General features: G+C 73.9%; 103 protein-coding genes, 1 pseudogene and 1 riboswitch (1 of these 105 only partly in view). Of the genes and pseudogenes, 49 read left to right on the plus strand and 55 right to left on the minus strand.

Going from position 1 to position 115343, the window contains the following annotated elements:
• A partial coding sequence (locus C2142_RS39600) for an ATP-binding cassette domain-containing protein (protein ID WP_241002496.1) occupies window positions 1-798 on the minus strand: 798 nt, incomplete at its 3' end.
• A gap of 233 nt (window positions 799-1031) precedes the next feature.
• Complete coding sequence (locus tag C2142_RS10655) at window positions 1032-1961, minus strand: hypothetical protein (RefSeq protein WP_148642418.1); 930 nt, start codon at window positions 1959-1961, stop codon at window positions 1032-1034.
• Between the two features lie 355 nt (window positions 1962-2316).
• Between C2142_RS10655 and C2142_RS10660 the strand changes: the two genes are divergently transcribed.
• Complete coding sequence (locus C2142_RS10660; RefSeq protein ID WP_241002497.1) at window positions 2317-3552, plus strand: glycosyl hydrolase; 1236 nt, start codon at window positions 2317-2319, stop codon at window positions 3550-3552.
• A 59-nt stretch (window positions 3553-3611) separates the two neighbouring features.
• Here the strand turns inward: C2142_RS10660 and C2142_RS10665 are convergent, their stop codons facing one another.
• The 12 genes and pseudogenes from C2142_RS10665 to C2142_RS10720 all read right to left on the minus strand — a co-directional run bounded on the left by C2142_RS10665 (window position 3612) and on the right by C2142_RS10720 (window position 16485).
• A complete protein-coding gene (locus C2142_RS10665; protein WP_148642419.1) occupies window positions 3612-4775 on the minus strand; it encodes a GNAT family N-acetyltransferase in 1164 nt (387 codons plus the stop codon).
• On the minus strand, window positions 4772-5518 hold the full coding sequence (locus C2142_RS10670) for a hypothetical protein (RefSeq protein ID WP_148642420.1): 747 nt from the start codon (window positions 5516-5518) through the stop codon (window positions 4772-4774). Before C2142_RS10670 ends, C2142_RS10665 begins: the two co-directional genes overlap by 4 nt.
• A 65-nt stretch (window positions 5519-5583) precedes the next feature.
• Window positions 5584-6699: a glycosyltransferase gene (locus C2142_RS10675; RefSeq protein WP_148642421.1), complete on the minus strand. Its 1116-nt coding sequence runs from the start codon at window positions 6697-6699 to the stop codon at window positions 5584-5586.
• Window positions 6696-7595, minus strand: coding sequence for a polysaccharide deacetylase family protein (locus C2142_RS10680; RefSeq protein ID WP_241002498.1), 900 nt, complete (start codon window positions 7593-7595; stop codon window positions 6696-6698). Before C2142_RS10680 ends, C2142_RS10675 begins: the two co-directional genes overlap by 4 nt.
• Window positions 7585-9294: a lipid II flippase MurJ gene (locus C2142_RS10685; RefSeq protein WP_148642422.1), complete on the minus strand. Its 1710-nt coding sequence runs from the start codon at window positions 9292-9294 to the stop codon at window positions 7585-7587. Before C2142_RS10685 ends, C2142_RS10680 begins: the two co-directional genes overlap by 11 nt.
• A complete protein-coding gene (locus tag C2142_RS10690) occupies window positions 9291-10616 on the minus strand; it encodes an O-antigen ligase family protein (protein WP_241002499.1) in 1326 nt (441 codons plus the stop codon). The genes C2142_RS10685 and C2142_RS10690 overlap by 4 nt, the downstream gene beginning before the upstream one ends.
• A gap of 5 nt (window positions 10617-10621) precedes the next feature.
• On the minus strand, window positions 10622-12166 hold the full coding sequence (locus tag C2142_RS10695) for an exopolysaccharide biosynthesis polyprenyl glycosylphosphotransferase (RefSeq protein ID WP_148642423.1): 1545 nt from the start codon (window positions 12164-12166) through the stop codon (window positions 10622-10624).
• 326 nt (window positions 12167-12492) lie between these two features.
• Window positions 12493-13647, minus strand: coding sequence for a glycosyltransferase (locus tag C2142_RS10700; protein ID WP_148642424.1), 1155 nt, complete (start codon window positions 13645-13647; stop codon window positions 12493-12495).
• A gap of 141 nt (window positions 13648-13788) precedes the next feature.
• Window positions 13789-14229 carry an SRPBCC family protein gene (locus tag C2142_RS10705; RefSeq protein WP_148642425.1) on the minus strand — a complete coding sequence of 147 codons (441 nt, stop codon included), beginning with the start codon at window positions 14227-14229 and terminating at the stop codon, window positions 13789-13791.
• 203 nt (window positions 14230-14432) lie between these two features.
• A pseudogene (locus C2142_RS10710) lies at window positions 14433-14947 on the minus strand (IS5 family transposase); the annotation flags it as partial.
• Window positions 14917-15087: a hypothetical protein gene (locus C2142_RS10715; RefSeq protein ID WP_153882772.1), complete on the minus strand. Its 171-nt coding sequence runs from the start codon at window positions 15085-15087 to the stop codon at window positions 14917-14919. The gene C2142_RS10715 and the pseudogene C2142_RS10710, both read right to left, overlap by 31 nt.
• A 528-nt stretch (window positions 15088-15615) precedes the next feature.
• Window positions 15616-16485, minus strand: coding sequence for a virginiamycin B lyase (locus C2142_RS10720; protein ID WP_206670976.1), 870 nt, complete (start codon window positions 16483-16485; stop codon window positions 15616-15618).
• A 799-nt stretch (window positions 16486-17284) separates the two neighbouring features.
• Between C2142_RS10720 and C2142_RS10725 the strand changes: the two genes are divergently transcribed.
• Both C2142_RS10725 and C2142_RS10730 read left to right on the plus strand, forming a co-directional pair.
• On the plus strand, window positions 17285-17707 hold the full coding sequence (locus tag C2142_RS10725) for a hypothetical protein (RefSeq protein ID WP_206670977.1): 423 nt from the start codon (window positions 17285-17287) through the stop codon (window positions 17705-17707).
• A 178-nt stretch (window positions 17708-17885) separates the two neighbouring features.
• Window positions 17886-18806, plus strand: coding sequence for a peptidase (locus C2142_RS10730; RefSeq protein ID WP_206670978.1), 921 nt, complete (start codon window positions 17886-17888; stop codon window positions 18804-18806).
• A gap of 43 nt (window positions 18807-18849) precedes the next feature.
• Here the strand turns inward: C2142_RS10730 and C2142_RS10735 are convergent, their stop codons facing one another.
• The 5 genes from C2142_RS10735 to C2142_RS10755 form a co-directional block, all read right to left on the minus strand.
• Window positions 18850-20370, minus strand: a complete 1521-nt coding sequence (locus tag C2142_RS10735) for a hypothetical protein (RefSeq protein WP_162002452.1) — start codon at window positions 20368-20370, stop codon at window positions 18850-18852.
• 661 nt (window positions 20371-21031) lie between these two features.
• Entirely contained in the window at window positions 21032-22333 is a 1302-nt protein-coding gene (locus C2142_RS10740; protein WP_148642428.1) for a hypothetical protein, read from the minus strand.
• A gap of 280 nt (window positions 22334-22613) precedes the next feature.
• Window positions 22614-23591 carry an ABC transporter permease gene (locus C2142_RS10745; protein ID WP_241002500.1) on the minus strand — a complete coding sequence of 326 codons (978 nt, stop codon included), beginning with the start codon at window positions 23589-23591 and terminating at the stop codon, window positions 22614-22616.
• A complete protein-coding gene (locus C2142_RS10750; RefSeq protein WP_148642429.1) occupies window positions 23588-24523 on the minus strand; it encodes an ABC transporter ATP-binding protein in 936 nt (311 codons plus the stop codon). Before C2142_RS10750 ends, C2142_RS10745 begins: the two co-directional genes overlap by 4 nt.
• Before the next feature lie 115 nt (window positions 24524-24638).
• A complete protein-coding gene (locus C2142_RS10755; RefSeq protein WP_162600487.1) occupies window positions 24639-24938 on the minus strand; it encodes an ABC transporter permease in 300 nt (99 codons plus the stop codon).
• Here C2142_RS10755 and C2142_RS10760 point away from each other — a divergent pair.
• Window positions 24912-25703 (plus strand): winged helix-turn-helix transcriptional regulator, encoded by a 792-nt coding sequence (locus C2142_RS10760; protein ID WP_241002501.1) that lies wholly within the window; start codon window positions 24912-24914, stop codon window positions 25701-25703. The two genes, C2142_RS10755 and C2142_RS10760, sit on opposite strands and share 27 nt — an antisense overlap.
• 10 nt (window positions 25704-25713) lie before the next feature.
• Window positions 25714-26607, plus strand: a complete 894-nt coding sequence (locus C2142_RS10765; RefSeq protein ID WP_148642430.1) for a HipA family kinase — start codon at window positions 25714-25716, stop codon at window positions 26605-26607.
• An 81-nt stretch (window positions 26608-26688) separates the two neighbouring features.
• Here the strand turns inward: C2142_RS10765 and C2142_RS10770 are convergent, their stop codons facing one another.
• The 5 genes from C2142_RS10770 to C2142_RS10790 form a co-directional block, all read right to left on the minus strand.
• Window positions 26689-27057: a hypothetical protein gene (locus C2142_RS10770; protein ID WP_148642431.1), complete on the minus strand. Its 369-nt coding sequence runs from the start codon at window positions 27055-27057 to the stop codon at window positions 26689-26691.
• Window positions 27058-27225: 168 nt separating this feature from the next.
• Complete coding sequence (locus tag C2142_RS10775; protein ID WP_148642432.1) at window positions 27226-28731, minus strand: S8 family serine peptidase; 1506 nt, start codon at window positions 28729-28731, stop codon at window positions 27226-27228.
• A 284-nt stretch (window positions 28732-29015) separates the two neighbouring features.
• Complete coding sequence (locus C2142_RS10780; protein WP_346766374.1) at window positions 29016-30134, minus strand: amidohydrolase family protein; 1119 nt, start codon at window positions 30132-30134, stop codon at window positions 29016-29018.
• Window positions 30135-30137: 3 nt separating this feature from the next.
• Window positions 30138-31610, minus strand: coding sequence for a glutamine synthetase family protein (locus tag C2142_RS10785; RefSeq protein ID WP_148642433.1), 1473 nt, complete (start codon window positions 31608-31610; stop codon window positions 30138-30140).
• A 76-nt stretch (window positions 31611-31686) separates the two neighbouring features.
• Window positions 31687-34371: an MXAN_6230/SCO0854 family RING domain-containing protein gene (locus tag C2142_RS10790; RefSeq protein ID WP_148642434.1), complete on the minus strand. Its 2685-nt coding sequence runs from the start codon at window positions 34369-34371 to the stop codon at window positions 31687-31689.
• A gap of 722 nt (window positions 34372-35093) precedes the next feature.
• Between C2142_RS10790 and C2142_RS10795 the strand changes: the two genes are divergently transcribed.
• The 9 genes from C2142_RS10795 to C2142_RS10835 all read left to right on the plus strand — a co-directional run bounded on the left by C2142_RS10795 (window position 35094) and on the right by C2142_RS10835 (window position 46677).
• Window positions 35094-36869 (plus strand): 3-hydroxybutyryl-CoA dehydrogenase, encoded by a 1776-nt coding sequence (locus C2142_RS10795; protein ID WP_148642435.1) that lies wholly within the window; start codon window positions 35094-35096, stop codon window positions 36867-36869.
• Window positions 36870-37051: 182 nt separating this feature from the next.
• Window positions 37052-37969, plus strand: a complete 918-nt coding sequence (locus C2142_RS10800) for a TetR family transcriptional regulator (RefSeq protein WP_148642436.1) — start codon at window positions 37052-37054, stop codon at window positions 37967-37969.
• A 371-nt stretch (window positions 37970-38340) separates the two neighbouring features.
• Window positions 38341-39678 carry a crotonyl-CoA carboxylase/reductase gene (gene ccrA / locus C2142_RS10805; protein ID WP_148642437.1) on the plus strand — a complete coding sequence of 446 codons (1338 nt, stop codon included), beginning with the start codon at window positions 38341-38343 and terminating at the stop codon, window positions 39676-39678.
• The gene (locus C2142_RS10810) at window positions 39678-41696 is read left to right on the plus strand and encodes a protein meaA (RefSeq protein ID WP_148642438.1); all 2019 of its coding nucleotides are present in this window, start codon (window positions 39678-39680) and stop codon (window positions 41694-41696) included. Before ccrA ends, C2142_RS10810 begins: the two co-directional genes overlap by 1 nt.
• A gap of 26 nt (window positions 41697-41722) precedes the next feature.
• Window positions 41723-42685 carry a CoA ester lyase gene (locus tag C2142_RS10815; protein WP_148642439.1) on the plus strand — a complete coding sequence of 321 codons (963 nt, stop codon included), beginning with the start codon at window positions 41723-41725 and terminating at the stop codon, window positions 42683-42685.
• Window positions 42686-42704: 19 nt separating this feature from the next.
• A complete protein-coding gene (locus C2142_RS10820; RefSeq protein ID WP_148642440.1) occupies window positions 42705-43208 on the plus strand; it encodes a MaoC family dehydratase in 504 nt (167 codons plus the stop codon).
• Window positions 43209-43410: 202 nt separating this feature from the next.
• Window positions 43411-44613, plus strand: coding sequence for an acyl-CoA dehydrogenase family protein (locus tag C2142_RS10825; protein ID WP_148642441.1), 1203 nt, complete (start codon window positions 43411-43413; stop codon window positions 44611-44613).
• A 506-nt stretch (window positions 44614-45119) separates the two neighbouring features.
• Window positions 45120-45812 carry a phosphatidylserine decarboxylase gene (locus C2142_RS10830; protein ID WP_241002502.1) on the plus strand — a complete coding sequence of 231 codons (693 nt, stop codon included), beginning with the start codon at window positions 45120-45122 and terminating at the stop codon, window positions 45810-45812.
• 40 nt (window positions 45813-45852) lie between these two features.
• On the plus strand, window positions 45853-46677 hold the full coding sequence (locus C2142_RS10835; RefSeq protein ID WP_241003163.1) for a CDP-alcohol phosphatidyltransferase family protein: 825 nt from the start codon (window positions 45853-45855) through the stop codon (window positions 46675-46677).
• A gap of 162 nt (window positions 46678-46839) precedes the next feature.
• On the opposite strand, the gene C2142_RS10840 is transcribed toward C2142_RS10835, so the two are convergent.
• The 3 genes from C2142_RS10840 to C2142_RS10850 form a co-directional block, all read right to left on the minus strand.
• Complete coding sequence (locus tag C2142_RS10840; RefSeq protein ID WP_241002503.1) at window positions 46840-48276, minus strand: hypothetical protein; 1437 nt, start codon at window positions 48274-48276, stop codon at window positions 46840-46842.
• Window positions 48277-48555: 279 nt separating this feature from the next.
• Entirely contained in the window at window positions 48556-49677 is a 1122-nt protein-coding gene (locus C2142_RS10845) for an alpha/beta hydrolase (protein ID WP_148642443.1), read from the minus strand.
• Window positions 49678-49948: 271 nt separating this feature from the next.
• Entirely contained in the window at window positions 49949-50692 is a 744-nt protein-coding gene (locus C2142_RS10850; RefSeq protein WP_148642444.1) for a helix-turn-helix transcriptional regulator, read from the minus strand.
• A gap of 252 nt (window positions 50693-50944) precedes the next feature.
• Window positions 50945-51075, plus strand: a riboswitch (cobalamin riboswitch).
• A 95-nt stretch (window positions 51076-51170) separates the two neighbouring features.
• Between C2142_RS10850 and C2142_RS10855 the strand changes: the two genes are divergently transcribed.
• The 8 genes from C2142_RS10855 to C2142_RS10890 all read left to right on the plus strand — a co-directional run bounded on the left by C2142_RS10855 (window position 51171) and on the right by C2142_RS10890 (window position 61823).
• Window positions 51171-52178 (plus strand): cobalamin biosynthesis protein, encoded by a 1008-nt coding sequence (locus C2142_RS10855; protein WP_241002504.1) that lies wholly within the window; start codon window positions 51171-51173, stop codon window positions 52176-52178.
• Window positions 52175-53692: a cobyric acid synthase gene (locus C2142_RS10860; RefSeq protein WP_148642445.1), complete on the plus strand. Its 1518-nt coding sequence runs from the start codon at window positions 52175-52177 to the stop codon at window positions 53690-53692. Before C2142_RS10855 ends, C2142_RS10860 begins: the two co-directional genes overlap by 4 nt.
• Entirely contained in the window at window positions 53685-55784 is a 2100-nt protein-coding gene (locus C2142_RS10865) for a putative cobaltochelatase (protein ID WP_148642446.1), read from the plus strand. Before C2142_RS10860 ends, C2142_RS10865 begins: the two co-directional genes overlap by 8 nt.
• Window positions 55785-55788: 4 nt before the next feature.
• Complete coding sequence (gene cobO / locus C2142_RS10870) at window positions 55789-56394, plus strand: cob(I)yrinic acid a,c-diamide adenosyltransferase (protein ID WP_148642447.1); 606 nt, start codon at window positions 55789-55791, stop codon at window positions 56392-56394.
• A 19-nt stretch (window positions 56395-56413) separates the two neighbouring features.
• Window positions 56414-57787, plus strand: coding sequence for a cobyrinate a,c-diamide synthase (locus C2142_RS10875; protein WP_148642448.1), 1374 nt, complete (start codon window positions 56414-56416; stop codon window positions 57785-57787).
• A 206-nt stretch (window positions 57788-57993) separates the two neighbouring features.
• Window positions 57994-59448, plus strand: coding sequence for a M6 family metalloprotease domain-containing protein (locus tag C2142_RS10880; protein ID WP_206670979.1), 1455 nt, complete (start codon window positions 57994-57996; stop codon window positions 59446-59448).
• Window positions 59449-59601: 153 nt separating this feature from the next.
• Complete coding sequence (locus tag C2142_RS10885) at window positions 59602-60075, plus strand: OsmC family protein (protein ID WP_148642449.1); 474 nt, start codon at window positions 59602-59604, stop codon at window positions 60073-60075.
• Window positions 60076-60260: 185 nt separating this feature from the next.
• Entirely contained in the window at window positions 60261-61823 is a 1563-nt protein-coding gene (locus tag C2142_RS10890) for a D-alanyl-D-alanine carboxypeptidase (RefSeq protein WP_241002505.1), read from the plus strand.
• Window positions 61824-61896: 73 nt separating this feature from the next.
• On the opposite strand, the gene C2142_RS10895 is transcribed toward C2142_RS10890, so the two are convergent.
• Entirely contained in the window at window positions 61897-62622 is a 726-nt protein-coding gene (locus C2142_RS10895; protein WP_148642451.1) for a TetR/AcrR family transcriptional regulator, read from the minus strand.
• A gap of 158 nt (window positions 62623-62780) precedes the next feature.
• On the opposite strand from C2142_RS10895, the gene C2142_RS10900 reads away from it, so the two are divergent.
• Together C2142_RS10900 and C2142_RS10905 are read left to right on the plus strand one after the other, a co-directional pair.
• Complete coding sequence (locus tag C2142_RS10900; RefSeq protein ID WP_148642452.1) at window positions 62781-63863, plus strand: alpha/beta hydrolase; 1083 nt, start codon at window positions 62781-62783, stop codon at window positions 63861-63863.
• 200 nt (window positions 63864-64063) lie between these two features.
• The gene (locus C2142_RS10905) at window positions 64064-65179 is read left to right on the plus strand and encodes a hypothetical protein (RefSeq protein ID WP_148642453.1); all 1116 of its coding nucleotides are present in this window, start codon (window positions 64064-64066) and stop codon (window positions 65177-65179) included.
• Window positions 65180-65255: 76 nt separating this feature from the next.
• Here C2142_RS10905 and C2142_RS10910 read toward each other — a convergent pair whose 3' ends face one another.
• On the minus strand, window positions 65256-65990 hold the full coding sequence (locus C2142_RS10910; RefSeq protein ID WP_148642454.1) for a hypothetical protein: 735 nt from the start codon (window positions 65988-65990) through the stop codon (window positions 65256-65258).
• Window positions 65991-66198: 208 nt separating this feature from the next.
• Here C2142_RS10910 and C2142_RS10915 point away from each other — a divergent pair, with 208 nt between their 5' ends.
• From C2142_RS10915 to C2142_RS10925, 3 genes are all read left to right on the plus strand, one after another.
• Window positions 66199-67005, plus strand: a complete 807-nt coding sequence (locus C2142_RS10915; protein ID WP_148642455.1) for a serine hydrolase — start codon at window positions 66199-66201, stop codon at window positions 67003-67005.
• A gap of 21 nt (window positions 67006-67026) precedes the next feature.
• Window positions 67027-67986, plus strand: coding sequence for a hypothetical protein (locus C2142_RS10920; RefSeq protein WP_148642456.1), 960 nt, complete (start codon window positions 67027-67029; stop codon window positions 67984-67986).
• A 239-nt stretch (window positions 67987-68225) separates the two neighbouring features.
• Window positions 68226-68747, plus strand: a complete 522-nt coding sequence (locus tag C2142_RS10925; protein ID WP_241002506.1) for a DUF3995 domain-containing protein — start codon at window positions 68226-68228, stop codon at window positions 68745-68747.
• Window positions 68748-68771: 24 nt separating this feature from the next.
• Here the strand turns inward: C2142_RS10925 and C2142_RS10930 are convergent, their stop codons facing one another.
• Together C2142_RS10930 and C2142_RS10935 are read right to left on the minus strand one after the other, a co-directional pair.
• Window positions 68772-69434 (minus strand): hypothetical protein, encoded by a 663-nt coding sequence (locus C2142_RS10930; protein ID WP_148642458.1) that lies wholly within the window; start codon window positions 69432-69434, stop codon window positions 68772-68774.
• Between the two features lie 154 nt (window positions 69435-69588).
• The gene (locus C2142_RS10935) at window positions 69589-70293 is read right to left on the minus strand and encodes a TetR/AcrR family transcriptional regulator C-terminal domain-containing protein (RefSeq protein ID WP_148642459.1); all 705 of its coding nucleotides are present in this window, start codon (window positions 70291-70293) and stop codon (window positions 69589-69591) included.
• A 118-nt stretch (window positions 70294-70411) separates the two neighbouring features.
• Here C2142_RS10935 and C2142_RS10940 point away from each other — a divergent pair, with 118 nt between their 5' ends.
• Window positions 70412-71176 (plus strand): DUF4386 domain-containing protein, encoded by a 765-nt coding sequence (locus tag C2142_RS10940; RefSeq protein WP_148642460.1) that lies wholly within the window; start codon window positions 70412-70414, stop codon window positions 71174-71176.
• Here the strand turns inward: C2142_RS10940 and C2142_RS10945 are convergent.
• The 4 genes from C2142_RS10945 to C2142_RS10960 form a co-directional block, all read right to left on the minus strand.
• Window positions 71146-72084, minus strand: coding sequence for a hypothetical protein (locus tag C2142_RS10945; protein ID WP_148642461.1), 939 nt, complete (start codon window positions 72082-72084; stop codon window positions 71146-71148). The two genes, C2142_RS10940 and C2142_RS10945, sit on opposite strands and share 31 nt — an antisense overlap.
• Window positions 72085-72169: 85 nt before the next feature.
• Entirely contained in the window at window positions 72170-73204 is a 1035-nt protein-coding gene (locus tag C2142_RS10950) for a TolB-like translocation protein (protein ID WP_148642462.1), read from the minus strand.
• Window positions 73201-74517, minus strand: a complete 1317-nt coding sequence (locus C2142_RS10955) for an MFS transporter (RefSeq protein ID WP_148642463.1) — start codon at window positions 74515-74517, stop codon at window positions 73201-73203. The genes C2142_RS10950 and C2142_RS10955 overlap by 4 nt, the downstream gene beginning before the upstream one ends.
• 5 nt (window positions 74518-74522) lie before the next feature.
• On the minus strand, window positions 74523-75422 hold the full coding sequence (locus C2142_RS10960; RefSeq protein WP_148642464.1) for an alkaline phosphatase family protein: 900 nt from the start codon (window positions 75420-75422) through the stop codon (window positions 74523-74525).
• 266 nt (window positions 75423-75688) lie between these two features.
• Here C2142_RS10960 and C2142_RS10965 point away from each other — a divergent pair, with 266 nt between their 5' ends.
• Both C2142_RS10965 and cobC read left to right on the plus strand, forming a co-directional pair.
• Window positions 75689-77119, plus strand: a complete 1431-nt coding sequence (locus C2142_RS10965) for a cobalamin biosynthesis protein (protein ID WP_148642465.1) — start codon at window positions 75689-75691, stop codon at window positions 77117-77119.
• Window positions 77116-78207, plus strand: a complete 1092-nt coding sequence (gene cobC, locus C2142_RS10970; RefSeq protein WP_148642466.1) for an Rv2231c family pyridoxal phosphate-dependent protein CobC — start codon at window positions 77116-77118, stop codon at window positions 78205-78207. The genes C2142_RS10965 and cobC overlap by 4 nt, the downstream gene beginning before the upstream one ends.
• 51 nt (window positions 78208-78258) lie before the next feature.
• Here the strand turns inward: cobC and C2142_RS10975 are convergent, their stop codons facing one another.
• From C2142_RS10975 to C2142_RS10985, 3 genes are all read right to left on the minus strand, one after another.
• Window positions 78259-79050, minus strand: coding sequence for an MOSC N-terminal beta barrel domain-containing protein (locus C2142_RS10975; RefSeq protein ID WP_241002507.1), 792 nt, complete (start codon window positions 79048-79050; stop codon window positions 78259-78261).
• Complete coding sequence (locus C2142_RS10980) at window positions 79047-79580, minus strand: hypothetical protein (protein ID WP_148642467.1); 534 nt, start codon at window positions 79578-79580, stop codon at window positions 79047-79049. Before C2142_RS10980 ends, C2142_RS10975 begins: the two co-directional genes overlap by 4 nt.
• A gap of 175 nt (window positions 79581-79755) precedes the next feature.
• A complete protein-coding gene (locus C2142_RS10985; RefSeq protein WP_148642468.1) occupies window positions 79756-80100 on the minus strand; it encodes a helix-turn-helix domain-containing protein in 345 nt (114 codons plus the stop codon).
• A gap of 114 nt (window positions 80101-80214) precedes the next feature.
• On the opposite strand from C2142_RS10985, the gene C2142_RS10990 reads away from it, so the two are divergent.
• Window positions 80215-80526, plus strand: a complete 312-nt coding sequence (locus C2142_RS10990) for a putative quinol monooxygenase (protein ID WP_148642469.1) — start codon at window positions 80215-80217, stop codon at window positions 80524-80526.
• A 73-nt stretch (window positions 80527-80599) separates the two neighbouring features.
• On the opposite strand, the gene C2142_RS10995 is transcribed toward C2142_RS10990, so the two are convergent.
• The gene (locus C2142_RS10995; protein WP_148642470.1) at window positions 80600-81697 is read right to left on the minus strand and encodes an LLM class flavin-dependent oxidoreductase; all 1098 of its coding nucleotides are present in this window, start codon (window positions 81695-81697) and stop codon (window positions 80600-80602) included.
• Window positions 81698-81974: 277 nt separating this feature from the next.
• Between C2142_RS10995 and C2142_RS11000 the strand changes: the two genes are divergently transcribed.
• Entirely contained in the window at window positions 81975-82712 is a 738-nt protein-coding gene (locus tag C2142_RS11000) for an SDR family oxidoreductase (RefSeq protein WP_148642471.1), read from the plus strand.
• Window positions 82713-82775: 63 nt separating this feature from the next.
• Here C2142_RS11000 and glnII read toward each other — a convergent pair whose 3' ends face one another.
• The 4 genes from glnII to C2142_RS11020 form a co-directional block, all read right to left on the minus strand.
• On the minus strand, window positions 82776-83798 hold the full coding sequence (glnII, locus tag C2142_RS11005; protein WP_148642472.1) for a glutamine synthetase GlnII: 1023 nt from the start codon (window positions 83796-83798) through the stop codon (window positions 82776-82778).
• A gap of 169 nt (window positions 83799-83967) precedes the next feature.
• The gene (locus tag C2142_RS11010) at window positions 83968-84987 is read right to left on the minus strand and encodes an SCO1860 family LAETG-anchored protein (RefSeq protein WP_148642473.1); all 1020 of its coding nucleotides are present in this window, start codon (window positions 84985-84987) and stop codon (window positions 83968-83970) included.
• A 188-nt stretch (window positions 84988-85175) separates the two neighbouring features.
• On the minus strand, window positions 85176-85853 hold the full coding sequence (locus C2142_RS11015) for a uracil-DNA glycosylase (RefSeq protein ID WP_148642474.1): 678 nt from the start codon (window positions 85851-85853) through the stop codon (window positions 85176-85178).
• A gap of 166 nt (window positions 85854-86019) precedes the next feature.
• Window positions 86020-87111 (minus strand): amidohydrolase family protein, encoded by a 1092-nt coding sequence (locus tag C2142_RS11020; RefSeq protein ID WP_148642475.1) that lies wholly within the window; start codon window positions 87109-87111, stop codon window positions 86020-86022.
• Window positions 87112-87210: 99 nt separating this feature from the next.
• Here C2142_RS11020 and C2142_RS11025 point away from each other — a divergent pair, with 99 nt between their 5' ends.
• Window positions 87211-88302 carry an aminotransferase class V-fold PLP-dependent enzyme gene (locus C2142_RS11025; RefSeq protein WP_148642476.1) on the plus strand — a complete coding sequence of 364 codons (1092 nt, stop codon included), beginning with the start codon at window positions 87211-87213 and terminating at the stop codon, window positions 88300-88302.
• A gap of 52 nt (window positions 88303-88354) precedes the next feature.
• Here the strand turns inward: C2142_RS11025 and C2142_RS11030 are convergent, their stop codons facing one another.
• The gene (locus C2142_RS11030) at window positions 88355-89929 is read right to left on the minus strand and encodes an APC family permease (protein ID WP_241002508.1); all 1575 of its coding nucleotides are present in this window, start codon (window positions 89927-89929) and stop codon (window positions 88355-88357) included.
• Window positions 89930-90344: 415 nt separating this feature from the next.
• Between C2142_RS11030 and C2142_RS11035 the strand changes: the two genes are divergently transcribed.
• A complete protein-coding gene (locus tag C2142_RS11035; protein WP_148642478.1) occupies window positions 90345-91934 on the plus strand; it encodes a phosphonate degradation HD-domain oxygenase in 1590 nt (529 codons plus the stop codon).
• 48 nt (window positions 91935-91982) lie between these two features.
• Here C2142_RS11035 and C2142_RS11040 read toward each other — a convergent pair whose 3' ends face one another.
• A complete protein-coding gene (locus tag C2142_RS11040) occupies window positions 91983-92807 on the minus strand; it encodes a GntR family transcriptional regulator (protein WP_346766433.1) in 825 nt (274 codons plus the stop codon).
• 330 nt (window positions 92808-93137) lie between these two features.
• On the opposite strand from C2142_RS11040, the gene C2142_RS11045 reads away from it, so the two are divergent.
• Genes C2142_RS11045 through C2142_RS11070 form a run of 6 tightly spaced genes read left to right on the plus strand, consistent with a single transcriptional unit; the run spans window position 93138 to window position 98287 of the window.
• Window positions 93138-94310, plus strand: coding sequence for an ABC transporter substrate-binding protein (locus C2142_RS11045; RefSeq protein ID WP_148642479.1), 1173 nt, complete (start codon window positions 93138-93140; stop codon window positions 94308-94310).
• Between the two features lie 38 nt (window positions 94311-94348).
• Window positions 94349-95311 carry an ABC transporter permease subunit gene (locus C2142_RS11050; RefSeq protein ID WP_148642480.1) on the plus strand — a complete coding sequence of 321 codons (963 nt, stop codon included), beginning with the start codon at window positions 94349-94351 and terminating at the stop codon, window positions 95309-95311.
• Window positions 95299-96141, plus strand: a complete 843-nt coding sequence (locus tag C2142_RS11055; RefSeq protein WP_148642481.1) for an ABC transporter permease subunit — start codon at window positions 95299-95301, stop codon at window positions 96139-96141. Before C2142_RS11050 ends, C2142_RS11055 begins: the two co-directional genes overlap by 13 nt.
• 24 nt (window positions 96142-96165) lie before the next feature.
• The gene (locus tag C2142_RS11060) at window positions 96166-97245 is read left to right on the plus strand and encodes an ABC transporter ATP-binding protein (RefSeq protein WP_148642482.1); all 1080 of its coding nucleotides are present in this window, start codon (window positions 96166-96168) and stop codon (window positions 97243-97245) included.
• 40 nt (window positions 97246-97285) lie between these two features.
• On the plus strand, window positions 97286-97960 hold the full coding sequence (locus C2142_RS11065) for an HAD family phosphatase (protein WP_148642483.1): 675 nt from the start codon (window positions 97286-97288) through the stop codon (window positions 97958-97960).
• A gap of 6 nt (window positions 97961-97966) precedes the next feature.
• Window positions 97967-98287 carry a multidrug efflux SMR transporter gene (locus C2142_RS11070; protein WP_148642484.1) on the plus strand — a complete coding sequence of 107 codons (321 nt, stop codon included), beginning with the start codon at window positions 97967-97969 and terminating at the stop codon, window positions 98285-98287.
• A gap of 46 nt (window positions 98288-98333) precedes the next feature.
• Here the strand turns inward: C2142_RS11070 and C2142_RS11075 are convergent, their stop codons facing one another.
• Window positions 98334-99185: a MerR family transcriptional regulator gene (locus tag C2142_RS11075; RefSeq protein WP_241002509.1), complete on the minus strand. Its 852-nt coding sequence runs from the start codon at window positions 99183-99185 to the stop codon at window positions 98334-98336.
• Between the two features lie 126 nt (window positions 99186-99311).
• Complete coding sequence (locus tag C2142_RS11080) at window positions 99312-100091, minus strand: SDR family oxidoreductase (RefSeq protein WP_148644701.1); 780 nt, start codon at window positions 100089-100091, stop codon at window positions 99312-99314.
• Window positions 100092-100348: 257 nt separating this feature from the next.
• On the opposite strand from C2142_RS11080, the gene C2142_RS11085 reads away from it, so the two are divergent.
• From C2142_RS11085 to C2142_RS11095, 3 genes are all read left to right on the plus strand, one after another.
• Window positions 100349-101257: a LysR substrate-binding domain-containing protein gene (locus C2142_RS11085; RefSeq protein ID WP_148642485.1), complete on the plus strand. Its 909-nt coding sequence runs from the start codon at window positions 100349-100351 to the stop codon at window positions 101255-101257.
• A gap of 276 nt (window positions 101258-101533) precedes the next feature.
• Window positions 101534-102040, plus strand: coding sequence for a SigE family RNA polymerase sigma factor (locus C2142_RS11090; RefSeq protein ID WP_148642486.1), 507 nt, complete (start codon window positions 101534-101536; stop codon window positions 102038-102040).
• Window positions 102041-102085: 45 nt separating this feature from the next.
• Window positions 102086-102886: a hypothetical protein gene (locus C2142_RS11095; protein WP_148642487.1), complete on the plus strand. Its 801-nt coding sequence runs from the start codon at window positions 102086-102088 to the stop codon at window positions 102884-102886.
• A 163-nt stretch (window positions 102887-103049) separates the two neighbouring features.
• On the opposite strand, the gene C2142_RS11100 is transcribed toward C2142_RS11095, so the two are convergent.
• The 4 genes from C2142_RS11100 to C2142_RS11115 all read right to left on the minus strand — a co-directional run bounded on the left by C2142_RS11100 (window position 103050) and on the right by C2142_RS11115 (window position 106985).
• On the minus strand, window positions 103050-103577 hold the full coding sequence (locus C2142_RS11100) for a GNAT family N-acetyltransferase (protein ID WP_148642488.1): 528 nt from the start codon (window positions 103575-103577) through the stop codon (window positions 103050-103052).
• Window positions 103578-103749: 172 nt separating this feature from the next.
• Entirely contained in the window at window positions 103750-104430 is a 681-nt protein-coding gene (locus tag C2142_RS11105) for a phosphonatase-like hydrolase (protein ID WP_148642489.1), read from the minus strand.
• 20 nt (window positions 104431-104450) lie between these two features.
• Window positions 104451-105572 (minus strand): TIGR03364 family FAD-dependent oxidoreductase, encoded by a 1122-nt coding sequence (locus C2142_RS11110; protein WP_148642490.1) that lies wholly within the window; start codon window positions 105570-105572, stop codon window positions 104451-104453.
• Window positions 105573-105743: 171 nt separating this feature from the next.
• Window positions 105744-106985: an alpha/beta hydrolase gene (locus C2142_RS11115; protein ID WP_148642491.1), complete on the minus strand. Its 1242-nt coding sequence runs from the start codon at window positions 106983-106985 to the stop codon at window positions 105744-105746.
• A gap of 110 nt (window positions 106986-107095) precedes the next feature.
• Here C2142_RS11115 and C2142_RS11120 point away from each other — a divergent pair, with 110 nt between their 5' ends.
• Window positions 107096-107560, plus strand: coding sequence for a MarR family transcriptional regulator (locus C2142_RS11120; RefSeq protein ID WP_148642492.1), 465 nt, complete (start codon window positions 107096-107098; stop codon window positions 107558-107560).
• A gap of 81 nt (window positions 107561-107641) precedes the next feature.
• A complete protein-coding gene (locus C2142_RS11125; protein ID WP_153882773.1) occupies window positions 107642-107992 on the plus strand; it encodes a hypothetical protein in 351 nt (116 codons plus the stop codon).
• A 16-nt stretch (window positions 107993-108008) separates the two neighbouring features.
• Here the strand turns inward: C2142_RS11125 and C2142_RS41510 are convergent, their stop codons facing one another.
• The 3 genes from C2142_RS41510 to C2142_RS11140 all read right to left on the minus strand — a co-directional run bounded on the left by C2142_RS41510 (window position 108009) and on the right by C2142_RS11140 (window position 110020).
• Window positions 108009-108521, minus strand: coding sequence for a pyridoxamine 5'-phosphate oxidase family protein (locus C2142_RS41510; protein ID WP_148642493.1), 513 nt, complete (start codon window positions 108519-108521; stop codon window positions 108009-108011).
• 150 nt (window positions 108522-108671) lie between these two features.
• Window positions 108672-109346, minus strand: coding sequence for a phosphatase PAP2 family protein (locus tag C2142_RS11135; protein ID WP_148642494.1), 675 nt, complete (start codon window positions 109344-109346; stop codon window positions 108672-108674).
• Window positions 109346-110020 (minus strand): DedA family protein, encoded by a 675-nt coding sequence (locus tag C2142_RS11140; protein ID WP_241002510.1) that lies wholly within the window; start codon window positions 110018-110020, stop codon window positions 109346-109348. The genes C2142_RS11135 and C2142_RS11140 overlap by 1 nt, the downstream gene beginning before the upstream one ends.
• 115 nt (window positions 110021-110135) lie before the next feature.
• Between C2142_RS11140 and C2142_RS11145 the strand changes: the two genes are divergently transcribed.
• From C2142_RS11145 to C2142_RS11155, 3 genes are all read left to right on the plus strand, one after another.
• Window positions 110136-110546 carry a BlaI/MecI/CopY family transcriptional regulator gene (locus C2142_RS11145; RefSeq protein WP_148642496.1) on the plus strand — a complete coding sequence of 137 codons (411 nt, stop codon included), beginning with the start codon at window positions 110136-110138 and terminating at the stop codon, window positions 110544-110546.
• On the plus strand, window positions 110543-111661 hold the full coding sequence (locus tag C2142_RS11150) for a M56 family metallopeptidase (protein ID WP_241002511.1): 1119 nt from the start codon (window positions 110543-110545) through the stop codon (window positions 111659-111661). The genes C2142_RS11145 and C2142_RS11150 overlap by 4 nt, the downstream gene beginning before the upstream one ends.
• A 205-nt stretch (window positions 111662-111866) precedes the next feature.
• A complete protein-coding gene (locus C2142_RS11155; protein ID WP_241002512.1) occupies window positions 111867-113354 on the plus strand; it encodes a GAF domain-containing protein in 1488 nt (495 codons plus the stop codon).
• Here the strand turns inward: C2142_RS11155 and C2142_RS11160 are convergent.
• On the minus strand, window positions 113306-113806 hold the full coding sequence (locus C2142_RS11160; protein ID WP_148642498.1) for an SsgA family sporulation/cell division regulator: 501 nt from the start codon (window positions 113804-113806) through the stop codon (window positions 113306-113308). The two genes, C2142_RS11155 and C2142_RS11160, sit on opposite strands and share 49 nt — an antisense overlap.
• Before the next feature lie 429 nt (window positions 113807-114235).
• On the opposite strand from C2142_RS11160, the gene C2142_RS11165 reads away from it, so the two are divergent.
• Window positions 114236-115343, plus strand: partial view of a hypothetical protein gene (locus tag C2142_RS11165; protein WP_194235774.1) — the 5' portion only. It continues 215 nt past the right edge of the window; 1108 of the gene's 1323 nt are visible here — the first part of the coding sequence; it begins with the start codon at window positions 114236-114238; the stop codon falls past the right edge of the window.

Raw genomic sequence — 115343 nt, forward strand, 5'->3', positions numbered from 1 at the left:
GCGGCCTTCTGCGTTGGCCCGCTCGCGCTTGCGGCGCTTCTCGTCGTCCTCGCGCTGCTGCTGGTACTGCCTCCAGCCCATGTTGTAGACGTCGATCGCGGAGCGGTTGGCGTCCAGGTAGAAGACCTTGTTGACGACCGTCTCGACCAGGTCGACGTCGTGCGAGATGACGATGAAGCCGCCCTTGTACGTCTTCAGGAAGTCCCGCAGCCAGGCGATCGAGTCGGCGTCGAGGTGGTTGGTGGGCTCGTCGAGGAGCAGCACGTCGGAGTCGGAGAAGAGGATCCGGGCCAGCTCCACGCGGCGGCGCTGACCACCGGAGAGGGTGTGCAGCTGCTGGCCCAGGATGCGGTCCGGCAGGCCCAGCGCGGCGGCGATGGTGGCGGCCTCGGCCTCGGCGGCGTACCCGCCCTTGGTGAGGAACTCCGTCTCCAGGCGCGCGTACTTCTTCATCGCGTTCTCCTGGGTGGCGCCCTTGCCGTTCGCCATCCGGTCCTCGTTCTCGCGCATCTTCTTCAGCACGGTGTCGAGGCCGCGGGCGGAGAGGATGCGGTCCTTGGCGAGGACGTCGAGGTCGCCGGTGCGCGGGTCCTGCGGGAGGTAGCCGACCTCGCCGGACCGGGTGACCGTGCCCGCGGCCGGCAGGCCCTCGCCGGCCAGCACCTTGGTGAGGGTGGTCTTCCCGGCGCCGTTGCGCCCGACCAGGCCGATCCGGTCGCCGGGGGCGACCTTGAAGCTCGCGGACTCGATCAGGACCCGGGCACCGGCGCGCAGCTCAAGGGCGTTGGCGGAAATCATGGCTGGGGACTACTCCTGGGACGTGGGCGGGCACCTGGGCGGGGCACAGGGCCGGGGCAGCGGAAGGGGGGCGTCGTCGGTGGACCGGCAGACCGCTCGGGGCGGCGCCGCTCGCCCGCTAGTGCCCGGAGAGAACAGCCATGACGGCAAGTCTACCGGGCCCCGCGAGGAGGCCCGGAGGATGACCGGCCCGGCCGCCGCGCAGGGGGCCGGGCCGTGACGGGCACCCGCGGCTACGGCTGCTCGGTGGCCTCCGGGGCCGCGCAGGTGCCCTGCGGGCGGACGGCGGCGAACGGCTCGGACGGGCTGCCGCACGCCGACTCGGGGGCGGCGGCCTTGGTGTCGAACACCTTGGGGCCGACGATCGGGCCGTCCGAGATCAGCACCCGGCGGCCGTCCAGTGCCTTCAGCGACACCGCCGGGCCGGCGCTGAGCTGCCAGCCCGTGCTGTCCAGCCGGTAGCCGCTGATGCCGCCGGAGACCGGCTGGCCGGTGCTGTTGGTGCAGCTGCGCGGGACGAGCACCGCGTAGTCGGTGCCGACCGTACGCATCGGGTCGTAGACGCAGTTGCCGGCCGGCTTGGAGTTGTAGCGCAGGTCACCGTCGGCGTCGCGGAAACCCATCGTCAGATTGGGTGTGACCACCGCCACCCAGGGGGCGCCCTGCTGGACGGTGTGCAGGGCCGCGGCGGCGCGCTCCGTCGCCAGCTGCTTGCGCTGCTCCTCGGTGCGCTTGTCCGCGCCCGGCTCGCCGTCGCCGCGCAGCCAGTCCGCCAGCCCGGGCACCGCGCGGTGCCAGCGCACCTCGTGGTCGCCGGGGCGCACCGAGGTGACCAGGCCGTCGTCCCAGACCACCACGGCGCTCTCCCCCGCCATCGACAGGTAGAGCGCGGTGGCGCCCTCACGGCGGTAGGACCAGGCGTGGTCACCTGTGGCGCGGTTGTACGCCTCCAGGCCGGGGCCCACCTTCAGCTCCAGATCGGCCGCGCTCAGCGACTGCGCGTTGACCGGGCTGGCGTCCGCTCCGCCCGGCTCGGCCACCCGGTCCCCGAACGGCACCGGCTTGTTGGCGTGCGCGGCCGCGCCCGCCACAAGGACCAGCAGCACCGCCAGGGCAGGGAGGATCGATCGGGGGGTGAGGACACGCAGCGGCTTCCAGGACACGGGCGGAGCGTACCTTTCAGCACCCGCACGAGTCAGCCGGACTTCGCCGGGCGTCCGAAGGACGGAACGCGGGATGGCCGGATCACGCCCCTCGCCCGGACCTACCCGCCGACCTGCGCCGTCGGGCCCGCCGCCGCCCCGTGCGGCCCGCCACGGTAGGACTCCCACGGCCCTCCGGACTGTTACAGAGGTGATACACGCCACGTTGCCGTGGACAACGTTCGAATATCACCCACTTTAGGGCGACATTCGGCTTTTCCGACGCCCGATGGGCCTACCGTCTGCAATCGGGGCACCACGGTCCGTCCTTCCGGCCCCGGTTCCGCGACGCCCGGAGATGCCCGGAGGAGACACCATGCGATACGGCCGCCTGACGCTGGCCGCCGCCGCCCTGCTGCTGACCACCGCGAGCGTCCCCGCCGGGACGCCGCTCAGCCAGACCGAACGGCACAGCCTCTCCTCCGACGCCGTCCAGCCGCGCGGCGCGGCTCCCCGGCCGGTCGTCCAGCGGCCGCAGCACGAGCCGCCGTTCGGCGCCTTCGTCGGTTCCTGGGACAACTACATCCCCCAGCTCGGCCGGTACGCGCAGTGGCTGAACAATGCCGACATGCAGGTCGGTCACACCTATCTGGCCGGAAACGGCTGGGCCGACATCGAGGGCGACCCGGTGGTCCTCGGCATGTGGTCGCAGTGGCGGCTGGCCGCCCCGTCCCGGATGCTCGTCCTCGGCGTGCCGATGCTGGTCCCAAACGAGGCCGACGTGCCGGACGCCGAGGTGGCGAGGCTCCTGGCCCAGGGCGCCCACGGGGACTTCGACCGGTACTTCCTCAAGCTGGCCCGCCGGCTGGTCGCGCTCGGCGGGGCGGACACCGTGCTCACCCTCGGCTGGGAGATGAACGGCGTCACCTACACCCACCGCTGCAAGCCCGACCCGGCCGCCTGGAAGACGTACTGGCGGCGGATCGTCTCGGTGATGCGCTCGGTGCCCGGGCAGCGGTTCCGCTTCGACTTCACCCCGAACCGGGGGGTCGACGCCATCCCCTGGACCAGGTGCTACCCCGGGGACGACGTGGTCGACATCATCGGCATGGACAACTACGACCAGCCGGCCGGTGCCACCTTCGACGACTACGTGCGCGAGCCGTACGGCCTCCAGGACCAGGTGGAGTTCGCGGCCAAGCGCGGCAAGCCGGTCTCGTACCCGGAGTGGGGGCTGTTCCGGAACGGGGACAACCCGGAGTTCGTGCAGCGGATGGTGGAGTGGATGCGGACCCACGACACCAGCTACCAGACCGTTACCGACTACTGCCCGCACGGGTTCTGGCAGTGCGACAGGAACCCTCGGTCCAGTGCCCGGTTCAAGCAGCTGATGGCCGGTTCCAAGGGGACGCCGACCATCCCGCCGCCGGTCGCCCCGGCGCCCGTCCCGTCAGCCGTTCCGTCGCCCTCCCTCCCGGCCACTGCGTCGGCCGCTCCGTCTGCCACTCCATCGGCCGCCCCGTCGCCGTCCGCCCCGGCCGGCTCCCCGGCGGGTGCCCCGCCCACGGCTTCGCCGGGTCAGGCGCCGGGCGGCGTACCCGCCCGGCGCTGAGGACGGAGGGCGGGCCACCTACGGGACCGTCCTCCTGCTGGAGCACCTCGCACACCCGGTCAGCTCCGGCGGCGGGCCAGGAGCGCTTCCTTGAGCCTCGGCAGGCGGGTGTTCAGCACGTGCACCGCGACCTGCCGGGCCCGCACCCGGCCGGCCCGGACGGCGGCGGCCGGGGCCGGGCCGCGCGGGCCGAACAGCAGCCGCTGGTTCGGCAGCTGGTCCGGCCGCCAGCGCTGCTTGTACGGCTCCTGGCCGCGCAGCAGGCCTATCACCGGGACTCCGGCCGAGACCGTCTCCTCCAGCGCCGCGTTGAACAGCAGCCCGGCGATGTCCAGCCGCTCGCGCAGCTTCGGGTGCGCACCGTACAGGTAGAGGCCGCTGAAGGACGGGCAGAGCATCAGCAGGTTCACCGCGACCAGCTCGCCGTCCAGCCAGAAGCGGTGGACCGCGGCGCGGCCGCCGGCGACCAGGCCGGTGGTGGACTCGGCGAGGTGGCGGGCGAACCGCTCGGTGCGGTGCTCCGGGGTGACGCCGCGCTCCTGCCACTGCAGGAAGTGCAGCCGCAGCAGGCCCTCCATCGCCTCCGGCACCTCCTCCGGCGGCGTCGAGCGGACCTCGACCCCGGCTTCGGCGATCTTGCGCAGCTTCACCCGGTTGCGCTGGGCGGTCTTGCCCTTCAGCCGGGTGAGCAGCTGGTCCATCGGCACGCCCGGCAGGTACTGGCAGAGCGAGTCGGCGAACCGGCTCCGGCTGCCCCGCCAGTGCTCGAACACCCGCTGCACGGCCGCCCCGGGGTGCACCTCGCGCAGCTCCAGGCTGTGCCAGGGGCGGGTCAGCGGGAGGGCGGCGGCGAACTCGGCGGCGGCCCGGTCGGCGCAGTCGTCGTCGAGCAGGACGTCGGTGAAGTCGATCAGGCCGCCGCCGAGGCCGGTCAGGCCGCCGAGCGGGCCGCCGCGCCGCCGGAACGCACCGGCGCCGACCAGCCGGCCGTCCCGGCGGACCAGCAGCACCACCAACCCGCCCGGGCGGCCGTACTGGCGCCACCAGGAGCGCTGCCAGGCGGCGGCCTGGAAGAAGGTGGCCGTCCGGCAGCGGCGGGCCAGGTCGTCCCACTCCTCGGCGAGGGTGTCGAGGGCGTCGTCCTCCCCGCGCAGCTCGGTGGTCCAGCGCGGTGCGGCGGACCGGGCGGACAGACCGGTCCCCCGGGCGGCCTCGGTGCTCACCGCCCGCTCCCGGCGGCGGCCTTCTCGCCCTTCCCGGCCTTCTCGCCCCTCCCGGGCTTCTCGGGGGCCCCGGGCTCCTCCGGCTCCGCCGCCCGCTCCGCCGGGGCGTCGTCCCGGGCCGGGGGTTCCTCGCCGCGCGGGCGCGGGGTGGTCGGCAGGGGCCCGGCGGCCGGCCCGGACCCGGTACCGCCGCGGCGGCGGGTCGTCATCACCAGCGCGCCGATCAGCAGGCCGGCCGCGCCGCCCACCGCGACGTCCAGCTGGGCGGAGGGGGTGGTCGGCCGGTCCGGCTCGGCGGCGGGGGCCAGCGGGACCAGCCTGACGCCGGTCTCCTTGCTGCTGGCGTTGGCGAAGGCGACCAGCGAGCGGGCCACCGCGTCGGCGGCCTGGACGGCCTCCTGCGGCCGGCCGCCGGTGCCGGTGATCTCGATCATCGGGGCGTCCGGCGAGGTGGTGCCGTGCACCAGGGACTCCAGCCGGGTCCGGCTGTGGCCGGTCTCGGCGGCGGCCACCGCGAGCACCTGGGGCTGGCCGGCCAGCCGGCCGTACGCCTGGGCGAAGTTGACCGCGGTGGCGCTCTCCCCCGGGTTCTGCGGCACCACGATCACGTAGGAGTTGGCGGCGTACGAGGGGTGGGCCACCGCGGCGTACCCGGCGCCGCCGGCGGCGCCCAGCGGCACCGCGAGGACCAGCGGCCACCAGCGGCGGGCCAGGCTGCGGGCGCTTCGGCGCGGTTCGGGCATGGGGTGCTCCTTGGGTATGGGGGCCGTCCGGCCGGCGGCGGGGTGTTCCGGGGGCGGCCGGCGGCTCAGGCGGGGGCCAGGCGGTCGTAGAGGGCGCCGAGGTCGGCGGCCACCCGAGCGATGTCGTAGTGGCCGACGGCCGGGGGCCGGGGCAGCGGGTCGGTGCTGTGGTCGTTGAGGTGGCGCAGCTCGCCCAGCGCGGCGGCGTAGGCGGCGGCGTAGGAGGGGATCCGGCGGGCCTGCGGGGCGGCGGTGGGCGGGAGTTCGTCCAGCGCCGGGCAGGCGCTGTGGCGGACGGGAAGGCCCGCGGCAAGACCCTCCAGGACGCCGAGGCCGAAGGTCTCCGCGGTCGAGGGGGCGGCCAGCACGTCCAGGGCGGTGAGGAGTTCGGGCACGTCGTCGCGCTCGCCGGTGAGGACCAGGCGGTCCCGGACGCCGAGTTCGGCGGCCCGCCGCTCCAGGGCGGCGCGCTCGGGGCCCTCGCCGACCAGGACGAGGCGGGCCGCGCCGTCCAGCTCGGCGAGCGCCTCCAGCAGGACGTGGAAGCGTTTGCCCGGCACCAGCCGGCCGACCCCGCCCACCACCCAGGCGCCCGGCGGGAGACCTAGCTCGGCGCGCAGCCGCGCCCGGACGGCGGCCCGGTCGGCGCCCGGCCGGTGGTGGCGGGCGGTGTCGATGCCGTTGGGGATCAGCTCGACCCGGGCCTGCGGGACGCCCCACGCGTGCAGGGTCTGGGCGACCTGCCGGGAGACCGCCACGGTGGTGGTGCCGAGGCGTTCGGCGGCCAGGTAGAGGCCCTTGACGCCCCGGGTGACCGGCCGGCCCTCGATCACCCCGGCGTGCAGCGAGTGCTCGGTGGCCACCACCGCCCGGACCCCGGCGAGGCGGGCGGCGAGGCGCCCGTAGAGGCCGGCCCGGTAGAGGTGGGTGTGCACCACGTCGTAGCGGCCGGCGCGGATCAGCCGGACCAGCCGGGGCAGTGCGCCGACGTCCCGGTTGCCGCGCATGGCGAGGTGGTGGACGGTGACTCCCTCGGCGCGCAGCGCGGCGGCGACCGTACCGGGGTTGGTCAGCGCGACCACCTCGCAGTGCTGGTGCGCCGGCAGGTGCCGCAGCAGCAGCTGCAGCTGGCGCTCGGCGCCGCCGGAGGCGAGGCCGGTGACGATGTGCAGCACCCTCACCGCCCGGACCTCCGGTTGCGCCGCAGCTCGGTGACGGTGTCGCGGAACCGGTGCCGGCCGCGCTTGGCGCGCAGCCGCCAGGCACCGTCGCGGTCGCCGACGTAGCAGCGGGGCAGCGCGTAGCGGCCGGTCAGCGGCGAGTGGGCGATGGCGCAGGCGTAGTCGTAGCCGGCGTCGCGGACGGCCTGGGTGGCGGGCAGGTCCACCGCGCCGTACGGGTAGCAGAAGCCGGTCACCGGACCGCCGACGACCTCCTCCAGGGCCCGGCGGCTCTCCCGGGTCTGGATGGCGAGGGCGGCGGCGGGCAGGCCGGGGAGCGACTGGTGGCCGAGGCCGTGCGAACCGATCTCCCAGCCGGCGGCGGCGAGTTCGGTGACCTCCTGGACGGTGAGCAGCTTCTTGCGGGGGCCCTCGACGTCCCAGTCGTTGGCCCGGCCGAGCAGGTCGGCGACCACGTAGGCGGTGGCGGTGAAGCCGTACGCCTGAAGAATCGGTACGGCGTACCGGGCGAAGTCGGCGTAGCCGTCGTCGAAGGTGAGGCCGACCAGCCGGTCGTCCTGACCGGCGGCCCGGGCGCGCATCAGCTCGCGGACCGAGACGCCGCGGCGGCCGCGCCGGTGCAGCCAGGCGATCTGCTCGGCGAACCGCTCGGGGCTGACGGTCAGCTGGTACGGGTCCTCCTCCTCGACCGCCACCGAGTGGTACATCAGGATCCACGGCGAGGCGCCCTGCGGGCCGGGCGGGGCGGCCGCGGGGCGGCGGCTTCCGGGAAGCTGTGCCTGGGGACGGCAGACGCCGGTGCGCGGCGCGTCGGCGCGTGAGCCGCCTGCCGTCGGCACGGCTGCGCGGCGAACGCCCGACAGGGCCGAACGGACGGAACCCCGTTCAACGTCCATGGGGAAGCTTCCCTTCATCGGCAACAGGTGGCGGGCACAGGGCCCGGACGGCGGCGAGGACCGGTCCGCGCACCTCGCGGGCACCGAGGCCGGTGCCGAGGGCGACGAAGGCCAGCGCCACGGTGAGGCCCCCGAGCAGTGTCGAGAGCAGGGGATCGGTGGCGAGCGCCGCCGCGGGGGTCCCGAGGGCCGCCGCGCCCACGGCGGCGGCCAGCAGCCGGGCGTGGCCGCCGAGGACCATCCGCAGGCGCAGCGCGATGCCGCGCAGGACCAGGCCGCGCAGCAGCAGCGCGGCCGTGGTGGTGATGCCGGCCGCGTTGCCGGCGGCCAGGCCGAGGGCGCCGAGGCGGGGGGTGGTGAGCAGCCCGACGGTGACGGTGACGACCAGGCCGAGCACCATGGCGGCGGCCGGGTACCAGTCGAGCAGCCGACGGCCGCCGTCGTCGATGCCCGGGTCGCCGGCCCGGCGGACCACCGGACGGAGCGAGAAGTAGGGGCGGATCATCACGCCGATCAGTGCCTGGGCGGGCAGGCCGAAGCTGTAGACCCGGATGACGGCGGCGGTGGCGGCGGTGTCCTGCGGGCCGAAGGCGCCGCGCTCGAAGAGCAGCGCGACCACCGGGGGCGCGCAGGCGAGCAGGAAGGCGGTGCCGAGCAGGACGACGGCGGCGGCCTGTCCGAGGTCCTTCTCGACCCGGTCCCGGGCGGCGGTGAGGTCCCCGGCGGCGAGCGCCCGGGCGACCAGCGGGAAGGTGACGGTGCAGATCAGGATGGCCGCGGTCATGGCGAGCTGGGAGACCTTGGCGGCGTAGTTGAGGTGCGAGATGGTGCCGGGCGGCAGCCCGGAGCCGAGGAAGCGCTCGATGAAAACCTGGGCCTGCCGGGTCAGGGTGAACGCGGCCACCGGCAGCAGGGCGAACGGGATCAGCACCAGCGCGTGGCGCGAGCGGCGGCCCGTGGCGGGACGGCCGGAGCGCAGCTGGCGCAGGAACGGGGCGACCAGCAGGCCCGCCATCAGCAGGCTGCCGAGCGCGACGCCGATCGCGGCGGAGCGCACGCCCCAGAGCGCGTGGCAGCTGAGCAGCACGCCGAGGATGCCGAGGTTGTACGCGACGTAGATGCCCGCCGGGGCGGTGAAGCGGTGATGGGCCCTCAGCGCGGCGGCGAGGTAGCCGGCCACGCCGAAGGGCAGCACGGTGAACGCGGTGATCCGGGTGCAGGTGACGGCGAGGCCGGGGTCGGCCAGGCCGGGGGCGAGCAGGTCGACCAGCCGGTCGGCGCCGAGTGCCGTGCCGAGGGAGAGCGCGCTCAGGGCGAGCAGCAGCCAGGGCAGGGTGGCGCGGACCAGTTGGCGGACCGGGTCGGGGCCGTCGGGGCGCTCCTCGCGCAACACCAGGGCGAGGGCGAAGGCGGGCACCATGAGGAAGGACATGGCGTCCTCGATCAGCAGCGGTGCGGCGGTCTCCGGCACGGTCCAGGCGACCAGGAAGGCGTCGGTGCCCTGGTTGGCGCCGAAGTAGCGGGCCAGCAGCAGGTCGCGGAGCAGGCCGAGGCCGGAGCCGGCGGCGCTGAGCACGGCGGTGACGCCGAAGGCCTTGGCGAGGAAACCGCGCCGGGGGGCGGTGTGGGTCTCGGCCGCGGGTACGGGCCGGGGGGCCGGGAGGGTGGGGGTGAGCGCGGCCGGCCGGTCGGTGGTCATCGGGTGGCCTCCGGGCCGGCTGCGCGCGCGGCACGGGCGGCGAGGCCGAGGACGACGGAGGTCAGCACGGTGGTGGTGCCGCCGATGTCCGCGTAGAGGAAGTCGACCAGCACCCAGACCAGCAGGGCCAGTGCCGCCAGGCCGGGGCCGGTGGCGCGGCGGAGGCAGCCGAGGAGCAGGCCGAGGAAGAGGGCGAGGTAGGCGACGATGCCGATCAGGCCCTGTTCGCTGAGGACCAGGAAGTACATGTTGTGCGGGGAGAGCAGCGGTTCGCGCTGGAAGCCGATGGTGGCGTCGGCGGCGTCGCTGCCGGAGGAGAGCCGCAGCGGGGCGTGGCTGTCGCGCAGTTGCTGGAAGGCCTTGGGCCCGGCGCCGCCGACCGGGTGGTCCTGCCAAATGCGTCCGGCGGTGGACCAGAGGTCGTAGCGGTCGGAGACGGACTGGTCGGGGGCGGCCGACACGGAGCCGATCGACGTGAGGCGGGCGGTGACGCCCGAGCCGCCGAGGCCGAGGCCGCCGATCAGCACCACGCCGGCGGCCAGGGCGAGGACGGCGCTGCGGACGGCGAGCCGGGCGTCGGCGCGCAGCAGCAGGACGGTAGCGGCGGCCCCGGTGGCGATCCAGCTGCCGCGGCTGAAGGAGACGGCGAGCGGGAAGGCGAGGAAGGCGGCGGCCGCGTACATGGCGCGGCGCAGCCGGCGGCCGCCGCCGGGGTGCCGTTCGCCGAGGGCGAGGGCGAGGGCGGCGAGGAGGCCGTAGCTGACGACGGTGGACATCGCCATGATGTCGAGCGCGCCGAAGGTGCCGACGGCCCGGATCGGCCGGCCGGTGTAGGAGGCGCCGGTCCGGGTGAGGTACTGGTGGGCGCCGACCACGCCCTGGATCAGCGCCGCGGCGACGAAGGAGCCGAGGACCAGCCGCTGGTCGGTGCGGTCGCGCAGGGCGCAGAGGACGGCGACGGGCAGCAGGACGAAGACCTGGGCGAGCCGGACGAAGCCGGTGAGGCTGGTGGCCGGGTCGATCGAGCCGATGGTGGCGACGGCGGCGGCGACCACGATCGCGCCGAAGCGGACGGCGGCGGTCCGGCCGATCGCGGGGGTGCGGCCGCGCAGCAGGTCGGCGGCGGTGAGGGCGACCAGGGCGAGCGAGGCGAGGTCGGCGGCGGTGATGTGGACGGCGGCGGTGACGTCCTTCTCGCCGGTGGGGACGCAGACCAGCAGAACGGTGGCGGCGGCGAGGAGGCTGGGCCGTTCCAGGAGGGCCGTCCCGGCCCGGCGTAAGGCCCGGGCGGGTTCGGGGACGGCGGTGAGGGTGAGGGCCACGCGGGTCAGCTCCCGTCCGGGTGGAGCATCAGGGCCGCCGTGCGGCACAGGACCTTGACGTCCTGCCAGAGGCTCCAGCTCTCGATGTAGCGGTTGTCGAAGCGGGCCCGGTCCTCGATCGAGGTGTCCCCGCGCAGGCCGTTGACCTGGGCGAGGCCGGTGAGGCCGACCGGGACGCGGTGGCGGTCCGCGTACTCGGGGTAGGCCCGGCTGAACCGCATGACGAAGTAGGGGCGCTCGGGGCGCGGGCCGACGAGGCTCATGTCGCCGCGCAGGACGTTCCACAGCTGCGGCAGCTCGTCGAGGGAGCTGCGGCGCATCAACTTGCCGACGGCGCCCATCCGGTGGTCCTGGGAGATGTTCCAGCGGGTCGCCGACTCGTGCTCGTTGCTGGGACGCAGGGTGCGGAACTTGAGGACGGTGAAGACCCGGCCGTCCAGCCCGGTGCGCTGCTGGCGGAAGAGCACGCCGGGGCCGGTGTCGAAGCGGACGGCGAGTGCGCACAGCACGAGCACGGGGGCGAGGGCGAGCAGGCCGAGGCCGGCTGCGGTGACGTCCAGGGCGCGCTTGGCGGCCCAGCCGGGGCGACGCATCGCCGGGCGGCCGACCCGCAGGCAGGGGAAGCCCCAGAGGTGGTCGCCGCCGGTGTGGCGGCCGGTCTCCAGCGAGCCGTACTCGCGCAGGGCGGGCACCAGCCAGACCTGGCAGCCGAGCCGGGCCGCGTCGCGCAGGGCGGCGGCGGTCTCGGCCTCGTCAGCGGCGCCGGCCGTGGCGACGACGTGGTGGACGCGGTGGCGGCGGATCTCGCGCTCCAGCACCTCGCGGCCGCCGAGCACCGGCAGGTCGGTGTCGCCGGCCAGCAGCGGCGGGTCGGGGTCGAGGAAGCCGACGGGGCGCATCCCGTACTCGCCGCGCTCGCTGAGTGCGGCGGCGACACGGCGGCCGAGCCGGCCGGCGCCGAGGACCAGGACGGGGCTGGGGTGGCTGCGGCGGATCCGGCGGACCAGGTGGTAGAGCAGGGCGCGGCCGCAGACGGCGAGCAGCAGCTGGGCGCCGAGCAGGGCGGTGAGCCGGGCCGGGGTGGCGGGTCCGCAGTCGGGCCAGCGTCCGCCGAGGCAGCCGGCGAGGGTGACGGCGAAGGCGGTGGCGACCACGGCCCGGACGGTCAGCGCGGGGAGTTCGTCGAGGACGGAGAGGGTGAGCCGGGTGCGGTAGAGGCCGGCGGCCAGGTTGAGCACGAGCAGCAGCGGCAGCAGGGCGGCCACGCCGAGCAGCGGCTCGACCCGGACCGCCGGGTCGAGCGCGCGGTTGGCGATCCCGGTGGCGTTGCACAGCGCGAAGGCGTCGACCGCGGCCAGGGCGGCGGGCAGGGCGAGCCTTGAGCGGACCGGCCGGCGGTGGCGGCGGACCGGCGGGGCGCTGCGGGTCTGGGCGGACCGGGCCGGGCGGTCGAGCAGGCCGGTGGCGGGCCGGTGCCCGCCGGAGGGGAGCCGGTGCCCGCCGGAGGGGGGCCGGCCGGGCCGTGGCACGCTGTTGTGGTCAATGGTCATCAGCGCACGAACTCCCCTGCTGTGTATCCGGAGTGACGGCCTCCCGGCGCCGGTCGGCCCAGACCGGCCGTCCCGGCCCGGTGGGCGCGGTCCTGACAGCTCCTGCTGCCGCTGGCGGCTTTCTCGCGAATTTCCGGCGCGAAATCGAAATGATGCAGGCAAAATCAGACATCACCGAACGCGGGCTCGAATGCCGGAAGTTGACTTGCCATCTCATTCCAGCCGCCCATTAATAGGTAATTCTGACTCCACGCCTCGCCCGCAACCGGTTGAGGGTGCGAATACGGCAGCGCCAGAGCGACCGGCATTCACGGCATGTGAAACGATCAGATCCGCTGCGGGACACGGGCCCGACGCCGTCCCGCCGCCGGCCCGGCCCCCAGTAGGTCCCGGTAGAGCGCGTCCACCTGTTCGACCACCGATCGCACGTCATGGCGGGCCGCGGCATGGTCGCGCAGGCGTGCGCCGCGCCGCTCGCACTCGATCGGATCGGACAGCGCTTCGGCCATTCGGGCGGCGAGCGCATCGGCATCCTCGGACGGCACCACGGCCTGCTTCCGCTCGGCCGGCGGGAGGCATTCCCGGGCCCCGGACACATCGGTCAAAAGCACCGGGCGGCCGGCCGCCATCGCCTCCAGCGGGGCCAGCGCCATCCCCTCCCAGCGCGACGGCAGCACCACCAGGTCGGCCGCCGCCAACCACGGCCGCGGATCCGGGACGTCCCCGGCCAGCCGGACCCGGGACGGCTCGGCGGACTCCCGCACGATGTCGGCCAGGCCGGCCCCGTCCGGACCGCCGCCGACCAGCGCAAGCCGGGCCTGCGGCACCCGACGCAGCACCTCGGGCCAGGCGGCGAGCAGCACGTCCTGGCCCTTCTGCCGGCACAGCCGGCCCACGCAGACCGCCAGCGGGGCGTCCAGGTCCAGCCCGAGCGCGATCCGGGCCGCCCGCCGCTCGGCCGGCGCGTAGTGGCGGACGTCGACACCGTTGGGCACCACCGCCCAGTCGGCGTGCAGGCCGGCCGCGACGCCGTCGGCCCGCTCCTGGACGCTGACGCAGAGCAGCCGGTGCGCCCAGCGGGTCGCGTACCGCTCCCAGCGCAGGGCGGCGGCGGCCGACGCGCCGTCGACCGCGGCGAACGACCAGGCATGCGGCTGGAAGACGGTCGACACTGCGCCCCGGATGGCCAGCCGGCCCGCCAGGCCGGCCTTGGCGCTGTGCAGATGGACCATGTCGGGCGCGGCGGCCCGGACGATCCGTCGCAGCCGCCACGCCTCGGCGGCGGTGGCCGGGCCGGGCGACCGGCGGGCGGGCCAGTCGTGCACCAGCGCGCCGACCGCGGCAGCCTCCCCGGCCAGCCGGCCGCCGCGCGGGCAGGCGACCAGCACCCGATGGCCGGCCTCGCGCTGGCCGCGGACCAGGTCGACGACGACGCGGGCGACTCCGCCGTCGACGGGCTGTGAAATGTGAAGGATCGTCATATGCACGGCGGCGAGCCTAGGGTGACTCCGCCCCGCCGGGGGCCTGCCGTCACCCGCAGGTGGCGGCCGTCCACCCGTACGGATTGGCGGTCGTACGGGTGGACGAACTCCTCGAAGAAATGCCCGGGTTGGGCGGCAGGGTCAGCGGACCGTGGCGGCCAGGGCAGCCAGCACCTGGTCGTGGATCCGGTTCAGGCCCTTCGGGGCGAAGGTCCGCTCGAAGAAGCCGCCGATGCCGCCTGCGCCCTGCCAGGTCGCCGAGACGGTGACCTTGGACCGGCCCTCGCCGACCGCGGAGACCGTCCAGGTGATCACCATGCTGGAGTTGGCGTCCTTCTCCACCAGCTGGTCCGGCGTCGGCGCCGAGACGGTGAACAGGCAGTCCCGGATCCGCTTCTCGGTGGCCTGGAGCTTCCAGTGCACCTGGGTACCCGCACCGGTGCCGCCGACCCGGACCTCGTACTCGCTGTACTGCGCCGGCAGCAGCTTGGGGCGGGTCACCTGATAGTCGGCCAGCGCCTCGTACACCCGCTCGGGGGTGGCGTCGTAGACGTGCTCGGTGGTGGCCTGCACCTGTCCCATGGTCCTGCTCTCCTTCTTCCTCGGACTGCGGTTTCACCGGCAAGCCAACCACAGCAGGGGCTTCAGGGCCCGCCCGGCCGATCTTGTCGGATCAGGCCGCGGCGTCAGGGTGCGTGCACCGCAGGGCGGAGGAGGGAGGAGATGCTGAGCCTCGGCGACCGACGACAACGCCGCGGGCCCTGCAAGGGCCGGCAGGGCAGGCCCTAAGGCGTGTCTGACAAATGATCATCTGGCCGGTTCGCGGAGCCAGAGGATCAGTGAGGCCAGGACGACTCCGGCGCGGTAGCGGTCGGCGAGCTTGTCGTAGCGCGTGGCGATCGCACGGAACTGCTTGAGGCGGGCGAAGCATCGTTCGACCACGTTGCGGTCGCGGTAGAGGATCCGGTCGAAGGTGTGCGGCCGGCCGCCGAGGGCTCCGCGCCGTCGGCGGTTGTCCACCTGGTCGCGGCGCTCGGGGATCGTGACGGCGATGCCCCGGCGCCGCAGCAGGTGGCGGATCGCACGGCTCGAGTAGGCCTTGTCGCCCAGCACGCGCTCCGGTGTCGTGCGCGGGCGGCCCGTGCCGGCGCGCGGGACACGGATCCCGTCGAGGACCCGGCCGAACGCGGTGGCGTCGTTGATGTTGCCCGGTGTGAGCTTTCAAACCGCTGGAGATGAACAGCCGGACGCCGGAGAGGTGGACGGCGGTCACGGCCGGTCCCCGGCCGAGGGCCTCTCGAGGGCACGTCGCACGTGGTGCTCGTTGTCCAGGTGCAGGTCCCCGGTGAACGCGCGCACGACGCTGTCGCCCACCCATACGGTGGTGATCCGCAGGTCCGGCGCCAGCACGACGGGATGCGGATGCTTGTCGGGCGCCATGATGCGCGCTCGGCCCACCGAAAGCACCAGGGTGGGCGCCGGCCGCCCTGCCCACGGCCGGAAAGCTCGACGCGCTCGGCCCGCAGCAACTGAACGCCACATCGTTCGCGGTGGCCGGCTTCGGCACCCAGGAGGCCCGGCGCGGCCCCGGCCGGCTGACCCACCCGGGTGAAGGCCCCGGTGACCTTCGACGCGTTCGACACTCCGTGGGTGCGCCTGGCGATGACCGCGCCGCAGGGCAAAGGCGGCGCGTGCTACGGGGACTCCGGCGGGCTGGACTTCGCCCAGATCGACGGGAGGCGCCGGCTGGTCGCCACCGCCATCACCGGGGACGGCCCGTGTACGCGACCAACGTCTCCTACCGGCTCGGCACCCCGGTCGCCCGGACGTCCCTCGCCCCCTTCGTCGCCCTGCCCTGACCTCGTCACGGGGCTGATCCACGCGGACAGGCCACCCGGCCGGTCCCCGCTCCGCCGGGGTCTGGCGGAGCGGGGACCGGCCGGGTGGCTGTTCACCCCGCCGGCACTGTCAGGGGGTTACCGTTCCGATCTGGCTCACGGTGTTCTCGGTGAACCAGAGGTTGCCGTCGGAGCCGGTGGCGATCTCCAACGGGCTCGCGCCGGAGGTCGGGATCGACACCTCGGAGATCGTCCCCGTCGTCGTGATCCGCCCGATGTCGTTGCCGACGTTCTCGGTGAACCACAGGGCGCCGTCCGGCCCGGTGGTGATGCCCCACGGGAACGGGAAGAGGACATCGGTGAGGTCATAGCCGGTGAACACGCCCGCGGTGGTGACCTTTCCGATCTGCGCTGCTCCCGCGTCGGTGAACCACAGGGCGTCGTCCGGCCCTGAGGTGATGCCGATGGGCAGCGAGTCCAGTGCGGGAACCGCGTACTCGGTGACCGTGCCGCCGGTGGTGATCCGGCCGATGCCCCCGGTCAGCACTTCGGTGAACCACAGGGCGCCGTCCGACCCGGCGGTGATGCTCAGCGGGTAGGCACCCGAGGTCGGGACCGCGTACTCGGTGACCGTGCCGCCGGTGGTGATCCGGCCGATGTTGTTGGCGCCCGGCTCCGCGAACCACAGGGCGCCGTCCGGCCCGACGGTGATGCCCCACGGGTAGGCGCCCGAGGTCGGGAGCGCGTACTCGGTGAAGGTACCGCCGGTGGTGATCCGGCCGATGTTGTCGGTGTTCGTCTCGGTGAACCACAGGGCGCCGTCCGGCCCGGCGACGATCTCGGCCGGCCCTGCGCCGGCGGTGGGCACCGAGTACTCGGTGAACGTGCCGGTCGTGGTGACGCGCCCCACCTTGTTTGCGGCGTTCTCGGTGAACCACAGGGCGTCGTCCGGCCCCGCGGTGATGCCGACCGGGGCCGAATCGCCGGTGGGGGTCGCCAATTCGGCGACGGTAGAGGTCAGTCGGGGCTGTGACGCCCTCGGTCGGTCGTGCTTCCCGAGGCAGCTCACGAGCCCCGCCGGCCCCCGGTGCCGGAGGCAGGACTTCACCCACGGGTGCACGGGTCTGGGATTCTGCGGGGAGTCACCGAAGGCGACGCTGCCGGGCGCGCCGACAGCGGCCGTCAAGGCCAGGACGGCGAGCGCACGATAGAGCCGCCTGAGGCGGCCGGGACGGTGGGACATGGGACACCTTTCCGAAGGACACCGCGGAGCCGGAGCGCCGGCATGACACGCATCACCGGCGACGGGCTTGTAGGGAGAGGCGGCGCAGCCGCCCGATACCGCAACACGCGGCTCAGGCCGATATCGCTTTCGCGGGAGCGCTGCACACGTACAATCCCCACTGAGTCGACGTCAAAAACAGTGATTGGAGTGAAATCTCCTCGGACTTCCTTCGGGACTCCGGTAGATCGCCTCTCGTATGACTGTATTTCGCAAGCCCTTCTGACGGTCGATGATGCGTTCGCTTCCCGGTCCCATCCGAACGAGGCCCTCTCGTGGCCGCGTTCGACCGAACGAGGGAACGACGTTTGGCCGTCGTGCGTGTGCGGATAATCATATGAGTCGCTACTGGGGCGGCACTCGTATCGCTGCCGTTCCAGGCCTGGACGACGAAGGAGAGCCCATGCGTATCCGATATTCCGTGGCCGCCGGAGCCGCGATAGTTGTCGCCGTCGCTGGAATAGCCAGCGCCGCGCCCGGAGACACGACGGTCACGTTCTCTGTCTCGGGTGGTTCTTTGGCGATCTCCGTCCCCGGCTCGGCGGGCTTGGGGAGCGGGCTGCCCGGAAGCTCCGTCAGCGGACAACTGGGCAATGTCACTGCCACCGACACCCGAGCCCTGCTCACGGCCTCCTGGACCGCGTCCGCGATCTCCAGCAGCTTCACGACCGGCGGGGGCTCACCCGCGGAGACGATCCCGGCCACTGCGGTCTCCTACTGGTCGGGAACCGCGAGCGCCACCTCCGGCCTGGGCGTCTTCACGCCCGGTCAGGCCACGGCGGGCCAGGCCCAGACCCTCGACAGCAGCCACACCGCCTACGGCCTCGCCGGGGGCACCGGCAACAACTCCGCGACCTGGAACCCCACCCTCATCGTCGCGGTCCCGGCCAGCGCGGTGAACGGCGTCTACACCGGAACGGTGACACATTCGATCCTCTAGCCCGGCCCGCCTGCTGTGCACGGCCGCAGCGGTGCTCGCATTGGCCTACGGCCCGAGCGCCGCTGCGGCCGGCGCACGGGGCGATACGCCGCCTTCCGCCGCCGAGAACAGCATCGGCCTCAAACTGCTCGACGCGCCCCGGGACCGTGAACCCGACCCGCGCGCACACTTGTACATCGTGGACCACCTCGCGCCCGGCAGCGTCATCCACCGCCGGGTGCAGGTGACGAACACCTCCGATGTCGACCAGCGCGTCGACCTCTACGCGGGCGCGGCCTCGATCGACGGAGGCACCTTCGCCGCCGAGGCCGACCGCACTCCGAACGAGCTCACGACCTGGGTCTCGGTGGACGACTGCACCTCGGAGTCGGACGTGGCCGCCGGGGCGACGGACTGCGGCACACCGGAGACGGCAGGGACCGCCCGGCCGTCCGCACCGCCGTCCGCCGTGCGCGACGTCCCGGCGCACAGCACGGTCACGGTCCGGGTCAGCGTCCGGGTGCCGTCGAAGGCGTCCGCCGGCGAGCGGTACGCGGTTTTCTGGGCGCAGGTCGCGGGCCGTGCCGGCCCGGCTGGGAACGTCCGCCTGGTCAACCGCGTGGGAGTCCGGATCTACCTCGATGTCGGTCCCGGAGGCGAGCCGCCGTCCGACTTCCAGATCGAGGGACTGACTCCCGCGCGCGCGCCCGACGGCGTCCCGAAGGTGGTGGCCAAGGTCCACAACACCGGCAAGCGCGCCCTCGACCTGACCGGATCCATGTCGATGACCGACGGGCCGGGATCGCTCAGCGCCGGTCCCTTCACGGCGGACCTCGGCACCACACTGGGCGTTGGCGACACCGAGCCTGTCACCGTCCTCCTGGACAGGAAGCTTCCCGACGGCCCCTGGAAGGTCCGCCTCACACTGGCCAGCGGTCTGGTCCAACACACCGTCACGGCCACCGTGACCTTCCCCAGCGGCTCCCAGGCCGGCGCGTCGGTCACTCCGGACGCGGCGGACTCCGCTTCGATGATGCCGGGCATCACCGTGGGCGTGTCAGCCGTCGTCCTGCTGGTCGCCTGCGGCTACGGGGTGGTGCGCCGCAGACCGGCGGGCTGAACCCGGCCCGCGCCGGTATGCGCGTTCGTCGGCGGGGGCGCCATCAGGCGACGGAGTGGGTCACGGTCCCCGTGTAGGTGCCGGCCACCGCGGCGGCGGGGATCGTGATCACCGCCGTGGGGCTCCAACTCGTGGAGTTGCTCCCGTTGCCGGTGCAGCCGAAGGCGGTTCTCGAACTGCCGAGCGTCTGTTTGGCCGAGGCATCGGCCTGGCCCGGCGTGACCGTCACGGTGCCGTTCGTGTTCGTCGCGGGCCCGGACCAGTAGGAGACGTTCGAGGTGGTGATCGTCTCGGCGGACGTGGCGCCGCCGGTGTGGAAGTTCGTGGCCGACACCGTCGCCGTCCACGTGGTGGTGGCCAGTCCTCGCTGGTCCGCGACGGTCACCGAGCCGAGGGCCGCGCTGACGGTGCCACCGGGCGCCGCGCTGCCGAGGGACGCTGCGGACGGCACGCTGATCGACAACGTGCCCGTGGTCGGAATGATGGCGAGCTGGGAGCTGTTGCTGCCACTGGTCTCGACGGTGTCCACGACCGCGCGGGTGAAGCTGGCCTTGCCTCCGGATGTGGCCGCCAGCTTCCCCGAGGCGAGGTAGACCGCGCCGCCGCCGGTGATCCACGTGCCGTTTCCGGAGACCGTGACGGCCGCGGTGTTGTTGCGGTCGGCGATGACCGTCAGACCGGCGAAGGCCCCCGTGGCCGGTGCGCTGAGGGTGGACTTGCCTCCGGTCTGGTCGGTGAAGGACGCCCCGCTGGTGGGCACCGCGCACGCCACCGGGTAGGTCAGGCAGGCGAGGTAGATCGTCACCCCGGTGCCGACCAGCTTCCCGCCGGAGATCGTCAGGCCGGTGGTGACGACATACGTGCCGGGATTGAGCGTGAGCGTGCCGGCCAGGGACGAGATGCTGGTGTACACCCCGGGGCTGATCGTCTGGTTCCCGGTGACATGGTTGACGACGGGATACGGCAGGCTCGGTGTCGTGGGACAGGCCGCCGCGGCCGGGCACTGGGCCAGGGCGGCGTACGGGTCGGTGACGGCGGGCTGGTTGGTCGGGGCCGGGCTGTACGAGCCGCCGGCCGACGTGGCGAAGCCGGCCGGTGCAGCCGGGCCGCCGATAGTGCCCCCGGTCGCGGTGACCGAGGTGCTGCCGCTGACGAGCGCGGCCTGACTGTTCGTCGAGTTGACCAGAATACTGCCGGTGACCTGCACGCTGCCGGGGTGGACGTACAGGGCGTCCGCGGCGCTCGGGTTGAGGACGCACAGACTCGCCGTACACGCCGTCGCGGCCCGGGCGGTGCCGGACGGGCCGATGACGACCAAGGTCAGCGTGGACGTGAGGGCAAGGAGCATGACACAGACCGCGTGTGGCAGGCGGCGCCGCCTGCGGGTGCGGATATGTCCGCTCGCGACCGGACGGCCGGCACCCGGGGCCTGGAGTACGCCGGGACGCCATACCGGCGCACCGGCCGGCCCCTGACTGCTGCCCACCGGCCGGTCAGCGCCCAGCCGGGCGATACCTGAGCGTTTAGCGGCGAGTCGTGCCGTCACGTCCACGATCCTCAACATGGCTCAAAACGTATCAAATACGCCATATTGGACGCTGGTTTCTGTACGAGTGATGCCAGTTCAGCGTGTCGGGATCCTGGCCGCCGGATTGCCCCGCCCCGAACGCCGCCGTCCTCATGCGCTCGGCAGGCCCTGCAGGAACAGGTCGACGGAGCCGTCCGCACGTCGACCGGGACCGGCTCCGCCGTGGCGCAGACCGCCGTTCACCGGCCGTCCCACGCGGAGGGGCTCGGGCCGGGCCGGCCGGTGAAGGCGGTCTGCCGAGGGGGCTGTGCGGTGCGGCCGGTCGCGATGACCGGGCTCTCGGTGCAGTGAGCATGACCGAGGCGTTGTCGAGGATGAGAATGCCGCCGTTCCGGACGCCGCCGCATGTGGCGGCGGCGGCGTTGCTGCGGATGGACGAGCCGGTGACGGTCACTGTGCCGGCGTCGACCCGCCTGCCCTCCGGCCTCGGACCGCTGTCCCCGATCGGAGCCCAGGGCCGTGGCCAGGGCGGCGGTCTGCCGGCCGAGGACGCGACGGCGACGGCCGGTCAGACATCACCCGGCCGAGCCGGCCCGCTCGAACCGGTGCTCACCGTGATCCGATGGAACAACGGAGGGCGGCCCACCCGGCGAGCCGGCCCTGCGGGCCCAGCGCCAGGACGGCGGCACCGGTGTTCTCACCGAGGCCAGCCGACCTTCAGGTCGCCGATCACGCCGATCCGGATGCCCAGCCACGGGTAGGTGTGGTTGTAGAACACGTTGTCCTGCGGTTGCAGTCCGACCGCCGAGGGCCACATCTGGTAGGCCGACGCATTGGAGATGCCGCCGTGCAACCGCCGCCAGACCCGCACGGAGTTCCGTCCGGACGGGGGCGCTGTGATCGTGTCGGTCCATTCGACCGCGTTGCCACCCTGGTCCAGAGTGCCCCACGGCGAGGTGCTCCTCGTCCGGCCGACCGTGCTGAGGCTGCCCTGGTAGAGGGCGGCGTAGGCCAGGGGGTCCAGCCCGATCGGGTTGACGGTGGAACATGTCTCGGACGGCACCTGGCCCGGGCACCAGCTCGGTGCGGGCTGGCCGGGGGCGTGGTACGAGGCCAGTGGTTGGTTCGTCACGTTGGTGACGTCGCCGGTGGTGGGGTTGAGGACGGTGGGGTGAGGGGCGGTCGCGTCACCGTCGCCGAAGACTCCTGCGTTGGTCGGGTACTTCCAGTAGGAGTAGGTGCCGCCGCCGCTCGGGTCGTAGTAGGCCGCCTTGATCCACTCGTCCTGGCTCGGTACGACGAAGCCGGAATCACGGGATCGGGTCGCCTCCGGGCGACCGAGGTCGTACATCCCGCTCTCGGTTCGCGCCGACAGTTCGACCTGGTAGCTGACGTAGCCGAAGCTGCCGTCGCTGCCGGCCTTCTTGGAGATCAGCCGACCGTTGTAGAGCGAGTTGGCGAAGCGCGCCGCCCTCAGGAAGTTCGCGAATCCGTACGGCTTGTCCGCCCATTCCGCATACGCCACCGAGTAGTGGCGGCCGCGGGGGGCCGCGGGGGAGAAGTTGATCTGGCCGTACTTCGGCCACGCCGACGAGCTCTCGGTCTCGTCGTAGAGACCACGGGAATCGCGGCCTCTCGGATCGACCGTGTTCAGGAACGCCACCCACTGTTCGACGGTGACCTCGAGCTGCCCGATCTCGTAGGGGTAGCCGACGCCGCCGACCATCAGACAGTCGCCGGAGGTCTTGGGGGCGTCGGCGCACGACTGGTAGACGGCGTCCGTGAACGGGACGACACCCACCGCGGGATTCCCGGGCGCGCCGACCTTGGCGGTCGTCACGGTGATGACCTCGCCTCCGCCGGAGGGGCTGCTCCCGGGAGAGAGCGCCTCGGCGGCGGCACTGGAGCCGACCATGGCAGACGAGGCGAGCAGCGCGGACGTCCCGCACATCGCCACAAGGGCCCTGCTGAGGCGGGAACGACTGGAAGCGAACTGCATGGGCACACCCTTTTCGGCCGTGGTGGCCCGCCCCAAGACCGGGAGTGACGCGGAGCGGCCCAAGATCACACCTAGTGACCCCACGGTAGTCCGGCCGCTACTTTCCGCAGTCGATGACTCGCGGAGACGAAGGAGGCGCGTTAGCCCGCCCTGCCGCGTTGAGCAGATGCGCCCCGGCATTCAGGTGATCAGCCGCGAACGGTGGTCGCGGGCCGAGAACCGCGGCCGCAGCCACAGCCACGAGGACAGGGCCGTCGGTCACGCCAGATGCGTTGCAGTACTAGGCCAGCCGGAGGCCTCCGGTGCGCTGGGCGCGCGCCTCGCCGAGGCGCAGGGCCAGCACCGCGCCCGCCGTCAGCAGCGCGCAGAGCGCCGCCAGCCAGGCCAGGCCCGGCGCCAGCTCGCCGAGCCCCTCGCCCTCCAACAGGGCGCCGCGGACCACGGCCAGGCTGCCGGTCAGCGGCAGCGCCGCACCGAGCACCCGCAGCACGCCGGGCAGGGCGAAGGCGGGCAGCCGGACGCCGGCGACGAACCACATCGGGTCGTCCAGCACGGTGTAGACGAACGCGGAGTCCCGGGAGAACACCATCAGGCTGTTGAGCAGCGCGCCCCAGGCCACCGCGGGCAGCAGCAGGGCCAGCAGCACCACCGGGTACATCCACGGCCCGGCGACGTCCAGCGCGCCGAAGCCGAACGCGGCGGCACCCAGGAAGCAGGTCAGCAGCCAGGCGTTCTGCACCAGCGCGCCGGCGCCGTTGGCCAGCATCAGGACCAGCCGGTCGGCGGGCGAGAGGAAGAGCAGCTCCAGGGTGCCGGTGGTGCGCTCGTAGGCGAAGTTCCAGGCGGACTGGACGAGCGAGAAGAAGAACGCCCAGGCCAGCGCACCGGTGGCGAGGAAGCCGAGCAGCCGGCCCGGGTCGGCGGCGAGCGGCCACCGGGCGGCGGCGGCCGACCCGGCCGCGATCGGGTGCAGCGTGTAGTAGGTGGCGGCGAGCTGGAGCAGCGGCCAGACCAGCATCGACGCGACCACGAGCGGCTGGCCGAACATCGTGCGGTGCTGCTTCAGCGCCTCGGCGGCGAACACCTTGCCGGCGTGCCGCAGGGCGCGGCCCCCGTCCCGGCTCCCGGGCCGCGGCCGGGGGCGGCGGGTGGCGCCGGGGCGCGGCGGCGGAAGGGTGCGGCCGGCGGCGTGGGGCGGCCGCAGGCTCCGGTCGGCCAGGCCGAGCAGCTGCGCCTCGGTGGACGGCAGGCGGGTCACGCGGCCACCGCTGACCGGGGGTGCGCGGGGGCCGGCGCCGCCCCGGTGAGCGCGAGGACGGCGTCCTCCAGGCTGGCCTCGGTGACCTCCAGGCCGCCGATCGCCCCTCCGGCGGCGACGATCGCCCCGGCCAGCGGCCCGGCCACGTCCTCCGGGTGGCGGACGGTGACCAGCAGGGCGCCCTCCCCCGTGGTCTCCAGCTGCGCGCGGACGCCCAGGCCGGCCGTGAAGCCGGCGACCGCGGACTCCAGCGCGGGCGAGGGGTTGGTGACGGTGACCCGGACGCTGCGGTGACTGCCGGTCGCCGCCTTGAGCTCCGCCGGGCTGCCGGCCGCGAGGTGGCGGCCGCCGGAGATCACGTAGACGTGCTCGCAGAGCTCCTCGACCTCGGTCAGGTAGTGCGAGGTGAGCAGCACGCCCCGGCCCTCGGCGGCGAGGGCGGCGACCATCCGGCGCAGGTCGCGGGCGATCGAGAGCCGCTGCGTCATGCCGCGCGAGTACCGCTCGACCGGGGTGTCGGCGGCGCCGGTGAGGCCGACCAGCTCCAGCAGCTCACCGATCCGGGGGCGCAGCACGGGGTTGGGGACGTCGTAGAGGTGGCCGAAGTAGCGGAGGTTCTCGGCGCCGGTGAGCTTGGCGTAGACCATCCGCTCGCCGCCGGCGATCAGATTGATCCGGCGCCGGGCCTCACGGGCGTACCCGACCACGTCCAGGCCGTCCAGGGTGACGGTGCCGGAGGTGGGCCGGAGCAGGGTGGCGAGGATCTTGATGGTGGAGGTCTTGCCGGCGCCGTTCAGGCCGAGCAGGCCGGTGACCCGGCCGGGCGGGATCTCCAGGTCGAGGCCGTCCACGGCGGTCTTCACGGTGCGCGGGCCGAACAGGCCCTTGTCCCGGGTGCGGAAGGTCTTGCGCAGGGCGCGGGTGCGGATCACGTCAGCGGCTCCTCGAAGTCGGCGGCGGGGTGCGGGTGCGGTCGGCGGTGCGGTCGGCAGTCGGGCGCGGCCGGCGGTGCGGTGCGGTCCCGCGGTGGGTCGTCCAGTTCAGGGATCAGAAGCCCCGTTCGACGGCGCGGCGTTCGGCGGCGGGCAGCAGCCGCAGGCCGAGCAGCAGGCAGCCGGCGCTGAGGGCGAGGCAGGTGACGAGCCGCGGGAGCAGGTCGCTGAACGGCCGCCCCTGGCCGAGCGCGTCGCGCAGGACGTCCATGGCCGGGGTGACGGGCAGCAGTTCGGCCAGCCACTGGGCGGGCGCCGGCAGGTAGCTGTTGGGGAAGGTGATGCCGCAGAGCAGCGAGACGGCGAGGAAGACGGTGTTCTGCGAGATGTGCGCCTCGCCCGCGAACTCCAGCACGAGCTGGGCATCTCCCGGAAGGTCCTCACCGAACGGCTCGGCCACCTCACCGAGGCCGGCGTCCTGGAACGGGTGCCCTACCAGAGCGGGCCGGTCCGGTACGAGTACCGGCTCACCGAGTCCGGACGCGGGCTGCTGCCGGTGCTGGTGGCGATGCAGGACTGGGCCGACCGCTGGCTGCTCGGCGACGGCACGCTCTCCGGCTCGGCCGCACCCGACAGCGCCGAGACCGCCCGCCTCGCCGCGCTGCCCGGCACCCGGCTGCCGGAGCTCACCCTGCCCGCGCACACCGGCGGCGAGCTGGACCCGGTCGACCCGGCGGCCGGCGCCACCGTGCTGTTCTGCTACCCCGCCACCGGGCGGCCCGCGCCGCTGCCGGCCGACTGGGGGGACATCCCCGGCGCGGTCGGCTGCACGCTGGAGAACCGGCTGTTCCGCGAGGCGTACCCCGAGTTCCGCGCGGCCGGCCTGGCACTGCGCGGGGTCTCCATCCAACGGCCGGACGAGCAGAGGGAGTTCGCCGAGGCCGAGGCCATCCCGTTCCCGCTCCTCTCCGACCTCGACGTCCGGCTGACGGCCGCACTGCGACTGCCCACCTTCCACGTCGGCCAGGGCCTGCGGCTGAAGCGGGCGGTGCTGGTGCTGGACCGCGAACGGGTGGTGCGCCGGACGTTCTTCCCGGTCACCGACATCCCGGGCGCCGTCCGGCAGGCACTCGCGGACGCCCGCGAGGTGGCCCTCCGCGCGCCGGGCCTGCCGGGTTAGGGTGGCCGGTGTGCTCGATCAGGTGACAGCAGTGCGCTACGTCGACCCGCTGCGGGCCGGCGGTTCCGTCCCCGGCGTCGTGGAGACCGACGACCTGGGCACGTACGTGGTCAAGTTCACCGGCGCCGCCCAGGGGCGCAAGGCCCTGGTGGCCGAGGTGATCGTCGGCGAACTGGCCCGGCGGCTCGGCCTGCCGGTGCCGGAACTGCGGCTGGTCGACTTCGACCCGGCGGTCGCCGAGGGCGAGCCGGACGCCGAGATCCAGGACATCCTCAGGGCCAGCGGAGGGCTCAACCTCGGGATGGACCTGCTGCCCGGCGCCCGCGACTACCGGCCCGGCATGATCCCGGTCGACCCGGTCCAGGCCGGCCGGGTGGTCTGGCTGGACGCACTCACCGGCAACGTCGACCGCACGGTGCACAACCCCAACCTGATGGTCTGGCACGGGAAGCTCTGGCTGATCGACAACGGCGCCGCGCTGGTCTTCCACCACCGCTGGTCCGCCGCCGGCTCCGCCGTCGCCAAGCGGTACGACCTCAGCGCCCACGCCCTCGGCGGCTGCGCCCCCGACGTCGCGCAGGCCGACGCCGAGCTCGGGCCGCTGGTCACCCCCGGGCTACTGGAGGAGGTGCTGGCGCTCGTCCCGGACGAGTGGCTGGCCGACGAGCCCGGCTTCGACTCGGTGGACGCGCTGCGGAACGCGTACGTCACGCACCTGGCCGCGCGCGTGGTGCTCTCCGCGCAGTGGCTGCCGGACGGGTTCCCCACCCCCGAACAGCTGCGCGAGGCCGAGCTCCGGCGGGCCGAGCGGACCAGGGCCGGCCGGCCCGCCTGGCTCCAGGAGGTGCCGGACCTGCACGGCAAGCCGTCGGTCGAGACGGTCTGGGACCACCACTTCGAGTGACGGGCCCGCAGGCCAGGCCCGGCCCGTCGCGGGGCCCCGGGCCGGTGCGGCCCCGCAGGCCCGGTGCGGACCGGTCCGGGCTCAGCCCATCGCCGGGCGGATCCAGGTGAAGTACTCGACCGCCGTGCCGAGGAGCAGGCCGGTGCAGTGCAGCGCGAAGAGCGCGCCCGCGTTGGTCCGGCGCACCGCGGGCACCAGCAGCAGCAGGGCCGGCACCGCCACGCCGAGCAGCGGGCCGAGCGCCAGCATCAGGACCAGGAGCAGCACGTCGGCCGCCGACGAGCCGGCGGCGAGCCCCATGACACCGGCCACCAGGCCGCCGCCGGCCACCATCGTCAGCATCGGCGCCGCGGCGAGCACCTCGGCGGCCCCCACCAGCAGCCACGGCCAGACCCGCTCGCCGCGGTGGGGGGCCGGGGTCTGCTGCCAGCCGGTGAAGGTCTGTGCCATGGGGGTTCCGCTCCTCGAACAGGGGCCTGGTCGCGCTTGCGGATCCATCCTGGCGGCCCGGTCCGGGCGGCCGCCTGAGTACCCGTACTCAAACGACGGTGGGGAGCGGGACCCAAGTCCCGCTCCCCACCGGAGCGTGTGCGTTCAGCCGGTCACCCGGTCAGCGCGTCAGCGCCACCACTGGACCGCCTTCTCAGCGTTGATGATGCCGGCGCCGTAGAAGCCGTTGTCGTTCTCGCCGCCCTCGCAGGTGGCCTTCCACTCACCGGCACCGCCCGGGTTGAACGGGGCCGACGGGCAGGCGTGCGACTCGGCCTGGTTGGTGAGCAGCTCGGTCAGCTCCTCCGGGCTGGCCCACGGGTGGGTGCTGGCGAGCAGCGCGAGCACACCGGCGACGTGCGGCGAGGCCATCGAGGTGCCCTGCATGTAGCCGTAGCCGCCACCGGGGATGGTGGACAGGGTGCGGCCGTTCTTGTCCGGGGTGTCCGGGATCTGGTAGCGGCGGTCGCCACCGGGGGCGGCGACGGTCACCTTGCCCTTGCCGTAGCTGGAGTAGTAGGCCTTGTCACCGTTGACGCCCACCGAGGAGGCGACGACGACGCCGTCCAGCTCGGTCGGCAGGCTCAGGCAGTCGGTGGTGACCGGACGGGTGCCGGGCGTGGTGTCGTCCGGGCTGGTGACGTCGGTGGTCTTGTGGGCGAGGTCGATGTTCTCGTTGCCCGCCGCGGCCACGTTGAGGACGCCCTTGCGCTGCGAGAACTCGACCGCGCGACGGACGGCGGTGGTGATCGCCGCCTGGTCCGCGTCGTTCTGGCAGTTGAACATCCACGGGTCGACGTAGTAGCTGTTGTTGGTCACGTTGAACTTGTGCTCACCGGCCCAGACGAAGCCGCAGATCGCGTACTCCGGGTAGATGAACTGGTTGTCGTCGACGACCCGGACCGCGGCCAGCTTGACGTTCGGGGCGATGCCCTCGATGCCCTTGCCGTTCTTGGCGGCGGCGATGGTGCCGGCCACGTGGGTGCCGTGGTCGCCGTCGACGCCCGGCTGCCAGGCCTTCCAGTCGGTGTTCGGCTTGCCGCCGTCGATGCAGGAGACCGACTGCGAGGCGTCCACGTTGGCCGCGAGGTCCTCGTGGGTGGCGTCGATGCCGGAGTCCAGCACGCCGACGGTGACGTTGCGGCTGCCGAGCGAGATCTTGTGGGCCTTGTCCACGCCGATCTGGCGCATGTCCCACTGGTTGGCCCAGTTGGGCTCCTGGCCGGCGGCGGCGGCAGCGGCGGCAGCGGCGGCGGTCGGCGCGGGGGCGGCCTCGGCCTTCTGGGTGTCGGCGGCGGTGATGCCCTTGGTGCGGCTGGCGCCGACCGACTGGACGCCCTTGGCCTGACGCAGCTTGGCGGCGAACTTGGTGTCGTTCGAGCGGGCGATCACCACGCCGATCTGCTCGTACGAGTACACCACGGAGCCACCGAGGGTCGTGATGGCCTTCTCGACCTTCTGCACCTGGCCGTGGTTGGCCTGGGTGTTGACGACGTAGCTGAGCAGCGGCCCGGTCGTCGGCTCGGCCCCGGTGGCCGCGACGGCGGTACCGGCGGGCAGCGCCAGGGCACCGGCCGTGGCGAGAACGACGCCCACCGCGGCGTACCGGGTCCGGCTGATCCGAGGAACACTCATAGGGGTTGGCCCTCCCGAGTCGACGTGCAGCTGCGGCTGGCAGATGCAGTGGAATGATCGGGACGCTAGTGAACATGCGTTGCAATCCGCAAGAGGTAGTCATCTAATCGACACCGTTCGATCACTTCCGAGTGTTGCCACTCCTCCGTTGTCGACTCATCGTCAATCCATAAAGTGAATATTCGGCCTTCTGCTGATATCCCGTGCCCGGCCGTGGACGATCCACAATTTCCGGAGGGTGGGAGGCGCGGCGCCGCGGCGCCGTGAGGGGACCCGCGCCGAGGTCAGAGCCGGTACAGGCGACGGGCGTTGTCGGCGGCCACCTGCCGGGCGAGGCGCTGGGCGTCGGCCGCCGAACAGGCGCCGTCGGCCCGCCAGCGGTCCAGCAGGGCGCCCAGGCCGTGCCGGAACTGCGCCGCACCGGCCAGGTACAGCTCCGGCAACCCGTAGGCGTCGGTGGAGAAGAGCAGTTTGCCGAACGGCGCCAGCTCCAGCATCTCGCCGAGCACGGCCGCCACCCGGGGGCCGACGTAGGAGGCGGTCAGCCCGAGGTCGGTGTACACCTGCGGGAAGGCCTGGGCCAGCCAGGCCGCCTGCCGGTGGTACGGGTAGCCGTGCAGCAGCACCAGCGGCACGCCGGACGGTTCGGCGGCCCGGACGAAGTCGGTGAACAGCGACGGGTCGGCCCGGTGCAGGGTGAGGTCCGGATCGCCGAAGCCGGTGTGCAGCTGGAGCGGCAGGCCGAGCCCGGCGCAGACGTCCAGGGCCGTCCAGAGCAGGTGGTGCAGCAGCACGGGATCGGTCAGCCGGCCGCGCCCGGCACGCTGCCACCGCCCCGCGGCGGCCGTCACCGCGGCCGTGGAGGGCCGTTCGCCGGGCACCGCCAGTCCGTGCCGGTAGGCCACCACCGACTTGACCGCCACCGCCCCGGTGGCCGCGGCCGCCAGCGCCCCGCGGACGGCGAGCGGCCAGGCTCCGGCGCCCGTCGGCACGGACTCGGCGACGGACTCCAGCCGGACCACCTCGCGCACCCGGGCGCCGGCCGCATCGGCGAACTCGCTGAGCGGCAGCAGCGGACGGCCCGCCGCCTCGGTCAGCCCGGTGTCCACCAGGCAGGTGTCCAGGGCGGCTGCGGCCAGCAGCCGGCGGGTGGCCTCGGGGGCGCCCAGCTCGCGCCGACGGGCCAGGTACTCGGCTGCGGGGGTGTGCGCGGGCAGGCCGAGTGCGGGCGGGCACCAGCGGCGGACGGCCAGGCCGAGCGCGCTGTCGAACGGCGAGGTGCCGGGCGCGGGCGGCCGGTCGGACTCGGTGAGCAGCCCGGTCAGGGCGTCGTCGGACAGGCCGGCCGCCACCACGCTGTGGCAGTGGTGGTCGACCAGGGCCGGGACGTCCAGCGAGGGCACCGCTCAGTACCGCCAGCGGGTGGCCGCGACCAGCTCCTGCGGCGTGGCCGGGGCGCACTGCTCGCTCTCGGCCGTCCGGACGGCCAGCACCGCCTCGTACAGCGGCTCGCCCATCGCCTCGCGGAGCACCGCCGACTTCCGGTACGCCGCGATCGCCTCGGCCGGGCCGGCCGGCAGCCGGGGCACCGTGCCGGGCGCGGCGGCGGCCGGGTCGCCGGTGAACTCCCTTGGCAGTGCGAGTCGTTGGTCCAGCCCGGCGAGTCCGGTGGCGAGCACGGCGCCGACCGCCAGGTACGGGTTGGCGGTTGCGTCGAAGCACTTGATCTCGGCGTTGGCGGCGGTGGACCGCTCCCCGGAGGAGCCGGTGACCAGCCGCAGTGCGGCCTCCCGGTTCTCCAGGCCCCAGCACTGGTAGGCGCCGGCCCAGTGCGAGGGCACCAGCCGCAGGTAGCCGGCCGGGCTGGAGGAGCCGAGCACCAGCAGCTCCGGCAGCGCGCCGAGCACCCCGGCGAGGAAGCCCTCGGCCTCGGCCGTCAGCCCGTGCGGGCCGGAGCCGCCGCGGGCGAGGTTGTGCCCGTCGCGCCAGAGGCTGAGGTGGAGGTGCCCGCCGTTGCCGACCGAGCCGGCCTCGACCACCGGGGCGAAGGAGGCCCGCAGGCCGTGCCGGGCGGAGACCGCCCGGATGGTCTGGCGGACCAGGACGGTGGTGTCGGCGGCCTCGACGGGCCCCTCGGGGGCGACGGAGACCTCGAACTGGCCCGGGGCGTACTCGGGGTGGATCTGCAGCACCGTCAGGCCCTGCTCGGCGAGGGCGCGCAGCACCTCGCGCAGGTAGTCGGAGAGGTCCGTCAGCCGGTGCATGCCGTAGGCGGGGCCCGCGGTCGGGAAGCGGGGCTCCTCCTGCGGCTCCCCGGCGAGCGCCACCACCCACTCGACCTCGATGCCGGCCTTGAGGCTCAGCCCGCGCGCGGCGGCGGCGGCCGTCATCCTGCGGGCGAACAGCCGCTGGCAGCCCGGGTGCGGGGAGCCCGCCTGGGTGTACCGCTCACCGGGTGCCCAGGCCCAGCCGGGCTGGGCGGCCAGCGGGACCAGCCGGTCGAGGTCCGGGTAGAGCCGGAGGTCGCCGGTGGGGCCACCGATCAGGCGGCTGGTGACGACCGTGTCGTCGGCGAGGAAGACGTCGAAGCAGGGCGCCGCGCCGACGCCCCACTGGGCGGCGTGCACCAGGCCGGACAGCGGGACGGCCTTCACCCGCGTGATGCCGGCGTTGTCCACCCAGGTGACGGCCACCGCGTCGACCCCGGCGGGGCCGAGCCGCCCGACCGCCTCCTGCGCCCGCTCGGCGCGCTCGGCGCGCGGCGGCAGGGCGACGGCGCCGAGGGGCCCGCCGGAGGGGACGGCGACCCCGCCGGCCGGCCCGCCCTCGGGCTCGGAGGGGTCGGCGAGGCCGGCTGACGCGACGGTTCCGGTGCTCATGTCTCCATGCTGCCCCGGAGGTTGGGCCCGCGGAACTCCCCTATCGGGTGGTCCGGCCGGACACCCGTCCGCCGGTTCACTCGTCCGGGGCGAACAGGGCCACCAAGTCCCCCGCGGTGAGCCGCTCCAGGGTGTCCGGCGCCGCGTCCAACCCGCCCGGGTAGAGCCGGTAGCAGGCGCCGCCGAGGCCGGCCGGGGCGGGCACGTCGGCGTGCACCAGGGCGGTGAACGCCCGGGCGCCGGTGAGCCGTCCGGCCAGGACGAGGGCGGTGTCGTCGGCCGGGGCGTCCTGGCGGCCGTCGGGCAGGTGCCGGGCGCGCACCCGCTCGGCGAAGTCCGCCACCGGCTCGTCCGCGGCCCGGCGGTAGCTGTCGATCGCCCCGCCGCGGGTACGGACCAGCACCTCGTCGGTCCGGGCGGCCGCGGTCGCGCAGGAGAGGTCCCAGAGCGTGGCGCGGGAGCCCTCGGCGAAGTGCGCCAGCACGTCGGCGGCCAGCGTGCCGATCTGCTCCCGGTGCCGCCGGACGTTGTGGAAGCCCCCGGAGGCGCTGGTGTTGAGGTCGGTCCAGGTGTAGCTGCGCGCCGTCAGGTCGACGATCATCGGCACGCAGACCTTGGCGTCGCCGCCGAGGTCCAGCCGCTGCCGGACGGCCTTCGGGTGGAAGTGGCCCTTGCGGCCGCGCGCGGACGCCTCGTCCAGCTCCATGAAGCCGGCGAAGGCGTCGGACAGCTCCTCGAACGGGATGTCGTTGTAGGCGAAGACGACGACCACCGCGTACCGGTCGCCGCCGGCGGCCAGCGCCGGCAGGTCGAGGTCGACGAACTCGGTGGCGCCGTGCGGCGGCGGGGCCGAGGTGAGGTCGCCGGAGTGCACCGCGGCACGCGGGCCGTGCACCAGGTGGGTGTAGTCGCAGAGTCCGGTGAACTGCCAGTGCTCGTCGTACAGCGCGACCGAGAGGTCGAGGTCGACCCGCTGGTGCGGCTTCTGCATCCAGTGCAGGAAGAGCCGGACCCGGCGGCCGTCCGGCAGCCGCTGGACGCTGCCGCGGGGCACCGCAACCAGCGTCCTGGCGCTGGCCCGCTCGGCGAACGGCACCACCAGGTCGGCCAGGCCCTCGTCCAGCACGGCGAGGTCGAGGCGCCCGTGCCGCCCGGCGCGGCGCAGCAGTTCGGCCTCGATCAGGGTGCAGACGGGTGCACTGAGCGCCACCGGGACCTCGGTGCCCCAGTCGTCGCGGGCGTGCGCCAGCGAGACCCGCCCGCGCGGGAAGTAGAGCCGGCGCTCACCCGTCTCGCGCGGAGCGCGCAGCCGCCCGTACGCGCCGAGCAACGGACCTGGCGCGACCCTGCGCAGCGCGGCCGGGAGCACCCCGGCGAGCTCGGCGGGCAGCGGCTCGCCGGGGTTCCAGGAGGCGTGCACCCGCAGCAGGTGGTGCAGCCGGCGGACCAGCTCGCCCGGACGGCCGGCCAGCAGCCGGACGGCGGCGGGCACGTCGCCGCCGGCCAGGGCCCGCTCGACCTTGGCGGCGAAGGTGGTGACGACCAGTCGGGTGTGGCCGGCCGGGGTCTCGTTCACCCGCAGCGGCGCGGGGGCCTCGCGCAGCCGCGGGCCGAGGCCGTGGAGGTCGAGGTCACTCTGCCGCAGGACGGCGAAGGCGGCCGCCGCGTACGGGAAGCGGTCGCGGTGCTCGTACGGGTGCAGCAGCTCGCCGGCGCGCAGCCAGGCCTGGCGGTGCCGGCCGAGGTCCTCGGCGAGGGTGCCGAGCGGGAACGCGTCGAGGACGGCCAGCAGGTCGCGGCGGAGCGGGCGGGGCAGGTTGCGCAGCCGCAGGCCCCTGGCGGTGGCGGGCAGCAGGTCGGGCTCGGCGCCGGACCAGGCCCAGACCAGCCGGAGCACGTCGGTGGCGGTGGTGAGGTGGTCGGCGAGCAGCGGGCGGACGGCGTCCCGGTCCCGGTGGAGGAGGGCCGCCAGGACGGTGGCGCGGCTCTCCCGGACGGGGATGTCGGCGGGCAGCCAGCCGGCCGGGTCGGCCGGAGCGTGTCGGAGCAGCACCGCGAGGTCCTCGCGGTCCTGCGGGTTCAGCGGGGTGCGGCGTTCCAGCAGCCGGGTCAGCTCGGCGACGGCGACGGCGGCCGGGTCGGCGCCGTCGGCGAGCCGGAGCGGGCGGAGCAGCGCGTCGGCGGCGTGCTCGCGGGCGGCGTTGCGAACGGCCCTGGCGTCCAGCGGGAGGTACGTCTCCTCGTCGATCGGGACGTCGCAGAGCGGGCAGCGCCCGTGGCCGGCCAACTCCTCGTAGCACTCGCCGCAGAGCAGGTGGGCGCAGGGCGCGAGGGCGCCGATGCCGGCCTCGGCGCCGGAGCGGGCGCAGCAGCAGCACGGCTGGTTCGGCTGGTTCAGCAGGAAGGCCCGCACGTGTGCCGAGTAGAGGCTGCGGGCGTGCCGCGGCACGCCGTCGGGGAAGCGCCGGAACAGCGGCTTGTGCCTGCGGTCGGCGCCGAGTGCGGCGTCGACCCGGCGCAGCAGGGCGCCGCCGGTGTCGGCCAGGGCGGCCGGCCGCAGCCGGGCGAGTGCGGCGCGCAGCGGCCCGGTCAGGAGGTACCCGCGCTGGGCGAGGTCGGCCTCCAGGGCCACCAGCCCCTGCGCGCTCCACGGATCCGGCTCCCCCGCGGACGCCCCGCCCTCGACGACGACGGCTCCGTTCCGGCGCAGCAGCAGCGAGTCGAGACCGGTGTCGGGCGTGGCGGCGTTCTGCTTCTTCACTGGTTCTTCCCCCGGCGGATACGACGAAGCGGGGGCGGAGAGTGGGCGCACTCGGGTTCATTTGCAGTGAATGGAGAAGGAAGCACGCCGCGGAGCCGCCCCCGCGCCGCCACCCTAGCGAACCCCCCTCGATCGCCCCGAACGAATTTCCGTTCCGGCCGCGCCCGACCTCTTCCTACTGGTGGGTAGCTTCGCTACAGTGGCCGCACGCACCACCGTCGGGCTTCGGGAGCCGCACCGACGGGGGCCTGCGGTCGTCGCGTTCGCGGCGGGCGCGTGGTGCGTCCTTCACCGGCCGGTGCCGCGGATCGCGGCGGGGCCGGGCTTCTTCCCTCGTATCAGAGCCGCTTCCTTCACCTTGAGCGCCTGAGTATCACGGCACACCCGCAGCACGGCCGGAGCGGACCGGCGGCTGCGCCGGTGAGCCACCGTCGCCATCTCCTGCCAGCGGGCCGTCGCCCGGCGGCCGCCCCCGGCTTGCGGGAGCGGCGGTGCGCCTACCGGAGGACGCGATGCGTCGTGACTGACAAGGAGTCAGGACACGTGACTCCTCCCCAACGGCCTACGCCGTGGGGCTTCAAGCCGGCCTGATACCCGGCCCCGGACAAGCCCTGCCCGCTGCACAGATGCAGGGCTCGATCGTACAAGAAGGCTCCGGCGTGTCGGCGCCGATGCGACTTTTCTGCCGGTCAAAGCCGGTGGTCCCCTACCAAGGAGTTCTGATGGAGCGTCCCTTCCCCACGGTCGCCGTGGTCGGCCTCGGCACGATGGGTGCCGGCGTCGCGGTGGCGGTCGCGAAGAGCGGCCGCCGGGTGATCGGCATCGAGGCCAACGAGGACTCCGCCGCCCGGGCGCTCGCCCGGATCGAGGAGGCGACCGCGCACGCGGTGGCCCGGGAGCGGATCACTGCCGAGGAGCGGGCCGGACTGCTCGCGCGGATCTCGGTGGGCCACGGCCTGGCGGCCGCCGCCGAGGCCGACCTGGTGATCGAGGAGGTGCCCGAGCAGCTGGAGCTGAAGCGGGAGGTCTTCGCCGAGCTGGACCGGATCTGCCCGGAGAGCACGGTGCTGGCGACCGGTACCACCGCCCTGTCGGTGACCCGGATCGCCGCCGCCACCGCCCGCCCGGAGCGCGTGCTGGGCCTGCACTTCTTCAACCCGGTGCACACCATGAAGCTGGTCGAGGTGGTCCGCACCGTGCTGACCGCCCCGCAGGTGGCCGAGGACGCCGCGGCGTTCGCCCGGGACCTCGGCAAGGAGCCGGTGGCCGCCGGCGACCGGGCCGGCTTCGTGGTGAACGGACTGCTCTTCGCGTACCTGAACCAGGCCGCCGCGATGTACGAGTCCAGGTACGCCACCCGGGAGGACATCGACGCCGCGATGCGGCTCGGCTGCGGCCTGCCGATGGGCCCGCTGGCCCTGCTCGACCTGATCGGCGTGGACACCGCCCGGACGGTGCTGGAGGCGATGTACGAGCAGTCCCGGGACCGGCTGCACGCGCCCGCGCCGATCCTCGGCCAGCTGGTCTCCGCCGGGCTGCTGGGCCGCAAGTCCGGCCGCGGCTTCTACACCTACGAGGCGCCGGGCTCCTCCCGGGCGGTCGACGCCGCCACCGGCCCGGCGCGGGCGAAGGTGCCGGGCCGCGAGGTGCGCAGCGTCGGCGTCTGCGGCTCGGGCACGATGGCCACCGGCATCGTCGAGGTGTTCGCCAAGGCCGGGTACCGGGTGCTGCTGGCCGCCCGCAGCCTGGAGAAGGCCGAGAACGCCAAGGCGCAGCTGGCCAGGTCGCTGGAGCGCTCCGTCACCAAGGGCCGGATGACCGCGGAGCAGCGGGACGCGGCGCTGGGGCTGGTGACGCCGGTCGGGCAGTACGCCGAGCTGGCCGAGGTCGACCTGGTGGTCGAGGCGGTCGCCGAGAACCTGGAGGTCAAGCGCGAGCTGTTCGCCACCCTGGACAAGATCGTCAAGCCGGGCGCGGTGCTCGCCACCACCACCTCCTCGCTGCCGGTGATCAGCTGCGCCTCGGCCACCTCGCGGCCGCAGGACGTCATCGGCATGCACTTCTTCAACCCGGCGCCGGCCATGAAGCTGGTCGAGGTGGTGTCCACCGTGCTGACCGCGCCGGATGTCACCGCGACCGTGCTGGAGCTGTGCGCCAAGGTGCGCAAGCACCCGGTGGAGTGCGGCGACCGGGCCGGTTTCATCGTGAACGCGCTGCTCTTCCCGTACCTGAACGACGCGGTGCGGATGCTTCAGGAGCACTACGCGACGGTGGACGACATCGACACCGCGATGAAGCTGGGCTGCGGCTACCCGATGGGCCCGTTCGAGCTGCTGGACGTGGTCGGCCTGGACGTCTCGCTGACCATCGAGAAGGTGCTGCACCAGGAGTTCCGCGAGCCGGGCCTGGCGGCGGCGCCGCTGCTGGAGCACCTGGTGGCGGCCGGCTGCCTCGGCCGCAAGACCGGCCGCGGCTTCCGCGACCACGCCCGCCGGTGACCGCGCCCCCGACGGGCGGCCCGGTGGCCGGCGGATCGGCGGCCTACGGGCCGTCACGGCCGGGCTGGAGCCCCGGGACGGTGTCGGCCCGCTGGCCCAGACCGGCCGTGACCGGCCCGGTCGCGCCGGTGCGGCGGGGAAGGCCCGCGGCGCCGGCGGCCGGGACGTGTAGCGTTCCGGGCATGGATCGGGTTCAGTCAGCCTCCCCGCAGCACGCCGCCGCCCCGCGCGGCGCCGACCGGCCGGCCGGGTCCGGCCCCGCCGCCCCCGACGGGGGCCCGGGCAGCCGCCGGGCGGCAGCACAGCGCCAGCAGATGCGCCAGGACCTGGCCACCGCCGCGATGGAGCTGTTCGCCTCGCAGGGCTACGAGGAGACGACGGTCGACCAGATCGCCGCGGCCGCCGGGGTGGCCCGGCGGACCTTCTTCCGGTACTTCCGGTCCAAGGAGGAGGCGATCTTCCCGGACCACGACGACACCCTGGTCCGGGTGGCCGACCTGCTGGCCAGCGCCGAGCCCGAGGAGCACCCGCTGGACGTGGTCTGCCGGGGCATCAAGGAGGTGCTGCGGATGTACGCCTCCACCCCGTCCGTCTCGGTCGCGCGGTACCAGCTGATCCGCCAGGTGCCGGCGCTGCGCGAGCGGGAGATCGCCGTGGTGGCCCGGTACGAGCGGCTGTTCACCCGCTACCTGCTCGGGCGCTTCGACACCTCGGGGGAGATCCCGGCGGGCTGGCAGCACGGCGGCGAGGACGACTCGATGCTCGCCGAGGTGTCGGCGGCGGCCGTCGTCGCGGCCCACAACCACGTGCTGCGGCGCTGGCTGCGGGCCGGCGGCCGGGGGGACGTGGAGGCACAGCTGGACCACTCCTTCGAGGTGATCCGGCGGACCTTCTGGGCGTCCTCCGCGCCCGGTGCCCGCCGGCGCGGGTCCCTCGTGGCACCCGGTGCCAGTGTGACGGGACTGGAGGAGGCTGCCGCGAGCGCACTGAGTGCCAGCCCCGGGGGTGAGGTACTCATCACAGTGGCCCGGACCGACGCCCCGCTGGACGTCGTGGTGGACAGCATCAGGGCCGCACTGAGCGGCGCCAGGGAGTCCTGACCTCCCACGTATTCGCAGGTCAGAGCCGTTCAGCGCGGCTTCGAGGGCCCGTACCGGAGTGCCGGTGCGGGCCCTTTCCGTGCCCGCCCGCGGTCGCTCGAACGCGGATTTGGTTCACCTGAATTGATGACACCCGGTGTCTTTACGAGTGGCACAGGGTGCCACTACGTTGTTACTCACCAGTCCGCGGCGCCGCGGCTCCCCACCTCGGCGCGCCGTCGTCCGGTGCTCCCACACCCCGGGAGCAGTGCCCAGCACTCCAGGCCCACCAGCCACACCACCCACCACCCACCTCAGCGAAGCCGGTGTCCGCTCCCGGCTCCCCCAGACGCCCTGTGCCCCCTCACACAGGTACGCCTTCGGAGGCAGCCATGCAGGAAATCCTCGACGCGATCCTCAGCAACGACGCCACGTCGGAGGACTACGCCGCCATCAAGCTCCCCGAGTCCTACCGGGCGGTCACGCTCCACAAGGACGACGAGCAGATGTTCGCGGGTCTCGACAGCCGCGACAAGGACCCGCGCAAGTCCCTTCACCTCGACGACGTCGCCCTGCCCGAGCTGGGCCCGGGCGAGGCCCTGGTCGCCGTCATGGCGAGCGCGGTGAACTACAACACCGTGTGGAGCTCGATCTTCGAGCCGGTCTCCACCTTCGGCTTCCTGGAGCGCTACGGCCGGCTGTCGCCGCTCACCAAGCGCCACGACCTGCCGTACCACGTGGTCGGCTCGGACCTCGCGGGCGTGGTGCTGCGCACGGGCGCCGGCGTCAACGCCTGGAAGCCGGGCGACGAGGTCGTCGCCCACTGCCTCTCGGTCGAGCTGGAGTCCCCGGACGGCCACAACGACACGATGATGGACCCGGAGCAGCGCATCTGGGGCTTCGAGACCAACTTCGGCGGCCTGGCCCAGCTCGCGCTGGTGAAGACCAACCAGCTGCTGCCCAAGCCGAAGCACCTCACCTGGGAGGAGGCCGCCTCCCCCGGCCTGGTCAACTCCACCGCCTACCGCCAGCTCGTCTCGCAGAACGGCGCGGGCATGAAGCAGGGCGACAACGTGCTGATCTGGGGCGCCAGCGGCGGCCTCGGCTCGTACGCCACCCAGTACGCGCTGGCCGGCGGCGCCACCCCGATCTGCGTGGTCTCCAACGACCAGAAGGCCGAGATCTGCCGGGCCATGGGCGCCGAGGCGATCATCGACCGCTCCGCCGAGGGCTACCGGTTCTGGAAGGACGAGCACAACCAGGACCCGCGCGAGTGGAAGCGCCTGGGAGCGAAGATCCGCGAGTTCACCGGCGGCGAGGACGTGGACATCGTCTTCGAGCACCCGGGCCGGGAGACCTTCGGCGCCTCCGTGTACGTGACCCGCAAGGGCGGCACCATCGTCACCTGCGCCTCGACCTCCGGCTACATGCACCAGTACGACAACCGCTACCTGTGGATGTCGCTGAAGCGCATCGTCGGCTCGCACTTCGCCAACTACCGCGAGGCGTTCGAGGCCAACCGCCTGATCGCCAAGGGCAAGATCCACCCGACCGTGTCGAAGGTCTACTCCCTGGAGGAGACCGGCCAGGCCGCCCTCGACGTGCACCACAACAAGCACCAGGGCAAGGTCGGCGTGCTCTGCCTGGCGCCCGAGGAGGGCCTGGGCGTGCGGGACGCCGAGTTCCGCGCCAAGCACCTCGACGCCATCAACCGCTTCCGGAACATCTGATGGCGGACCGTGACCGTCCCTGGCTGATGCGCACGTACGCGGGGCACTCGACCGCGAGCGACTCCAACGCGCTCTACCGGCGGAACCTCGCGAAGGGCCAGACCGGCCTCTCGGTCGCCTTCGACCTGCCGACCCAGACCGGCTACGACTCCGACCACATCCTCGCCCGCGGCGAGGTCGGCCGGGTCGGCGTGCCGGTGGGCCACGTCGGGGACATGCGCACCCTGTTCGACGGCATCCCGCTCGAACAGACCAACACCTCGATGACGATCAACGCCACCGCGATGTGGCTGCTGGCGCTCTACCAGGTGGTCGCCGAGGAGCAGGGCGCCGACGTCGCCAGGCTCACCGGCACCACCCAGAACGACATCGTCAAGGAGTACCTCTCGCGCGGGACGCACGTCTTCCCGCCCGGGCCGTCGGTGCGCCTGATCACCGACATGATCGCCTACACGGTCGGCAGCATCCCCAAGTGGAACCCGATCAACATCTGCAGCTACCACCTCCAGGAGGCCGGGGCCACCCCGGTCCAGGAGATCGCCTACGCGATGTGCACCGCCATCTCGGTGCTGGACGCGGTCCGCGACTCCGGCCAGGTGCCGGCCGAGCGGATGGGCGAGGTGGTCGCCCGGATCTCCTTCTTCGTCAACGCCGGCGTGCGCTTCGTCGAGGAGATGTGCAAGATGCGCGCCTTCGCCCAGCTCTGGGAGAAGGTCACGCTGGAGCGGTACGGCATCCAGGACGCCAAGCAGCGGCGGTTCCGCTACGGCGTCCAGGTCAACTCGCTGGGCCTGACCGAGGCGCAGCCGGAGAACAACGTCCAGCGGATCGTGCTGGAGATGCTCGCCGTCACCCTCTCCAAGGACGCCCGCGCCCGGGCCGTCCAGCTGCCGGCCTGGAACGAGGCCCTCGGCCTGCCCCGGCCGTGGGACCAGCAGTGGTCGCTGCGCATCCAGCAGGTGCTCGCCTACGAGTCCGACCTGCTGGAGTACGGGGACATCTTCAACGGCTCGGAGGTGATCGAGGCCAAGACCGCCGCGCTGCTCGCCGGCGCCGAGGCCGAGATCGCCAAGGTGCTGGAGATGGGCGGGGTGATCCCCGCCGTCGAGTCCGGCTACCTGAAGTCCAACCTGGTCGCCTCGCACGCCGCCCGACGGGCCCGGATCGAGTCCGGCGAGGACAAGATCATCGGTGTCAACTGCTTCGACACCACCGAGGAGAGCCCGCTCACGGCCGACCTCGACACCGCGATCATGGTGGTCGACCCGGCCTCCGAGCAGTCCGTCCTCGCCAACCTGGAGAAGTGGCGCGCGCAGCGCGACGAGAGCGCCGCCCTGCGCGCCCTGGAGGAGCTCAAGGCCGTCGCCGCCACCGACGCCAACCTGATGGCCCCCACGCTCGCCTGCGCCCGCGCCGGGGTCACCACCGGCGAGTGGTCCTTCGCCCTGCGCGAGGTCTTCGGCGAGTACCGCGCGCCCACCGGCGTCGGCGGCGCCCCGGTCGCGGTCGCGGCCGAGCCCGGCGGCGAGCTGGCCGCCGTCCGCGAGGCGGTCGCCGCGACCGCCGCCGAGCTGGGCAGCGGCAAGCTGCGCCTGCTGGTCGGCAAGCCCGGTCTGGACGGTCACTCCAACGGCGCCGAGCAGATCGCCGTCCGGGCCCGCGACGCCGGGTTCGAGGTGGTCTACCAGGGCATCCGGCTGACACCCGAGCAGATCGTCTCCGCCGCCGTCGCGGAGGACGTGCACTGCGTCGGCCTGTCGATCCTCTCGGGGGCCCACTCCGAGCTCGTGCCCGACGTCCTGCACCGGCTGCGCCGGGCCGGGGTGGAGGATGTCCCGGTGATCGTGGGTGGCATCATCCCGGCAGCGGACGGCGAGGCCCTCAAGGCCGCCGGCGTCGCCGCCGTGTTCACCCCGAAGGACTTCGGCATCACGACCATCATCGGCCGGATCGTGGACGAGATCCGGCTGGCCAACCGGCTCCAGCCCTGGACGCCCGCACCCGCGACCACCAGCTGACCACTGGAAGGAACTGAACCACCCTCATGAGCAATGTCAACCGTCTGCGCCCCCGCCGCTCCTGCCTCGCCGTGCCGGGCTCCAACCCGCGCTTCCTGGAGAAGGCCCAGGGCCTCCCGGCCGACCAGGTCTTCCTTGACCTGGAGGACGCCTGCGCCCCCCTGGTCAAGGAGAGCGCCCGGCACAACATCGTCGACGCGCTGAACAACGGCGACTGGGGCAAGAAGACCAAGGTCGTCCGGGTCAACGACTGGACCACCCACTGGACGTACCGCGACGTGATCACGGTCGTCGAGGGCGCCGGCCCGAACCTCGACTGCATCATGCTGCCCAAGGTCCAGGACGCCGAGCAGGTCAAGGCGCTCGACCTGCTGCTCACCCAGATCGAGAAGACCATGGGCTTCGAGGTCGGCAAGATCGGCATCGAGGCGCAGATCGAGAACGCCAAGGGCCTGATCAACGTCGACGCGATCGCCGAGGCCTCCCCGCGGCTGGAGACCATCATCTTCGGCCCGGCCGACTTCATGGCCTCGATCAACATGAAGTCCCTGGTGGTCGGCGAGCAGCCGGCGGGCTACCCGGCCGACGCCTACCACTACATCCTGATGCGCATCCTGATGGCCGCCCGCGCCAACGACCTCCAGGCGATCGACGGCCCCTACCTGCAGATCCGCAACCAGGAGGGCTACCGCGAGGTGGCCGGCCGCGCCGCCGCGCTCGGCTTCGACGGCAAGTGGGTGCTCCACCCGGACCAGGTCGCCGCCGCGAACGAGATCTTCTCGCCCTCGCAGGAGGACTACGACCACGCCGAGCTGATCCTCGACGCCTACGACTGGTGCACCTCCGAGGCGGGCGGCGCCAAGGGCTCCGCGATGCTCGGCGACGAGATGATCGACGAGGCCAGCCGCAAGATGGCCCTGGTCATCGCGGGCAAGGGCCGGGCCGCCGGCTTCCAGCGCACCTCCAAGTTCGAGCCCCCGCAGGCCTGACCCCCTAAGGACCACTGAGATGCAGTTCGGACGCACCTACGAGGAGTTCGAGGTCGGGGCGGTCTACAAGCACTGGCCCGGCAAGACGGTCACCGAGTACGACGACCACCTCTTCTGTCTGCTCACCATGAACCACCACCCGCTCCACATGGACACGAACTATGCGGAGAACACGACGGACTTCGGCAAGAACGTCGTGGTGGGCAACTACATCTACTCGCTGCTGCTCGGCATGTCCGTCCCGGACGTCTCCGGCAAGGCGATCGCCAACCTGGAGATCGAGTCGCTGCGGCACGTGGCGCCGACCTTCCACGGCGACACCATCTACGGCGAGACGACCGTGCTCGACAAGTGGCCGTCCAAGTCCAAGGACGACCGGGGCATCGTCTACGTCGAGACCAAGGGGTACAAGCAGGACGGCACGGTCGTCTGCATCTTCCGCCGGAAGGTGATGGTGCCGACCGAGACGTACATCAAGGAGCGCGGCGGCGAGCAGCCCGGCCGTCCCACTCCCCTCTCCTGAACCCGGGAGACCCACCGACCACGGAGCTCCCGGCACCTCGGAGCTCCTGGACCCCGGACGGGTAGGCCGCCGTCATCGGCCGATCCCCACCCGGAACGGGGGCCCTGCTGCCGCAGCCACGCCGGCAGGGCCCCCGGCAATCCCCCCCCCCGCTCTTCGCCCTCATCCCACCCTCTTTTCTCTTCGCCACAGGAGCCGCACGATGGGACGCCTCGCACAGACCGACGGCCTCACCGAGATCCAGCGGGACATCCTCGCCACCGTGCGGGATTTCGTCGACAAGGAGATCATTCCGGTCGCGACCGAGCTGGAACACAAGGACGAGTACCCGACCGCCATCGTCGAGGGCATGAAGCAGCTCGGCCTCTTCGGGCTCACCATCCCCGAGGAGTACGGCGGCCTCGGCGAGTCGCTGCTCACCTACGCCCTCGTGGTGGAGGAGATCGCCCGCGGCTGGATGTCCGTCTCCGGCATCGTCAACACGCACTTCATCGTGGCGCACATGATCAACGCGCACGGCACCCAGGAGCAGAAGGACTACTTCCTGCCGAAGATGGCGGCCGGCGAGATCCGCGGCGCCTTCTCGATGTCCGAGCCCGGCCTCGGCTCGGACGTTTCGGCCATCTCCACCAAGGGCGTCAAGGACGGCGAGTTCTACGTCCTCAACGGCCAGAAGATGTGGCTCACCAACGGCGGCACGTCCACCCTGGTCGCGGTGCTCTGCAAGACCGACGAGGGCGGCAACAGCCCGTACAAGAACATGACCACCTTCCTGATCGAGAAGACGGCGGGCTTCGGCCCGAACCCGACCGTCCCCGGCCTCACCGTGCCCGGGAAGATCGAGAAGATGGGCTACAAGGGCGTCGACACCACCGAGCTGGTGCTCCAGGACGTCCGCATCCCGGCCGACCGCATCCTCGGCGGCGTCCCGGGCAAGGGCTTCTACCAGATGATGGACGGCGTCGAGGTCGGCCGGGTCAACGTGGCCGCCCGCGGCTGCGGCGTCGCGCGGCGCGCCTTCGAGCTGGGCATCTCCTACGCCCAGCAGCGCTCGACCTTCGGCAAGAAGATCGCCGAGCACCAGGCGATCCAGTTCAAGCTCGCCGAGATGGCCACCAAGGTCGAGGCCGCCCACCAGATGATGGTGATGGCCGCCCGCAAGAAGGACAGCGGCGAGCGCAACGACCTTGAGGCCGGCATGGCCAAGTACCTCGCCTCCGAGTACTGCAAGGAGGTCGTCGAGGACGCCTTCCGCATCCACGGCGGCTACGGCTTCTCCAAGGAGTACGAGATCGAGCGCCTCTACCGCGAGGCCCCGATGCTGCTCATCGGTGAAGGTACTGCGGAGATCCAGAAGATGATCGTCGGCCGCCGCCTGCTGGAGGAGTACCGCATCGCGGAGTGACCAACGGTGCCCGGCCCCGGCGCGGTGACGCGCCGCGGGGCCGGGCCGACGGCCCGATGACGGCCGGAAGACGGGCGTGCGGGCCCGTCCCGGCATCCCGCCGTGCCCACCACGGCCCCGGCCTGGTCCGCCTGGGGCCCCGGCACGGCTCCCGAAGCGGCCGCAGGGCGTACAGCTGCTGTCACGCGCCTTGCGGCCGCTTCGGCGCACCCTCGTGCGTGCCGCCGGCGAACGGCGCCGCGCCGCACCCGGTTCGCCGGCCCGTCCGTTGAGACATGAGTCACCAGCCCTGCCCGGACCCTTGGGAACCGGAGCGGGGCGAGCTACGGTCGTATACCAAGGAGGCGCAACGACGCCTCACGCAGGACACATGAACGAGCAGGCGGGTTGCCCACCCACCGTGTGCTCCCGATAGCATCCACCGGGACAGCAGCCGTCCCTCTATTACTCGATCCCCGCGGTGGCCCCCGTCCAGCGGCCATGTTCCCCCGCGACAAAGGTCTTCGATGCCCATCAGCCCGTCCCCTCACACCTCCGTCACGGACCGCGATGCCCTCGCACCCACGACGGCCGGTCGGCGACCCCGCGTGACCATCGCGCGCGGAGCCACCCCCTGGTTCGTCCCCACCCTCGCCACGGCCGCCCTGACCACCGCCCTCACCCGGCGCAGTGGCAAGTGGGCCCTGGCGGCGGTACCCGCCTGTGCGCTCGGCGCGGGCATGCTGTGGTTCTTCCGCGACCCCGAGCGTGAGATCGGCACGGGCAGAGTGATCTCCCCCGCCGACGGCGTGGTGCAGAGCATCGACGCCTGGCCGGACGGCCGCACCCGGGTGGCGATCTTCATGAGCCCGCTCAACGTCCACGTCAACCGGGCGCCCCTACCCGGCACGGTGGCGTCGGTGGAGCACGTCGCGGGCGGTTTCGTGCCCGCGTTCAACAAGGACAGCGACCAGAACGAGCGGGTCGTCTGGCACTTCGACACCGAACTCGGCGACATCGAGATGGTGCAGATCGCGGGGGCCGTGGCCCGCCGGATCGTGCCGTACGTGGACGCCGGTACCAAGGTCGAGCAGGGCGATCGGATCGGTCTGATCCGCTTCGGGTCCCGGGTCGACACCTACCTGCCGGCCGGCGTCGAGGTCGGCGTCGAGGTCGGCCAGAAGACCACAGCCGGGGTGACTCGCCTTGACCGTGACTGAACCTGAGACCATCGTCGGCCTGGACGACGAGGAGACGGCCCTGCGCCGTCGCCGCTGGGCGCGCGACCGCGAGCTGCGTGCTCCGCGCTCCCCGCAGCACCTGTCCACCGCCGACTTCCTGACCCTGGGGAACGCCGTCTGCGGCTTCCTGGCGATCTACTCGATCACCACCGGGGTCCTCGTCCCGCACATCACCAACCCGGACGCCGCTCCGGACAAGCACAGCGCCGCCACCGCGGTGACGCTGCTGCTGATCGGTTCGATGTGCGACCTCTTCGACGGCCTGGTGGCGCGCAAGCTGCGCTCCTCCGCCCTCGGGGCCGAGCTCGACAACCTGGCCGACCTGATCAGCTTCGGCATCGCGCCGGCCTACTTCGTCGCGGTCTGGGGCATGGTCTCGCCGGGCTCCGACAGCCGGCTCTCGGCCCTGATCGCACTGACGGTGCTGCTGTCCGTGGTGCTGCGGCTGGCCCGCTTCTCGGCCGTGAAGATGCGGCCCGGGGTGTTCCAGGGCATGCCGTGCCCGATGGGCGCCATGACGGTGATCGCCATCGTGCTGCTGGACCCGCCGTTCCTGCCCGGCCTGCTGGCCATTGCGGGCACCGCGTACCTGATGATGAGCCGGATCGAGTACCCGAAGCCGCAGGGGCTGCTGGCCACCGCCACGCTCTGCTGGATCGTCCTCTCGATCGGCTGCCTGGCGGCCTGGGCGACCGGCCTCAAGGGCGGCGACTACCTGCTGCACATCGGCGCCTACGGCCAGATCACGCTGGCCGCGATGGCCCCGCTGCTGGTCATCCGGCGCAAGGTCGGCCAGAAGGTCGGGGACGTGCGGGCGCGCCGCGCCGAGTCACGGCTCGACTGATCACGACACGCACGACGAAGGGCCCGGATCCGGTGAACGGATCCGGGCCCTTCGTCGTACCCGGTGTCGTCCGGGCGGCGGGGCGTCGTGCGGGCGGTGCGGTAGTTCAGGCGGCTCAGACGCAGGCGCAGGGCTCAGGCGCAGGGCCCGGGCGTCGGCGGCTCAGGCGCCGCCGCGGTGGACGCTGAAGGCCGAACGGCGGGCCGCGCGGGCCACTCCCGGGTCGGGGTGGACCCCGGAGACGGCGGTCAGCACCGAGGCGGCCCGGGGGTGCCCGGACTGCCGGGCGCGGGCGAACAGCCGGACCGGGTCACCGGCCGAGGCGCCCTCGACGTGGCCGACCAGCAGCTCGGTCTCCCCGTGGTCCAGCACGGCCGCGGCGGTGTCCACCCAGAGCCAGGCGGCGTCCTCCGCGCCGAGCACGTCCGCCGGGGCGACGCCCTCGTCCGACTGCTCGGCCAGCCAGAGCAGCGCGTATGGACGCAGCACCGGCTCGTCGACGGCGGCCCGGACGGCCTGCTCGGCGGTGGAACCGGCCACGCGCAGCGCCTCGAAGGCGAGGCCACGCACCAGGGCGTCGTCGCCCTGCGCGGCGTCCAGCAGCTCGGCCACCGCCCGGTCGGCCGGGCGGGCGGCCACCCAGGCGCGGAACTCGGCGCGGGCCGGGCCCGGCGAGTAGTCGGCGCAGGCGTTGAGCAGTTCGAAGGCGCTCTGCTCGATGTGCCCGGCGGCGGTCTGCGCGACGGTGCAGATCTCCTCCAGCTTGGCCCGCACCGCCCAGTGCCCCAGCGGGGACAGTTCGGCGGCCTCGTCCTTGCGGACCACCGCGCCGACGGCGGCGAGGCCGTCCAGCATCCAGTCCAGGACGGCGGCGACGTCGGCGGTCGCGGCCGGGGTGTCGATCTGCGGCTCGCGGCAGGTGCCGCGGACGGCCGAGACGGCGGACGCGGCGTGCGGCACGGGCGACAGGCCCAGCGCACCGGTACCGCCGCCCACCCGGCGCTCGTCCAGGCCCCGGCGCAGCAGCTCCAGCAGCTCGCTGTCGGCGACCGGGCCGGCCACCAGGTGCAGGAAGGAGAGCAGCTGCGGCGCCTGGTCGACGGCCTGCCCGGCGAGCACCGCGAAGACGCCGCGCAGGGCGGCCGGCGGCACCGGGGCGAGCAGCGTCCAGGCGTCGAACAGCGCCGACCAGCCGCGGACCACGGCCTCGTCGTCGTGCTCCCAGGCGTGCAGGCGCCAGCCGGGGGCGGCGCCGCCGTCCCGGGCCTCGACCAGGCCGACGAGCAGGGCCTGGCCCCACGCGTTGGCGGCGGCACCGACCGTCATGGCCAGCGCGCGGCCGGCGGCGCGGGCGTCCTCGGGGAGCAGCTCGCCGCGCTTGTCGACCTCGGAGAGTTCGCCGGCCCAGCGGGCGATGCGGACGGCGTCGACCAGCATCCGGCGGGCCAGCGGGGCGAGCTCGGCGGGAGCGGGGAAGCCCTCGGGCACCGGGACCCGGCCGCGGCCGGGGGCGGGTGCGGGGCCTCGTCGGCGGGGTACGCCGGGGCCGCCCGGCCGGGCGCCGGCGGGGCGGTAGGCCGTTCCGGGGAGACGGGTCACCGTCGCACCGGAACCGATCGTCGGCGGGAGCGGGGCATCACGGTCGCGCGGGTTCCGAGACGTCACGTCGTGCAGTCTTCCCCTTGTACCGGCCATCTGTCACATCCGGTTCGCCGCGGGCCGCGGGAGGCGGCCGCGGGGGGTCCACAAGATCGGGCAACAGAGGCCAAACCGCCTGGCCGGATCTGTGTGGCGTGATCATGCCAGAGTTGGGCGGGACGGTCTCCGGGTGGTCACGGGAGGGGCCGGAGAGCCGCCTGGGACTGGAGGAACGGCGGGCTAGAGGAACGGTGTGAGCCAGCGGCGGAGCTGCTCCTCGTAGCGGGCGGGGTCGGCGTTCCAGAGGGCGGCGTGGTCGCCGCCGGGGACCGGCTGGAGGCTGACCACGTCGGAGCGGCGCCCCGCCAGCCGCGCGGCGGCCCGCCAGGGCGCCACCGGGTCGTCGGGGCCGTGCAGGACGAGGGTGGGCACCCGCAGGTCGGTGCCGTCCGCGATCCGGGCGAAGTCGGCCAGGTCGACGCCGGTCCGGCCCTCCACCGCCAGGGCGCCGAGCTCGGCGGCGGTGCCGCGGTAGCCGGAGCGGGCGGCGCCCCGGCGGGCGGTGGCGGGCAGGTCGAGGACGGGCGAGTCCAGGACCAGGCTGCTGACCGAGGAGGCCCAGGCGGACCGGGCGGCGGTCTGCAGGGCGATGGTGGCGCCGAGCGACCAGCCGTAGAGGATGACCCTCCCGGCGCCGTTGTCCAGGGCGAGCCGCACGGCCGCCTCGACGTCCCGCCACTCGGTCTCGCCGAAGTGGCCGAGCCCGTCGGGGGAGGAGGGGGCGCCCGCGTCGCCGCGGTAGGTGACGGCGAGAGCGGGCAGGCCGAGCCGGTCCAGCAGCGGGAGCACCGGGAGGACCTGCTGCCGGTCGGCGCCGGAGCCGTGGACCAGGACGACCCAGGTGCCGCGCATGCCGTCCAGGTACCAGGCGGGGAGGGCGCCCAGCTCGCCCGCGGCGGCGGTCTCGGAGAACGGCAGGCCGAGGGCGGTGGTCGGGTCGCCCGTGTGGACACGGGGGGTGAAGCGGACCACGGTGCCGGAGGTCAGGGTGCCGCGGTCGGCGCGGACCAGCCGCCGGGTGACGCCCTGCGCGTCCTCGTGCAGGACCTCCTCGACCACGGCGTGCCCGCCGTCCCCCCACTCGACGGCCCAGCGGCCGGGGCGGGTGCTCTCCGGGCTGCGGGTGAAGGTGACACGCCCGGCGGCGAGGGCCTTGACCAGGACGGGGCCGGTGGGTCGGTCCTGGGCCTTCACCGGGTGGACCATCCGCTCGGACGCCCTCCGGCCGATGACCAGCACGGCGGCCCCGGCGCCGGCACCGACGACGGCGGCCGCCACGACGGCTGCGGTTCCCCAACGCATATCGCTCCCCGCTCTGTAGGTCGCGGACTGGGCAGTGTGCCCACCAGTCCACTCGCGGAGACGGCGGCCGGCCACCGGACACGGCCGTCCGGGTCACACCGGGCCGCACCGGGCGGCACCGGGCCACGCCGGGACGCCCGTCACGCCGAGGAGCACCGGCCGCACCGGGACGGGGTCACCTCGGTCCGGCGTCAGCTCGACACGGCGTCGCCCCGGCACCTCGGCACGGCGTCACCCCGGCACGGCGTCACCTCGGGGTGCGGCCCTCCGGTCAGACCGGGATCCCGGTGTCCCGCCGGCCGAGCAGCTCCCAGAACCGCTCGTCGAGCGGCTGCTCCCGACCCGCGGTGCGCCGCCCCGCGGTGTGCCGCGCCGCGGTGTGCCGCGCCGCCGGGGCCGGGGAGCCCCAGCTGCCCGCGCCCCAGTGGGAGGAGACCTGGTTCTCGTTCTGCAGCACCGCCAGCACGGCGGCGAGGTCCTGCTCGTGCACCGGCACGATCCGGCCGATCGCCCGGGCCTGCGCCTGCCAGCGGCCGTCCACGCACTGCCGCAGCCGCTGGTCCAGCTCGTCCCGACGGCCCGTCACCGCGACCAGCTCGCGCAGCGTCAGGCCGAGCACCTGGGCGAGCGCGTGGGTCTGCTCCCCGTCGCCGTCCCAGCGGTCGGTGGCCTCGGCCCGCTGGTAGTGGTGCAGGGGTATGCCGATCCGGCGGGCGGCGTTCTCCTGGCCGAGCTCGCGGGCGACCCGGAAGTCCCGCAGCCGGGCCGGGCGGACCCCCATCAGCTGCACCGGCGGGCACCAGAGGGCGCGGGCCAGCGCGATGAACTCCTCCTCGGCAGGGCGCAGCTCGCCGCTCTCCCAGCCGAGCACGTGGGCGGGCAGCAGCCGGACCCCGTGCGCGGCCATGCCCTCGACGACCTGTTCGGGGGTCAGGCCGAGGCCGGCCCGGTGCGCGCGGGCGGCCGCGGGTGAGAAGGGCACCGGAGGGACGGCGGGGGACTGTCTGCGTCGCATGGGACCCGACGGTAGGGGCTGGTGGTTCGGTGCCCCAGCCGCCGAACGCACGAAGCACCGCTGTAGGGGTCTACATGCCGATGGACGATCGCACAGGCTGTCATGCCCCTGCGGGGGGTGATGATCAGAGGTAGCGACGGGGCCGAAATCGGGGCGGGAACCGTGCAGACCGTGTGACCAACCCCTCCGTGACCTTGGTTGACTCGCGGTTCGGCCGCGTGATGGGATCCTTCAGCCAATACGGAGGCATGCAGAGGAAGCCGGTGCGAGTCCGGCGCGGTCCCGCCACTGTCACCGGGGAGCACGTTCGGAACAGCCACGGCGGGCCGTCAGAAGCCGCTGGAAGGCCCGGGGGTGCGTCCGACCCGGAAGCCAGGAGACTCTCGCCCCCGGTACGTCGATCCAGGGCGCGGACCCTGAGTGAGGACACGCACGCGATGCAGGCTGCCCCGACCCTCCGAGCTCTCTGCTGTCCGCCGTGCGCCCGCTGACCCGCGCCGCGGCCTTCGCGCTGGGCGCCGTCGCGGGATACCTCGCCGACGCCCGGTTCGCCGACCCGCGCCGCGGCCACCCGGTGGCCGTCTTCGGCAGCGCGGCCGGCCGGCTGGAGAAGCGGCTCTGGCGCGACGACCGGGCCGCCGGCACCGCCTACACCGCGCTCTGCGTGGGCGCCGTCACGACCGGTGCGGTGGCCGCCGAGCGCGTCCTCGGCCGCCGTCCGGCGGGGCGGGCCGCGCTGGCCGCCGCCGCGACCTGGACGGTGCTCGGCGGCACCTCGCTGACCCGCGAGGCCCGGACCATCGGCCGCTCGCTCGCCGCGGGGGACCTGACGGCGGCCCGCGAGCGGCTGCCGCACCTGTGCGGGCGCGACCCGAGCGCGCTGGACGAGCAGCAGATCGCCCGCGCGGTGGTCGAGTCGGTCGCCGAGAACACCGCCGACGCCGTGGTCAACGCGCTGTTCTGGGGCACGGTCGCGGGCACGCCCGGGCTGCTGGCGTTCCGGGCCGTCAACACCCTGGACGCGATGGTCGGCCACCGCTCGCCGCGGCACGCCCGGTTCGGCTGGGCCTCGGCCCGGCTGGACGACGTGGCGGGCTGGCCCGGCGCCCGGCTGACCGCCCTGCTGACGGTGGCCGCCGCGCCCGAGCCCCGGACCGCCTGGCGGGTCTGGCGGCGGGACGGCTCCGCGCACCCGAGCCCCAACGCGGGCCAGGCCGAGTCGGCCTTCGCCGGCGCGGTCGGCGTCCGGCTCGGCGGCACCCTGCGGTACGGGGACGGGGCCTCCCCGGGGACGGCGGTCCCCCCGGCCGAAGGCCGGGGGAGGGTCGAGCACCGGCCGGTGCTGGGCGGGGAGCTGCGGCCGGTCGGGGTGGACGACATCGAGCGGGCCTGTGTGCTGTCCCGGAGGGTGGGCGCGCTGGCGCTGGGTACGACGGTCGCCGGGCACCTGCTGCTCCGGGCGGCCCTCAGGAGGGGAAAGGCATGAGCAACGCACTGCTGGTCGCCGGAACGACCTCGGACGCGGGCAAGAGCGTGGTCACCGCGGGCATCTGCCGCTGGCTGGCCCGGCAGGGCGTCGGCGTCGCGCCGTTCAAGGCGCAGAACATGTCGCTGAACTCCTTCGTCACCGCCGACGGCGCCGAGATCGGCCGTGCCCAGGCGATGCAGGCCCAGGCCGCCAAGGTGGAACCCGAGGCGGCGATGAACCCGGTGCTGCTCAAGCCGGGCGCGGACGGCCGCAGCCAGGTGGTGCTGCTCGGCCGGCCCGTCGCCGAGGTCGGCGCGCTGGACTACCGCGAGCGCAAGCCCGTCCTGCTGGAGCGCGCCCTGGAGTGCCTGGCCGACCTGCGCAGCCGCTACGACGTGGTGGTCTGCGAGGGCGCCGGCTCGCCCGCCGAGATCAACCTGCGCGACCGCGACATCGCCAACATGGGCCTGGCGACCGCCGCCGGACTGCCCGTCGTGGTGGTCGGCGACATCGACCGCGGCGGGGTGTTCGCGGCGATGTACGGGACGCTGGCGCTGCTCTCGGCGGAGGACCAGCGGCACGTGGCCGGCTGGTTCGTCAACAAGTTCCGGGGCGACGCGCGGCTGCTCGCGCCCGGCCTGGAGATGCTGCGCGAGCTGACCGGCCGCCCGGTGCTGGGCACCCTGCCGATGCTGCCGGACCTCTGGCTGGACGCCGAGGACTCGCTCGACCTGTCGACCGTGGTCGACCGGACCGCCGGGCGCGGGCCGCTCGGCGCGGACGTGCTGCGGGTGGCCGTGGTGCGCTTCCCCCGGCTCTCCAACTTCACCGACCTGGACGCGCTGGCCCAGGAGCCGGGCGTCCTGGTCCGCTGGGCCACCCGGCCCGAGGAGCTGGCCGACGCCGACCTGGTCGTGCTGCCCGGCACCCGGGCCACCGTCGCCGACCTCGCCTGGCTGCGCGAGCGGGGCCTGGAGCCGGCGCTCAAGGCGCGGGCGGCGGCGGGGCTGCCCGTCCTCGGGGTCTGCGGCGGCTACCAGATGCTGGCGCGGGAGATCGTGGACGAGGTCGAGTCGAAGGCCGGCGCCGTCGACGGCCTCGGGCTGCTGCCCACGCACGTCCGGTTCGGCGCGGAGAAGGTGCTCGGCCGGCCGGTCGGCGAGGCGTACGGGCAGCGGGTCGAGGGGTACGAGATCCACCACGGGATCGTCGCGGTGGAGGGCGGAGAGGCCTTCCTGGACGGCTGCCGGGTGGGTTCGGTCTGGGGGACGACCTGGCACGGCGCGCTGGAGAACGACGGGTTCCGGCGCGAACTGCTGCGCGAGGTGGCCGGGTTGTCGGGCCGGGCGTTCACGCCCGCGCCGGACGTCTCGTTCGCCGAGGCGCGCGAGGCCCGGCTCGACCGGCTGGGCGACCTGATCGAGGAGCACGCGGACACCGACGCGCTGTGGAAGCTGATCGAGGGCGGGGTGCCGGCCGCGGGTTCGCTGCCGTTCCTGCCGCCCGGGGCCCCCTTGGAGAATCATGAGTGACGTCCGCTACCCCTTCACCGCGATCGTCGGCATGGCCGACCTGCGGCTCGGGCTGCTGCTCAACGCGGTCTCCCCGGCCGTCGGCGGCGTGCTGGTGCGCGGCGAGAAGGGCACCGCCAAGTCGACCATGGTGCGCGCGCTGGCCGGCCTGCTGCCGTCCATCGCCACCGTCGACGGCTGCCGCTTCGCCTGCGACCCGGCCGCGCCGGACCCGCACTGCCCGGACGGCCCGCACGCGGGCGGCGCCTCGTCCGAACGCCCGGCCCGGCTGGTCGAGTTGCCGGTCGGCGTCTCCGAGGACCGGATCGTCGGCTCACTCGACCTGGAGCGGGCGCTCGCCGAGGGCGTCAAGGCGTACGAGCCGGGGCTGCTGGCCCAGGCGCACCGCGGCGTGCTCTACATCGACGAGGTCAACCTGCTCCAGGACCACGTGGTGGACCTGCTGCTGGACGCCGCCGCGATGGGCCGCTCCTACGTCGAGCGCGAGGGCGTCTCGGTGCGGCACGCGGCGAGGTTCCTGCTGGTCGGCACGATGAACCCGGAGGAGGGCGAGCTGCGGCCGCAGCTGCTCGACCGGTTCGGCCTGACCGTCGAGATCGCCGCCACCCGCGACCCGGCGGAGCGCGCCGAGGTGGTCCGCCGCCGGCTGGCGTACGACGCCGACCCGGCCGGCTTCGCCGCGCGGTTCGCCGAGGACGAGCGGGAGCTCGCGCTGCGGATCACCGCCGCCCGCGAGCTGCTGCCGAAGGTCGGGCTCACCGATGTGGCACTCCGTCAGATCACCGCCGTCTGCGCGGCGTTCGAGGTGGACGGACTGCGCGCGGACATCGTGATGGCGCGCACCGCCGTCGCCCTGGCCGCCTGGGCGGGCCGCACCGAGGTGCTGGAGGAGGACGTCCGCCAGGCCGCCCGGCTGGCACTGCCGCACCGCCGCCGTCGCAACCCCTTCGACGCGCCGGGGCTGGACGAGGAGCAGCTGGAGCGGACGCTGGAGGAGCACGCCCAGCCGGAGGAGCCGCAGCCCGGGGAGCCGGAGGGCGAGGACCCGCGGCCCGGGGAGCCGGAGGGCGACGGCCCCGAGGACGACGGCCCGGGCCCCGACGGCGGCGGCCCCGACAACGGCGGTGGCGGCGGCGCGCCCGAGCCCGCCGGACCGGAGGCCCCCGCGGGCGCCGACGCCCCCTCGGACGCCCCCGACGCCCCCGGGCAGCAGCCGGTACCGGCCCAGCACCCGGCCCCCGCACGGGAGTCCGCCCCGGTGGCGGCCGGCGAGCCGTACCGGACCAGGCTGTTCAAGGTGGACGGCACCGGGAAGGGTGCCCAGGGGCGCCGCTCCCCCGCCGAGACCGACGGCGGCCACGCCATCCGCGCCCGCCGCCCGCAGGGCCGGCTGGCGCATCTGCACCTGAGCGCCACCCTGCAGGCCGCCGCGCCGCACCAGGTGGCGCGCGGCCGGGCGTCCCGGGCGCTGCTGCTGCACAAGGACGACTTCCGCGAGCAGGTCCGCCAGGGCCGGGAGTCCAACCTGGTGCTCTTCGTGGTGGACGCCTCCGGCTCGATGGCGGCCCGGCAGCGGATGACCGCCGTCAAGGGCGCGGTGCTCTCGCTGCTGATGGACGCCTACCAGCGCCGCGACAAGATCGGCATGATCACCTTCCGCGGCGCCTCCGCCGAGCTGGCGCTGCCGCCCACCTCGTCCGTCGAGGTCGGCGCGGCCCGGCTGGAGTCGCTGCCCACCGGCGGCCGGACCCCGCTGGCGGCCGGGCTGCTGCGGGCGCACGAGGTGCTGCGGGTCGAGCGGATGCGGGACCCGCACCGCCGCCCGCTGCTGGTCGTGGTGACCGACGGCCGGGCCACCGGCAGCCGCGACGCCGTCGCGCAGTCGCAGCGGGCCGCCGGGCTGCTGGCCGCCCAGGGCGTGGCGGGCGTGGTGCTGGACTGCGAGGCCGGGCCGGTCCGGCTCGGCCTGGCCCGTACGCTGGCGGCGCAACTCGGCGCCCCCGCCGTGACCCTGGACGAGCTGCGCGCCGAGGGCGTGGCCTCGCTCGTCCGCGAGAACCGTCCCAACCGTGCGATCCGAAAGGCGGCCTGATCCCATGCCCAAGGGTGTTCCCGAGAGCGTTCCCGAGGATGGCCTGACAACCCGTCAGCGCCGCACGCTGCCGATCACGGCCGTGCACACCGGCCCCGGCAAGGGCAAGTCCACCGCCGCGTTCGGCATGGCGCTGCGGGCCTGGAACCAGGGCTGGCCGGTCGGGGTGTTCCAGTTCGTGAAGTCCGCCAAGTGGAAGGTCGGCGAGGAGAACGCGCTGCGCGTGCTCGGCGCCTCCGGCGAGGGCGGCACCGTCGCCTGGCACAAGATGGGCTCCGGCTGGTCCTGGATCCAGCGCTCCTCCGAGATGGAGATGGACAGCGAGGCGGCGGCCAAGGAGGGCTGGGAGCAGGTCAAGCGTGACCTCGCCGCCGAGACCTACCGCTTCTACGTGCTGGACGAGTTCACCTACCCGATGCACTGGGGCTGGGTCGACCCGGACGAGGTGGTGTCCGTGCTGAAGGACCGGCCGGGCAGCCAGCACGTCGTCATCACCGGCCGGTACGCGCCCGAGGCGCTGACCGGCTTCGCCGACCTGGTCACCGAGATGACCAAGGTCAAGCACCCCATGGACGCCGGCCGCAAGGGCCAGCGCGGTATCGAGTGGTAGTCCGGGAAGCCTGGAGAACGTGAACATCCCCCGCCTCGTCGTCGCCGCGCCGTCCTCCGGCTCCGGCAAGACCACCGTCGCCACCGGCCTGATCGCCGCGCTCGCCGCGCGCGGGCTGGCGGTCTCCCCGCACAAGGTCGGCCCGGACTACATCGACCCGGGCTACCACGCGCTGGCCGCCGGCCGTCCAGGCCGCAACCTGGACGCCTTCATGTGCGGGCCGGAGCGGATCGCGCCGCTCTTCCTGCACGGCGCGGCCGGGGCGGACGTGGCGGTGGTCGAGGGCGTGATGGGGCTGTTCGACGGCGCCTCGGGGCGCGGGGAGCTGGCGTCCACCGCGCACGTGGCCAAGCTGCTGCGGGCACCGGTGGTGCTGGTGGTGGACGCCTCCTCGCAGTCCCGCTCGGTGGCCGCGCTGGTGCACGGCTTCGCCTCCTGGGACCCGGAGGTCCGGCTGGCCGGGGTGATCCTCAACCGGGTCGCCTCCGACCGGCACGAGCTGCTGCTCCGCGAGGCGCTGGAGGAGGGCTCCGGCGTGCCGGTGCTGGGCGCGGTGCGGCGCTCGGCGGCGGTCGCCACGCCGTCCCGCCACCTCGGCCTGATCCCGGCCGTGGAGCGCTCGGCGGAGGCCCTGAAGGCCGTGGCCGACATGGGTGCGCTGGTCGCCGCCTCGGTGGACCTGGACGCGGTGCTGGCGCTGGCCCGGACCGCTCCCCCGCTGGACGCCACGCCCTGGGACGCGGCCGCCGAGGTCGCCCCGGTCCCCGGCGCGCCCCGGATCGCGGTGGCTGGCGGCGCCGCGTTCTCGTTCTCGTACGCCGAGAACGCCGAGCTGCTCACCGCGGCCGGCGCCGAGGTGGTCCCGTTCGACCCGCTGCACGCCGACGGGCTGCCCGCGGGCACGGCCGGCCTGGTGATCGGCGGCGGCTTCCCCGAGCTGTACGTCCGGGAACTGAGCGCGAACGCGCAACTGCGCACGGCGATCGCCGCGTTCGCCGCGTCGGGCGCGCCGATCGCCGCCGAGTGCGCCGGACTGCTCTACCTCGGGCGGGAGTTGGACGGCCTGCCGATGTGCGGCGTACTGGACACGTCGGCCCGGATGACCGAGCGGCTGACCCTCGGGTACCGCGAGGCCGTGGCACTGCACGACTCGCCGCTGGCGCCGGCCGGCACCCGGCTGCGCGGGCACGAGTTCCACCGCACGGCCTGCGAGCCGGCGGCGGGCGAGCGGCCCGCCTGGGGCTGGCGGCTTCCGGCCGGACCGCACACCGAGGGTTTCGCCAGCGGCACTCTCGGCAACGTTCACGCTTCGTATCTGCACCTGCACTGGGCGGGATCCCCGCAGCTCGCCGCTTCGTTCGCGGCGGCGGCCGCGGCGCACCGGGCGGGCTGAGCGGAACCGACGGGCCTTCGGGTCTGGTGCTTTCCCCGTCCGGAGCGTCAGAATAGGGACTGATAACCGCATATCGCCCATTTCGCAACCGGCCCCGGCCAGACCCGACCGCCCCTTGGCGAGCCGACCGATTGCCGGCGACCGCCCACCCGACGGGGCCGCCGACGGCGCCCCCGGGAGTGGGCTGGCTCGAAGGAGCCGTCACGATGCGTCACACCTTAACCCCGCTGCATCACCGTCCCCACGACGACCGCCATCCCTGCCCGGTGCCGATGTCACCCAAGGCCTTCGCCCAACTCCGCGCCCGCTACCAGGACCTCGTCGAGAACCGGCGGCTGCCGGCGGACGTCACGTTCGAGCAGTACTACTACGTCTGGCGCTCCCGGCGGCGCGGCGAGAACGTCATCGGCCTCGACGACGGCGCCGTCCGTCCCGGCCCCAGCACCGGGGCCCAGCTGATCACCCGTCCGGCCAAGCAGCTGAGGGGCGAGATCCGCACCCTCGTCCTGCTGGTCGACTTCCCCGACCTCCCGCACAGCCCCGACCACACCGTCGGCCACTACGAGCAGATGCTGTTCAGCGCCGACACCTTCGCCACCGGCTCGATGCGCGACTTCTACCACCGGGTGAGCGGCTTCGACCCGGCCAATCCGGCCGCCGGCGGCATCGACGTCCAGGGCGAGGTGCACGGCTGGCTCCGGCTGCCGCACCCGCTCTCCTTCTACGCCGACGACCAGTCCGGCATGGGCAACCCGCCCCGCAACTCGCAGGGCCTGGCAGCCGACGCCCTGGCACTCGCCCACGACGAGGGCATCGACTTCACCGCCGGCTTCGACGCGCTCGGCGAGCACCTCGTCACCGCGCTGTTCATCGTCCACGCGGGCGCCGGCGCCGAACAGACCGGGCAGCCGGGCGACATCTGGAGCCTCAAGTGGAACCCGCCCGACGTGCACGGCGTCGAGGTCGCGCCCAACCTGCGGGTCCAGACCTTCCTGACCGTCCCCGAGGACTGCGCGGTCGGCGTCTGCGCCCACGAGTGGGGCCACCTGGCCGCCCGCTGGGCCGACTTCTACGACACCGGCTCCATCCAGGCGACCACCTCCAACGGCCTCGGCAACTACTGCCTGATGGCGGCCGGGTCCTGGGGCAACGACGGGATCACCCCGGCCTTCCCGAACGGCATGCTCCGGATGTTCCACGGCTGGACCGTCCCCCAGGAGGTCGCCGGCACCACCCACGGCATCGTGCTGCGGCCCGTCGCCGAGGGCGGCGACCTGCTGTTCGTCCGCAACCCCCAGCGGATGAAGGAGAGCCAGTACGTCATCGTCGAGTACCGCCGCAAGCGCGGCCAGGACAGCTTCCTGCCCGACGAGGGCATCGCCGCCTACGTGGTGGACGAGGCCATCGACAACGTCAACGACGAACACCACCTCGCCATCGAGCTGATGCAGGCCGACGGACGGCGCGACCTCGCGAAGATCTTCGGCACCGGCAACCGCGGCGACCGGACCGACCTCTACCCGGCGCTCGGCAACAGCAGCATCGGACAGCACACCGTCCCGCCGCTCAACGAGGCGGACGGCACCTGGACCGGCATCACCCTCGACATCGCCGGTACGGCGGGGGCGGACCAGATGCAGGTGGACGTGACCATCGAGTGAGGCCCGCGGACCCGGGCCCGCGCCGGCGGACCCGGGCCCACGCCAGGAGGACGCCTCCGGGCGCGGGCGCCGGCGCGGCGACCCGCCGAACCGGCCCTGGCGGACGTGCGGTTGACTGGCCACCAGTACCCCCGAGCGGAGAGGCACACTCCAATGGCCAGGCTGCACACGTACACCGCCGAGATCACCTGGACCGGCAACCGGGGCACCGGCACCAGCGACTACCGCTCGTACGAGCGCTCCCACGAGGTGGCCGGCGAGGGACTCCCGACCATCCCGGGCTCGTCCGACCCCGCCTTCCGCGGCGACCCGGCCCGCTGGAACCCCGAGCAGCTCCAACTCGCCGCACTCTCCCAGTGCCACATGCTGTCGTACCTGCACCAGTGCGCGGTGAACGGCGTCGTGGTGACGTCCTACGTGGACCGCCCGCTCGGCACCATGGAGGAGACGGCGGGCGGAGGGCACTTCACCGAGGCGGTGCTGCGGCCCCGGATCGAGGTCGCCTCGGAGGAGATGACGGAGAAGGCGCTCGCCCTGCACGACGACGCGCACCGGGCGTGCTTCATCGCCGCCTCGGTGAACTTCCCGGTGCGGCACGAGGCCGTGGTGACGGTCGCCGCCTCGTAAGCCCTACGCCTCCCGCCGCATGGCCCCACACACGGCGGCAACCGGGTGAAGGGCCCGCGCGGGCGGTCTGGGCGCGCGGGCCGGGCGGTATCGCTTCTGGGCCGAGCAGTCGTCAGGGCGGCCGCTGTCCGCCCGGAAGAGGTGGGTCCATGAGATCGAGAGCGCTTGCGCGAGGTTGGCGTGCCGTGGCCGCCGTCGTCACCGCGACGGCGGCCACCGTCGTGCCCGTCGGAACGGCGGGGGCGGCGCCGCGGCACCAGGACGGGCTGAGCCCCGACATCCTGGCGATCATGGACAAGCCGGCCTACGAGCACGCGCAGTGGGGGCTGCTGGAGATCGACGACACGACCGGGGAGGTGATCCACTCCCAGTACCCGAACCAGTTCTTCATCCCCGGTTCGACGGCCAAGCTGGTCAGCGTCTCGGGCACCTGGCACGCGCTCGGCGGGGAGCACCGGTTCACCACCCCCGTGCAGGCCGTCGGCAGCCGCAGCGGGTCGGTGCTGGACGGCACGCTGGCCCTGGTCGCGCAGGGCGACCTCACCATGGGCGGCCGGACCAAGCCGGACGGCTCCGTCGACTTCACCCCGATCGACCACACCTACGCCAACGACCTCCCCGGCGCCACGCTCACACCCGAGAACCCGCTCGCCGGGCTGGACGGGATCGCCGGCCAGGTGCGCGCGTCGGGCATCACCGAGGTCCACGGGGACGTCGCGGTCGACCCCCGGCTCTTCGCGCCCGACGCCGGACTGGACCCGACCCCGACCCCTCTGATCATCAACGACAACCTCATCGACCTGCTGACCACCGCCACCACCCCCGGTCAGCCGGCGCAGCTCAGCTGGCGGCCGCAGGTCGCGCCGTACCAGGTGGAGTCGACGGTGCAGACGGTCGCGGCGGGCGGTACGACCAGCATCGACGTCTCCGCCTCGCCGGACGGCACCCACATCACCCTGTCGGGCACCATTGCGGCCGACGCCCAGCCGACGCTGCGGGTCTCCCAGGTCCAGGACCCGAACGCCTTCGGGCGCACCGCGCTGATCGAGGCGCTCGCCCGGGCCGGCGTCACCGTCACCGCCCCGCCGACCGGACCGAACCCGGTCGGCCTGCTTCCGGACTCCTACGACGGCACGCAGCGCGTCGCCGCGTACGTCTCCCCCGTCTACGCCGAGTACGCGCGGCTGATCCTGAAGGTCAGCCACAACCTCGGGGCCAACCTCGGGATCTGCCTGATGGCCGTCACGACCGGCAGCCACCAGTGCGAGGACGGCTTCGCCGTCCTCAGGGACTTCCTGATCCAGGCCGGGATCGACCCGACCAAGGTGCAGCTGCTCGACGGGCGCGGCGGCAACCCGGTGGACCGGGTCACGCCCGATGTGGAGAACGAGATCCTGCACTACTGGCAGGGGACGCCCGAGGCGACCCGCTTCCGGGAGGCGCTGCCGATCCTCGGGGTGGACGGCTCACTGGCCTTCGCCTGCGCGGGCTGCCCCACCTGCCCGGGCAAGGGCAAGGTGTGGGCCAAACCCGGCACCGTGGCCGGCTTCGACGCCGTCAACCAGCGGCTCGCCATCGGCGCCGAGACGCTCGGCGGCTACCTCGACGCGGGCCACGGCCGGCTGCACACCTTCTACCTGGCCGTGAACGGCGCCTCGACGCAGGACATCAACACCTTCTTCGACGTCGTCAACGACCTGAACCGGATCGCCGGCCTCCTCCAGGAGCAGGCGGAGGCGCGCTCCTGACGCGCCGCCGCCGAACGACGAGGGCCCCTGGAAACCGCCTCGGTTTCCAGGGGCCCTCGCTCTGCGGCCGGCTTCAGCCCCGGTCGGCCAGCGGGGTGACCCCGTCCAGGATGCGCTCCAGGCCGAAGTCGAGCGGGTCGCCGCCCTGGGGCGCGAAGCCCCCGGCGGCGAGGGTGGCGCTGAGCGCGGGGAACCGGTGCCCGTGGCGCTCCAGGACCTCTCCGGCGAGCCGGTTCCACTCCTCGCCGCCCTCCTCGTCCGCGTCGGCGAGCTGCTGGGCGAGGTTGCGGATGTGGCCGATGATCAGCAGCACGGTGTCGTGCCGCTGCACCGCGGAGAGTCCGGTGGGGGCCAGGGCGGCCAACGCGGCGTCCATCCAGGCGAGCTGGTTGGGCCCCATGAGCTGCCGGCGCATGCCGGTGGCCGCCAGGATCCAGGGGTGGCGGCGGTACAGCGCCCAGCACTGGCGGGCCCATTCGGTCATCCGGGGGCGCCAGCCGTCCTGGTGGCCGATGGCCTCGGGGGGCGCGCCGAGGGCGGAGTCGACCATCAGGTCGACCAGCTCGGCCTTGCCGGGGAAGTACCGGTACAACGCCATGGTGGTGACGCCGAGTTCGGCGGCGACCCGCTGCATGGAGACCGCGTCCAGGCCCTCCGCGTCGGCGATCCGGACGGCACCGTCGACGATGCGCCCGGCGGTCAGCGAGGGCTTCGGCCCGCGACGGGGCTGGTCCTGCTCGCCCCACAGCAGCGCCAGGCTCGCCTTCGGGTCGCGCTTCTTCTCCCGGCTCCCGGCCATGCGGGTCCTCCTCGGTGGTTCCGGTGGTGCTTCTCGGCGGTTCTGGTGGTGCTTCCCGGCGTCCGGGCGGTGCTCCCGGTGGGCGATTGACGCCCCCTCGGAACTGTGTATAACATACACTCAATTGCGTAACCGATACACAGTTCAGGGGAGTAACCGTGATCGCCGCCGTTCTCATCGCCTCCGCCGCCGTCGCCACGCCCGTCGCCGGCGCCCTGGGTCACCGCCGCCTCAAGCAGGCCGCCGGCGCCCGCCTCCTGCGGATCGACACGCCGAACGGCATCGACGAGCAGGGCTTCGTCCGCATCGGCGGCATCGAGCAGTGGATCTCCGTCCGCGGCGAGGACCGCGACAACCCGGTGATGCTGGAGATCCACGGCGGGCCCGGCGCCTCCAACGCGATCTACGGACCGCGCACCCGGGCCTGGGAGAAGCACTTCACCGTCGTCCGCTGGGACATGCGCGGCACCGGCAAGACCCTCGGCCGCTCCGGCGCCGACGGCCAGGGCGAACTGAGCTTCGCCCGGATGTACGCGGACGCCGTCGAGGTCACCGACCATGTGCGCACCCGGCTCGGCGTCGACCAGGTCGTCCTGGTCGCCAACTCCTTCGGCAGCACCTTCGGACTGCGCCTGGCCCGCCAGTACCCCGACCGCTACAGCGCCTACGTCGGCACCGACCAGAACATCCACGACGCCGGCCGCGACACCACCGACCACCTCGCCCTGCTGGCCCGACTGCACGCCGCCGGCAAGCGCAAGGAGATCGCCGCCGTCGAGGAGATCGGCCCCGACCCGCGGACCTGGACCGCCGAGCAGCACGGCGCCTACTCCAAGATCGTCGCCACCACCGACCCGCTGACCTTCCGGACCATGAAGTCCGTGGTCATGAAGTCGCTCTGGCTCTCCCCGCTGCACACCCTCGGCGAGCTGGGCACCCTCGGCAAGGGCATGAAGCTCTCCGAGCAGATCCTCCCCGCCACCGCAGGCTTCGACGACTGGGCCGACGGCACCTGCTTCGACCTGCCGTTCTTCGTCTTCCAGGGCGACCAGGACGTCCTCACCCCGACCGACCGCGCGAAGCGCTTCCACGACGACGTCCAGGCCCCGGTCAAGGACTTCGCCCTCATCGAGGACGCCGCCCACTTCGCGTCGTTCCGCCGCCCCGACCGGTTCCTCGACCTGATGCTGACCAAGGTGCGGCCGGTCGTCACCGGTGGCCTCCGGGCCTCCTGCCGGTGAACGCCGATGCCCCGGCCACGACGGGCGGACGGGGCATCGGGTCGGCGCGGACGCCGGACCTTCTGCGGTGCGGGCGCCGGACCGCCTGCGGTGCGGGCACCCACAGGCGGGGCTAGCGTGGAAACGGCCCTTGCGGCAGGGCCACGCCGTCCTCTTCGCGGCGAAGCCCGTGCCTGTTCACCCGCCAAGGGAGGACTGCCGTGACCAGTCAGTTCACCATCGAGACCGCCGACGACTCCGGCAACGTGCTCGGACAGTCCTTCCTCACCCTGGACGGCAGCGGCGAGCCCGCCGTCGTCTACCTCGCCCGGAAGCAGAACCGCAACGCCGTCATGGTCGCGCGCAGGCAGAACGGCCAGTGGACGCACGAGGACACCGGAGGCGCCGGCCTGGACGACGGTGCGCGGATCAGCATCGGGATCGATTCCCACGACGTCCCGCACCTCGCCTACACGGACGGCCGCACCACCCACGCGGTCCACGCCGTCCGAACCGGTGGCACCTGGTCGTTCGAGGAGGTCCCCACCGGGGGCGGGATCTTCTTCAACGGCGTCAGCAATGTCTCCATGCAGCTCTACCGGCGCCTGGGAACGGGCCTGGGGGCCGACCCCGGCTGGTTCGACATGCCGGCCATCGCCTACCGCGACGCCCATCCGGACGACCACCTGGTCGTCGCGCTGAAGCCCAACAACGGCCCGTGGCAGTTCAGTACGGCCGACCCGTCACCCAGCGCGACGAGGACCGGCGTCTCGCTGGCCTACGACAGCAGCGACTCCCTCACGATCGCCTACGTCGTCGGCGTCAACGACGGCACCGACCCCTTCCCCGAGCCGCTCAAGCTGGCGTCGGTCAAGCCCACGGTGGTGGAGGGCGATCCCCCGTGGCCGCCCCCGGAGTTCACCAGCACGGTGATCGACCACTCCGTCCGCGGCGTCGAGAGCGTCTCCATGGCCCGCGGCACCTTCTTCCACATGCTGGTGGCGTACGCCGACCGCCACGAGGGCTACGTCAAGGCCTGGGTCAAGAGCTTCGGCGAGTTGGCCCCGGCCATCGAGCTGGTCGCCCGGGGCAACGGCTCCAAGGGCCCCCGGCGTCCCGCGGCGGCCGCCGGCCCCGGGGACAACCTCTTCATCGCCTACCTCGACAACGGCCAGGTCATGCTCGCCGAGCGCGCGTCCGACCACTCCTGGAACAGCCTGCCGGTGACGACCGGCGACGGCTGGCCCTCCCTGGCGTTCGGCAGCGACGGAACCGCCCACCTCGCCTACGGCACCGGGAACCTGATGTACGCCCGGAGAACCACCGCCCCCGCCTGATCGGCCGACGGGCGGGCGCCATGGGCCGGCCCCGCATCGACACGGCCGAGCGGGCGCTCTGAGAGTTGGGCGCTGCTCAGGCCCAGGTGGTGAGGTCGTAGACCGCCTCGCAGGAGGGATCGGCAGCGGACCGGCTCCGGTCGCGGTGGGCCGCCAGTGTCGCCGCGTCCCTCGGTCCGAGAACGGCGGTGAGCTTGGCGGAGACCCACCAGCCGGGCACCCAGGGCCGGCCGTCGCCGGCCGAGGTGGCCAGGTCCACCCCGATGCGACGGCCGCCGTGGTCCAAGTGGACGCGGGCGACACCCGGGGCCCTCCGCACGAAGCCGGTCAGGGTGTAGAGGTCCGGGGCGACGGAAGCCCGGGCCCCGTGCCACAGCGGGTCGCCGCCCAGGTCCGCGATCACGTAATCGAGCGCGTCGTCCACATCCGCCCGGACCTCCTGCGCCAGCAGGCCCGCCGCCAGCAGGGGCACGGCATCGACCGCCCGTCGACAGAACGGATCGGTGGGCGCGGCAGGCAGGAGCCGGTGGGACTCGCCCAGCAGAAGGGCGAGTTCGCACAGCGCACCGACGTACCACCACGGCGGCTGGGACCTCCCGTCAGGCGTGCGGACGGGGAGGTCGACCGCGGTCGCACCGGGCCCGTCGGCCGCACCACCGACCAGGTAGACCCGCACCCGGCCGGCCTCCGGCCGGACGAACCCGCACACCCGCAACGCCGTGCCCGGCAACGGTGCCGCGACATACCGCCGCAGTGCCAGCAGCGTCCGAAGCAGCCCGGCGTCGGCGGCGGGGCTTCCAGTGGGGTTCATGACGTGCCCTCCCTCGCAAGGACGTCCAATCCTCCGCAGTCACGCGTGTCGACGGTCTTCTACCAGCCCTTGCAGGCGAAGCAGCGCAATGTCATGCGACCGGGTGAGCCGGGGCGGGGACGAAGTGCGCCCCCTGCGTGAGAGCCCGACAGACGGGTAGACGACTGTCAGCCCGAGTCACCTGTCGTGGAGAGGAAGGGACGGCCCGATGGTCGATTCCGATGCAGTGCGCGCCGCAATTGCCACGCAAATCGCGGCGTTCGCGGAGGGCGGCAACGACCCTGGGGTCCGTAGCGTCCTGGTCAAAACCCTCCACGACCCGCAGTTCACCGTCGCGCACCGCGCGGACCAGGTACTTCCTGCGGCGAGCCTGGCGAAGATGATCCTGGGAGTCGCACTCTTCGAGGCGGGACGGCGTGGCGAGATCGATCTGGACGCACGAGTCCGGATCGCCGATCTGCCCGGCACGATGTATCCGAGTGTTCTCCAGGCACTTGATCCCGAGACGACCGTCACCGTCCGGGAGTTGTGCGGGTTCGCGCTGGTGACCAGTGACAATCCTGCGGCCGAGTACGTGCGGACGGTGCTGGGGCAGGACCGGATCGACTCGACGATCAAGGGCTTGCAGTTGAATTCGACCCTCTTCCCGGCTGGCTTCTCCGAAGCCGAGCTCGGACCGCTGGGCCGGGCGAACACCACGACCGCCGAGGACATGTTGCGACTGGTCGAGCACATCGACCGGACTCCGCACCTGGAACCACTCCGCCGCTATCTGGTCAACTACCTGCGCAACGACCGGATCCCGTCCCGCCTGGACGACGACGTCCCGGTCCGGCACAAGACGGGCAGTCTGCGGGGCGTGGTCAACGATGCCGGCATCGTCCTCCTTCCAGGCGCACCCGTCGCCATGGTCTTTCTCACTGATGGTCAGTCAGATAACGTTCGCACGGCGCAGGAGATCGGGGAGTTCTCCGAGCGGATTGTTCGAATCGTCGCGGAGGCGGCGGCGCACTGACGCCGTCCGCCGGGGGTGCGCATGGCTGCGTCACGGGAACAAGAAGTGCGCAAGATTCTAGTACTGGTCAACATCCTGGCGTTGACCACCGGCTTGGCATGCGTGGTGGCCGCGTCGCTACTGACGCACCAGCAGGTAGTGGCAACCGTCCTGAGCCTCATCGGCGGCGCCTTCGTCTCAGCGGCGGTGGTGACCTTGGCGATCGGATCACTGACGGTTCGCGAAACCACCGAGCAGGTGGACAGCGCAGTGCTTCGCGGCATGCAGGACGTCCTCGGACCGGTGCGCGACCCGCTGTTCGCCGCCGCGCTGTCCGCGTACCGCTACGACTGCCTCCTGACGCCTCCGCCGCCGGGAGACGCCCACCCCGACTACCTCTACCAGTGCTTCCGCATCTCCTACCGGATCGAGAAGCTCCCCAAGGCGGTGAGCATCGCGTGCCTCTCCTCCAACGATGACGCCAGCCTGGACCGCTTCACCGGGCCGGAGTTCCTGCTGCGTTGGATGATCGACGACAACCTCGACCCGGACGATCCCGGGATCTTCGCGATCGGAACGGTCCGGGTGGACAACCGGGACTTGGAGCGCAGGCCCCCGACCCATGAGGCCGTTGCGGGAGGAACGGCCAGGATCGACCACTTCGCGGTACCGCACGACGCCCAGGTCACGGTGGGCCACCTGGTCGAGTTGAGCATCACGGCCCGGAAGTACGTCGGCAACGACCGCCGGGTGCGCATCCAGGCCCAGGTGTTCCGCCACGTCACCGACGCCGAGTACCGGATCACCATCGATCCGGCCATCAGGCCGACCCGCCTGGCTGTCAACGCGTCGGAGATCAGCGCGCTCGGCGCGGCCCACGGCGCCAGCGTCCGGGCCACCTTCCCCGCGCCGTTCAACAATCTGGCCGGCCTCGTCCAGCTGCCGTTTCCCCTCCAACCGGGGAGCGTCATGGCGTTCACCATCGATCGTGACGTGCCCTGAGAGCACCGCCTGTCGTCTTTCGTCGTGGCTCGGCAGGGCCCCGCGGAGCAGCGAGGCGAGGCGGGTGCCGCCGGGGGGAGGGACCGCCGGGCCGCTAGCTCCCCGGGGGGATGGTCTCGTTCGTGCGGACGAGGTCGCTGCGGCGCGTGGTCCGGCACGGTGGAGCCATGCTGACCGAGTCTGCCATGGGAAACGGAACGGTGTGCCCGGGGGCTCGCCGGTGGGCAGGGTACGCCGTCGTGGTGTGGGGGGTGCTGTTCGCGGTGCCCAGCTTCGTCTGGGCGCTGGGCGGCACGGCCGGTGCGGAGTCGACGGTGGCGCCGGAGCTGCTGAGGCTCGCCCGCGACCGGGTGCCGTGGTTCCTGGCCGTGCTCTGGATCACCGGCCTCCTCAAGCTGTTCGGGGCGGTGGTCGGCCTCGGGCTGGCCCGGCCGCGCGGTGTCCGGGCCGGGCGGTTCCTGGCGTTGTGCGGGGGTGGTGCGACGGTCCTGCTCGTCTGGCACGGCTGTCTGTTCGTCGTGCACGGGGTGCTGGTCGAGGCCGGGGCGGTCTCCGTCGAGCCCGGCCTGGCGGGGCTGACGCGCTGGTACCTGTACCTGTGGGGGCCGTGGTTCGTCGCCGGCGGGCTGGCCTTCGCCGCCGCCACCGTGCGGTACGCCCGCGGGCACGAGGACCGTCGTGGGCTGCGGCTGTTCGGTGCGGCGGGCGGGCTCGGCGCGCTGGCCCTGTCGCTGGCCTTCACCGCGGCCGGGATCGGGTGACGCCGGGATCGGCTGCCGCCGCCGTCACCGTTCCTGGACGTACTCGATGTGCAGCTGCCCCGGCACGCCCTTCGGCGCCCGGCCGGGCCGGCTGCCGGATCCGTGGGTCAGGGTGACGCAGTAGTGCGAGCGGTTCGGCCAACGGGCCATCACGGCCGCCGCCTCGGTGTCCAGCGAGCGGACCAGCGTCCCCGTCCGGCGGAACGCCTCCGCGCTGCCGGTGAGGAACAACGTCCGTGCGGCGCCCGCAAAGTGCAGTTCGTCGCGCCAGCCGGCGAAGTGCCGGCGCTCGTGGTCGATCTCGTCCTCGGCCGGGAAGTCGCTCTCCGGGATGTCCGCGGTGTGCGGCACGCCCCTGCCCAGCCGCGCCCGGACCTCCTTCCAACGGGACGGCGGGAAGCCCAGGCTGTGGTGGAGCAGCACGAGGTCCAGCTGAACGGCCTCCTGGCCCTCCGGTCCCGGGGAGCCGGCATCGGCCCGCAGCGGCAGGTGGATCAGCGAGCGCGGGGAGCGTGCGGCGAGCGCCCAGGCGGCCGCGAGGTCGCGTGCACCCGCGCGGTCGGCGTACAGCTGCATCTCCCAGGGGCCGTCGTACAGCACGGCCAGGCCCTCCCCCGTCGTGGCGCTGACCACCCGGTGCTCGTCGCGGCCGGTCCGCACCCGGTGGACCGTCGTCCTCAGCTTCACCGATCGACCCGCCTTTCCCGCGCGCCGGAAGTCGGCCCGTCCGACGTCCGGTGCCGCACCGCCCCGGTGGGCCGCTGGAGACCGTGGCGACGTGGATCCGGCGACGGCCGTCGGGGTGGCACCGGGGCGGAGGGGCCGAGGTCTCGTCGCACCGTCAGGACGACCGCCCGCCCGCGGAGGTCCAGCCCCGCTGGTGGAGCTGCTCGAAGCCGTCCAGGAGGAGGTCCAGGGCGAATTCGAACTCGAAGCGGTCGTCACAGCCGGGGCCGACGACCGAACTCTCGTCGTGGGCCGCGGCGGTGGCGATCTCCGCGAGGTGCGGGTAGGCGCCGGCCAGGGCGCGCAGTGCGGCGGGGTCGGCGGCCGGTTCGGGGCTCGGTGCGGCCTCGAACAGCTCCTGGCTGAACCCGAGGAGCCGACTGCCCATGGCGTGCATCACGTGGTGCGTCAGGTCGGCGGAGAGGCCGCCGCCCCGGAACAGGCCGGCCATCGAGTCGAGGTAGCCGAGGACGGCGGGCGTCGGACCGGGGCGCGATTCGATGACATGCGGCGCCCAGGGGTGGCGGAGCAGCACCGCGCGGGCCGAGAGGACGCGCTGCCGGACGGCCTCGCGCCAGCCGGCCCCGGCGAGCGGGGGGTCGACCTCGCCCACGACGGCGTCCACCATGCCGTCCAGCAGCTCGTCCTTGTTGGCCACGTGCTTGTAGAGCGCCATCGGCACGACGCCCAGCTCCTGGGCGAGTCGGCGCATGCTGAGCGAGTCGATGCCGGCGCCGTCGGCGAGCGCCACGGCGGTGCGCAGCACGCGGTCCCTGCTCAGCGGGACCCGGCGCGCGGCCGCCGCCCCCTGCTCGGGCATCCCGATCCCCTCTCCGTCCTCCGTGTCGGGGCCGATCCCCTTGACGAGTGTACGGCGTACGCCTACCGTGAGCACCAGGTGTACGCCGTACACCTGAAACGTTGGAGAGGGGGTCCTGGTGACATCGACCAGGAAGGCGGCCGTGGTCGCAGGGGTGTTCTTCCTCGTGACCGAGGTCGCCGCGATCGCAGGGCTGCTGCTCTACGGCCCGGCGCTGCACGGCGCGGAGTACGTGGCCGGCGACGGCGCCGACCGGCGGGTGGCGCTGGGCGCGGTCTGCGAAGTGGTGCTCCTGGTGGGCGTGATCGGCACCGCCGTCGCCCTGTTCCCGGTGCTCCGCCGGCGGCACGAGGCGCTGGCGCTCGGCTACGTCTGCGGCCGGCTGCTGGAGGCCGCCGTCATCGCCGTGGGCATCATCGGCGTCCTGTCCGTCCTCACCCTGCGCCAGGACGCGGCGGGGACGCCGGGCGCCGGCGCGGCCGCGGCGGCCCTGGTGGCCGTCCACGACCGGGCCTTCCTGCTCGGGCCCGACATCGTGCTGGGCGCGAACTCGCTGCTCCTGGCCCTCCTGTTGCACCGGTCGAGGCTGGTGCCGCGCGCCGTCACCGTCCTGGGGCTGGTCGGCGGCCCGCTGATCTGCGCCTCCGCGGTCGCCGTGCTGTTCGACGTCTACCCGCAGGTCTCCACCCCCGGCTCGCTCACCGCGCTGCCGGTGTTCGCCTGGGAGCTGGCGCTCGCGTTCCGGCTCATCACCAAGGGGCTCGCGGAGCACCCCGGCCCCGCGGACGGCGCGGTGGAACTCCCCGCGGCGGAACTCCCCGCGGCGGTGGCACGGGCGGCCGGGCCCGTGCGTCAGCCGGTGGTGCCGGTGGCGCGGACGTAGATGTCGGCGGCGCCGGGGAGGCCGCTGGGGATGGTGGAGACGTAGATCCGCCGGCCGGCGGTGGCCTGGGCGGGCATGGGGGTCGGGGTCGGGGTCGGGGTTGGGGTGTCGCCAAGCGACGGGGTGGGCGTGGGCGACGGGGTGGGCGTCGGGGTGGGCATGGGGGTCGGGGTGTCGGTGGGTGCCGGGGAGTCGTCCGCCGAGCGGAGGCCGGTCGAGGGCCGGGCGTCGGCAGGGGATTCGGAGACGCCCGGATCGGCCTGCTCGGTGGGCTCGTCGTCGTCGGTGCACGGCGACGAGGACGAGCTCGGCGCCTCCGACACGGTGGGTTCGGCCGACGGCGGCGGGGGCGGGGTCGGCGTCGGGGTCGGCGGGGCCAGCGTCGGGGTCGGGGTCGGGGTCGGAGTGGCCGAGGGTGAAGGGGAGGCGGACGGAGAGGCGGACGGGTCGGCCAGCTCCAGGGCCTCCGCCGGCTCGTCGCCGCCCAGCGCGGCCGCCAGGTCGGCGGGCAGCGGGGCGCTCGGCCCGGGGGCGGGGAGGTCGTACGTCCGCAGGAAGTCGCCGAGCCCGACGTCCTGGCCCCCGCTCAGCCGGTAGTGCAGGTAGGCGACCGGCGCTCCGTCGGCGAGGCGGGTGTACACCGCGCCCACCGGTACGTAGTAGCGGCCCGCGCCCGGGTGCTGGGAGGGGTGGAGGCCGGCCAGCAGCTCGGCACGGTCGCGGTCGGTCTCGATGGCGCCCCGCCCCAGGGTGAGCGCGTTGACGCCCCGGACGGCCAGGGCGGCCAGCACCGCGATGGTGAGCACCAGGCCCACCGCGACCGTCCGCCGCAGCACCGGCCGCCCGTGCAGTGCGGGCCAGGAGTCGCTGACCACCCGTTCCGGCGCAGGCCGCCCCGCTTCGTTCACCGCTGCCGCTCCCCCGCCTCGCGCCACTCGCATTGCTCGACGAGGACCCTACGCTTGAAGTTCCGGGTCGTACCAACCGCCCCCGTCAGCCTGGATAGGCCGGGGCCACCGCCGCTTCGAGCAGGCGTACGGCCGGGCCGCCGCCGTCCGCCGGCACCGTCCACAGGTCGGCGCCGAAGTCGCCGGGAAGCGCGTAGAGCAGGGTGGACGTGTCGGACCAGAGCGCCTGGTCGTCGATGGTGCGCTGCTCCGCGGTGGCGGTCTCGGTCATGGTGGCGAGGTCGAGCACGTAGAGCCGCCAGGGCGCGTCGGCGGACGCCCCGGGGACGCGCTTCTTGTAGGCGATCCGGGTGCCGTCCGGGGAGAGCGAGGGGCACTCGACGTTCTGGTGGAGGGTGGTGAGGGTGCGGGCGGCGAGGTCACCGCGGACGAGGTAGGTCTGGCCGCCGGTGGCCGCGGTCGCGTAGAAGGCGTTGTCGTCGGCGAAGGTCACGCCCCAGATGTTGACGTCGGGCGCCCGGTACGGCTTGCCGTCCCTGATCAGGTCGAAGGCCTCCAGGTTCTCCCGGAGGTTCCAGTCGCGGACGTCGACGATCGAGGTGCGGGTGGAGAAGTCGGTGCCGGCGTAGGAGTCGCCGCTGACGAAGACCGTCCAGGCGGCGAGGTGACCGGAGGGCGAGACCCGGGAGCGGGTGGGGATGCCGGCGGCCGGGAAGGAGTGCAGTTCCTTCAGGTGGTCGTCGAGGACGACGGCGCGGTAGGTGTCCTGCAGGGCGCCGTGCTCGGCCTGGAGGCAGATGCCGGTGCCGCCCGCCGTGTGGAAGCGCAGGCACTGGACGCCGGAGGAGGTGCGCGGGCCGTCCGGGTGGCCGGCGGGGACGGTGGCGAGCTCGTCGCGGTGCGGGCCCCAGGCCATGTTGCGGAAGACCAGCGTGCGGGCCGCACCCGGCTGGAGGGAGACCGGGCCCGGGGTGACCACCGGACCGCCGGGCTGCACCTGGTCCTTGCGGGCGGACTGGTCGGACGCGTACAGCACGGCGCCGGTGCCGACCGTGCCGAGCAGCAGGACGGCGACGAGCAGGATCAGCACCCTGGTGCGGTTCTGGAGCGGTCGGGTCACGAAGGCACCTCGGCGTCGGTGGGGGAATCGGGTTCGCGGAGGACGAAGGCGGCCCCGGCCACGCAGCAGGCCAGTGCGGCGGCCGACCAGCCCAGCGCGGCGGTGCCGCCGACCGCGCTCCACAGCGCGCCGAACGCCAGCGAGCAGGCGAACCGGGCCAACGCCTGGCCCGTCCCGACCAGCGCCAGCCCGGCGCCGCGCTGCCCCTCCGGGACGGCGTCGGCGGCCGCGGCGGCCAGTACGCCGTCGGTGGCGGCGTAGAAGCCGCCGTGCAGCACCAGCACGCAGACCACCACCGGCAGCCCGCTCAGCGGCGAGAGCAGCAGCCCGTACGCCAGCAGCAGGACGCCGTGACCCGCGAGGAAGAGCCGGCGGCGGCCGATCCGGTCGGCGAGCGCGCCGAGCGGGACGGCGAGCAGCAGGAAGGCGGCGGCGGTGCCGAGCGGCAGGAGCGGGAAGAGGTCGGTCGCGAGGCCGAGCCGGCGCTGCACGAGCAGGTAGAGGAAGGAGTCGCTGACGGTGGTCAGGCCGAGCAGCACCGCGCACAGGGCCAGCCGGCGCAGGCCGGGAAGGCGCAGCAGTGCGAGGCCGTCACGCAGTCGGGGGGCCACAGTTGACGCCTCGTCAGTCTGGATGCGGCTCGGGACGAAGAGCAGCAGCACCAGCACCCCGAGCAGCGCGACACAGGCGCTGACCGTGAACACCGCGTTGTAGCCGTGCTGTTCGCCGCCGTCGGCGAGCAGCGGCCCGCCGGCCAGGCGGAGCACCAGGAACGCGGTGAGCGGTCCGAGCAGCGCGCCCGCCGTGTCCATCGCCCGGTGGACGCCGAACGCCCGTCCACGGTGGGCGGGTTCGGTGGCGAGCGAGATCATCGCGTCCCGGGGTGCGGTGCGCAGTCCCTTGCCGGTGCGGTCGACGGCGAGCACCGCACCGATCAGCGGCACGGTGTGGACGAGCAGCAGCAGCGGCTTGCAGAGCGCCGACAGCCCGTACCCGGCCGCCGCGACCGCCTTGTGCCGGGGCGCGCCGTCCGCGCCACGGCGGTCGGCGAGGTGGCCGCCGGCGAGCCGGACCAGCGCGCTGAACCCGTTCTGGATGCCGTCCAGCAGCCCGAAGCCGAGCGGGGAGAGGCCGAGCCCGGTGAGCAGGTAGAGCGGCAGTACCGCGCTGACCATCTCCGAGGAGACGTCGGTCACCAGGCTGACGGTGCCCAGGACCAGGACGGTGCCGGGCACGGCGGCGGCCGCCCGCCGCCCCGGCCGGGTGGCCGGGGCGGCGGGGGCCTTGGAGCTGCGGGATTCCGCGACGTACACCGGCGTCAGTTCCAGATGCCGGAGATGGTGGCGGCGGTGGCGGCGTTGCCCGCGTGGGTGGTCAGCCCGGCGAGGTCCTCCAGGGTGCGCAGCACGTTGTAGTGGTTGTAGGTGGTCGCGGTGGTGGCGCCCGGCGTGACGTGCGCACCGTAGAACACGGTGGGGATGCGGTTGCCGGAGAGCTTGTTGTCCTCGTCGAAGGTGAGCACGAGGATGCTGTTGTTGTTCTTGGCCCAGGCCGCGTAAGCGCCGAGCTTGTTCTGGACCCAGGTGTCGCCGGTGGAGACCGAGCAGTCGTGCATGTCGTTGCAGAGGTCCGGCACGACGAAGGAGACCTTCGGCAGGGCGGCGTAGTTCGTCGGGAACTGCGTCATGGTGTACGCGGTGTTGGTCGGCACGTTGCTGAAGCCGAACCACGGGTTGTGCTTCTGCGCGTACTTGCCGCTGGAGCAGACCGTCGAACCCTGGCTCGGCAGGCCCTCGTTGTAGCTGCCCCAGGTCTGGCCGGCGGCGATCAGCTCGGAGCCCAGGTTGGGCGCGGAGATCGAGCCGACCGACACGCAGCTGTCGTCCGTGCGGCCCTGGTTGGAGCCGGAGAACAGCTGGTAGTAGTTGGGCTCACTGGGGTGGGTGATCCCGAACGACTGGGTGAGGGTCGCGCCGCCGGCCTTGAGGGTGTTGTTGATGTACGGCGCGCTGGAGCTGCCGATGACCTGCGTGTACGCGTGGTTCTCCAGCACGACGACGACCACGTGGTCGGGCGCGGGGAGGGTCGCGGCCTGCGCGGCGGAGCCGGTGGCCGCCCAGAGGCCGAGCGAGCCGGCGACCAGGCCGAGGCCGGCGCCGAGGGCGGTGAGGGTGCGGCGGGGGCGGGTGCCGGTGGAGCGGAGTCGTGCGAAGGGCATGGTGTCCTCCGTGCGTCGGGAAGTGCCGGGGCCCGGGCAGGGACCCCGGTGGGGTGCCGGGTTTGGAGCGCCGCAAACAGTAGGAGCGCGGCGGTGGCGGGGACCGCAGAAGGAACATGAAGAACAGGCGAACAGCCGTCGCCGGGGGCGGTGGAGGTCACAGGGGCCTCGATTGACCCGCCCGTCGCGACCGTGGTGGGATTTCGTCGGCTGGCTAAAGGCTGCTGAGCGGCGCATGGGCGGCTACCGGGTGAAGGGAACGCGACGTGATCGGGCTGCTGGCCCTCGATGAGGCGGGTCACCCGCTCGCCGGAGCCCTGCACGGACTGTGGCCGGACAGCCGGGTGTACCGCACGGAGCACGACGGCCCGCAGCGCGACGGCGCGGAGTGCGACGGCGCGGAGTGCGACGACCTGCCGCACGACGGCCTGCAGCGCCATGGCGCTGAGCACCACGGCCACGGCCCGGAGGAACTCCTGGAGCTCGCCCTGGGCGACTGTCGGCAGCTGGTCTGTTTCGCACCCGTCGCTTCGATCGTACGACTGCTGCTGCGCCGCCGGCCCGTCGGCCCGAACCGGGGCGGCGACCTCGACGGGGTCGGCGTGGTCTGCGTGGACGTCGAGCGCCGGTTCGCGGTGTCCCTGACCGGGCGCGACGGCGGCGCGGACGACCTGGCCGGCGAGGTGTCGGCCCTCCTCGGCACCGTCCCGGTGATCACCGGTGGCGACGGCCGGCCCGCCCCCGCCCGGCCGTCCGCGGTCGGACACCACGACCTCCCGGGGACAGGCGAGGACGTCCTCGCCTGCTCCCCGCCGCCGACCCGGCCCCCCGGGGTGTGCGCCGGCGGCCTGGTCGTCGGGGTCGGCCTGCGCGAGGCGACCGCGGCACCCGAGGTGGCACGGCTGATCCACCGCACCCTGCTGGAGGCCGGGCTGCCGGCCTCCGACCTCGCCCGGCTCGCGACCCTGACCGGCAAGGGCGACCACCCCGCCGTCCGCCGGGCCGCCGAGCTGCTGGGCCTCCCGGTCGACGAGCACTCGGCCGACGAGCTCTCGGCCGTCGCGGTGCCGAACCCGTCGGCGTCCGTCGGCGAGGCGGTCGGCACGATGAGCGTGGCGGAGGCGGCGGCGCTGGCGAGCGCGCCGGGCGGCGAGCTCGTGGTGGCCAAGCAGAAGTCGGCCACGGTGACGGTGGCGGTCGCCCGGGCGGCGGCGCGCGGCCGGCTCGCGGTGATCGGTCTCGGCCCCGGGGAGCATGACCTGGTCGTCCCGCGCGCCGGGGCGGAGCTGCGGCGCGCGTCGGTGGCGGTGGGCGAGCCGGGCGCGTTGGCGCTGGCCGCCCGGTTCCTGCGGCCGACGGCCCGGCGGTTCACCGCCGGTGACCCGGTCGGCGCGGCGGTCGAACTGGCGTCACGGCGGGAGTCCGTCGCCCTGGTCGCCCTCGGCGACGGGCTCGGCTGCGCCCCGCCGCCCGCCGACGGCTACGACCTCCTCCGCGTCCCCGGCCTGCCGCTCCCGCCCGCCGAGGGCCCTCCTGCCGCCGACGCCGTTGCGCCCATTGCGGCCGTTGCGCCCGCTGCGGCCGTTACGCCCATTGCGCCCATTGCGCCCATTGCGCCCGCTGCGGCCGTTGCGCTCACTGCACCCGTTGATGCCTGTCCCCATGCCGATGCCCGCGCCGCTGGAGAGCCCTCGTGACCACCCCCGACCATGACCTCCGCCACCACGGTGACGCGGAGGTGCGCGCGGACGGGCTCGGTCTGGTCGACCTCGCCGTCAACGTCCGCACCGGCACACCCCCGCTGTGGCTGCGCGAGCACCTCGCCGCCACGCTCGGCGAGCTCGCCGCCTACCCCGACCAGACCACGGCCCGCGCCGCCGTCGCCGCCCGGCACGGGCGTCCGGTGGACGAGGTGCTCCTCACCTCGGGAGCGGCGGAGGCATTCGTCCTGCTGGCACGCGTTCTGACGGCACGTCATGTCGTCGTGGTACACCCGCAGTTCACCGAGCCGGAGGCCGCCCTGCGGGACGCCGGGCACACGGTGGAGCGGGTGCTCCTCTCGCCCGCCGACGGCTTCCGGCTGGGCGACGTGCCGCCCGGGGCCGACCTCGTCGTCCTGGGCAACCCCACCAACCCCACCTCCGTCCTGCACCCGGCCGACGCCGTCGCCGCCCTCGCCCGGCCCGGCCGCACGCTGGTGATCGACGAGGCCTTCATGGACACCGTGCCCGGCGAGACCGAATCCCTCGCCGCGGTACGGGACCTGCCCGGCCGGGTGGTCGTCCTGCGCAGCCTCACCAAGACCTGGGGCCTGGCCGGTCTGCGCATCGGCTACGCGCTCGGCCCGGCCCCGCTGATCGCCGCGCTCGGCGCCGCCCAGCCGCTCTGGCCGGTCTCCACCCCCGCCCTCGCCGCCGCCGAGGCGTGCAGCACCCCGGCCGCCCTGGCCGAGGCCGAGCAGGCCGCCCGGCTGCTCGGCGAGCACCGCGACCACCTGCTGAAGGGCCTCGCCGCCTTCCCGGCTGTCCGGGTGCACGGCGAGCCGGCGGCCTCCTTCGTCCTGATCGAGCTGCCGGACGCCGCCGCCGTCCGCGAACGCCTGCGCGAGCACGGCTTCGCCGTCCGCCGCGGCGACACCTTCCCGGGCCTCGGGCCGGACTGGCTGCGGATCGCCGTCCGGGACCAGGCCACCAGCGACCGCTTCCTCTCCGCGCTCGACACCGTCCTGCGCGGCACCGCCCTGCGCGAGAGCACCCTGCACGGCACCGCCCTGCACGCGGACTGACGGCGGCAACCGACGGCGGTACGGGGGCGGAGGCGCGGGCGGCCTCCCGGCTCAGCGCAGGACGACGGCGTCCCCCACCCTCGCCACCCCGGGGTCCAGCACCTGCGCGTACACGCCCGCACACGGCAGGGCCGCCATGCCCTCCAGCGGGACCAGGCGGTTCCGTTCGGCGAGCACCTTCAGAGCGGCCGTGCTGCGCGGCAGGGCGCCGTGGACGAGGGTGGGGACGGCGCAGCGGGGCGTCGGGATGCGGATGCGCAGACGGAGCTCCGGACCGATCGCCAACTCCCGTCCCACCCAGGCGTTCTCGGCGAAGCCGTCGGTGTCGGTACGGATCACGATGTTGGGGCGGTAGCGCTCGGGCTGGGGCACGGCCCGATCCAGGGTGGACGTGGTGAGCAGGTGCACGGGGGCGAAGTCGAAGAAGGTGCCGGCGGGGGCGGCCCAGCCGATCTCGTTCACCGTGACGGTGACCTCCTCCTCGGTGCCGTGCGCCAACACCTCCTCGGGAACGGCCCGTTCGATCGTCGCTCCGGGCGGGCGCCCGGCGATGAGGCTCACCTTCCGCCCCAACAGGCCGGAGAGCTCGGCCGCGTCGACCGGCCGGCCGTCCGGGCCGGTGATCGCGGGCTCGCCGGCGACGAGGACGGCCGTGAAGCCGAGCATCGCCGCCCAGCGCCGCGGGTTCTTGACGCTCACCACCCGCCCGCTCTGCTCGTCGAGCAGCGCCCACACCCGGTCGCCGTGGAGGCCCCGCTCGTCGACGGCCACCGCACCCAACTCCTCGCCCAGCATGGACTTCACCGGGTAGCGCCACAGCCGCTCCACCGTCCCGACCCTCACGAGAGCGCCTCCGCCCACCGCCGCAGCGTCGCGAAGTCGCCCTCGCGCAGGCCGGTCCGCGGGTCGATGCGCAGGACGAGCGCCGGGGCCGGGTGGTGGGCGGTTATCCACTCGACATCCTGCGGCCCCGACTCGTCGTCCACCCAGGCGAACGGTCGGCCGGCGGCCCAGGCGACCAGGTGGCGGGTCTTCCAGTGCAGGCCGTCCGGGTCGTCCTGGTGGAGCTCGGGCCAGTCGACGCACGGGAGCCCGGGAAGGCCGACCAGCGGCGAGATCCAGTCGTTGGCCTCCTCCATCCAGGTGGTGGCCCACACCAACTCGTACGGCAGCGCTAGCAGTTCGGGCCCGTGTGCAGGGTTGATCCAGAGCCGCAGCGGGCGCACGTACTCGGCGGGCCTGCGCGGGAAGCGGGCCACCCACGAGCCGGGCTTCACCCGGTGCGTGCCGTAACCCTCCGGCCGCCGGTGCGGTTTGGCGGCGTACGGGTTGAGCGGGCCGTCGACGTCGAGCAGGAGGAGGGGCTGCGTCATACCGCGCATCCTCGCCCGGGCAGCGGCCGGACGGCCACCGATTTGCCCCTCCGCCACCTGAACGCCGGGCTGCTGACGATCAGTCGGGGACGATCCGTGGCATGTCCGGGAGGTGCGGGCCTCTCCGGCGGACCGGCGCCTCCCCCAGCCCGGCGGCCGCGGGCGACCCGGCCGACTACCCGCCGACGGCCCCGGTGGCCGGCCCGGCCGCACCCTCGGCGAGCAGGATGGCCAGCAGGCCGGGGAAGCGGGCCTCGATCTCGCCGCGGCGGAGACTGGCCATCCGGCTGTTCCCGCCGTCCACCTGCCGGACCAGCCCGGACTCGCGCAGCGTGCGGAAGTGGTGGGTGACCGTCGCCTTCGAGACGGGCAGCGCGAAGGAGCTGCACGTCCGCGCCGTGCCGTCCGGCGCGGCGGCCAGCTCGCGCACCACCCGGCGGCGCAGCGGGTCGGCGAGTGCGGAGAGCACCCTGCCGAGCTCGATCTCCTCGACGGCCGGGTGGCCTTCTTCGTCGGGCATGGCGGCGGCCTTCCTCGGATGCTCCTCAGGTACGACTTGAATCGTACCTCTGGCGACTGCTAGCGTGCGCCAGGTACGACCACAGTCGTACCTGAAGCAAAGGGGAGAACCCGGATGGACCAGCTCGTCACGCTCGTCGGCACCGCCCGTCCCAAGCCCGAACGCGCCGAGGAGCTCAAGCAGCTGCTGCTCTCGTTCGTCGAGCCCACCCGACAGGAGCCGGGCTGCCTGGAGTACCACGTCCACGAGGACCGCGACGAGCCCGGCGTCTTCGTGTTCTACGAGGCGTGGCGCAGCCAGGCCGACCTCGACGCCCACCTGGCCCTGCCGCACCTGCGCGACTTCCGGGAGCGCCGGATGGACTACCTGGCCGAGGACCTGGAGATCCGCTTCCTGACGATGCGGAGCCCGTACACCCGGGCCTGACCTCCCGGGGCCGCGGAACGCCGGGCCAGGAAACACCGGGACACAGCACGTCCGACCACGGCGCATCCGGCGCTCACGACCGGCTCCAGAGGTTACGGGCGGCGAGCAGCGGCAGGACGCCCTCGCCGAACCAGTAGGCCTCCTCCAGGTGCGGCATCCCGGAGAGCACGAACTCGTCGATGCCCAGCTCGTGGTACTCGGTGACGAGGTCCGCGACCTCCCGGTGGCTGCCGACCAGCGCCGTGCCCGCGCCGCCGCGCAACAGTCCGATGCCGGCCCAGAGCCCGGGGTGGATCTCCAGCCGCTCCGCCGAGCCCCCGTGCAGCGCGAGCATCCGGCGCTGGCCCTCCGACTCGCTCTCCCCCAGGGCCCGTTGGGTCTCCCGGATCCGCGCCGGGTCCATGGCCGCCAGCAGCCGTTCGGTCTCCGCCCAGGCCTGCACCGAGGTGTCCCGGGTGATCACGTGCAGCCGGATGCCGAAGCGGACCACGCGGCCCTGGGCGGCGGCCAGTTCACGGATCCGGCCGATCTTCTCCCGTACCTGCGCGGGCGGTTCTCCCCAGGTGAGGTAGACGTCCGCGTGGCGTGCGGCGACCTCGCCGGCCGCCGGGGAGGAACCGCCGAAGTAGACGGGCGGCACCGGGTCGGGCAACCGGTTCAACTTCGCCCGCTCGACCCGCAGGTGGACACCGTCGTGGTCGACGCTCTCCCCCGCCCAGAGCCGTCGGGCGATCGAGAGGAACTCCCCGGTCCGGGCGTAGCGCGCGTCCTTGTCCAGGAAGTCCCCGTACGCGCGCTGCTCGGCGGACTCCCCGCCGGTCACCACGTTGAGCAGCAGCCGCCCGCCGGACTGCCGCTGGTACGTCGCCGCCATCTGGGCGGCCAGCGTCGGGGCGATCTGCCCGGGCCGGAACGCCACCAGGTACTTCAGCCGCTCGGTGACCTGGGTCAGCATCGCGGTGGTCAGCCAGGCGTCCTCGCACCACGCACCGGTCGGCGTCAGTGCCCCCTCGAAGCCCAGCTGTTCGGCGCTGCGCGCGATCTGCCCCAGGTAGGCGATGCTCGGCGGCCGGTCGGACCCGGCCGTACCGGGCGTCGAGCCGTGCCCGCCGCCGACGACGTGCCGGCTGTCGCCGTTGGTGGGGAGGAACCAGTGGAAGGTGAGGGACATGCGTGAACGCTCCGGTGCCGAGGCTGCCTGCTGGTGGAAGTGCCGGTGGACATCACCGGCAACAGGCGGCCGCGCAGACCCGCACCAGGTCGACGTGGAGACGCCGGACGAGGAGGTGGCGGGCGGGAGCGGTCATGGGCGCGATTATCCGCGCCCCTCCGATGCCGATCAAGAGGGGGCGCCGGACCCTCCTGGCCGGGACACACCCGGGCGTGCCGGGTTACGTTCGAGGACAGCCGGTCCGAGGACAACTCACCGCACACCCGTTGGAGGAACCGTGTTGAAGGGCAAGGCCGCCGTCGTCACCGGGGGATCGCGCGGCATCGGCCGGGCGGTCGTCGAGCGCCTCTGCCGCGAGGGGGCGGAGGTGGTCTTCAACTTCGCCACCTCCGTGGACGCCGCCGCCGACGTCGTAAGGGCCGTGCGGGCGGAGGGCGGGACGGTCCACGCCCTCCGGCTGGACCTCGCCGACCCGGACGGGCCCGAGCGCCTGATGCGGGAGGCGGAGCAGCTCCTCGGCGGGCTGGACATCCTGGTGAACAACGCCGCGACGTCCTTCACCCGGGCCACGATCGCCGATACCGAGCCGGAGGAGTTCGACCGGGTGCTGGCGGTCAACGCGCGAGCGGTGTTCCTGACGATCCGCCACGCGGCCCGGTCGATGCGCGACGGCGGCCGGATCGTGAACCTCTCCACGCTCAACACGGTCCGTCCCGTCCCCGGCAGTGCCTCCTACGTCGCCGGCAAGGGTGCGGTCGAGCAGCTGACCGCCGTCGCGGCCCAGGAGCTCGGGCCGCGCGGCATCACGGTGAACGCCGTCTCGCCCGGAGCGACCGACACCGAGCTGTTGCGCAGCACCAACCCGCCGGAGGCGCTGGAGGCGGTCGCCGGCATGACCCCGCTGCGCCGACTGGGCCGGCCGGAGGACGTGGCCGACGTCGTGGCGGTGCTGGCCGGGCCGGACGGCCGGTGGATCACCGGGCAGAACATCCGGGCGACGGGCGGGCTGGCCTGAGAAACGGCCGTCGGCCCTCCCCCGGGTGGGGAAGGGCCGACGGGCGTACGGCGGTGGGGCGGATCAGACCTGGCCGGCCTTCTCCAGCGCCTCGCAGCAGGTGTTGACCAGCAGGCGGGTGACCACGTAGGGGTCGATGTTGGCGTTCGGGCGACGGTCCTCGATGTAGCCCTTCTGCTCCACCTCGACCTGCCACGGGATGCGGACCGAGGCACCGCGGTTGGAGACGCCGTAGCTGTAGACGTTCCACGGGGCGGTCTCGTGCTTGCCGGTCAGGCGGGACTGGATGTCGTCACCGTACTGGTTGACGTGCTCCAGCACCTTCTCCTGGGAGGCGCCGAGCGACTCCCAGGCGGTGATGATGGCGTCGTAGCCCTCGCGCATCGCCCTGGTGGAGAAGTTGGTGTGGGCGCCCGCGCCGTTCCAGTCGCCCCGGGCCGGCTTGGCGTCCAGGGTGGCGTCGATGCCGAACTCCTCGGCGGTGCGGTACAGCAGGTAGCGGGCGATCCACAGGTCGTCCGAGACGGTCAGGGCGTCGACCGGGCCGATCTGGAACTCCCACTGGCCGGGCATGACCTCGGCGTTGATGCCGCAGATGGCCAGGCCGGCGTCGATGCAGCGGTCGAGGTGCAGCTCGACGATCTCGCGGCCGAAGACCTCCTCGGCGCCGATGCCGCAGTAGTAGCCACCCTGCGGGGCCGGGAAGCCACCCTCCGGGAAGCCGAGCGGACGGGAGCCCTTGAAGAAGGTGTACTCCTGCTCGATGCCGAAGATCGCCTCCTGGTCGGCGTAGCGCTCGGCGACCTCGCGCAGCAGGGCGCGGGTGTTCGACTCGTGCGCGGTGCCGTTGGTCTCCAGGACCTCGCACAGGACCAGGATGTTGTCGCCACCGCGGATCGGGTCCTTGACGACCTTCACCGGCTCCAGCACGCGGTCCGACGCGTGGCCCTCGGCCTGGTTGGTCGACGAGCCGTCGAAGCCCCAGGTCGGGATCTTGTCCGCGTTGGCCAGGACCCGAGTCTTCGAGCGGAGCTTCGCGGTCGGCTTGGTGCCGTCGATCCAGATGTACTCGGCCTTGATTGCCACGGCGGTGAACCTCACAAACTGGGTGGTGGGTGCCCGCGTAGCGTCGCAAGCCGCCGTTTCCCGGTTGTTCCTCCTATGTAACACCCAGGTGAACCAACCGTCCGCGTTGGCACGGTCACGCTGCGGGAGTGCCGCGGGTGGCACTCCCGTGGGCCGAGGGGGGCGCCGCTCAGTGCCGGCGGGCGTGCGCGGCCCGGCGGCGGGTGGCCCAGAGGGCGTAGCCGCCGGCCGCGACCAGGGCGGCGGCGCCCGCGGCCAGCGGGCCGGTGCTGTCGCTTCCGCCGGTGGCGGCGAGGTGCCCGCCCGCCCCGGGGGCGCTCGCGGAGGCGGTGGCGGTGGCCGCGCGCGGGGCGGCGGCGGCCGTGGTCGCGTCGGCGACGGGCTGGACGGCCGGGGTGCCCGTCGGCAGGGGGGTGGCGGGGGCGGAGGAGGGGGTCACGGCCGGCGCACCCGGCTTCTCGCAGCTCACCGAGGCGACGGTGATCCTCCCGGTGACCTTGGCGACGTTGAGGTTGAGCGGGTTCACCTCGATCTGCACCTCCAGGGCCGAGGCGGCGGCCGTGGTCGAGGTGGTGGTCCGCTTCGAGAACTCCACCGAGACGCTGCCGACCAGCGGGACGTCCACCTTGGTCGGCCCGTACAGGCTCAGGGTGACCGGCTTGCCGAGGACGGTCAGCCTGGCGGGCGCGACCACGTCGGCGGTCGGCTGCCCGTCGACCGGGCAGGTGGCCTCGGAGCTGAGCGCCTCCAGGCCCAGCAGGGTGGTGGCCGGGAGGCCGGGGGCGTGCACGTCGGCGTTGACCAGTCGGACGGAGGCGGAGGTGCCCTTGGCGTCGGACTTCGTCACCGACGTGCCGACGTCCGCCTTGACCAGGGTGACCGGGCCCTGCTGGTCGACCCCGTCGACCTTGGCGGTGAGGACGGAACCTCCCCCAGCCTCCGGCCGGGGGGACCCCCAACCCTGGGCGGGGGTCTCGACCTTGTTGAGCGCGATGTTCACCGGGACGTCGACCGTCTTGTTCAACAGGCTGACGTCCAGGTCGAGTTCGGCGGTGACGGCGCGCGCCCTGCCGGACGGCGCGGCGGGCTGCGGCGTCGGCCCGGTGGCGTGCGCGGCGGGCACGGCCATCAGGGCCGACACCGCGGCGGTGGCGGCCGCGACGGCGGCGACGGGACGGAACGAGGACATGGCGGTACCCCCACGGGTGGTGGTCTCGGTTGAGCGGGCCTCCGGCTCCACCCGCGGCGCGGGGTGAGGGGCCACTGCTCTGAACGACGAGCCGCCAGTCTTCTCGAACAATCCGTCACATGAGTCACACAGAACGTCATTTCACCCGTTCGAGTGAGGTTGACGCCTGGCGCTGACGGACGGAACGGCTACGGCAGCCGCCAGTCCACCGGCTGCGCCCCCTGCCGCACCAGCAGCTCGTTGGCCCGGCTGAACGGCCGCGAGCCGAAGAAGCCGCCGTTCGCCGAGTACGGGCTCGGGTGCGCGGACTCGATGGCCGGCACCTCCCCCAGCAGCGGGCGCAGATTGCGGGCGTCGCGCCCCCAGAGGATCGCCACCAGCGGGCCGCCGCGCGCCACCAGCGCCCGGATCGCCTGCTCGGTGACCTCCTCCCAGCCCTTGCCCCGGTGGGCCGCGGGCTTGCGCGGCGCGGTGGTCAGCGCACGGTTGAGCAGCAGCACGCCCTGCTGCGTCCACGGGGTGAGGTCCCCGTTGGACGGCTGCGGCAGGCCGAGGTCGCTCCCGTACTCCTGGAAGATGTTGATCAGGCTGGCCGGGACGGGCCGCACCTCCGGCCCGACCGAGAAGCTGAGCCCCACGGCGTGGCCGGGGGTCGGATAGGGGTCCTGCCCGACGATCAGCACCCGCACGTCGGCGAGGGGCTGCTGGAAGGCGCGCAGCACGTTCGGCCCGGAGGGCAGGTAGGTGCGGCCGGCGGCCAGCTCGGCGCGGAGGAAGTCGCCCATGGCGGCGACCCGCCCGGCGACCGGCTCCAGCGCGGCGGCCCATCCGGGCTCGACGATCTCGTTCAGTGGACGCGGTGCCATGGCCGCCACCCTATCGGCCTACGCCGACAGCGCGTTCACCCGGATGATCTTCGAACGCACGACGGGAACGGTCACCCGGCCGCGCCGGGCGATCACCCCCGCCCCCGGCCCGGCGATCGCCCCGGCAGGGCCCGGCCGCCACCCCGCCCCGGACCGGACCGGACGGTCACCCCACCGGGCGGCCGCGCAGCACCACCAGCCGGGGATCGGCCAGCACCCGGACGTCGGCCCGCGGGTCCTCGTCGTAGACCACGAAATCGGCCGGCGCACCCTCCTCCAGGCCCGGCCGGCCCAGCCAGCGCCGCGCGCCCCAGCTGGCCGCCGACAGCGCCTCGGCCGGGGTCAGCCCGGCCTTCACCAGCTCGGCCACCTCGTCCGCGACCAGGCCGTGCGCCAGCGAGCCGCCCGCGTCCGTGCCGACGAAGACCGGGATGCCCGCGTCGTGCGCGGCGCCCACGGTGGCGTAGCGGCGCTCGTGCAGCCGGCGCATGTGCGCGGCCCAGGCCGGGAACCTGGCCTCGCCGCCGGCCGCCAGGCCCGGGAAGGTGGCGATGTTGACCAGGGTCGGGACGATCGCGACCCCGCGCTCGGCGAAGGCCGGGATCAGCTCCTCGGTCAGCCCGGTGGCGTGCTCGACGCAGTCGATGCCGGCCGCCAGCAGGTCGGGCAGCGACTCCGCGGCGAAGCAGTGCGCCGTCACCCGCGCGCCCTCCTCGTGCGCCGCCGCGATCGCCTCGGCCAGTGCGTCCCCGGGCCAGCAGGCGGCGAGGTCGCCGCGCTCGCGGTCGATCCAGTCGCCGACCAGCTTCACCCAGCCGTCGCCGCGCCGGGCCTCGGCCCGGACGTAGGCGGCGAGGTCGCCGGGCTCGATCTCGTGGGCGTAGTTGCGGATGTAGCGACGGGTGCGAGCGATGTGGCGGCCGGCCCGGATGATCCGGGGCAGGTCCTCGCGGTCGTCGATCCACCGGGTGTCGGCGGCCGAGCCCGCGTCGCGGATCAGCAGGGTGCCGGCGTCGCGGTCGGTGACCGCCTGCTTCTCGCTGGTGGCGGCGTCGACGGCGCCGTGCGCGTCCAGGCCGACGTGGCAGTGCGCGTCCACCAGGCCGGGCAGCACCCAGCCGGTCACCGTCCGGACGTCGACGGCGCCCGGCGGGCGCTCGAACGCCACCCGGCCGCCCACCACCCAGAGTTCGTCACGGACGTCCTCCGGGCCCACCAGCACCCGACCCCTGACGTGCAGCACCGCGCCATCGCTCATGTCCCGCACTCTACCGACGCCGACGCCACGTGTAAGCAGTGAGAATGCGGCACACTCGTTCCCGCACCGACCACCCGCCCGGCGAAAGGCCCGTCACCCGTGAGTCCCTTCCTCGACCTGCCCCCGCTCACCGCCGCCGGCTTCGCGGCGATCGAGGACCAGGTGGCCGCGCTGCTGCACACCACCGCGGACGTGATCGTCACCCAGGGCGAGGCGCTGCTGCCGCTGGAGGCCGCGATCCGGGGCGCCGCGCACCCGGGCTCCACCGCGCTGAACATCGTCACCGGCCCGTACGGGCAGACCTTCGGCAACTGGCTGCGCGACTGCGGGGTGACCGTCGTCGACCTCGCCGTCCCGTTCGACAGCGCGGTCACCGCCGAGCAGGTCGCGGCGGCCCTGCGGGAGAACCCGGCGATCGACTTCGTCTCCCTCGTCCACGCCGAGGCCGCCACCGGCAACACCAACCCGGTCGCCGGGATCGCCGCCGTGGTCCGGGAGCACGGCGCACTGCTGATGCTGGACGCTGTCGCCTCGGTGGCCGCCGAACCGCTGCTCACCGACGCGTGGGGCGTCGACCTCTGCGTGATCGGCGGCCAGAAGGCGATGGGCGGCCCGGCCGGGGTCTCCGCCGTCTCGGTCTCCGACCGCGCCTGGGAGCGGATCGCCGCCAACCCGGCCGCGCCGCGCCGCTCCTACCTCTCCCTGCTGGACTGGAAGGAGCGCTGGACGGACGCGGGGCGCACCGTACTCCCGCACGCCCCGGCCCAGTTGGAGATGCTCGCCCTCGGCGCCTGCCTGGACCGGATCGGCGCCGACGGCCTGCCCGTCGTCATCGCCCGCCACCGCGCCGCCTCCGCCGCCACCCGCGCCGGCGTCCGGGCCCTCGCCGCGCTGACCCCGTTCGTGCCCGAGGACGCCCACGCCGCCCCGGTCGCCACCACCCTGCGCACCCCGGACGGCCTGCCCGCCACGGCCCTCGCCGCCGAGCTGCTCCGTCTCGACCCCACCCTGCCGGTCCAGCCGGGCGGCGGCGCGCTCGCCACCACGATGCTCCGGCTCAACCACTACGGCCCGGCGGCCTCCCCCGCCACCGTCCAGGGCTTCCTCACCGCGCTGGCCACGGTCACCGGGACGGACGCCGGGCCGGCCCTGGCCGCCGCCGAGGCCGCCTGGGCGGACGTCCTGGCCTGAGAACGCCGGAGCGGCCCCCGTTTCCGTACGGGGGCCGCTCCGCCGGGGCCGCTCAGTGCCCGCCCGCGTCCACCACCTCGACGCCGCGGATGTTCCGCTCGATCTCCTCCACCGGCAGCGCGACCGCCAGGGCCCAGTAGTAGATCACCAGGGAGAACACCACCACGACGAGGATGTCCCACCAGAGCGGCAGATTGCCCTGGGAGCCCTCGCCGAAAGTGCCCTGCCAGGAGGTCAGTCCCATGCCGACCAGGTAGACCGGCAGCCACTGTCCCGCCTTGAAGTCCATCCGGGGCGCGTTCGGCACACCCTTCGACACCGAGTAGGCGGAGTACCCGCCGAGCAGCACGTAACCGATCAGGATCGCCAGGCCCAGCCGCCAGAGGGTGTCCCAGCCCGCCCAGTAGATGACCAGGCTCGCCACCACGAAGGCGATCGGCGAGATGATCGTGCCGCCGGGCAGGTGGTACGACCGCTCCAGCGACGGCAGCCGCTTGCGCAGCACGCCGAAGGCCAGCGGCGCGCCCGCGTACATCAGCACGACGGCCGAGGTGATGAAGCCGACCAGCCGCTGCCAGCTCGGGAACGGCAGGAAGCAGAGCACACCCGCGACCCACGCGATGATCAGGCCGAGCCACGGCACCGAGCGCTTGTCGGTGAACTGCAGGGCCTGGGGCGCGTAGCCGTTGCGGCTCAGGCCGTACGTGACCCGCGAGCTGGAGGTGATGTAGACCAGCCCGGTGCCGGCGGGCGAGATGATCGCGTCGATGCGCAGGACGGTGGCCAGCCAGCCGAGGCCGATCAGCGTCGAGAGGCCCGCGAACGGCCCGCTGATCCCGGGGAAGCTGAGCGCGGTCCAGCCTCCGGCGAAGGTCTCCGGCGGCAGGGCCCCGATGAAGACCACCTGGAGCAGGACGTAGATGAGCGTGCCGATCACGACCGACCCGAGGACGGCCCGGGGGATGTCCCGGCGGGGGTTGCGGCTCTCGCCCGCCCACTGGATGGCCTGCTCGAAGCCGAGCAGCGCGAAGATCACCCCGCTGGTGCTGATCGCCACCAGTACGCCCTTGGCCCCGTCCGGCGCGAAGCCGTGGGAGGTGAAGTTGGAGCCGTGGAACTCCGTGAACCCGAGCACGAAGATGGTCAGGACCGGGACGAGGACCTTCCACACGGTGGCCACGCTGTTGGTGTGCGCGAGCAGCCGCACGCCGAGGAAGTTGATCGCGACGAAGACGCCCAGCAGGGCGGCCGAGACGAAGAACCCTGCGGTGGTCAGCGTCTGGTTCGGGTTCAGCAGGCCGTCCGCCCAGGACCAGTGCTGGGCGTAGTTGATCATCGCCTGCACCTCGATCGGAGCGATGGTCGCCGCCTGCAGCCAGGTGAACCAGCCGAACGACATCCCCGCGAACCCGCCGAACGCGTAGTGCGGGTACCGCGCGGTGCCGCCCGCCACCGGGAACAGCCCGCCCAGCTCGGCGTGCACCAGCGCCAGCAGGATGATCGCCACCGCGCCGATGCCCCACGAGATCAGCGCCGCCGGCCCCGCCGCCACCGCCGCCTTCTCCGCCCCGAACAGCCACCCGGACCCGATGATCGCCCCGACCGAGGCCCAGAGCAGCCCGATCATCCCGACTTCCCGTTTCAGCCCGGTATGCCCCGAAGCTGCAGGTGTATCGGTGGTGGGGTGAGCCATGACCGGCCGCCTCTCGCGTCGGGGAAATCCGCTCCGACAGTGCCGCAGCACCGGCCCCTCTCCCTCGCCGAAACGCGCGGCGATCCGCCCCGTCACCCGAACGGCCCGCCACCCGCCCCGGGAGCCGGGCGGAGGAATGGGCCGTCGGTGTCGGCCGGCCCCGGGCTCCCTGGACGGCGCGGCCGGGCACGACGTCCTGCCGCCGGAGCTCGGGCGACCTCCCGGCACAGTTCCCCCGGCGTTCACCTGCACGGCACGCGGACATCACCGGGGGGCGGCAGGCTCCCGGCGAAGGGGGTGAAGTTGGCTATACAACTCCCCCGCCGCTTCGTCGAGGAGGAGAACCGTCATGACCGAGCTGCCGCCGTACTGGCTGCGCGACAACTGCCCGTGTGCCGAGTGCCGGGATCCGCGCAGCGGGCAGAAGCTGTTCCAGATCACCGACCTGCCGGACGATCTCGCCGTCGCCGCACAGGCCGAGCTGAACGGGCACCTGGAGGTGCTCTGGTCGGACGGGCACCGGTCGCGCTACCCGCTGGAGTGGCTGGGGCGGCCCGCCGGCGGGGACGGGCGGACGGAGGCGGAGAAGCGGCTCTGGGCGGCGGCGGACTTCGCCCGCGGCATCCCGGAGGCGGAGTGGGCGGCGTACCTGGCCGACCCGGCCGAGCAGGCGGCCGTCCTCGGCGCCGTCCGGCGCAGCGGCTTCGCCGTCCTGCGCGGGGTGCCGGCGGTCGAGCGGCAGGTGCTGGAGGTGGCCGGGACCTTCGGGTACGTGCGGGTCACCAACTACGGCGAGCTGTTCGACGTCCGGGTCGAGCCGGACCCGAACAACCTGGCCTTCACCAGCGTCGCGATCACCCCGCACACGGACAACCCCTACCGGGACCCGGTGCCGACGCTCCAGCTGCTGCACTGCCTGGAGAACTCGGCGACCGGCGGCGACTCCGGCCTGGTGGACGGCTTCAAGGCCGCGGCGGTCCTCCGGGAGGAGGCGCCGGAGGACTTCGCCGTCCTCACCCGCACGCCCGTCCCCTTCGCCTTCCGCGACCGCTCCGCCGAGCTGCGCGCCGACCGTCCGCTGATCGGGGTGGACGCGCTGGGCCGGATCCGGGAGGTGCGGTTCAACAACCGGTCGATCGGCACGCTGCGGGTGGACGACCCGGAGGCCTTCTACGCCGCCTACCGTCGCTTCGCCGCGATCACGCTCCGCCCCGAGCTGCAGCTGACCTTCCGCCTCGGCCGCGGCGACTGCCTGATCTTCGACAACACCCGTCTCCTGCACGCCCGGACGGCCTTCGAGCAGGACGGCTCGCGCCACCTCCAGGGCTGCTACGCCGACCTCGACTCCCTCCTCTCCACCCTCGCCGTACTGCACCGCCGTTCGGCCGCGCTGGACGCGATCGCCGAGCTGTTCGAGGGGGCGGGCGCCGGCGAGTACCTGGGCGAGGCGGTCACGATGGCCGAGCACATGCTCCAGGCCGGCGCGCTCGCGGAGGCGGCGGGGGCCGCGCCGCACCTGGTCGCGGCCGCGCTGCTGCACGACGTCGGGCACTTCTTCGACGAACACGGCCGCGGCTCGCTGCACGGACGGGATCTGATGGATGGTCAGGACAACCGGCACGGCGACACCGGCGCGCGGTGGCTGGCCCGGTGGTTCGGCCCGGACGTCACCGAGCCGGTCCGCCTGCACGTGGCCGCCAAGCGCTACCTGTGCGCGGTCGAGCCCGGGTACCGCGAACGGCTCTCCGAGGCCTCCGAGTTCACGCTCCAGGTGCAGGGCGGCCCGATGGGCGCGGAGCAGGCCGCCGCCTTCGCCGCCTCCCCGGGCGCCGAGGACGCGGTCGCCGTCCGCCGCTGGGACGAGCAGGCCAAGGAGGCGGACGCGAGCACGCCGGACTTCGAGCACTTCCGCCCGCTGCTGGCGTCGCTCATGCGCTGAGCGTGGAGCGGGCGGCCCGGCCGGGCCGCCCGCAGGCCCTGCCCCGGGTCAGTCCTGCTCCCGGGCATGCCGCGAAAGCGCCGACGTGGCCAGCGAGTTGTGGACGCTGAACGCCACCGTTCCCGGCAGGTAGCGGTCCTGGGACCACTCCACCGGCGTGCCGGTCGGGTCGGTGGTCCGCCGCCGTTCGCGCAGCAGCGGGCCGCCGCGGCGGCAGCCGAGCAGCCGGGCGTCCTCCGCGTTGGCCGCGACGACGTCGATGGTGTGGTCGGCGTCGGTGAACAGGATGCCGTGCTCGCGCAGGACCTCGGTGTGCGACACCACGTCGGGCGGCAGCTGGGCGACGATCTCGCCGACCCGCGGCGGGTAGATCGTCCGCTCGACCATCACCGGCGTGCCGGAGAGGGTGCGCAGCCGGACCGTCACGTACACCTCGGAGCCCGGCTCCAGCCGCAGTTGCTCGCGCTCGGCGGCGTCGGCCGGGCGGCGGACCAGCGAGTCCAGGATGCCGCCGGGCTCCTCCCCCATGGAGTACGCCCAGTGCGTGAAGCTGAGCAGTTCGGAGAAGCTCTGCACCCGGGCGGTGCCGAGCACCACGCGCCGGGTGCCGCGCCGGGAGGTGACCAGCCCGTCCGAGCGGAGCACGGCCAGCGCCTGGCGGACGGTGCCGCGCGAGACGCCGTACTGCTCGGCCAGCGCGCCCTCGGCGGGCAGCCGGCCGGCCTCGCCGTACGCGCCGGTGGTGATCGCCTCGCGCAGGTCGGCGGCCACCTTGCGGTACAGCGCACCGGCCGCGCGGTCCTCGGTGGCCGGGCGGGCCCGGGGGGCCTCGGGGCCAGAGGGGGCCTGGGGGCGTTCGGGCTCCAGTGCCACGTCAGTCAAAGTCCCTCCTGGGGCGGTGTCCTGCGCAGCCGTACCGGCGCGGACAGCCCGACCTTATCCCGCTGCGCCTTCGAAGCATCGCATCCGGTTGATCACTCCCCGGTGGCCTGATTCGACCGTTCCCACAGCCGACTCCGGTTCTGGGCCATCCGTTCACCTTCCCGTCACCGGGCTCCGGCGTACTTACCCCCGTCAGCGAAGTTGGCTAGTCAACTCGGACGGTTTCGAACAGCCGCCGCAGGGACCCAAGAGCCGCTCGTACGACCCGATCCCCCGATCTCGACATCTCTCGCAGTACGCCCCCGATCAGGAGACTGACCCGTGACCGTGCACCGTGCCCGCGCCGCCGCCTTCGCGGCCGTACTGACCGCCGCCGCGCTCTCCCTCACCGCCTGCGGCTCCGCCGGTTCGTCCACCGCGAAGTCCGGCGACGCCGCCAAGGCCGGCGCCAAGGACGCCAAGGACGCCACCTCGGCCGCCGACCTCGGCGGCATGGACGCCCTCGTCGCCGCGGCCAAGAAGGAAGGCAAGCTGCACGTCATCACGCTGCCCAAGGACTGGGCCAACTACGGCAAGATCATGGACTCGTTCAAGGCCAAGTACGGCATCGAGATCGAGGACGAGAACCCGGACGGCTCCAGCCAGGACGAGATCAACGCGATCACCTCCCGCAAGGGCCAGGACCGCGCCCCCGACGTGGTCGACCTGGGCAGCGCCTTCGCGCTCCAGGCGGTCAAGGACGGCCTGCTCGCCCCCTACAAGGTCGCCACCTTCGACAAGGTGCCGGAGACCATGAAGGACCCGAGCGGCGCCCGCGTCAACGACTACGGCGGCTACATCTCCATCGGCTGCGACGCCAAGAAGATCGCCAACTGCCCCAAGACCTTCGCCGACCTGCTCAAGCCCGAGTACAAGGGCCAGGTCGCGCTGAACGGCAACCCGACCAAGTCCGGTTCCGCGTTCGGCGGCGTCTACGCGGCCGCGCTCGCCAACGGCGGCTCGCTGGACAACATCCAGCCCGGCATCGACTTCTTCGGCAAGCTGAAGCAGTCCGGCAACTTCAACCCGGTCGAGTCCACCCCGGCCACCATCGAGAAGGGCGAGACCCCGATCTCGATCGACTGGTCCTACCTGAACGCCGGCTACACCGACGAGTTCAAGGAAAAGGGCGTCGACTGGAAGGTCTCCGTCCCCGGCGACGGCAGCTACGCCCAGTTCTACAACCAGGGCATCAACAAGTACGCCCCGCACCCGGCGGCCGCCCGCCTGTGGCAGGAGTACCTCTTCAGCGCCGAGGGCCAGAACCTCTTCCTCGGCGGCTACGCCACCCCGGCCACCTTCGACGCCCTGAAGAAGGACGGCTCCCTGGACGCCGCGGCCGCCGCCAAGCTGCCCACCGTCGAGAAGCCGTTCACCACCTTCCCGACCCAGGACCAGATCACGGCCGCCAAGAAGGTCGTGACCGAGAACTGGACCAAGGCCATCGCGGGCTGACACCCGGCCGCAGCACACCCGAACGGGCTGATCGACTCATGACCACGGCTCCCACCCCGGTGCCGACCACCCCCGCCGCCACCGACCTCGGTGGCGGCGCGGGGGCGTCCGCCACCGCCACGACCACCACCCCCACCCCCCGCCGGCGCACCCGCCGGCGCCCCGGCGGCGCCTGGCTCGCCACCGTCCCGCTCTTCCTCTTCTTCGTCATCGGCTTCGGCCTGCCCGCCGTCGCCATCGTGATCGGCGCCTTCACCACCTCCAGCGACGCGGAGGGCGGTGCCGGCCAGTTCACCTTCGACAACATCACCGCCTCCGTCCAGGGCGCGTACTGGACGGCGATGGTCAGCAGCCTCAAGCTGTCCGGCCTGACCGCACTGCTCGCCACCCTGATCGGCCTGCCGATCGCCCAGGCCGTGGTGACCTCCCGGAACAGCTGGCTGCGCCAGGCCGTGCTGACCGCCTCCGGGGTGCTCGCCAACTTCGGCGGCCTGCCGCTCGCCTTCGCGTTCGTCGCCACCCTCGGCAACGCGGGCGAGGTCACCAAGCTGCTCCACCTGACGGACCACGGCTGGTCGCTCTACTCCTTCACCGGCCTGACCGTCGTCTACCTGTACTTCCTCATCCCGCTGATGGTGCTCACCATCACCCCGGCCCTGGACGGCCTGCGGGTGCAGTGGCGCGAGGCGGCGCACAACAACCGGGCCACCACCGTCCAGTACTGGCGCCACGTCGCACTGCCGATCCTGCTGCCCTCGCTGCTCGGCGGCTTCGTGCTGCTCTTCGGCAGCGCCTTCGCCGCGTACGCCACCGCCGCCGCCATGGTCGGCGCGACCGTGCCGCTGGTCAGCCGCTCGATCGCGGACGCGCTCTCCGGCAACGTACTGGTCGGCCAGGGCAACCTCGCCCTCGCCCTCAGCCTCAACATGATCGTCGTGGCCGTCCTGGTGATGGCCGTGTACCTCCCCCTCCAGCGCCGGAGTGCCCGATGGCTCAGCTGACGACCCCCCGAACCTCCCGGCGTCCCGGGGTGCGCTGGTGGCGCGGCGCCGTCCTGCTGCTCGCCGGTGTCTACTTCATCGTGCCGCTGGCCGCCGCCGGCTACTTCTCGGTCGACGACCCGAAGGGCTTCTCCTTCGAGGCGTACACCGGCCTGCTGAGCGCCGAGGGCTTCCTGGACAGCCTCTGGCTCACCCTCGGGCTCGCCGTCGTCACCGTCCTGGTGCTGCTGCTCCTGCTGGTGCCCGCGCTGATCGCGGTCCGGCTCGGCGTGCCGAGGCTGCGCCCGGTGATCGACGTGCTCTGCACCCTGCCGCTGGTCGTCCCGCCGGTCGCACTGACCGCCGGCCTGATCGGCGTGCTCCGCTGGGGCCCGGACTACCTGATGGACACGCCGTTCTTCCAGACCTTCGTGTTCGTCCAGGACCCCGACTTCCCGCTGGTCCTGGTCATCGCCTACGTGCTGATGTCGCTCCCGCTCGCCTACCGGGCGCTGGACGCGGGCCTGCGCGCCGTGGACGTGCGCACCCTGGTCGAGGCCGCGCGCAACTGCGGCGCGAGCTGGCCGCGCGCGGTGTTCACCGTCGTGCTGCCCAACCTGCGCGGCGCGCTGCTGAACGCCTCCTTCCTGACCCTGGCGCTGGTGCTCGGCGAGTTCACCGCCGCCTCGATCCTCGGCTACCAGCCCTTCCCGGTGTGGATCTACTCGGTCGGCAACAGCCAGGCCCACATGTCGGTCGCGGTCTCCATCCTGAGCCTGCTGATCACCTGGCTGCTGCTGCTCCTGCTGGCCACCGTCGGCCGCGAGCGCGGCAAGAAGACCACGTCCTGACCTCCTTCGGAGAAACGAACCCCCATGAGCTCCCTCGCCGTTGAGAAGACCACCACCCGCTCCGGCGGCGCCACCGTCGAATTCCGCACGCTGCGCCGCTCGTTCGGCGCCACCATCGCGCTGGACGGCCTCGACCTGACCGTTCACCCCGGCGAACTCCTCGCCCTGCTCGGCCCGTCCGGCTGCGGCAAGACCACCGCGCTGCGCATCCTGGCCGGTTTCGAGCAGCACGACTCCGGCCAGGTGCTGGTGGACGGCCGGGACATCACCGCGATCCCGGCCCACAAGCGCGACGCCGGCATGGTGTTCCAGTCGTACAGCCTCTTCCCGCACCTGACCGCCGCCGACAACGTCGCCTTCGGCATGCGGATGCGCGGCACCGGCAAGGCCGAACGCCGCAGGCGCGCCCAGGAGTTGCTGGAGCTGGTCGGCCTGCCGCAGCACGCCGACCGCTACCCGCACCAGATGTCCGGCGGCCAGCAGCAGCGCATCGCGCTCGCCCGCGCGCTCGCCCTGAAGCCGCGCGTCCTGCTGCTCGACGAGCCGCTCTCCGCACTGGACGCCAAGGTGCGCCTCTCGCTGCGCGAGGAGATCCGCCGCCTCCAGCAGGAGCTGGGGATCACCACCCTGTTCGTCACCCATGACCAGGAGGAGGCGCTCTCGATGGCCGACCGCGTCGCGGTGCTGCGCGCCGGCCGGCTGGAGCAGTGCGCCACCCCGTCCGAGCTGTACGCCCGCCCGGCCACCGCCTTCGTCGCCGAGTTCGTCGGCACCATGAGCCGCATCCCGTGCACCCGCACGGCCGACGGCGTCGAGGTGCTCGGCCGCCGGCACGCGGTGGACGGGGTCGTCCCGGCGGACGGCTCGCTGGACGTGCTGGTCCGCCCCGAGAACGTCACGCTGACCCCCGCCGCCAACGGCCCCGCGCTGGTGGTCTCGGCCTCGTTCCTGGGCGCCGTCACCCGGCTGACCGTCCGTCTCGACGACGGCACCGAGGTCAAGGCCGACCTGCCGACCGAGGCCGCCGCCGCGCTGCCGGCCGGCGCCCGCGCCGTGCTCACCCTCCCGGACCGGCCGGTCCTGGTGGACCGTCGTACGGTCTGATCCGTCCGCATTCTTCTGATGAACCGCCGAAGGTACCGCCATGCCTGATTCCCGCAAGCCCGCCGCCGTCCTGTTCGACATGGACGGCACCCTGGTCGACACCGAGCACCTCTGGTGGCAGGCCGCCGCCGAACTCGCCGACGAGCTGCACCACTCGCTGACGGACTCCGACGTCCCCGAGGTACTCGGCCAGGCCGTCGAACACACCGCCGCCCACCTGCACAGGGTCAGCGGCACCACGCTGAGCGAGGCCGAACTCGCCGACCGGCTCGGCGACTCCTTCGCCGGCAAGGTCGCCGCCGAGACCGTCCCGCGCCCCGGCGCACTCGCCCTGCTCGCCGAGCTGCGGGAGGCCCGGGTGCCCACCGCGCTGGTCTCCGCGTCGCCGCGCCGGGTGGTCGACCTGGTGCTCTCCACCATCGGCCGCGACTGGTTCGCCGTCACCCTCGCCGCCGAGGACACCCCGCGCACCAAGCCCGCGCCCGACCCCTACCTCGCCGCCGCCGAGCGGCTCGGCCTGGACCCGGCGGCCTGCGTCGCAGTCGAGGACACCCCGACCGGCGTCGCCTCCGCCACCGCGGCGGGCTGCGCGGTGCTCGCCGTGCCGTCGTCCGACGTCACGATCCCCGGCGGCTCCCGGGTGACACTGCTCGACAGCCTGGTCAACGCCGACCTCGCGCTGCTCGGGAAGCTCGGCGCCGCTCCGGCGGTTTGACCGGCCATGTCCTATCTTCTGCTCGCCCTCGCCATCGTCAGCGAGGTCTGCGCCACCAGCGCCCTCAAGCTCACCGAGGGCTTCACCCGCCTCTGGCCGAGCATCGGCGTCGCCGTGGGCTACGTGCTCTCCTTCGCGCTGCTCGGCAAGGCGCTGAAGCACATCCCGGTGTCGGTCGCCTACGCCGTCTGGTCCGGTGCCGGAACGGCCGCGGTGGCGGGGATAGGCGTGGTCGCCTTCGGCGAGTCGCTGGGCCGGCTCCAGTGGCTGGGCCTGGCCCTGATCATCGTCGGCGTGGTCGTCCTCAACCTGAAGGGCGGCCACTGAGGAGGGGCAGGAAGCCGGCCGGTCCGGCTTCCTGCCCCCGGCGGCCTCAGCCCGCCGTCGGCTCCCCGATCGGCCAGGCGATCTCCAGACGGTTCTCCGGGTGGCCGGGCGTGCCCGTCCAGCGCCGGAAGATCTCCTGGACCGGGCCGGCGAAGACGAAGCCGTGCTCGGTGACCCAGTTCGCGACGGCGTCGTACGCGGTGTGGATCCGCGGGAACGCCGCCGCCTCGCCCACCACCTCCGTGAAGGCGTAGGCGGTCTCCGGGATGTCCAGCACGTACATCCCGTCCGGCAGCTCCGCCGGCTGCGCGCCGCCCGTCGTGAACGGCAGGCAGGCCTCGACGAGGCACTCGTTCTCCTCGTCGCAGAGCCCGTGGTAGCGGGCGAAGGCCGGCCCCGCGAAGGTCAGCGGGCCCTGGCCGGCGACGGCGTACATCTCCCGGTAGGCGGGAAGCATGAACCCGTCCAGGGCGGGCTGGTGCAGCGTCGCGCTGCGGACCAGCGCCCGTACGGCGGCACCCTGGCGGATGGTGACTCCGTGGGTCATCTCGGCTCCTTCGGTCAGTCGGCTCAACAGGCTGTGGACGACGGAGCGTTGGACCTCCAGCCGGCGCTCGGCCGCGCCCAGGTGGTCGCGCAGGGCCGGTGCGATGTCCTCGCCGCCCTCGCTGCGCGCGATCAGCCCCCGTACCTGCTCGATCGGGATGCCGAGTTGCCGGAGCGCGCGGATCAGCTGAGCCGTCCGGAGCTGGTCACGCCGGAAGTAGCGGTAGCCGCTGTCCGGGTCGACCGACGCCGGGGCCAGCAGACCGCTGGCGTCGTAGTGCCGCAGCGCGGTCACCGATAGGCCACTGGCCTGCGCGAACTGCCCGATGGGCAGCAGGTTCGTCCTGTCCACGGAGAAGACTGTGCCGTCTCGGGTAACCCGAGAGTCAAGCGCTCGGGGGGAGGCTCCCCGCACGCGCGGAGGCCGGGCGGGCGCCGCCGCGCCCGCCCGGCCTCCGCGCCGCTCAGCGCCTGCGGGTCACCGGGGCCCGATCGGCCCGAGGTAGGTGCCGCCGGAGACGTCGATCGTCTGGCCGGTCACCCAGCGGCCCTGCGGGCCCGCCAGGAAGCCCACCACGTCGGCGACGTCCTCCGGCTCGCCGAGCCGGCCGAGCGCGGTGATCGACTCCAGGTCGGCGACCGCCTCCGGGATCGTCGTGAAGACCGCGGTCAGGTCGGTCTTCACCACGCCGGGCGCGACGGTGTTGACCGTGATGCCGCGGCCGCCGAGCTCGTTGGCCAGGGTCGGGCCCATCGACTCCAGTGCCGCCTTGCTGACGGTGTAGCCGATCTGGGCGGTGACCGCGAAACGGCTCGCCACCGAACCCATGTTGATGATCCGCCCACCGTCGTTCAGCAGCGCCAGCGCCCGCTGGACCACGAAGAACGGCGTGCTCACGTTGACCGCGAGCAGCGCCGCGAACTCCTCCTCGGTGATCTGCCCGATCGGGCTGAACGAGGAGATGCCCGCGTTGTTGACCAGGATGTCCAGGCCCTTCGCCCCGTGCTCGGCGAGGCCGGCGGTCAACCCCTCGAAGAGCTGCCGGACCGCGCCCGCCTCGCCGAACCGCGCCCGCACGGCGAACGCCCGCCCACCGGCCTCGGTGATCCGGGCCACCGTCTCCGCGGCCGCACCGGCGTTCCCGCCGTAGTGCACCGCGACCAGCGCGCCGTCGGCGGCCAGCCGCAGCGCGACCGCCCGCCCGATCCCGCGCGAACCACCCGTCACCAGTGCCGTCTTGCCGCTCAGTTCAGTCATCATCGTCCCCCTGCGTTCGTCGCCGGTCCCGCGGTGGGATCACGGCGATGGCCCAAGCCGTCCGGCCGGACTCGCGGACCGCACCGGTGGTCCCCACCAGCGGCGTCCCTCCGCCGGCCCGTCCTGGCCGACGTGCGTCCGCTACGGCCGGAGGGGCCCCTGCCCGACTTCCCAAGCCTCCACCCTGCGCAGGCCGGGATCAATGCAGATTTCGCTACCATCCCGGTTACCGTGCGGTTATCGATCTGGGGGCGGGCGTGGAGCTGCGGGACATCGAGATCTTCCTGGTGTTGGCCGAGGAGCTTCATTTCGGCCGCACCGCCGAGCGGCTGCACGTCTCGAAGTCCCGGGTCAGCCAGGTGATCAAGAAGCAGGAGCGCCGGATCGGCGGCGCCCTGTTCGAGCGCACCAGCCGGTCGGTCACCCTGACTCCGCTCGGCAACCGCCTGCGCGAGGACCTGCGGCAGGCGTACGACCTCATCAACGACGGGATCGCACGGGCCTCGGCCGCCACCGGGGGCGTCCACGGCGCCGTGCGGCTGGGCGTCATGGGCGCGCTGGGCCACGAGATGCAGCCGTTCCTCGAAGCGTTCACGACGCAGTACCCGCACTGCGAGGTCACCCTGGCGGAGTTCCACTTCAGCGATCCGTTCGCGCTGCTGCGCACCGGGCAGGTCGACGTCCAGCTCATGTGGCTCCCGGTGCGGGAGCCCGATCTGACGGCCGGGCCCTGTCTGCTGACGGAGGGCCGGGTGCTCGCCGTCCCGGCCGCCTCCGACTGGGCCCGGCGCGAGTCGATGTCGATGGAGGACCTCGGCGACTGCACGACCTTCGAGTTCGGCCCCCACGTTCCCGGCTACTGGGCCGATGCCATGCTGCCGCGGCACACCCCGAAGGGCCGGCCGATCCCGCGCGGGCCGTCCGCGCGGACCTTCCACGAGGTGCTCGCGCTGATCGCCGCCGGCAGGGTGGTCAGCCCGCTGAACGAGCACGTCACCCGGTACTACACCCACCCCGGCATCGCCTACGTCCCGCTGCACGACGCACCGCCGACCGAGTGGGCGCTCGTCTGGCCCACGGCCCGGGACAGTCCGCGCCTGCGGGCCTTCACCGAGACCGCCCGCAGCGTCGGTCCGCGCCCCGTCGGCGGCTCCGTCCTGGTGTAGAGGGAGTGGGCCGGCCGCCGCCGCCCACCCCCTCGACCGGTCCCGCTACGACGTCACCGTCACGGCCCCCACCGGCACCCGCTGCGCGCAGCGCTACACGGGGCACCCTGCACTGACGCCCCCGGAGTGGGAAGCCGACCGGCCCGGCCTCCCGCTCCGGCCGCCCCGTCCGCCGTCCGGCCCACTTCTCGCGGCCCTCCGCCCACAAGGTCTGTAACGCGTGCCCCCTCCCGGCGCGTGCTTGGGGGTGACATCAGTTCGAGAAGGGACCATCCGGTGGCGGACACACCCGCGGACTTCCTGGAGTTCGCCCATGCCCGCAGCGACCAGCTCTTCCGCACGGCGTGCCTGCTCACCGGCGACCGGCACCTGGCCGAGGACCTCGTCCAGGAGACCCTCGCCAAGATGTACCGGTCCTGGTGGCGGATCGACCGCACCCAGGCACCCGTCGCGTACGCCCACACCGTGCTGGTGCGTACCTTCACCTCGTACCGGCGCCGGCTGAGCGCGCAGGAGCGGCCGGTCGACCGCTTCCCCGAGGGTGCGGCGGCCGAGGCCGGCGACGCGGACCTGCGGCTGACCCTGCTGGACGGGCTCGCGCGGCTCACGCCCAAGGACCGGGCGGTGCTGGTCCTGCGGTACTGGGAGGACCGGCCGGTCGAGGAGACCGCGCGGATGCTGCAGATCAGCGCGGGTGCCGTCCGCACCCGCAGCCTGCGGGCCCTGCAGAAGCTCCGGACCGTCCTCGGCGACGACCTGCTCGCCGACCTCGAACACATCTGATCGGGCCGTCACCCCGGCATCCCCGCCCCTCGAAAGGAGAGCACCGTGAACCCCGATCAGCAGTCCGGCCGCCGCCTGCACGACGCGATGCAGCACACCTCCGACCGGTTCGGCCCGCACCGCACCGACCTCGTCCTCCGTGCCGCCGCCCGCGGGCGCCGGCTCCGCCTCGTCCGCCGGGTGCAGATCGGCACGGTGGCCGCCGCCGTCGCGGGTGCCGCCGTGCTGGGAGGCGCGCAGCTGTGGCCCCGGACCGCGCCCGCCCCGCCGGCGGCCGTCACCCCGACACCGACACCGACGGCGACGGCCACGCCCACTCCGACCAGCGCCCCGACCCGTTCCCCGTCCGCCGCCCCACCCGTCGGCGGCCCGCGCTCGGGCCCGGTCTCGGCGCAGCTGGCGGAGTTCCTGCCGCCGGGCACGAGCACCCGGGTCATCAGCACCGGCTCCTTCGAGGACGGCCGGCTCGGCAAGTCGCCCGACGGGACGGCCAAGGCGAGCGGGCAAGTGCTCTACGACGACGGGCACGGCCGGGCCGTCATCGCCGTGGGGCTCACGGACGCGCTGCCGAACACGATCCTCACCTGCGAGCCGGCCCTGAAGCCGTTCTTCTGCGACGTCCTCCCGGACGGCACGATGGTGAAGGCCGACAAGCTGTCGCTGGTGAACGGACACCTCTCGTGGGTCGTGACGGCGACCCGGCCGGACTTCCGGAGGGTCGAGGTGTCGGCGTTCACCACCGACCAGCTGCCCGTCTCGGCCGCGAACCGACCCACCCGCGCCGAACCGCCGCTCACCATCGACCAGTTGCAGGGGATCGCGCTCAGCCCGCACTGGAACCGCTGAGCGGGCGCGGCCGGGGCGGGGTGGGACGTCGGACCGGCCGGTGTCCCTCCCCGGACGCGCCACCGCCCGCCCACCCGGCCGGTGTCCGCGAGCGGGAGCTCCACGGACTCCCGTGCCGTCCGTGGCCGTCCGTGGCCGCCGGCCCGCCCCGCAGCGGCGACCGCTACCCGGTCGTCCGGCCCGGCGGCCGGCCGCCGGGCTCCGGGGGGAGCTCCTTGCGCATCAGGGTGCACATCGTCTCGTACCGGCGCAGCGAGCCGTCCGGGGCCCGCTCGTCCCACGCGTCGGGCTGCCGGTCGTAGGCGACGTAGCCGAGCCGTTCGTACAGGGCCCGGGCCCGCGGGTTGTCCTCCTCCACGCCGAGCTCGGCGTGGCGCAGCCCGCGGCTCCTGATCCGCTGCTCGGCGGCACCGATGAGGAGCGTGCCGATCCCGCGGGACTGCAGCGCGGGGTGGACGGACAGTTGCCAGATCGTGCCGGCGCCCTCCTTGGCCCGGTAGTCGACGCCGGCCTTCGCCACCGGCAGGCCGACCGGTGTGCAGACGGCGAGGTAGTCGACCTCGCCACGCCGGGCCCGCACCAACTGCTGGGCCACATTGGCCAGGTGGAGGTCGGACCCCGACCATCCGCACGACTCCAGGTCGGCGTGCACCAGATCGCGCACCGACAGTTCCAGGGCCACCTCGGCCATCCTCGCCACCTCCGGCGGCCCAGCTTCCCGGGCGGCCCCCGGGGACGCAACGGGATTTGCGCGCCGTCCGGGACCTTCGCAGGACCTGCGCAGGACGTGCGCGGCATCGCGGACCGGGCCACCGGCCGGCCCCGCCCTCGCGTGCGGGGAGGCCGGGGCCGGCGCCGGGCGCTCAGCCCCGGGCCAGCAGGCCCGGCAGCTCGGCGACGGACCTGAGCACGTGGGTCGCCCCGTCCGCCCGCAGCCGCTCCTCCCCGTGGGCGCCGGTGAGGACGCCGGCCACCACCGGGGCGCCGGCCCGGGAGCCGGTCAGCATGTCGTAGCCGGTGTCCCCGGCGACGGCGATCTGCCGGACGGAGTCGGTCTCCGTCCGCAGCAGCGCGGTGAGCGCCAGGTCGGGGTAGGGGCGGCCGCGGCCGGCCTCGGCGGGGCAGAGGGTCAGGTCGGCGACGGTCTCCCAGCCGAGTGCGCGCAGGATGCGGTCCTGGGTGGCGCGGGAGAAGCCGGTGGTGAGGACGACCTTCCGGCCCTGGCCGCGGAGTTCGGCGATCGCCTCGGCGGCGCCGGACAGGGCGGCGCAGTGGCCGGCGTCGACGAGGTCGTGGTAGGCGGCCTCGAAGGCGGAGTTGGCGGCCTGCGCCTTCTCCTCCGCCCCGAACAGGTGCCGGAAGACGGAGATCTTGGACTCGCCCATGGTGGCCCGGACGTACTCCAGCATGCGGGCGTGCTCGGGGCTGCCGGCCTCGACGCCGAGCGAGCCGGCGGCGGCCTGGAAGGCCTGCTCGACCAGGCCGTCGTCGGCCACGGTGGTGCCGGCCATGTCGAGGACGACCAGACGGATATCAGGAGACATGTTCAACTACCCTCAGGTGATTACAGGTTGGCGAGTTCGGCGGTCTTCTCGGCGATGGCCGGCGAGCAGGTCATGCCGCGACCGCCCGGGCCGGTGGCCAGCCAGACGGCGTCCCGGACCTTCTCCCGGTGGACGACGCGGGTGGTGTCGACGCACTGCGCGTACACGCCGGCCCAGCGGCGGCGCACCCTCGGCAGCGGCCGGCCGAGCAACTCCTCGGCCACGCCGACCAGATGGTCGTACGGGTCCTCGACCACGTCGAAGCCGAACGGCTGGTCGTACTCGTGGGTGTCGCCGATGGTCAGGCCGCCGTCGCGGCGCTGGACCATCAGCAGCTGCATCTTGTGCTCGGCGGCGACCGGCGGCTGCGGCTGCGCCGCCCTGAGCTGCTCCAGGGCGCTGCCGGCGAAGGCGGGGTAGTAGCGGAAGCTGTCGCCGTCGGCGACCGAGGTGGTCAGCTCCTCACCCAGCGGATCGGTCTGCATCATCTGCAACCGGACGCGGCGGACCGGGAGTTGCGGTGCCAGCTCGCGCACCAGGCCGCCCAGCCAGGCGCCGGTGCAGAGGACGACGAGGTCGCCGGTGTGGACGTCGCCGTGGTCGTCGCGGACGGCGTTCTCGCCGATCACCTCGCGGACCTCGCGCCCGGGCAGGAAGGTGTAGCGGCCGCTCGCCAGCAGGGCGGCGCGCAGCGCGGGCTGGGCCGTGCGCGGCTCGACGGCGGCGTCGCGCTCGCACCACAGGGCGCCGAGCAGCTTGCCGCGCAGGGCGGGGTTGGCGGCCCGGGTCTCGTCCGCCCCGAGCAGCCGGTAGCCGCGCGCGGCGGCGTCGGGCAGGGTCAGCGCCTGTTCGGCGACGGCGAGTTCGGCCTCGGTGCGGATCGCGGTGAGCGAGCCGTTGGCCCGGAAGCCGAGGTCGGGCACCCGGGCGCCGATCCCCTCCCACAGCTCGCGGGCGCGCAGCGCGGTGTCCAGTTCCTCGCCCCCGGCCCGGCCGCTGACCCAGACCAGCCCGAAGTTGCGCACGGAGGCGCCGCGCGCCTCGGCCTCGCGCTCCAGGTGGACGACCTCGTGACCGCGCTCGACGGCCTGCCAGGCGTGCATGGTGCCGAGCACGCCTGCTCCTACGACGATGACTCTCATGCGGCCAGGCTGGTGCGGCGAGGTGGCCGGGAGGAGTCCGAGTCCGGTCCCGCAGGTGAACCGACCGAAAAGTTGTACAGACAACCTGGTTCAACGAGGTGCGGGGCGACAGCGCGCCACCGCCCCGCACCTCGCGCCGCCCCCGCCGCGCTCCCCCCGGGGGTCAGCCGGTCACGCCGCCCGGACCGGGTCGGTGCCGAGCCACCACGCCGGGGCGGCCGTCCCGTCGATCGTCCGGCCGTCGTCGCGCACGTAGTGCCGCACATCGCGCCCGGGCTCGCGCAGTTCGCCGTCGAGGGCCCGCTCCAGCCACTCGGCGCCGAAACGGAAGACCTCGGCCGCGACACCGCCCAGCGGGTGGAACTCGTTCTCGTACACCCGCAGCTCCTTCGGGGCGCGGATCCGCTCGTACGTCGCCATCGCCTGCTCCAGCCGGGTCAGTTCGTCGAACTCCCCGATCCCCAGGAGGACCGGACAGGCGATGTTCCCAACGAGGTCGCCGAGCGGCATGCGGGCGGCGAGCTCACGGTCGAACTCCTCCTCGTCGGTGTAGCCGGCCATGAACATGTAGTTGTTCTTGAAGCCGGGCTGTGCCCGGTCGAAGATCGTGTGGAAGTCGCCGCTGACGCCCTCGAAGCTCGCGAGCGCCGCGAGCCGGGGGTCCGTGGCCGCGGCCCGCATCCCCCAGTACCCGCTCATGCTGATGCCGAACATGCCGATGCGGCCGGGGTCGACCTCGGGCAGGCCGGCCAGGTGGTCGAGGTAGCGACTGATCGCGCGCTCGTAGTTGGTGAGATCGACGGTGAGCCCGCCGGCCCGGGACTCCCCCTGGCCGGGCCCCTCGATCGAGAGGGCGACCACGCCGCGCGAGGTGTAGTAGCGCTCCGCGGCGTGGATGTAGTCCTCCTTGATCATGTCCATCCCCGGACCGAGGACGACCGCCGGCGCCCCCTCGACCGTCCCGGCCGGCAGGTGCAGCAGGGCATGGAGCCGCCCGCCCTCGAAGTCCAGCACGACCCGGCGCACCCGGCGGCCGCGCAGCTCGCCGATCCGGGCGACGCAGTGGTTGGTCCGCTCCCGGAAGGCGCGCTTGCGCGGGTCCGCCGCGTCGAGGACGGAGTACTGCGCCCGGCCCCACATCACCGCCGCCCGCAGATAGAGGTCGGCGGCGGTGCGGGGGTAGCCGCCCCGCTCGTGGTGGACGGCCCGCTCCTCGGCCTGGCCGGCCACGGTCGCCCACGCCTTGGGCAGCATGGCGCCGCTGCGGACCAGCGCGAAGACCTTGTCGAAGTCGGTGTGGTCGTGGCCGAGCTGCTCCATCGTGCCCTTGGCCCGCGGGTGCAGGGCGTCGAAGCCACCCTGGGCGAGGGCGAGGTCCAGGGCCCAGCTCTGTCCGGTCGATCGCACGGTCATGGCGGGTACGCTCCGTTCGGCGCAGTTAGGTAAGTACTTAATTATTAAGTCCTTATGCTTAGCTGGCTGTCAACCCGCCGCCGAGGACACCGCCGGAGAAGGAGAACCCCGTGCCGCAAGACCCCGCCACCGACGACGCCACCCGCGCCCTCGCCCTGGACGGGCTGGCCCGCGCCGCCTACAGCCTCAGCGCGGCCGACGCCCGGCTGCGCGGCCGGGCCACCCGCTCGCGCGGTGCACTGTCGCTCACCCACGCGCGAGCCCTGCGGGTCCTGGCCGACGAGGGTCCGCTGCCGGTCGGCCGGCTGGCGGCGGGCACCGAGACGACCCCGGCCGCCACGACCCAGCTGGTCAACGGGCTGGAGGAGGCCGGCTACGTCACCCGCGAACGGCCGGAGCACGACCGCCGTTCCACCCTGGTCGCCCTCACCCCGGCCGGCCGCGAGCGGCACCGGCTGCGCACCGCGTCACTGGTGGAGTCGCTGGAACGGCTGACCGCCGGCCTCGACACGGCCGAGGTGGAGACCGTCACGGCCGTCCTCCGCGGCCTGGCCGAGGTCTACGACGAACTCTGAGCCCGCCGCCCGTACGGGCACCCGCCCCACCCACCGCACGGGCCGCACACCGGCCCGCCGACGCCGTCCGGAGAACACCTCATGACCGGGAACACCCCCGAACCGTCGCGTCCCCCCGGCGGTCGCCGCGCCGCCGGAGCCGCCGCCGTGCTCGCGGCCCTCGCCGTCGCCGGCCTGCTCTGGGCCGCCCTGCACCGGAGCGGTCTCGTACCACCCGGCCACGGCCTCGCCCGGCTCGCCGGCAAGTCGGGCGTCAAGGCCGTCGCGGTGGCGGGCGCGGGGATCGTCGCCCTCGGGTACTACCTCGGCACCCGCCACCGCAGCGGAACGGACACCCCCACGGAGGCAATCCCGTCGGAGGCGGCCCCGCCGGACACCGCCGCCCGCACGCCGGGTCCGGCGCAGACCCCGGCACCCCACCGCGAGGTCTGAATCCCCGCCGGGACCGCTACCGCACCACCGCGGCCCGCAGGTAGTTGCGCCGGCCGAAGTGCGGCTCGTCCACCGCCGTCAGCTCCTCCACCTGGAACCGGTACAGCGCGGCGGCCCCGCCACCGGTCAGGAACTGCCGCCGCACCTCCTTGTCCTGCCCGAAGGAGGGGTACCGGCCCTGGTACGCCGCGAACGCGGCCTCCGCCTGGTGCCCCCAGGCCTCCCCCGCACTGCCGGTCAGCTGCATGCCGCGCAGCTGCTCGCCGAAGACCGGCGGCGGCAGGAAGACGGTGGCCGCCGCCCGGGCCTCCTCGGCGAGGTGGTGGCTGTGCCGGGTGGCGCGCTCGCTGACGAAGTACAGGACGAGGTCGTCGTCGAACGCGTAGAAGGCCAGGTTGGCGTGCGGGCCGCGCTCGTGGCCGGCCGTGGCGAGGGTGAGCACCATGGCCTCGCCGAGCAGCCCCTCCACCCCCTTGCGGAGCTCCTCCGCGGGCCGGTCCCCCTGGGTGACGTCGAGTCGGTACGGCATGGGCGGCACTTCCCTCCACGGGCGCGGGCGCCGCGGCGCCCCGGCACGACTGAGCCGGGCGGGCGCCCCTGTCACGGAGGCCCCTCGCCCGGCTCACATGCTCCTCCCGCCGCCCCCGGCCGGACAAGGGCCGGGACGGCGGTGGCCGTTTCAGCGCCGCTGCGCCTCCAGTGGCGACGCTCCGCCCGTCGTGATGACGGCGCCCGCACCCAGCAGCGGCCGCAGCGCCCCGGCGCGGGCCCGGTCGACCAGCGGCGCGGCCCGGCCGGCGGCCAGCGCCAGCGGGATCGCCACCAGGACGCCGACCGCGGCGCCGACCAGCACGTCGTGCGGGTAGTGGACACCGACCCAGACCCGCGAGGCGCCCATCAGCACGGCGGCGATCCCGGCGATCCGGCCGAGCCGCCGGTCGGCGAACCAGAGCGCGGTCGCGGCGGCGAAGGCGATCACCGTGTGGTTGCTCGGGAAGGACCAGTCACCGGCACCGGGGCAGGCCTCCAGCGTGCCGCGCACGCCCAGCTGTGCGCACGGCCGGACCTCCTCGACCACGCTCTTGAAGCCGGAGTTCACCACGTACGCGACGACCACGATCAGCGGCGAGGCCAGTACCCGGGCCATCACGGACGCGCCGGCGCCGCGCGCCCGCCACCACGCGAGGACCATCAGGACGGCGAAGAGGCCGAGGCCGACCGCGGACCACACCTTGATCAGCTGGTCGAGCCAGTACGGCGCGGCGTCGGCCCAGCCGACCACCCGGCTGTAGAGGCCGCCGTCGATACCGCTGCCGTCGTACACGGCGAGCGCGCGGGGGGAGGTGGAGGTCATCACCGGGCGTCACCGCCGTCACGCCGGGACTTCCGGGCGCGGAACAACTCAAGAACAATCGGGATCACGGAGACAACTACTACCAGACCGATGATGGGAAGCAGGTACTGGTCGATACTGGGCACCGTCGAGCCCAGCGCGTATCCGGCCAGCACCACGCCGACCGTCCAGAGCGTTCCGCCGGCGATCTGCCAGAAGGTGAACGTGCGGACCGGCACCTCCAGGGCGCCGCAGAGCGGGTTGAGCACCGTCCGGACGACCGGGATGAACCGCGCCAGCACGATCGCCTTGCCGTGGCCGTACTTGGCGAGCAGTTCGTCGGCCCGGCCGATGCCCTGCTGGAGGCTCTTGCGCTCGGTGCGGGCCAGCAGCGCGCGTCCGCCGCGCCTGCCGATCAGGTAGCCGACCTGGGCGCCGGCCAGCGCGCCGACCAGGGCGGCCGGCAGCACCTGGTACAGCTCCAGCTGCGGGCCCTTGGTGACGCCGGGGACGCAGAGCAGGCCGGCGGTGAACAGCAGCGAGTCGCCGGGCAGGAAGAACCCGACGAGCAGCCCGGTCTCGGCGAAGAGCACGGCGGCGATGCCGAGTGCGCCGAAGGACGCGAGCAGCGACGAGGCGTCCAGCAGGTTCACCGCGAGTGCGTGAACAGCCGGATCGGCGGACGACTGGAGCAAGGCTGGCGGACCTCCCGTACGTTGGGGGGCGGCACCAGCGGAGCACACCCCTGACCGTCTACAGTGACGTAGACGGTCTACATGACTGTAGACGAATCCTGGAGGAACCGCCGCCATGTCCGACGTACCGTCCGCCCGCCGGCCAGCCGGGGAGCTGGAGGCCGAGGTGCTGGCCACCCTCTGGGCCGCCCACCGGCCGCTGACGCCGCAGGACGTCCAGGCGGCCCTCGGCGGCGGACTCGCCCGGACCACCGTCGCCACGATCCTCGCCCGGCTGCACGAGAAGGGCACCGTGGAACGCACCCGGGCGGGTCGCGCCTACGCGTACACCCCGACCGTGCAGGACCCCGCGGGCCTCGCCGCCCGCCGGATGCACACCGAGCTCGGGCGCGAGGCGGACCGCTCCACCGTCCTGGCCCGGTTCGTCTCCGACCTCTCCGCCGAGGACGAGCGGCTGCTGCGCGAACTCCTCGGCGACGGCGCGGCCGACGGGCCCGCGGACGACGCCGGGCCGGCGGCCCGGTGATCGCCGCCGTCTGGGCGCCGCTGCTGCTGCCCTTCCTCGCCGCCCCGCTGGCCCGCCGCCTCGCCGAGGCGCTCACCCCGCGCGCCGCCGCCTGGACACTGGCCGGCACCGCGGCCGTCCTGGCCGGCGGCACCCTCTGCTCGCTCGGCCTGCTCACCGCCGCCGGACTGCTCCAGCTGCCGCCGGTCGCCGCACTCGGCCACCTCTCGCTGCCCTGGCTGACCGCCGCCGCGCCGCAGGCCGCACTGCCGGCCGCACTGGCCGGCCTGGCGCTCACCGTCCTGGCCGTGCTCGGCGTGCGGACCGCGTGGCTGCGCCGCCGCGAACTGCACGCCGCCCGCGCCACCCTCGACCCCGAGGACGGCGGACACCCCGGCAACGACGCGCCGCAGCCCGGCGACGACCGGCATCCGGACGTGCGCCCCCTCTCCGCCTCCGTGCGCCACGCACGCGCCCAGGCCGCACGGCGCGCACCGCTCGTCGAGCGCGCCCGCGCACTCCTGCGGCCCGCCGGGCCCCACCCGCTCGCGGTCCTGGACGACGAGCGGGCCGACGCCTTCGCCCTCCCCGGCCGCCTCCCCCGCCCCGGCCGGCCCGCCGAACCGGGGCGGATCGTGGTCACCGCCGGCATGCTGCGCGCCCTCACCGCGCCCGAGCGGGCCGCCCTGCTCGCCCACGAACGCGCCCACCTGACCGCCCGCCACCACGTCTTCCTCGCGCTCGCCGAGCACGCCGCCGCCGTCCACCCCGCACTGCGCACGCTGCGCACGCCGCTCGGCTACCACCTGGAGCGGTGGGCCGACGAGGCCGCCGCCGAACGGGTCGGCGACCGCGCCGTGACCGCCCGCGCGGTCGGCCGCGCCGCCCTGGCGGCGAGCCGCTCCCCCCGGCCGGCCCGGCCCCGGCTAGCCCCGGCCGCCCACTCCGGACCGGTCCCGCGCCGGGTCGCCGCGCTGCTCCAGCCCCGCCCGGCCGCGTCCCGCACCGGCCGCCGCGCCGCCGCCCTGGCCCTCGCCGCCTGCCTGGCGCTGACCGCCGCCACCACCCTGGACGCCACCGCCGACCTGCACCGCACCGTCGAGTCCGCCCAACAGGGCATCGAACCCCGCCCCTAGGGGCACACCCCCGGCGGATCGCGGGACCGATCACGAGGCCGATCGGCCGAGGTCAGCACTGCCATAGCGAGTTGGCATGTTCATTGTCATGTCACCCGGTGTGCCGACTTGGCAGACCCCGTCCCCAGGACCGGGCCGCACCCGTACGCTTTCGTCAGCGCGTCGGCCCCGACGCGTCCTCGATCGGCGGCGAGGAGCAAACCGAGTGCGGCAGACCCGACGGCCCGAGCGCCGAACCCCGCAGCCCGCACCCGACCTGGCCAGGGTCTACGACCGCACCCTCACCGAGGCCGCCCCCCGCGACCTCACGCGGGAGGCCGCCCCGGCCGACGGCGGACCGACCGGCCTCGGGCCCCGCCCCGAGATCGGCGACTCCTGGGCGCGCCTGCGCCGCCTCGGTCTCGACCCGGACGCCGGCGCCGCCGCCGTCCACCTCGGCCCCGCCGAGATCGAGCACCGCCGCCGGGCCAGCGGTCTCGACGCACTGCTGCCCGTCCTGCGCGACACCCTGCTCGACCCGGCCGGCCAGACCCCGCTGATCCTCGCCATCGCCGACGCCGACGGCCACGTCCTCTGGCAGGAGGGCGAACGCGGCCTGCGCCGCAGCGCCGACCGGATCGGCTTCCTCACCGGCGCCCGCTGGGCCGAGGAGAGCGTCGGCACCAACGGCATCGCCGCCGCGCTGCGCGCCCAGCGCCCGATGCAGGTCCACTCCTCCGAGCACTACCTGCGCAGCCACCACGCCTGGACCTGCGTCGCCGCGCCCGTGCACGACCCCGGCACCGGGCGGCTGGTCGGCGCCGTCAACCTCAGCGGCCCGGCCCACTCCGTCCGCCCCTACCTGCTCCAGCTCACCACCACCGCCGCCCGGCTCGCCGAGACCGAGCTGCGCGCCCGTCGCCTGGAGTCGCTGCACCAGCTCCGCACCCTGGCCGCCCCGCTGCTGGCCCGGGTCAACGGACCCGCCCTGGTCGTCGACGGCGCGGGCTGGACCGCCGCCGCGGCCGGCCTGCCGCCACCCGCCCGGCTGCGCCCGCCCACCGAGGGCTGGGGTTCGACCACCGTGCACTGGCTGCCCGGGCTCGGCCAGTGCGCGATAGAACCGCTGGCCGACGGCTGGCTGGTCCGGCCGGTCCGCCCCCGGGACGACGAGGTGGCGAACGGCGGGTCGGTCACCGCCGAACAGGCGGAGGGCGCCCGGCTCCGGCTCGACCTGCGCCGCCCCGACCGGCCCGAACTGTCGGTGCACGGCGCGGCCGGCAGCTGGTCGCACGCACTCAGCCCGCGCCACGCCGAGCTGCTGCTCCTGCTCGCCGTCGAGCGCGACGGCCACAGTGCGGCGCAGCTCGCCGACGCGCTCTTCGGCGACCCGGCCCGGACGGTCACCGTGCGCGCGGAGCTGTCCCGGCTGCGCCGCTACCTCGGCGGCCTGCTGGCCCACCGGCCGTACCGGTTCGCCGAGTCGGTGCTGGTCAGCGTCCTCGGCCCGGACGACCCGTACGACCTGCTGCCGTCCTCCTCCGCGCCGGCCGTGCGCCGGCTGCGGGCCGGCCTGGCCGGCGGGGTGGTCCGGCTGCCGGGCGCGCCGCCGGTCCCCGGCCCGCGCAGCCCCGGGGACGACGCCGTGCCCCCGCCGAGGCGGCGTCAGCCGCCGGCGAGCAGCGCGGAGAGCTGGGCGTCGGTCGGACCGTAGGCCTGCTCGGCCTGCTCCGAGACGAGCGCGTACGTCCGGTCCAGCCACGACTGGACCCGGGGCTTGGAGACCTCCAACAGTGCGCTGCCGTGGGGGGATTCGAGCGCCAGGTGCAACGTCGAGCCGTGGCACGGGCAGTACGCCGGCCACAGCTTGACGTCGCCCTGGCCGCTCAGCGAGCGCAGGCCGTCGCGCAGCAGATCGCGCGAGAACACCCAATCGGCCTCGTCCGGCCGGCCGAGGTGGAACGTCAGCAGCACTTCGTACGGGCGCTCGGCGTCGAACCGGAACCGGGTGCGCACCTCGCCGACCACCTCCTCGCCCAACGAGATCCGCAGCGTCAGCACCTCCTCCACCGCCGCCGAAGCGGCGGTGGAGCTTGCCTCATCGCCGCCCGTGGGGGTGGCGGCGAGAGGGGCACTGGAGGCTGCTGGCAGCGGGTCGGGCGGCATGACGGTCTCTCCGGGACGGCGTGGGATACCACCAGACTGCGGCACCCCGGCCCGACCGGCAAGGGTTGCAAGGAGGTTGCAATAATCCCCGCCCGGTATCGGCACTCCTTACCCGCTCTTGTCAGACGGATCGTCAACTTCGTTTCACCGTAAGGTTTTCCGCCCGACGGAACGATTCCGTCCCGGAACCGACCGGCCGACCGGTCACCGCTGGTACGCTCGTGCCCCTGCACGACGCGGGCCCGCGCGCGCCCGGGCCGGCGGCCTCCCCACGGGCGGCCGCGGGCGGACGGAACCGAACCGCCGCGGACCCACCCCCCACCGGACGGTCACCGGTCGGAAGTCCGCCCGTGACGGCGCTTCGGCCCGGCTGCGGCGCATGGAAGAATGCTGCGACCGCAACGGCGACTTCGGGGAGGGAGGGGTCCGGTGGTTCTGCGCGAGGACACCGAGCAAGGCGTGCACCACGAGCGCGACCGGCAGCACGAACAGTACGGGCGCCGCGGCCGGCACGGCCGGCCGAAGCCTTTCGGCGGTCGGCTCCGGCTGCCCACCCTGCGCTTCTCCGGCGCCGCGATGGCGATGTCCACCGTGGTCGGCATCAGCATCGCGACCACCTGCCTGCTCAACGAGCAGCAGGGCATCGGACGCCGCGCCGGGGTGGCCCGGGTCGGCTCCACCCCGCCGCCCAGCCCGGACGCCACCACGCGGGCCGACGCCGCCGCGAACTCCTCGCCCGCCCCGGTCGAGCCCCGTCCGGCCGACCGCTCCGCCGACCGGTCCACCGGGGCGCCCTGGGCCCACGCCACCGCCTCCCACCCGCCGGCCTCCGGCGTGCCCGCGCCCCGGCCGGCCTCCCCGGACACGCCCGCGCCCGATGCGGCCGCGCCGTTCACCGGCCCCGTCCCGGCCCCCTCCGCCGCCGGCACCGCCCCGGCCGAGCAGCCCGGCGGCCCGTCGCAGGGCGGCGACGGGGCCGTGACCGCGGCCGGCTCCGCCGCGCAGGCGACCACCGCCACCCCGCCGACCGCCGACCGGCCGGCCAGCCAGCAGCCGCCGGCGCCCCGGCCCCTCTCCCCGGCGGAGCCCGGCATGCCCGGTGCCCCCGTCGCCCCCGGTGCCCCGACCGGCCCCAGCGGCCCGACCGAGACCGGGACCGACCCCACCGGCCCGACCGGACCCACCGGGCCCACCGGGCCCACCGACGAAGACGCCGACGCCGACCAGGCCCTCACCGGCACCGCCCTGGTCCAGCCGCTCGGCCGCGACGGCACTCACCACCTGCTGACGCTCACCGTCACCGAGCCGCTCACCGCGCTCCAGGCCGAGTTCCGCCTCGCCGCGGGCGAGCTGGCGCCCGGCACCGCCTGGACCGACCTCTCCGACGTGGTCGTCACCACCCATCAGGAGCGCGGCACCCTGGTCTACCGGTTCACCACCCCGTCCGGTACCGACGTCCGCCCCGGCCGGTACACCTTCGGCGTCCGCGGCACGCGCCCCGCGCCGACCCCGCCCGGCCCCACCGCCGGACCGGCCA

The sequence above is a fragment of the Streptomyces sp. CB01881 genome, assembly GCF_002953255.1.
Lineage (GTDB): Bacteria > Actinomycetota > Actinomycetes > Streptomycetales > Streptomycetaceae > Kitasatospora.

Bases quoted from the DNA above. Each gene is read 5' to 3' on its own strand.
- C2142_RS10660 (WP_241002497.1), top strand. From the start codon at position 2,317: ATGCGATACGGCCGCCTGACGCTGGCCGCCGCCGCCCTGCTGCTGACC.
- C2142_RS10670 (WP_148642420.1), bottom strand. From the start codon at position 5,518: ATGCCCGAACCGCGCCGAAGCGCCCGCAGCCTGGCCCGCCGCTGGTGG.
- C2142_RS10680 (WP_241002498.1), bottom strand. From the start codon at position 7,595: ATGGACGTTGAACGGGGTTCCGTCCGTTCGGCCCTGTCGGGCGTTCGC.
- C2142_RS10685 (WP_148642422.1), bottom strand. From the start codon at position 9,294: ATGACCACCGACCGGCCGGCCGCGCTCACCCCCACCCTCCCGGCCCCC.
- C2142_RS10695 (WP_148642423.1), bottom strand. From the start codon at position 12,166: ATGACCATTGACCACAACAGCGTGCCACGGCCCGGCCGGCCCCCCTCC.
- C2142_RS10700 (WP_148642424.1), bottom strand. From the start codon at position 13,647: ATGACGATCCTTCACATTTCACAGCCCGTCGACGGCGGAGTCGCCCGC.
- C2142_RS10705 (WP_148642425.1), bottom strand. From the start codon at position 14,229: ATGGGACAGGTGCAGGCCACCACCGAGCACGTCTACGACGCCACCCCC.
- C2142_RS10715 (WP_153882772.1), bottom strand. From the start codon at position 15,087: ATGGCGCCCGACAAGCATCCGCATCCCGTCGTGCTGGCGCCGGACCTG.
- C2142_RS10735 (WP_162002452.1), bottom strand. From the start codon at position 20,370: ATGTTGAGGATCGTGGACGTGACGGCACGACTCGCCGCTAAACGCTCA.
- C2142_RS10740 (WP_148642428.1), bottom strand. From the start codon at position 22,333: ATGCAGTTCGCTTCCAGTCGTTCCCGCCTCAGCAGGGCCCTTGTGGCG.
- C2142_RS10770 (WP_148642431.1), bottom strand. From the start codon at position 27,057: ATGGCACAGACCTTCACCGGCTGGCAGCAGACCCCGGCCCCCCACCGC.
- C2142_RS10775 (WP_148642432.1), bottom strand. From the start codon at position 28,731: ATGAGTGTTCCTCGGATCAGCCGGACCCGGTACGCCGCGGTGGGCGTC.
- C2142_RS10785 (WP_148642433.1), bottom strand. From the start codon at position 31,610: ATGAGCACCGGAACCGTCGCGTCAGCCGGCCTCGCCGACCCCTCCGAG.
- C2142_RS10795 (WP_148642435.1), top strand. From the start codon at position 35,094: ATGGAGCGTCCCTTCCCCACGGTCGCCGTGGTCGGCCTCGGCACGATG.
- C2142_RS10800 (WP_148642436.1), top strand. From the start codon at position 37,052: ATGGATCGGGTTCAGTCAGCCTCCCCGCAGCACGCCGCCGCCCCGCGC.
- ccrA (WP_148642437.1), top strand. From the start codon at position 38,341: ATGCAGGAAATCCTCGACGCGATCCTCAGCAACGACGCCACGTCGGAG.
- C2142_RS10810 (WP_148642438.1), top strand. From the start codon at position 39,678: ATGGCGGACCGTGACCGTCCCTGGCTGATGCGCACGTACGCGGGGCAC.
- C2142_RS10815 (WP_148642439.1), top strand. From the start codon at position 41,723: ATGAGCAATGTCAACCGTCTGCGCCCCCGCCGCTCCTGCCTCGCCGTG.
- C2142_RS10820 (WP_148642440.1), top strand. From the start codon at position 42,705: ATGCAGTTCGGACGCACCTACGAGGAGTTCGAGGTCGGGGCGGTCTAC.
- C2142_RS10825 (WP_148642441.1), top strand. From the start codon at position 43,411: ATGGGACGCCTCGCACAGACCGACGGCCTCACCGAGATCCAGCGGGAC.
- C2142_RS10830 (WP_241002502.1), top strand. From the start codon at position 45,120: ATGCCCATCAGCCCGTCCCCTCACACCTCCGTCACGGACCGCGATGCC.
- C2142_RS10845 (WP_148642443.1), bottom strand. From the start codon at position 49,677: ATGCGTTGGGGAACCGCAGCCGTCGTGGCGGCCGCCGTCGTCGGTGCC.
- C2142_RS10850 (WP_148642444.1), bottom strand. From the start codon at position 50,692: ATGCGACGCAGACAGTCCCCCGCCGTCCCTCCGGTGCCCTTCTCACCC.
- C2142_RS10860 (WP_148642445.1), top strand. From the start codon at position 52,175: ATGAGCAACGCACTGCTGGTCGCCGGAACGACCTCGGACGCGGGCAAG.
- C2142_RS10865 (WP_148642446.1), top strand. From the start codon at position 53,685: ATGAGTGACGTCCGCTACCCCTTCACCGCGATCGTCGGCATGGCCGAC.
- cobO (WP_148642447.1), top strand. From the start codon at position 55,789: ATGCCCAAGGGTGTTCCCGAGAGCGTTCCCGAGGATGGCCTGACAACC.
- C2142_RS10880 (WP_206670979.1), top strand. From the start codon at position 57,994: ATGCGTCACACCTTAACCCCGCTGCATCACCGTCCCCACGACGACCGC.
- C2142_RS10885 (WP_148642449.1), top strand. From the start codon at position 59,602: ATGGCCAGGCTGCACACGTACACCGCCGAGATCACCTGGACCGGCAAC.
- C2142_RS10895 (WP_148642451.1), bottom strand. From the start codon at position 62,622: ATGGCCGGGAGCCGGGAGAAGAAGCGCGACCCGAAGGCGAGCCTGGCG.
- C2142_RS10910 (WP_148642454.1), bottom strand. From the start codon at position 65,990: ATGAACCCCACTGGAAGCCCCGCCGCCGACGCCGGGCTGCTTCGGACG.
- C2142_RS10915 (WP_148642455.1), top strand. From the start codon at position 66,199: ATGGTCGATTCCGATGCAGTGCGCGCCGCAATTGCCACGCAAATCGCG.
- C2142_RS10920 (WP_148642456.1), top strand. From the start codon at position 67,027: ATGGCTGCGTCACGGGAACAAGAAGTGCGCAAGATTCTAGTACTGGTC.
- C2142_RS10935 (WP_148642459.1), bottom strand. From the start codon at position 70,293: ATGCCCGAGCAGGGGGCGGCGGCCGCGCGCCGGGTCCCGCTGAGCAGG.
- C2142_RS10960 (WP_148642464.1), bottom strand. From the start codon at position 75,422: ATGCCCTTCGCACGACTCCGCTCCACCGGCACCCGCCCCCGCCGCACC.
- C2142_RS10980 (WP_148642467.1), bottom strand. From the start codon at position 79,580: ATGACGCAGCCCCTCCTCCTGCTCGACGTCGACGGCCCGCTCAACCCG.
- C2142_RS10985 (WP_148642468.1), bottom strand. From the start codon at position 80,100: ATGCCCGACGAAGAAGGCCACCCGGCCGTCGAGGAGATCGAGCTCGGC.
- C2142_RS10990 (WP_148642469.1), top strand. From the start codon at position 80,215: ATGGACCAGCTCGTCACGCTCGTCGGCACCGCCCGTCCCAAGCCCGAA.
- C2142_RS10995 (WP_148642470.1), bottom strand. From the start codon at position 81,697: ATGTCCCTCACCTTCCACTGGTTCCTCCCCACCAACGGCGACAGCCGG.
- C2142_RS11010 (WP_148642473.1), bottom strand. From the start codon at position 84,987: ATGTCCTCGTTCCGTCCCGTCGCCGCCGTCGCGGCCGCCACCGCCGCG.
- C2142_RS11015 (WP_148642474.1), bottom strand. From the start codon at position 85,853: ATGGCACCGCGTCCACTGAACGAGATCGTCGAGCCCGGATGGGCCGCC.
- C2142_RS11020 (WP_148642475.1), bottom strand. From the start codon at position 87,111: ATGAGCGATGGCGCGGTGCTGCACGTCAGGGGTCGGGTGCTGGTGGGC.
- C2142_RS11030 (WP_241002508.1), bottom strand. From the start codon at position 89,929: ATGATCGGGCTGCTCTGGGCCTCGGTCGGGGCGATCATCGGGTCCGGG.
- C2142_RS11035 (WP_148642478.1), top strand. From the start codon at position 90,345: ATGACCGAGCTGCCGCCGTACTGGCTGCGCGACAACTGCCCGTGTGCC.
- C2142_RS11050 (WP_148642480.1), top strand. From the start codon at position 94,349: ATGACCACGGCTCCCACCCCGGTGCCGACCACCCCCGCCGCCACCGAC.
- C2142_RS11055 (WP_148642481.1), top strand. From the start codon at position 95,299: ATGGCTCAGCTGACGACCCCCCGAACCTCCCGGCGTCCCGGGGTGCGC.
- C2142_RS11060 (WP_148642482.1), top strand. From the start codon at position 96,166: ATGAGCTCCCTCGCCGTTGAGAAGACCACCACCCGCTCCGGCGGCGCC.
- C2142_RS11065 (WP_148642483.1), top strand. From the start codon at position 97,286: ATGCCTGATTCCCGCAAGCCCGCCGCCGTCCTGTTCGACATGGACGGC.
- C2142_RS11070 (WP_148642484.1), top strand. From the start codon at position 97,967: ATGTCCTATCTTCTGCTCGCCCTCGCCATCGTCAGCGAGGTCTGCGCC.
- C2142_RS11080 (WP_148644701.1), bottom strand. From the start codon at position 100,091: ATGACTGAACTGAGCGGCAAGACGGCACTGGTGACGGGTGGTTCGCGC.
- C2142_RS11100 (WP_148642488.1), bottom strand. From the start codon at position 103,577: ATGGCCGAGGTGGCCCTGGAACTGTCGGTGCGCGATCTGGTGCACGCC.
- C2142_RS11105 (WP_148642489.1), bottom strand. From the start codon at position 104,430: ATGTCTCCTGATATCCGTCTGGTCGTCCTCGACATGGCCGGCACCACC.
- C2142_RS11110 (WP_148642490.1), bottom strand. From the start codon at position 105,572: ATGAGAGTCATCGTCGTAGGAGCAGGCGTGCTCGGCACCATGCACGCC.
- C2142_RS11115 (WP_148642491.1), bottom strand. From the start codon at position 106,985: ATGACCGTGCGATCGACCGGACAGAGCTGGGCCCTGGACCTCGCCCTC.
- C2142_RS11125 (WP_153882773.1), top strand. From the start codon at position 107,642: ATGACCGGGAACACCCCCGAACCGTCGCGTCCCCCCGGCGGTCGCCGC.
- C2142_RS41510 (WP_148642493.1), bottom strand. From the start codon at position 108,521: ATGCCGTACCGACTCGACGTCACCCAGGGGGACCGGCCCGCGGAGGAG.
- C2142_RS11135 (WP_148642494.1), bottom strand. From the start codon at position 109,346: ATGACCTCCACCTCCCCCCGCGCGCTCGCCGTGTACGACGGCAGCGGT.
- C2142_RS11145 (WP_148642496.1), top strand. From the start codon at position 110,136: ATGTCCGACGTACCGTCCGCCCGCCGGCCAGCCGGGGAGCTGGAGGCC.
- C2142_RS11160 (WP_148642498.1), bottom strand. From the start codon at position 113,806: ATGCCGCCCGACCCGCTGCCAGCAGCCTCCAGTGCCCCTCTCGCCGCC.